The organism is Peribacillus sp. TE19612 (genome assembly GCF_056279465.1).
In genome coordinates, this window is record NZ_JBWCCL010000001.1 from 115344 (window position 1) to 230686 (window position 115343).

Genomic DNA, 115343 nt, shown 5'->3' on the forward strand with positions numbered 1-115343 from the left:
ATTAATGAGCATTTGCTGCAGTTTGTACAAAAAGGAAAAGTGCTGCAAGAACAGCTAAAAGAATTGATGCGGAAAAAGTCAGTATTAAATGATCTGGAAAAAAGGTTGCTGGATTTAAAAGAGAAAGCATCCGAGCTAAAGGAAAATCTGATCTCTTTAGAGAGAAAAGAGGACCAAGGGAAAACCAGGTATATTGAAAACTCTACAAAACTAACAGGATTAACCGATTCCCTGCCAGACGGAATACGGACAGAGGAAGAATATAATGCAGCTTATCTAATGGCTGTAAATACGCAGAAACGCTTACAATCGGCCTTGGAAGATGCACAAAAAAACCTTCAACTGGTGAAGGAAAGAGAATCGGCCATCCGTGCAAAAAAAGAATCCCTAAGTGGAAATATCGAGGCTTTAAATACAGAATTGAAAGAGGAGCGGGAAAAGTTAATTGCTGATATGACCAATCAAGGTTTTTCCAATTATAAAGAATATACGGCAGCAAAAATATCGGAAGCAGCTCTTGGAAATTTGGAGGACCAAGTTCAGCAGTATAATCAAAATTGGCAAAGTGTTTTAAGTCTGTTTCATGATTTGGAAATGAAATTAAAAGATGTGACCAAACCGGATCTTGAAGGATTGAAAAAGACATTCGATTTCATAGATGAAGAATTGGAGTCGTTACGCCAAAAACAGAATGAGTTGCAGGCTGAAAAACGGACTAACGAAGAAATCCAAAGGAAATTGGCGCAAATTAGGGAAGAACAGAAAAGTTTGGATGAAAGGTACAGTATCGTCGGTCATCTGTCTGAGATTTCCAAAGGTCAAAACTCGTTCAAAATAACTTTTGAACGTTATGTACTGGCAGCCTTTTTAGATGATATCTTAAAAGAAGCCAATTCAAGGCTGCTGAAAATGACAAGCGGAAGATATCAGTTATTGCGAAAGCTTGATCCTACACGAAGGAATATCCAGAGCGGTCTGGAGTTATCTGTGTATGATCAATATACAGGACAAGAGAGGCATGTCAAAACCCTTTCGGGGGGGGAGAGCTTTAAGGCTTCCCTTGCACTTGCCTTGGGTCTTGCGGATGTTGTCCAGCAGAATGCTGGCGGGATTTCACTTGAAACGATGTTCATCGATGAAGGTTTCGGTACGCTCGACCCTGAATCTCTTGATCATGCAATTGAAGCATTAATGGATATACAAAGCACCGGGAGATTGGTCGGGATAATATCCCATGTGCCTGAATTGAAAGAAAGAATCGATGCCCAGCTTCAAGTCATTTCGACACAAAAAGGAAGTCGGACGTCCTTTTATTTTGCTGGTTAATCAAGAAAAAAGAATGGCTAAGGGGAGGTTCCCCTTAGCCATTCTTTTTATTTTTAATGAACGGACTACTCAATGTTAATATCTTCAGCTGTTTTTCCGGGGGAAAACTTATGGATGCGAATCACCAAAATCGGATTCGAGAATTCAGCGGTAATTCTGCGTGAGCAAATCGAAAAGGGGAAAGGGATTTTTCTCTGTGTGGGTAGCTTATCTTCTTTTTTTTCAAGAAATGGCTTATGAGTATCGTCAACGATGATCGATAGCTCATTATCACTTAGGCATACTTTAATATCTTTCACATCATGATCTTCCAAAACCGCTTCCACCATATACTCATCGTCACTTTCGTATATATCAATTGAAAAAAGTTGATGATCCAACGCACAAGTTTCCGGATCCAGAAAAAAACTTTTTACCCATTCATCAAACTTTTCGACCTCAGTCATTTGCGATCCATGTTGATTGTCTTGCATGTTGATACCCCCGGTTTTCCTTTGAGGTATTATATGATGGAGCATGAAGAATGGTGATTGAAAAAGTGAAAATGGATGATGATAAAAGATTCCGGAAAAGTGGTTCAAAAAATGTAATGGCAAACAAGTACTTTAGAAAAGTAATCAAAACAAAGAAACGATGTGTGTGGGTATTAAGGGGATTGAAAATTAGCAAGAAGTTAATAAAAGTGATGACCCATTCTATATGAGTTGGTCATTTCTTTATAATCAATCATGTTGATTGATCATGCCCGCACCTCACTGCCATTAAAGTTAATACCATTACAAATGTCATATTAAATGTATTTTTTAAATAATTCACCAAAATAATTGCAACTCTGAAAATGCATTTGACCTGTTTTCTCTTAAGCAAACTTTGTTATAAATTCAGCAGAACTGTAAACTTAGTTTATTATGGATTCACTAGATATATAGTTAGGAGGTAATGATAATGAAAAAAAATCAAGAAAAAGATATCCTTCCTGTAAATAGTAATCTATTGAATTCCGCGCCGTAACTTTTAGAGAAATTTTGCTTGAATAAAAAAAGGATTACAATAGCAGGTGAAATAACCTCAGTTGAAACCTTTCCTGTTTCTTCATCTGCACTAAAGACTTTCAAATAAAGTATGTAATTTATGCTTGGCCTATTATACTAATATATCTGAAATTCAAAAATGAATTATGCACATTTCGATGAATCCCCTATAGAAAGGCATTATTTGTGAATAAAATTCATTAATGAATTGACTGATGTTAATAATAAGTGATTTCACATTAAATTGGGACTTGGCATGCAAGTTGCATAATAATAGTTATAAATCAAACATGCACGATATGAAATTCGGTATGTGCGGAGGGATAAATGGTGCGAAAAACGATAAATAAACCATGGGAGCAATGGTATGTTGAAAGAATGAAATCTATGAAGCTACCGGAAATATCCGTCTATTCACTGCTTGATATAACAGCGAGTAAGTTTCCACACCATACAGCCATCATTTATGAAGACCAGTCCATGGATTATAAGAATCTAAAAATGCAGGTAGACAAACTTGCAGGTAAATGGAGAGAAATGGGCTTTGTTAAAGGTGAACGGATTGGTCTGATGATGGCCAACCACCCTTATTTCATAATCTGTTATTATGCTGCCCAGGCACTGGGTCTGTTGGTTGTACAAATTAATCCCATGTATAAACCGCGGGAACTATTGCAAATATTAATAGACTCGGATACCAAGAAAATTGTATTTGACCAAACGGCCGCAAATACAATCGAAGAAACGAAAGCGATATATGAATTTGATGTATGCATTGATACGGAAAATGATCAAAATGGCTCCTATTCCCTTAAAACGATGATTGAAGCCGGGGATGCGATTAAGAAGCCCGTAGTGATAATCCCGCATGAAGATACGGCAGTCATCCAATATACTGGCGGCACCACTGGAAAGATGAAGGGTGTCATGCTTACTCACCATAATTTAACCTCCAATGTCGTGCAGAGCTTTGAAATGTATGGAGATTCCCTGAAACCTGGCGAAGAAATCGTTTTGGCAGCTACGCCTCTTTACCATGTTTATGCCATGACAAGTGCAATGAATCTAGGTATCTATATTGGAGCTGCCATCCTCTTATTTCCTAAATTCGAACTTGAAGATGTACTTGCAAAAATAGAAAAGTACCGTCCGACTTTCTTTCCAGGAGTTCCAAAGATGTACAACGCTTTCGTCAATCATCCAGGAATTGAAAACTATGGACTGAATTGTTTAAAAAGTTGTTCTTGTGGATCGGCGCCCCTGCCGGTTGAAGTAATAAAGCGATTTGAGGGGCTGACCGGTGCCAAAATCGGAGAGGGTTTCGGTTTGTCTGAGGCTTCACCTTCCACTCATCGTAATCCGCCTTTCGGAAAAAGGAAAATAGGAAGCATTGGCATTCCTTTTCCAGGCACGGACTGTATGATCATTGACGATGAAAATAATGAAGTGCCTAACACATCCGTCGGGGAGTTGCTCATAAAAGGCCCGCAAATCATGAAGGGTTATTGGAATAACGAAGCCGAAACCAAAAAGGCCTTACAGAATGATTGGCTATATACTGGCGATCTTGCTGTGATGGATGACGAAGGATATTTCTATATCGTCGGCAGGAAAAAAGAAATGATCATCGTCGGCGGATTCAATATTTACCCGCAGGAGGTAGAAGGGGTTCTGTATGAACATCCGGCCATTAAAGAGGCAGCTGTGGTTGGCATCCCACATAAAGAAAAAGGAGAAATAGTGAAAGCATTCATCGTACCTAAAGAAAGCGCTTCCGTGGATCTTGAAGAAATAGAAGGATATTGCTATTCCCAATTGACGCCTTATAAAGTACCAAAAGTATTTGAATTAAGAAAAGAACTTCCGCGTAATACAGTGGGTAAACTATTAAAAAGATTGTTAGTTAAAGAGGAATTAGAGAAGGATTGAAAGAGGGGGAGCGTGATTTCAACCATCTAAGTTGAAGCTTACGTTGGAAGGCATGCCAGTTTGTAAACAAAAATAAAGAAGAGGAGGGATTCATATGCGTTGGGTTGTTCTCACTCTATTATTCTTTGGAGCCGTCATCAATTTTGCAGATAAATCGATCGTGGGCCTCGCAGCTGTTCCCATCATGAAGGAATTCAATCTTACCTATGCAGAGTGGGGTCTTGTTGGAAGCAGTTATTATTGGCTTTACCCAGTAACAGGGATTTTTGGGGCTGCATGGGCTGATCGGCTGGGGGCTAAAAAAGTTCTGGGGTTCATCATGCTGACATGGACTGTTTTGCAATTCGGCGTTTTAGCTATCACCGCTCTTCCGTTATTAATTCTATACAGGATTTTACTTGGCGCATTCGAAGGGCCTTATAGCCCAATTGCTTACAGCCATGCCGATAAGTGGTTTCCGCCGAAGCTGAAAGGTTTTGCCAATTCGGTTGTTGTTGGCGGAGGGACCGTTGGTGCGATGATCGTGGCACCGATCCTCGTTTCCTTAATTACGATATTCGGCTGGAAGGTTGCCTTTGCAGCACTTGGTGCAGCAAGCCTTGTTTGGTTCTTCCTCTTTCAATTTTTAACAAAGGAAAATCCGGTTGAAGTATACGAAAACGTCCAAAAGAAAAAGAAACAGAAACTGGAAAAAATAAAAGTGAAAGACTTTTTGCTGCTATTGGCTTCACCAACTGCTTTGTTTACTACACTAGCTTATTTTTCAACGTATATTTTAGTTGTTTGGTTTTCTGTTTGGCTCCCGATTTATTTAGTGGAAGCCGTTAAAATGACTCCAGGTCAAATGGGAACCAGCGTTGCGATAATCGGAGTCGTTTCTGTATGTATTTATATGGGGGTTTCGATGGCGTCTGATCATTTATTCAAGAAGAATCAGAATTGGCGATCATCAAGGGTATTCGTCGTTGCGGGCGCCATGATTCTTGGTGCATTGTTCTTTTCCTCAATCATGATATTTCAAAATCCAATCTGGGTGATAGTCGCCATGTGTTTAGCAAAGGGTCTTACATACGCCATTTTACCAATCGGACCAACGATCATGATCAATGAAATGCAGGAGCGGGGGGGATTGATGACAAGTATCTTAACATCATCAGGAAATCTAGCGGGCATTGTTGCACCTCTATTAACTGGCTATATCATAAGTCTAGCTGGAGGAAATCAACTATTGGGTTATAATCTATCGATATTGTTCATGGCCATCCTTGTCCTGGCTTTTGGCATCCTGTTTGCGATATTCGTTAAACCGGCCGGGAAACTTAAAAATAAAAGTTCGGATAACTTTGACCTTAAGTCCTCATAAGCAGGCCGAACCTGCTTACATTCAATGAAACTGGTGAAATGAAGTCATGCCATCAAATAATGGTGTGAATAAAATGAAAAAGGAGCGGATGTGAAATGAATAGAGATGCCGTCATAGTTTCTGCAGTTCGAACAGCAATTGGAAAACAGGGAGGTGCACTTGCATCTGTTCCTGCCCACGTATTTGGAGCAGAAGTGATGAAAGAAGCCTTGAAACGAGCGAATGTAGAACCTCGTATGGTAGATGATGTAATCATGGGGAATGTGTTAAGCGGGGGTGGAAACATTGCCAGGTTAACTGCACTGGAAACGGGCCTCTCGATTCATCTTCCGGGACTGACTGTCGACCGTCAATGCGGCTCGGGAATAAATGCTGTCAACTTGGCTGCACAAGCGATCCGGGCTGGCGAAGGCGATGTCTATATCGCCGGTGGGGTCGAGAGCATGAGCAGGGCGCCATACTTGATGGACCGACCGGAAAAACCATACAGTGCAAAGCCGCCGCAGTTCAGAAAGTCCAGGTTGTCCCCTAAAGAGATTGGCGATCCCCCGATGGGAATCACGGCTGAAAACTTAGCGGAAAAATATGAGGTCGGCAGGGAAGAACAAGATGCCTTCTCTCTGCAAAGCCAAAAAAATATGGCCAGAGCCGTGGAAGAGGGTCGGTTCAATGAACAAATTGTGCCTATCCACATTCCCGTCAGAAAAGGTGACGATATCGAATTTAAATTGGATGAACATCCTCGACCGCAAATAACGAAAGAAGGGCTAGCCAAATTATCGCCTGCGTTTCTGGAAGGCGGGTCCGTGACTGCAGGCAATAGTTCAGGATTGAATGATGCCGCATCAGCATTGGTCATCATGTCGAGGGAAAAAGCGGTGGAATTGGGGATTAAGCCTTTAGCGACGATCAGGGCACAGGGAGTTGCAGGGGTAGATCCAAATTATATGGGAATAGGACCTGTTCCCGCTATAAGGAAGGTAATGGAGAAATCAGGACTTTCCTTAAATGAAATGGACATCATTGAGATAAATGAAGCATTCGCCGCTCAAGTCATTGCTTGTAATCGGGAGCTTGATATGAATCTAGCAAAAGTGAATGTGAACGGGGGAGCCATTGCACATGGACACCCACTAGGTGCGACGGGTGCCATCCTCATTACGAAAGCGGTTCATGAATTGAAGCGTTCTGCCGGAAGGTTCGCCCTTATTACAGCTTGCATTGGGGGCGGACAGGGAATTGCCACGATAATTGAACGTGAAGCCTGATTTTATAAGTGTGTTTACAAAAAAACAATGAATTTAGCACAGCATTCAACCTAAATGCCTTACTTGTCTATGGCTACTATACATGAACAGAACTAAGGAGGAATAAACTCATGACAATCACTTTAACCAAGGAAATGCAGCAAATGAAGGAAATGATCCGTAATTTTGTTGAAAGGGAAGTGGAGCCCTTCGCCATACAAATTGAAGAAGAAGATGCCATCCCTGAGCATTTAGTGGAAAAAGCAAAAGACCTTGGCTTATTCGGGATAAGCATTCCCGAACAATACGGTGGAATTGGCTTAAATTCGGTGGGAAAAGCTACCGTATTAGAGCAGTTAGGAAGGACCCATAATGGTTTCGTTTCATTAATAAGCGCTCACACCGGGATTGGCAGTACAGGTCTGGTTAAGCTGGCATCCGAACATTTGAAAAATAAATACTTGCCTGAAATGGCAGCAGGCACGAAAATTGGCGCCTTTGCTTTATCTGAACCCGGAGCGGGATCGGATGCAACCAATTTGGCAACGAGTGCAGAAAAGAAGGGTGATTACTGGGTGATGAACGGGACGAAACATTTCATCACGAATGGGCCGATAGCTGATGTTTTTACAGTATTCGCACTAACGGATAAAGATAAAGGGGCAAAGGGGGGGATTACCGCTTTTTTAGTGGAAAGAGATTTTCCCGGTTTGACTGTCGGCAAAAAGGACAAAAAAATGGGATTAAGAGGATCATATACCTCACAGGTCATTTTTGAGGATTGTATCATACCTGAAGAAAATGTGATCGGTGAAGTTGGAATGGGATATATCTCTGCACTTAAAATTTTAGGTGAAGGTCGAGTAGGATTGGCTGCAAGAGCAGTGGGTTCAAGTGGGAAATTAATTGAATTATCAGCCAAATATGCCAAAGAGCGCATTCAATTCGGTAAACCGATCGCTGACAACCAAGCGATTCAATGGATGCTTGCTGATATGGCAACCGAAACGGAAGCCGCAAGAGCATTGACGATGATGGCGGCACAAAAGATTGATGAAGGAAAAAAAGTGATCAAGGAAGCTTCAATGGCAAAACTGTTCGCTTCTGACGTTTTTAATCGGGTGGCGGATAAAGCGGTACAAATTCATGGCGGGATGGGATATATGGCTGAATATCCAGTAGAACGTTTTTATCGGGATGCCCGCATAACGAAGATCTATGAAGGAACGAATGAAATCCAACGTTTAATCATTGCAAGAAATGTCTTGGAAGAGTGCTGAATGTTTACTGTTTTATTCGGGCAGGTAGTCTTTTGCCCAAGTATCCGGAATTTCAAGGGGGAGGAACGAAATGGGAGAAGATATCGTGATCGTGAGTGCTGTACGAACACCAATTGGTAGGTACGGTGGAGCATTTAAAGAGATTAGTTCCGGTCATTTGGCTAGCATTGCCATTAAAGAAGCGATCAAGCGGGCAAATATTGCAGCGGAACAAGTGGATGAAGTCATTTTCGGGGAGGTTAGGCAAACGACCGAATCCTCGAATGTCGCGAGGGTGGCAGCATTGCGATCAGGGATTCCCGATTCTGCACCGGCTTTTACGGTAAACCGGTTATGTGCATCTGGAATGCAGGCCATCACCTCAGCAGCACAGCAGATAAGCTCAGGTCAAGCAAATATAGTCGTTGCCGGGGGTACGGAAAGCATGAGCCGGGCACCGCTTTATTTAAGAAGTGCCCGTTTTGGGGGAGACAGGACCCAACTAGTTGATTCTAATACTGAAGCTGGGCAGCAGCCTCAAGAAATTTATGGAAAAAGTTTAGGGATGGGAATCACCGCTGAAAATGTCGCACAGCGATACAACATTTCCAGGGAAGAACAGGATGCCTTTTCAGTGGGAAGTCAACGAAGAGCGGCGCAAGCGTTAAAAGAAGGAAAGTTCAAGGATGAGATCGTTCCTGTCCAGGTCTCTGACAGGAAGAGTACGGTTACCGTTGAAACGGATGAATATCCACGCCCCGATACCACAATGGAAAAGCTTGCAAGCTTAAAACCGGCATTCAGGGAAAACGGAACCGTCACTGCAGGGAATGCTTGTGGCCGAAATGACGGGGCAGCTGCATTGGTGTTAATGAAGGCCAGTGAAGCGGAACGGTTGCAAATACAGCCGATCGCAAAGATCGTCGATTGGGCGACTGCCGGAGTTTCTCCTGAAGTGATGGGAATTGGTCCAGTACCAGCCGTTGGAAAACTTATGGAGCGCACCGGGAAAAAAGTTGAAGAAATTGGGCTTTTCGAATTAAATGAAGCGTTCGCTTCACAAGCATTGGCAGTAATCAGGGATTTATCGCTAGATGAAAACAAGGTGAATGTAAACGGAGGCGCCATTGCACTTGGGCACCCTGTCGGATCGACGGGCGCAAGGATCGTGACAACGCTAATACATGAACTGATTCGCAGAAAAGAAAAATATGGAGTTGCTACACTTTGTGTTGGCGGCGGACAGGGAATGGCGATCATGATTGAAACGATTTAGTCCAACGATAAAGGAGTGGAAACCCCATACGTTTCTGCTCCTTTCCGTATATAAGTTGAATTGCATAAGTGAGGGGGAGGAAGATTGTCTGTTGAAGTGGAGGATATTCGGAATCAATTCGAAAGTAGTGCATTCTTTTCACATATTGGGTTTGAAATCATCCGGTTTGAAGAAGGGAATGTAACAATAAAGCTAAACATTGAAGAACATTTACTTAATGTCAATGGAACACTGCACGGAGGCATTCATGCCACCATGCTGGATACCATCCTAGGAATGGCGACTCGTTCCGTCACCAAATCTAAAGTCGTGACGACAAGCTTAACTGTCTATTATTTAGCCAGCATATCAAGCGGGGAACTATTCGCGGAAGCAAAAGTACTTCAAAAAGGATACAAAATTGCCTTTACTGAAGGAGAAATAAAAGATGCTGAAGGCAACATCATTGCAAAAGGCACAGGAATTTTTAAAATCATTCGTGATAAATGAGGCAAGGATATCAAGTCGGCTGACAAGTGACTATGCTCCATTTTACTAGAATAGAATGAGGTGTGAAAAAATTGACTAGAGCTTGGCATGGATTTTATCCGAAAGAAACTCCTGCTGAACTTGATATTCCAACATTGTCCTTATATGGACTCCTTGAACGTTCAGCCCAACTTTACCCAACCTGCAAAGCCGTAATAGATGGGGATCGGGAAATGACATATATGGAATTAAAGGATGCCGCAGATCGTTTTGCTGTGAATTTAGACAACCGAGGATTTCAAAAAGACGATCGTATAGCAATCATGTTGCCAAATTGTCTAGAATATATCATTGCCTATTATGCCACCCATCGTTTGGGAGGTATGGTCGTTCAAGTGAACCCACTGTATAAGTCGAGTGAATTGGACTATATATTACGGGATTCCGGAGCCAATTGGTTCATTGGGCGGGAGGTACAACGGGAAATATTAGCGCTAACAAGTTTTTCTGAAAGGTTAACGTTCATATCTGCCGAGCAATTAATGGAAACTGGAACGGATTTATCAAGGAAAGATAAGGAACTTCCTGTTCTGGACATCGATCCAAAGGAAGCTGTGGCTGTTCTTCAATATACAGGGGGAACTACAGGGAAATCAAAAGGGGTCATGCTCACGCATTTTAATTTGATCTCGAATGTATTTCAAGATTTTGCTTTCACGGCTAATGCCCTTCAACTTCAAAGTCCTGGCGAACGGATGCTTGGATTGACCCCATTATTCCATGTCTTTGGTAATGGACGATTGAATAGTGCCATATATGCCGGTTCAACTTATATCACATTAGAGAAATTTGAAATAGATAAGGTGGTAGATTTGATTCGAACACATCGGCCAACCATTTTTCCTGGTGTCCCGACCATGTATATTGCTTTATTGAATCACCCGGATTTGACGGCGGACGATTTATGCTGCTTTAAGTACTGCAGCTGTGGTTCTGCGCCGCTCCCGATAGAAATCATTCAACAGTTCGAAAAAAAATTACGGGTTACAATATTAGAAGGATTTGGGATGTCGGAAACTTCCCCCACTACACACCGTAATCCAGTCATAGGACAGAAAAAACAAGGAAGTATCGGAATTCCATACCCAAATACCGATGCTAAAATCGTCGATTTGAAAACAGGCGTTGATGAATTGCCAGCAGGAGAAAGAGGCGAACTGATCATTAAAGGTCCGCAAGTAATGAAGGGATATTGGGAAAATCCAGAGGAAACGGCAACAGCTTTGCGGGATGGATGGCTTTACACTGGGGATATCGCGACGATGGATGAAGAGGGATATTTTTATATCGTAGGCAGGAAGAAAGATATGATCATTGCAAGCGGCTATAATGTTTATCCAATTGAAGTCGAGGATATTATTTATCAGCATCCAGCCGTAAAAGAGACTTGTGTGTATGGAGTACCGGATTCATACCGTGGGGAAACGATAAAAGCGGTTATAGTCTTAAAGAAAGGAAAGTCAGTCTCGGAGCAGGAAATAAAGGAGTTTTGCATGCAACGATTGGCCAGATATAAAGTGCCGCGAAGTTTTGAGTTCAGGGAGCAACTTCCAAAATCAGCTGTCGGGAAAATATTGCGCAGAATATTAATGGAGGAAGCACAGAGCCCTACTGCCGGGGGGAGATAAGCATATCAATTATCGTAAGGGAGCTCAGATGAAACCCTAAATAAGGGAAACCTTTATTCGAGGTTCCCCTTATTTAGGGTTTATAGACTATAAATCTACTTTCCTTTTAGGGGAATTTCAAATGAAGTCCCATCCACCAATAAATCATGAGACTCACCATCCGCTATATCATCGGTAGTGAATGAAAAGGAATCGAGCCGATCTAATTTTGCCTCTGGATCAACCAATAAACCAATTGTGCCTTTTCTCAATTCTCCTGGTTGGTAATCTGATCGACTTACTTTTTTTGTCCCCATAAAAGTATCCCCGGAATGGATGAAATTTTTAGAAGGCACATCATATGTAAGATCATCATTGAAAGTAACATTTTCCATGCTGAAGAACTGAAGTTCCTTCGAATCTTTATTTTCAACAGAATAAGTTATCTCTAGATAAGAAACCTCTTCATCGATATCCGTTTTAGACAACGCCGCCTGTTGATCGATTTCCTCCATGGATAAATTCTCTTTATAATATATCGAATAGGCATCTTCAAAACTCAATCCCGTATAGGACTTGAGTTCCTCTTTTACTTCATCTGTGAGTGAAGATAATTGAATCCTGCGGATATCCTTGACTGTGATGACCATCGGTGCCAATTCAAAAGCCTCATTAATAGACTTCGTTTCTAGTAATCTGAAGGTTCCCCAATTTTTTTGGCGAACCTTATCCCCGACTTTTTCAAGATGGATCCCGCCATATTCATCAACCTCAGGAATTTTGGATTCCTTAGCTTCCGCATTTTCCCCTTTTTCAGTTTTATCGCTCTTGAAATAATTTAAGGCAATCACACTTAAACAAATAAGCAATAATCCAACCATTGCTGAAATGATCCAACTTTTACGAATACTTCATCACTCCTTGTTTTAAACCAATGATGTCAAAGAATAATATACCATTTTTTTGAAAAAGAAGGAAAGGGGAGTGCCTGAAGATTGATCCTTATGATTACTAGAACATGTTCATCCAAATGATTCGAAGTGCCCTGTCCATGATAATGATTTCTCAGCTACAGTACAAGCCGTTTTATAAAAGATTCATATCATATTTATAACGAAGGGGAAATCTTGAAAAACTGAGAACATGCTTTTATTCTTTTATAGTTTTCTCATCCCTGGAGACCTCTCTAGTACCAAATTTTTTAACAAAGGAGACGTTTAGGGAATGTTGTGGCCAATTAACAATGGTAAGGAAAGGTTACATCAGCCAAATAAAAGTGCAATGCTGTCCATGCAAGAGATAAAAGCCATTGAGTCCTGGATATCTCAAATAGGGATATTCCAAATATATATAACCCCTGGACAATTAGTATCTACCGCCAGAAAAACGCTCAAGTTCAAATATAAAATAATCGGGCATGGTTTTAACCGGGTCGTCTATGATTTAAATAATGGCTATATTTTAAAAATTGCATTGTCACAAGTAGGACTAATAAGCAATGCAAATGAAGCCTATATATACAATAACTGTAATGAGGAAGTCAAAAAGTTTTTATGTCCAGTTAAGGAGTATGGGGCGGGCTGGATAATCATGAAGAAGGTGGACACGAAAGTGCCGTTTGCAATCAAGGAATATACGAAACTGATCAAGTTGGAATTGAAATTCCTGAGGCACGGTATTATCCCAATAGATTTGCGTTTAGATAATGTCGGTTATAACGAGAATGATGAAATGGTCGTCATTGATTACGGTCTATTCACCATGGATCTCAAAAGCCCCGTGCTGCGATGGCTTGTTTGATGAGATGTCTTTTAAAAGAAAATATAAAATTGATTTACAATGAGGTGATTAGGCGAAGCGGTGAATCTTGTGCTCACTTGATTTTATCGAATGGTCTAAATGAAAGAAGCATGTTACGAAAGGCTTTTTTGTGCAACATGCTTTTTTTATGGTTTAAAGGATCATAACTGATGACACAACGCTAGCCACCTTTTTATCATTTTGAAATAAATCTGCAAGTACATAAGCTGTTTTTTTTCCGATTCGGTCTACTTTTGCTTCAACTTGTACGTCTCCTAATCTTACTGGTCGATGAAAGGTAGTATGTAAATCAATGGATGCGAAGGATTGTCCGATGCTTAATTTAGATGATATCGCATAAGCCATCATAATATCTGCTGCAGAAGTGACAAATCCACCCATCGCTACACCAATTCCGTTAATAAACTTTTCATCTACTTTCCATACACCTCTCGCAATTCCATCCTGGGCATAATTTGCTTCAATCTGTAACGTTAGATCACAATTCGGAGGTTGTTTCCCCTCTGTAATAACTTGTAAAAGCTCGTTTCCTTTAGATGGTTCCCCCATTAAATTACCCCCCTTGAATAAGTTGAAACTACAGAATATTCTAACATATATCTTGGTGTCAATGAAGTTATTGATTTTACAAATAAAGTAATTAGAGACCCGGACCAAGAAATGTAATTTGGTGGTGGATTTGATTTCCACTCCAGGTACTCGCTTTCCGCGGTCGGTCTGGGGAGCCTCCTCAGCTTCCGCCTGCGGGGTCTCCCCTAGACACGTTTTTCCCGCAGGAGTCTCGCACACCCGTTCCAATTAACTTTGTTTTATTTAGATAGAATCCTTTTGTCAACAAACTAGAAAATTTTTGTTTGCCGACAGTCTTTTTTTGTGGGTTTATAAAATGGGAACGTTGATTTCCACGTCAGGCACTCGCTTTCCGCGGGCGGGCGGGAGCCTCCTCGGCGCGCCTGCGGGGTCTCCCATGCCACGCTTTTCCCGCAGGAGTCTCGTACCTTCCGTTCCAATCAACTTTGTGTTTTAAAAGAAAAAACTGTAGGCTGCTCTATTCGGAACCAAGTTTTAAACTAGTTTATACTTTAAGTTTTTCAGATGTAATCCTCATTGGATGGAAGAAAATTGCGACACTCCTGCCGAAAAACTGGCTAGCCTAGACCCCACAGACGCTTGCGTCGAGGAGGCGTAGCAGACAGTCGGCGGAAAGGGAGCGGATTTCAGAAATCAACGGGCATGTTATTTTATAAAAAAACGTAGGGAAGTTTGAAGTTGATAATTATCTAAAAAATCAAAAACTTCTTCTTTTTCTAATTAAATTGTGATAGTGTATAAAAAAGAGAAGTATTAACTTCGTTATAATTTTAAAAAGAAGTATTTAATTCATCAGAAAGGAGTGATATGGTGGAACATCTTCCATTTAAATTATTAGTAAAAGAAAAATTTGATCATCTATCGGCAGGTCAAAAAAAAGTTGCCGCTTATCTGATTGAAAATTTGGATGAAGCCGCGTTTAAAACGGCATTTCAAATTGGTCGGGAAGCGGAGGTTAGTGAAACAACGGTCATTCGCTTTTCCTATTCTTTGGGATTTGAAGGGTTTAGTAAAATGCAGTCAAGGATTCAAAAACAGCTGCTGCACCAAAATCAAATAGACTTATCCAATACTGATTCCATTCTCCGCATTGATGACAAGCAAGATCCCTTTACAAAAGTGATAGAAAACGAAGTTCATATTTTAAGACATCTATTAGATCATACGAACGTTCAGGACATATGGAAAGCAGTCGATGTTCTGATCCAGGCTGACCAAATATTGATTGCAGGACATCGGATTTCCCATGCCGCCGCCTATTGGTTCTCCTATACGCTAAGTTCATTAAGGGAAAATGTAAGTTTATGTTCACCTACAGGAGACTTCTATGAAAAGTTTTGTAATCTCACAAATAAGTCTGCATTAGTTGTTTTTTCCTTTCCAAGATATGCAAATGAAACATTAAAAGTTGCTGAGTGTGCCAAAGAACAAGGAGTTTGTTTAATTTCAGTTACAGACCGCCTTCTGTCACCAGTTGGACGCATCTCTGATATTTCACTGACAACTGAAGAAAACGCAGAAACCGGAACCAATTCAATCGCTTCCGTTATTAGCTTGTTGGACTTGGTCATTGCAGGCATCCATCAAAAAGACGCAAAACGGATATATACCCATCAGCAAAAATTAGAAAGGCTATATTCAAGCTATGAAGTGTTTAATGAATGAGTTTTTAATAAAGTTAAAATTCATGTAAAGGAGGAGGGGCATCATTATGGACCCGATTCAATATATTGATCACCATCAAGAAACATTGATGAAGTCCTACCATGAGTTGCATTCTTTGGCTGAGCCAAGCTGGCAGGAAGAAAGAACGTCTTGCTATATTTTAAAATGTCTTAGGGAAGCGGGCATAACCGTAAAAACATTTCAGAGCCATTATGGAATCATTGCCGAGATTCCAGGCATTTCAAAAAAGGTTGTAGCATTAAGGGCTGATATGGATGCGCTTGTTCAGGAAGTAGATGGAGTTGTTAAAGCCAATCATTCATGTGGACACGACGCACATAGCACAATGGTTTTATATACAGCATTGGCCATTGCCTCCAGCGGAATCCAGCCTAAACACACTCTCCGGTTTATATTTCAGCCTGCAGAAGAAAATGGGGAAGGCGCTCTTCAAATGATAAATGATGGCGCGTTGGAGAATGTTACATATTTATTCGGGGTACATGTAAGACCCAGTACGGAGGTTCCTTATATGAAGGCTTCCCCCGTCATTGTCCATGGCTCAGCCGAAACAATAAGGGGTACACTCAAAGGCCTTCAGGCTCATGCATCCCGTCCGCAAGATGGAATAAATGTAATTGAAGCAGCAGCTTTGCTTGTCAAAAAATTACAGCAGATTAATCTGGAAACCGAAATTCCTTATTCCATCAAAATGACTCAATTTGAAACAAACAATAAAGCATCAAACGTTATCCCGGAAACAGCTGTCTTTGCTATTGATGCCAGAGCACAGTCAAATGATGTAATGAATGAACTAAATCGCTTAACAAAGGAAGCTTTTGAACAGACAATGGAACAAACTGAAACATCCATCTCCTGGTCTGCGGAAGAATTTGTCCCAGCTGCTACCTTGAATGAAAAGGCGATAAAGCTGGCTGAGGCCGCAATTGCAGATATCCTTGGGATGGAAAATGTCGTTTCAGTCTGTGTTTCTCAAGGAGGAGAGGATTTTCATTTTTATACAGCCGAAAATCCTGAAATAACTGCAACCATGATGGGTTTAGGCTGCGATCTAACGCCTGGTCTGCACCATCCGGATATGAAGTTTAATTTACAAGCACTTATTTATGGAACGAAAATTTTAATTAACACAGTCATGATGGCGGCAGAAGAGTAAAATTTTTCACTTAAAAAATTAATGAAGGGGTGTTTTATGGAAAATACGGCACAAACATCACAAACCGGGGGCCAAACAGCTGCTGATGAAAAACAACTGGAGCGAAAACTCAAACCAAGGCATCTATCGATGATTGCAATCGGGGGCACCATTGGAACGGGGCTATTTTTAGCAAGCGGTTCCATTATTCATACTGCGGGTCCTGGAGGAGCTGTGGCTGCTTATATAATTGCCGGGATCATGGTTTACTTTTTGATGACAAGCTTAGCCGAAATGGCTGCCCTTATTCCTATTACAGGCTCTTTTAGTACCTATACATCAAGGTTTGTCGATCCTGCATTAGGATTTGCGGTCGGATGGAACTATTGGTATAACAATGCAATCGTAGTCGCACTGGAATTAGCAGCTTCCTCCCTGATAATGAAATATTGGCTGCCTTCTGTTCCAGGCATCATTTGGAGCGCATTATTTCTTGCACTCATATTTGGCCTTAATATTTTATCGGTAAAAGGATATGGAGAATCAGAATTCTGGTTTGCCATTATAAAGGTTTTGACGATTATCATTTTTATTGCAGTAGGTTTATTAATGATTGTTGGAATCATGGGAGGGGATGCCGTAGGTTTTGAAAATATCACCAAAGGGGAGGCACCGTTTAAAGGAGGCTTTTTATCTATTATAAGTGTCTTTATGGTGGTAGGATTTGCCTTTCAAGGTACCGAGTTAGTAGGAATTGCGGCCGGCGAGAGTGAAAACCCAAGAAAAAATATACCAAAAGCCATTAAGCAAATCTTCTGGAGACTGCTCTTGTTTTATGTATTGGCGATAATTGTGATTGGATTTTTAATAAGCTATAATGATCCGCGTTTGTTAAGCTCGGATATTGAAGATATTGCGGTAAGTCCCTTCACTCTAGTTTTTCAAAACGCTGGGCTTGCCATCGCTGCCTCCGTTATGAATGTGGTCATTCTTACTTCCGTTCTTTCTGCAGGCAATTCGGCCATGTACGGAGCTTCTCGCGTGCTTTGGGTGCTGGCGAAAGAAGGCAAAGCCCCTTCGTTTCTAAAAAAAGTGAATTCAGGCGGCATTCCAGTGAACGCTGTGTACTTTTCTACCATCGTTGGGATGGCAGCTTTCCTGACCTCTCTTTTCGGTGAAGGCACGATTTATACTTGGTTATTGAATGCTGCAGGATTATCCGGTTTTTTATCCTGGTTAGGAATTTCGATTACACATTATCGTTTCCGGAAGGCATATATTGCACAAGGTAGAGATTTGAAAGATTTGCCTTATGTATCAAAATGGTATCCATTCGGTCCGATATTAGCCACACTTTTATGTGTTACGGCAATCCTGGGACAAAATTACTCTGCATTTTTCGGTCCTGAGATTGATTGGTATGGAATTTTAATTTCCTATATCGGGCTTCCTTTATTTTTCCTGGCTTTTCTAGGTTATAAAATCGTAAAGAGAACAAAAATGACTCCATTGCAAGAGGCCGATTTCAGTAAAGTGGAATAACCTCTTTTGTAAAAAAGCAGGAAAGTATTATTAAGAAAGATCATTTACATGATAGCCCAGTGCCTCGTAACGATATGCCGTCATCTGTGGACTGCCTTGTCATCTTATGTTGTCAATAAGGGCACTTGTGCTATACCAAGGAGGTTGACCATGACGAAATCACAGGAAATTGTAATTCGTTCTATTCATGGAATTGAAGAGCTGGAGGACGTAAGAAAGCTAGAGTCCAGCATTTGGGGAGAAACCGACTCAATCCCCACACACCAAACCTTAACAGCCGTGAAAAACGGCGGTTTGGTTATAGGAGCTTATTGCGAAGGAAAGCTGATTGGATTTCAATACAGCTTTCCGGGATTCAATGGGCAATCAGCCTATCTTTGTTCACATATACTAGGCATAAATGAGCAATTTCGCAACAAAGGTATAGGCGAGAAGTTAAAGTTAGCACAACGTGAGGAAGCGCTAAAGCTTGGCTATTCCCTTATTACCTGGACATACGATCCTTTGGAAAGTGTTAATGGGTATTTAAATATAGCCAAGCTCGGTGGGGTATGCTCCACATATATAGCAAACTGCTATGGTGAAATGGAAGATCTTTTAAACAGCGGAATTCCTTCTGACCGCTTTCTTGTCGAATGGCATATTGAAAAAAAAGAGACAACGGATTCTAGCGGAGGGGGAATGCCGCTGGACTTTGTGATGGAAAACTCGCTTATTCAATGGGATACCATTGAAAAGGGATTACCTGTTCCAACTTTCACTCGTCCGCTGCCTGAACAAGAATGTGAAACAGCTTTTGTGGCCCTTCCAAAGGACTTCCGAACAATAAGAGTCACAAATATTCAAGCGGCCAAAGAATGGCGGATGAAAACCAGGGACATTTTTACCGGATTATTTCAGCAAGGATGGCAGGTAACAGGTTTTATGAAGAATTCCATGACGGAAATTCCCGTTCAGTTTTATGTGCTATCAAGGAAATGAACTAGAAGAATATATATAGTGTTTAGTAATTTCAGGCTGTGTAAGCTATTAATAAAAAAATTGTAAGACTGTGTCTATTAACAGTTTTATCACAGAAGGAGAATTTCTAAGTGAAAATTAAACAAGTTATTCTAAGGCATCTTAAGCTAGACTTGCTTGAACCTTTTACAACTAGCTTTGGGACGGAATACGATAGGGATTTTATCCTTGTGGAAGCCATAAGCGATGATGGCATTTCCGGTTGGGCTGAATCGGTTGCGATGCTTGACCCTCTGTATAATGAAGAGACCTTAAAAACAAACTGGCATATACTAGAAGACTATCTAATTCCAATAATCCTAAAAAATGAAATCAAGCATCCTGATGAAATTTCCGAAAAATATTTCACCCATATTCGCGGAAATTATATGGCAAAAGCCGCTTTAGAGGGTGCCGTTTGGGATTTGTATGCTAAAAAGCAAGGTGCTTCTCTTTCAAATGTGTTAGGTGGAACAAAAAAGAAAATTGAAGTGGGGGTAAGCATCGGAATAAAGGATTCGATCGATTTGACCCTGGATATAATTGAAGCTCGTCTCGGTGAAGGCTATAAACGTTTTAAACTAAAAATCAAACCGGGCTGGGATGTTGAATTAATAGACAAGGTACGAAAAGTATATCCTGAAATCCCGCTCATGGCCGATGCAAATTCAGCTTATACCTTAAAAGATATAGACCGGTTATCCGCCTTGGATGATTTTAATTTAATGATGATTGAGCAGCCACTTGCCTATAATGATATCATTGACCATGCAGATTTACAGTCAAGGTTAAAAACACCTATTTGCCTGGATGAAAGCATACACTCATTAGAGGATGCCAGGAAAGCTATTAAATTGGGCAGCTGTAAAATTATTAATATTAAGATTGGCCGTGTCGGAGGTTTGACTGAATCTATGAAAATCCATGATTTATGCCTTGAACATGGCATTCCGCTATGGTGTGGAGGTATGCTGGAATCAGGCATTGGAAGAGCTCATAATATTGCAATCACTTCACTGCCGAACTTCATTCTTCCCGGTGATACCGCAGCTTCCTCCCTCTATTGGGCAGAAGATATCACTGACCCTGAAGTTACAGTGGAAAACGGAATGATCAGTGTTCCAGAATTGCCTGGAATCGGCTATGAACCAAGCATTGAAAAAATCAAAAAGTATACTATACACAGTCAAACCTATCATTTAAGTGAGAATGTTGCTAGAAACGCCTAGGGTGCTACAACATTGCATAAAGGCATGATTCCCGAAAAAGGGAGCATGCCTTTTTTATTTATAATCCACTTTCCATTCAAAATATATTGTAATTCGACCTTCTGCCATGTATGGTGTTATGAAATGCAGATTAGCTTTTCTTATATCCTTTAAAAAGTTATCATAATAGAGTCTTTGTACATTGTATATATACACATTTATGATACAAAACTGTATGTATAGAAAAAAGGGGTGAGGCGATGCGAAATTTACATACTATCTGTGCCGTAATAACCGTCTACCTTTTCTTTTTTTGCTGTTTCTTTCCTTCAGCAGTCCATTCGGAAGCCGAAAAAGTGATACGGGTTGCAGGGGATAATAACTTTCCACCTTTTGAATACTTGAGCGATTCGGGTGTTTATACCGGTTTCAATGTGGATATAATGAACGCCATTTCTATCGAGACTGGCATTAGGTTCGAATACTTTCCCATGCCGTGGAACGAGGCAGTACAAGCTATGCGCTCTGGAAAAGTGGATGCGATTCAAGGCATGAAGTACAATCAAGAACGTGAAGAGATTTATGATTTTTCAGCTCCGTATTTCACAAGTTCACAAGGGATTTTTGTGTTGAAAGATAATATGTATATCCGAAAAATCGAAGATCTTAAAGGCCGGAAAGTAGCTGTACAAAAAGGAGATGTTGCAAGCGGTCTATTAAGTAAAGTCGATCGTTTGCAATTGGTGGAAACTAATAATCAACAAGAAGCCGTTCAGTCGCTGATCGACGGTAAAGTGGATGCTTTCATTGGAAATCGGATTACGGGTCAATATTTTCTACAGAAAAGTGAGCAGCAATCACTCATTAAGATTGTCGGTGAGCCACTTGACACCACAAATTATGCTGTAGCCGTGATGCCGAAAAACAAAGAGTTGCTGACACTATTCAATCAGGCAATTTCTCAAATCAAGAAGGATGGAACGTATGAAAAGATAGAGAAAAAGTGGTTCGGGGAATATATCCTCCCAAATACTCAACGGCTACGCAAAACGCTGCTGTATTTGGAAATTGGTCTTATTCTTACCTTCATTATGATTTCTCTCATCTTATGGTGGAATCTCAGCCTTAAACGAGAAGTGGCTAAGCGAACCGAGCAAATTGAGCATGTGAATAAAGACTTGGAAGAGAAGATGCTGCTTCTTGAGGAAAACATCAACTTTCAGCAGCAAGTAATAAACAGTGGCTACAGTTCGCTTATTACACTGAATCAGCAAGGTCTTGTATCGATGATTAATGTTAGGGCCATGGAATATTTGGGGGTGGACGGTAATGTTGTTGGAAAACGTTTTCAGGATCTGCCAACTGCCCGTTTCATCCCGGAAAAGGAGATTAGGGCTGCCTTAGAGAAAAAGAGAGTTTTCTTGCAAAAGGAAACGGTGTGGTCTCAGTATGTGGGCAAAAAAAGGCATATAACATACAGCGTGTATCCAATTCAGACTATTGGGGGAGAAAGTGTAGGTGCGGTGTTGAATTTTTTCGATAGTACGGAACAAAAACAATTGGAGAGAAAAGTGGCTCAGGATGACCGATTGCGTTCATTGGGTCAACTCGTAGCGGGTATCGCTCATGAAATAAGAAACCCGTTAACATCCATCCTTACCTATACGCAATTGCTGCCGAAAAAATTTGCAAGCGCAGATTTCCGAACGTTCTTTTCCGAACAGGTCACTAGTGAAATTACCCGACTTAATACATTGATTAATGATTTGCTCGATTATTCCCGTCCTAAAAAATCAGAGCCAGTCACATTTTCGCTGAATGAGTCCATGGAAGGGATTGAGCTATTGCTTAAGCCGAAAATCAAAGAAAAAAACCTGAGCATTGTTCGCGAGTTCGCTGGAGACATTCAGGCAACTGCGGATAAACAGCAGATCAAACAAGTACTGGTGAACGTCATTCTCAATGCCATTCAGGCGTCCAATATAGGGGGAACCCTTATTTTTAGGGCATATTATCGGGATATGTTCACTGTCGTTGAAATCGAGGATGAAGGGATCGGGATTTCGGAAGAAGACATTGATAAGATCTTTGAACCGTTTTACACCAGGAAACCAAACGGGGTAGGGCTAGGGCTTTCTATTACGTATCAGCTTGTCAAAGAAAACGATGGCATTATCGAGACAAGAAGTGAAGTAGGAAAGGGAACAGTAGTGACCATTTGTTTACAGCATTAATACAGAAAGGGTGAAAACGATGCACGATATCATGATTATTGATGATGAGCCAACCATATGTCAGTCACTTACGTTTGCATTGGAAGACCAGTATCACGTTTATTCGTTTACAGACCCACGTGAAGCGCTTCCGCTTTTCGAAAAAACAGAAATCGCCATCGTATTGCTGGATTTAAAAATCGGGGGATATAATGGGATGGAAGTGTTAGAAGAAATCAAACGCCTCTCCCCCTCGACTGTTGTCATTATGATGACGGCTTACGGCACAATTCCTTCTTCCGTGGAAGCAATGCGTAAGGGGGCGTTTTCATATGCGACAAAGCCGCTTCATATTGATGAATTGGAAGTGCTGATGCAAAAGGCAGAAGAAGTGTACACCCTTCAGTCCAAAGTGAAATGGCTGAGTGAAGAATTGGTTAAGGTGGCAGGTGTGAACGGCCTCATCGGTGAAAGCTTGGCTATGCGCAAAATATTCTCCCTCATCGAAAAAGTGAAGGATATCGATTCCAACATTCTCATAGAAGGGGAAAGTGGAACCGGTAAAGAAGTCGTCGCCAGAACCATCCATAATCAAAGCAAGCGCAGAAACAAAAAGTTTCAGGCAATTAATTGTGCCGCCATTCCGACTCACCTGTTGGAATCAGAATTATTTGGATACGAAAAGGGCGCATTTACAGGGGCGATACAGCGAAAATTTGGACTTTTTGTGCTGGCGGAAGGAGGAACAATTTTTCTTGACGAAATCGGTGAGATGGATTTGGCGCTGCAGGGGAAAATTTTGCGCGTTCTACAAGAGAGAAAGGTAATGCCCGTTGGCGGGATAGAAGAAGTCAGCATCGATGTCCGGATCATTGCAGCGACAAACAGAGACTTGGTTAAAGAAGTAAAAGAGAATCGATTTCGTGAAGATTTATATTACAGATTAAATGTGATTCCGATTCACCTTCCGGCTTTACGTGAACGAAAAGAGGATATTCCTTTGCTGTTGGAATTTTTCATTGCAAAAATCGGTGATCGAATGGGAAAACCTGTAGAAGGAATTTCCCATGAAGCGCTGCAGCTTTTACAGCAATATGACTTTCCAGGAAATATTCGTGAACTGCAGAACGTGATTGAAAGAGCAATAGCGCTTACGAATGATTCTTACATACAGAAAGCCGATTTACCTTCCGACATCCAAAAAAGCTCGCGCCCATTTTTCGGCAATACCCTAATCCCCGTATATGTCGGCGAACCGATTGAAGAAATCGAAAAAAGAGTGATTCTTCATAACCTTGCCGCTTTTAACGGTCATCAAAGGAAGACAGCGCAAACAATTGGCATCGGGGAGAGGACATTGCGGGACAAGTTGAAGAAATATCGGGAAGAAAAGTAGGCGGAAATTGCCGAGCGGCAATTTTCGCCTATTTTTTATTTTGAATATATCTGAATTTTCCACTGTTTTTATGGAAATGGACCTGGCATGAAACTTGCTTAATAAAATTGTAGTAAACCATTAAGCAGAATGGAGGGAACATAGATATACAACATAATGGTCTACAGAGCTGGACTGGAAGTTACAGTGCGGCGAAAGCGGGGATGTGCAAAATGCATCAGGCAGGATAATTCAATGGCCTATCCAAATTTACCGAAAACAAAAGGACAAGCCATCGAACCACATCTTTTATAACAGTACAACCCGAAATTTATTGGCGATTGCAAATATGAAGTATTTTTATTTATGGGGAGGAAAAATAAATGTATGCGTTACCAAATATGGATTTATGGAAAGGCAGAACAGATAGTCTAATAGATAAAGATGAATTTAGAATTCATCAAATAGTTAAAGATAATCAAACATCATCAGTAAATAATACATGTGGAATAATAGGGTTCTCTTGTGAAGAAGGCGTACGCAGGAATAAGGGAAGACTTGGAAGCAAAGAAGCTCCCAATGAAATACGTAAATCCTTATCATCTCTATCTTGGCACGGCCAATCAGGAGATAGCCTAGTTGATTTCGGAAATATCATTTGTGAAAATCAAAAGTTAGAAGCAGCTCAAGCTGAATTGGGAAGCCACGTAGAGAAAATATTATCTAAAAATTTGTTTCCTGTTATTTTAGGGGGCGGACATGAAACCTTTTATGGTCATTATCTAGGAATTAGGTCGAGTGTTGGCCCCAATGCCAAAATAGGCATTCTTAACATTGATGCTCATTTTGACTTACGCTCTTATGAAGATATAACTTCTTCTGGAACGATGTTTAAACAAATATTAGATAATGATCATCAAGCTAGTTATTTGCCAATTGGCATTCAACGTTATGGAAACACTAAAAAATTATTTGACACTGCAACTACACTTGGTTGCTCTTGGATATTGGAAGAAGAATTAGTAGATGAAAATTCTGAAGAAAACGAAAATAAAATTCTGAATTTTATAAATCAGCATGATTATATTATCTTAACTCTTTGTATGGATGTTATAAACGCTTCTGAAGCACCGGGTGTTAGTGCCCCTTCCTCATTTGGTCTTTCTGGAAAATTGGTTAGACAATTAATTCGTAAGATTACTTCACATACGAAAACTATTTCATTTGATATCTGTGAAGTGAATCCATCTTTAGATTGTGATAATCGCACTGTCAAACTAGCTGCAAACCTAATAAATGAAGTATTCATGTGTGTGGAGAGGAGATAAGCAATATGAACATCGAGATTAATCAAACGATCACTATTTTTTTAGCGATACTGCTTTTAGCACTAGGCGGGATTATCGTTAAGAATGTCAAATTATTTAGACACTTTTGTATCCCTGCACCCGTTGTTGGGGGATTACTTTTTGCAATCGTCGCTACAAGTCTTAAAACCTTTTTAAACATAACCATTTCATTGGATACGACACTCCAGGGATTATTCATGTTAACATTTTTTACGTCCGTTGGATTGGGTGCCAGTTTCCAATTAGTAAAAGTCGGCGGTAAATTATTATTAATATATTGGTTGTTATGTGGGTTTCTGGCATTTGCTCAAAATTTAATCGGAATTTCTTTAGCACCCGTTTTTGGGATTGATCCATTGATTGGCATGATGGCAGGAGCAATTTCCATGGAAGGCGGCATAGGTGCAGCTACAGCTTTTGGCGGTACGATTGAATCGCTGGGCATTCAATCTGCCCAAGCAATTGGAATAGCAGCAGCTACATTAGGATTAGTGTTTGGTGGATTAGTTGGAGGGCCCACTGTAAAGTATTTAATTAATAAACACAAATTAACACCAAGTAAAGAGGATATTGAAATTCAAGAAAAGAAAGAAATGGAAGACAAAATAGAATTAAATGTAGCTTCATTTATGAAACAAGTGTTAATACTGACATTTTGTATGGCTTTAGGTTCATATCTAGGAGAGTTATTTTCGGCAAAGACAGGTTATGTTTTACCGAACTATGTTGGAGCAATGATAGTGGCTGTAATAGTTCGGAATATTTTAGATAAAATAAACGGAAAAATTATCGAAATGCCTAGTATTAATTTTATTGGAGATATCACTTTAGGTATTTTCTTATCTATGGCATTAATGAGTATAAAATTATGGGAAGTTGCTGACCTTGCTTTACCAATTATTTTAATTGTGGTGATACAAGTAATTTTCATTATCCTTTTAAGTATATTCATCATGTTTCGCTTTCTTGGCAAAAACTACGATGCGGCAGTTATGGTTGGAGGATTCATCGGACATGGTATAGGGGCTACACCAAATGCTATGGCAAATATGTCAACAATCACTGCGAAATATGGACCTTCAAGTAAAGCATATTTAATCGTTCCGATAGTCGGTGCATTTCTTATTGATGTTTTTGCCATGCCAATCATCATTATAAGTATTAATCTATTTAAATGATGATTTGTTTTTAATTATGTTAATAGCTTTGTTTTTGGAGTTATTAAGGGATTTAAAAAGTGTTTTTGGTACAAAGCCTGAAATGGTCAAAATATATATTAGAATATAGTGTTAATACCGAATGTTTTGGCTGTTAAACCAAGAACATTCGGTATTGATTTTTTAATCCGAAAATTGCCCAGTAGGTAATTTACAATGGTTTTTTTGTCTGATTCTTAATGCAACAGAACCCCATCTATTTCAAGTAGGTATGAGCCACCATGATTGTATCGAATCGTTTCACAGCCCGATTCAGTAAGGATGAATTTATGTTACGATGATCAGAGTCTAGTAGACTTAGGCTCAGTTATGCTCTCGGTTCATCGTATCCACCCTATTGGCAATACAACCATTTAGCTCTCGAAATTGATTCGAACTGAAATACTGAAGTAATGAAAGGAGAAAAAAGTTGTCATATTCACTAAAAATAATAACAAAAAGTGAACAAATAACTAGTACTTGGTCAGGTGGTAAAACAACTCAACTAACCATTTATCCTGAAGAAGCTGATTACGCGAAGCGTGATTTCAAATGGCGGATTAGCACAGCAGATGTCGAGGTGGATGAATCCTTATTTACTCACCTTCCAGGCATTCAGAGAATCATCATGATCCTTGATGGTGAAATGTCGCTGCAACATAAGGGAAAGCACCGTGTGCATTTAAAGCCATTTGAACAGGATTGGTTTGATGGAGGCTGGACAACCCAAAGTATTGGGAGGGTCACTGACTTTAATTTGATGTTAGCAGAAGGATGCGAAGGTGACATTAGTACGATTCATCTGAATGATGGAATCCATTCTGAAGTGTTGGATAATGGGGATTCTACGAAAAGGTCCGACGCCTATTATTGTTTCAAAGGAAAAAGTAGAATGAATATCGATGAAAAAGAGACTATTGTTTTAGAGCAAGGTGACTTAGTAATCTTAAACATAGATCAATTCTGCAACAATTTAAATATAAAGTTATCCAATTACGAAGACCACTCATCTGCAACAATTATTAAGGTAAGTATTTTTTATTGAGAGAAATTCTGGTTCTAGTGTAAAAAACATTCACTAGAAGTATAGTATTCATTCAAATTTTGCGGTAAAGGGCATTTCCAAATAACTTTTGTAGAAGGACTGCAGACAAAACGCGGATATATTACATAACCAAGACGAGTACGCTGCAATCGATCTTGTAAAAGTGCAGTCGTAAAGTTACAAAAAAGTAAAGGCTTAAAAGCCGACGGTTTTGTAGGTCCGAATACATATAAAGCATTGGGTGTGAAAAAGCAGACATTAAATCTACAGCGATAGTGAGTGAAGCAAAAAAACATTTGATTGCAGCGGATTCCTAAAATACGTATTCGAAAAAGGTGCCGGCGTCACTTTACAAGAACGGTACTAAAAATTTATAAAAAGGGGACAAAGGTTTCCAAACCACAAGTTGGAGATTTGGTCTTTTATGAGACCTATAAACCTGGCGCCTCACATGCTGGTATTTATATCGGAGAGGTCATACACAGCTCATCATCAGATGGTGTAAGCATTTCCTCCATGGATAATAGTTGTTGGAAAAAAAGATATTTAGGAGCAAAAAGAATGTAATAGAAAAAAGTTGCCAGTTTTATTAGAGACTGGCCTTTATTTATTTTTATTGTTCTACCAATAGTTTACGATATTGAGATGTCCTATGATGAATATGGCTGCTAGTATAAACCCCCACCCATGCTATGTATCAAAGTAACTTTTGAACAAGTTCCTCCGAATGTTCAATGAGATTTATCTCCTAGTTTTTCATGACGGGATACATCCTTTTAAAATGAAAAATAAATAGACGAGTTGCCTCGTCTACCCATTACTTATGAAACTGTTGATTCATCCTGCTTCTTTTCAACAGTCGTTAACTCAGGATTTTTCCCTTCCTCTTTATCTTCTTCCTTTACTAACCCATTGGTTGCACTTTTGAATTCAGTTAAAGTACGTCCAAAAGCCCGGCCGATTTCCGGCAATTTCTTAGGACCAAAAATGATTAAGGCAATGATAAGTACTAAAATTAATCCAGGAATACCGATATTTGAAAACATAAAGAATCAGCTCCTAATATTGAAATCTTAACGTTCGTAACACATGGATGTGGCATAGTGTCACTAGTTTGATGCTGCCAAATGCCATTCAGGTGCTATACCACAACTTCAATCCCTTAAAATTTCACAAAAAATGCAGTAAAGTACATGATCAATAATCCAATCGAGAATCCAGAAAGGTTTAACCATGAAACAGATGCTTCGTTATGTGTTCTATGATCTTCAATGAGCATTTTCGTTATTACATAAATTACTTGAAGAATGGCCCCTGCACCAATACCCAGGAACAAAGCTCCCCAAATTGGAGAGAAGATAAATCCGCCAACCCATGTACCTGCAATGGCGGGTGCGCCTGCAATAACTCCCAATAATAGAAAGTCTCTGAATCGAGGTGTGGTCTTTAATAAAGGAGCAGCGATTCCAATACCTTCCGTAATGTTGTGAAGGGTAAATCCGATGATTAAAAAGGTTCCCAGAGCTGCTTCACCTAGGGAAAAGGAAGAACCAATAGCCAAACCTTCCCCAAAGTTATGAAGCCCTATTCCGGTAGCCATCAACAAAGCAAGACCTAAGGGAGAATATCCTTTCTTTTCTTGCTTTCTTTGTTGATACTGATCAAAGCCGATCAATAATAAGAAGGTTAAGGAAGCACCAATAATTACAACCATATTGCCCTGAAAGACAGAAGGGGCTTCTGCACCAATTTCAAAGCCATCGGCTAGAGTCCCAACAAATAAAAATAAAAGCAGCCCAACCGTAAGGGCAAGGATCGCATTAATCCACTTTCGTGAGAAACGCTTCATAAATGGGTACCACAACAACCCCAATGTGATCGGGACAATTCCAACGTAAAATCCTATTATGCCGTAGTTTAAAAAGTTACTCCAGGTAGTTTCTGGGGTGAGTGTGGCAGCTGCAACTTCACCTTCCGTGATAATCCCATTCTCTGTGATTAGTTTAATGGCATGAGGATCACCTTCCACCCATGGGTAAGCGATGGTCACCTTTCCTTCTTCAAATCGTTTAAGTTTTGCTTGAGGAGAGACACTGAAATTCCACACCGAATCATTGACCATAACTTGAGAAATCGTTATTGGTTTGGGCCCTGTATTACTTACTGATAATTCAAACCCGGTTTCGGTTATCTTGATGCGTTCAATGTTCAGGACTTCAATTGGTGCTGCAGGATCTTTTTCTACACCTGCTCCATTCATTAGTACCCATCCAAGCACCCCTATAAGTAAAATTAGCGGAATTAAACCAGTAATTATCCATTTCCCCTTCATATTATTATCTCCCCTCTTTACTCGACCTCAAAAAATCCCATCCAGCCTAACTCAGCGAATTCGCTTACATGGGCATGAAACATATACATTCCCTTGAATGGAAAACGAACTTCTACAATTCCACGTTCTCCCTGACATTGCATGATGGTATCTGTGAACTGGGAGGGATTATCGTTTCTGCCGGTTGGATAGTACGTAAAGTAATTCGCATGTAAGTGAAACGAGTTTAATAAGTCGAATTCGGTTAAATTACTAAGATAGATACGAACCAGTTGATCTTTTTTAATTTTAATAGGGTGATTCATAAATGCGAAGGCATAGCCATTCACGGTATAAAACTCGTTTTCACCATCTAAATCCAAGTCAAATCCATTCATAACCATGTTTAACTCTAATGCCGGCTCTCTTGGCTTTTTGGGATCAATAATAAAATTTCCATATAAGCCTTTATGGATATGGCGGGCTAGGGGGAGTACATGGCAATGGTATATTTGCAAACCGTATGGTTTCGCTTCAAATTCGTACGTGAAATTTTGTCCAGGATAAATGGAAGTTAATCCGTCCATCGCAGGGGGGTGGATTCCGTGAAAATGGATAGAGTGGGGATGGCTGCCCTCATTAATAAAGTGAAACCGTAAAAGATCACCTTCCGTACAACGAAAAGTTGGTCCTGGAATAGTTCCGTTATAAGTCCAGCCTGGGAATTTAATTCCTTTGGCAATCTCGATTTCCTTATCAATAGCCACGACTTCATATTCCCGGAGTGTTTGGCCGTCTGGCAACTTGGTAACTTTTCCATAATCAAACTCAGTAAGGAGCCGTTCAGCCATTTTATAACCAGTTGTTAATGTCTTATCACTCATATTTGAATGATTGGAATGATTGCTCTTCTTATGAGACGAATCATTGGATGCCTGAGCCCCAGTTGGAATTTGTGTCATTTTATTTAAGTAATAAGATCCAGCTATTCCAAACGCACCTGCAGTCCCCATCTTTAAAACATCTCTGCGGGAAACCTTTTTCTCATCAGACATTACTTGACCCCCTTCTAAAAAGTTTCCTCGGGGAAACTTTTTGTTGTATAAGCTATACTTTAAGATAGGTACAAGTTTTATGTCAACTCTTTTTTGTGGCTATGTTCGTATAAATTTTTGCTAAGGTGGGGATATTCAACCGTATTATGACTGGAGTGTCTTTTTAATACATCTTTAAATAAAACTATATGTGCTCTTATGACTCGGAGTTTTTGTCAACTCTACAATAAGTCTCCTTTGATGTATTTAAGTAATTAACTATTTATTGTGGGGGAGAGGTCATGTGTCTTTATATGAAGAGTTACCTGATGATCTTTTAGCAGGCTTTTTTATGGAGATTAGCAAAAATATAAAAAAGGGCATTCTTTCCGAGGCTATGTATTATAGGGTAGGTTAATAAAGAGAGCTGCAAACAAGCGAGGCCTTTCAGAAATGAACCTGAGAGCGATTTATCTTAGGACCTATAAACATAAATCCTTGATTTATGGATTGGTGTTTTTATTTAGGTACTCAGATAAACTATTATCCTCCCTTTGATATCATTAATTAATTGTACTTGAATGGCTTACTGGGTAGTGGTATCGAAGTAGTGGTTTTGTATTCTGTACCAAAAGGGTCAGTTTGTTGAATAGTTTTTCCTACAAGTAGTATACGTTTTATCGAATTTTCATGTATATTTCTGAATGAGAATATTCTGTTTTACCAATAAATTGAAGAAGGGATGCGATATGAGAAATAAAGAGAAATACCGTATTGTTATTGAGGTATTGAGTATTATATTTGGTAGCTTGTTAATTGCTATTGGTGCAAATACATTATTACTTCCAGCTAATTTACTCTCTGGAGGTATCATTGGGATTTGTATGATTTTGTACCACTTTTTTCATTGGTCAGTGGGAGTGCAGTATTTTATCTATAATATTCCACTTTTAATCTTAGGATATATCCATTTAGGGAAAAAATTTATCATTTATACGATTCTTGCTGTCATTTCTGACACCATATTCTTACACTTTATCCCTATTCGTCTCATGTGGACAGAAAATGTTATTTTAGCCTCTATATTCGGGGGTATAGTTTCGTTTGCTGGCGGAGCCATCATGCTTCGTGTAGGAGGCTCAAATGGCGGATTAGATGTCCTTGGACGGATCATTGCTAAACACAAAAATCTGTCCATTTCAAAATTTGGTCTTATCGTTAATCTGATAATTGTTGCTATTTCTGCTGTAATCTTTGATGTTCAAGCAGCTATGTTTACCATTCTTTCGTTATATGTAGGAGCTAAAACGTATGAATCCTTACTTAATATTGCGGAAAGAAGTTCAGTAATTATTGTGACGGATAAGGGAGAAGAGATATCTGAAGCCCTCAATCAAGCGTTCCATCGCGGTGTTACATCTTGGGAAGCTTTAGGGGCTTACTCACATAGTGAAAAACAAGTCATACTTTGTGTGATCGTGAATATCCAGTGGGCAGAATTATGTCAAACTGTACAAAGTATAGATGACCATGCATTTATTTCAGCCATGCCAACTCATAAAGTCATTGGTAATTTCAAAAACGTTTGGTGAAAAATGGCGTTATCATAAGAAAAGACCCGTTCGTATTCCTGAAAAGATAAACGGAATTTTTATGCAATACTCACCCTATAATTTGGTAGATATAAGAAATTAAACGTATTGGCTCGTTTATGTACGAAGAACTATTAAGTATAGAATTTGAATTTATAAAGGATTCAGTATCAATTAACATTAAATATCGACATTTTCATCCATCTTATTAATGGGCAATAAATCTATTATAAGGAAGATAAAAAGGCATCTATGTGAACATCATAGATGCCTTTTATTTTATTAAGAATTGAAAGAGGAGAATATGCTTGTTTTTCGGTATGTCCTAAGATGTATTTTTATTTTGTAATTATCATTAGATTATCTTCTTGAAAGGGATATGATTGTAGAAAAGACCCAGGAAGGGAAGGCTATAGCAAAGTTACGTGATGATTTTAGAGAAGGACACCAAAGAAGTTTAATAAAAAACCGTTCTTAATGAACTACCATGAAAATAAGTTTCTTTAAAAATGAAAAATGACAATACTTAAGATGACCCTGCTCAATCGTTTTAAGTATATTTTAGACTTTCCCCCTTTAACTACTTTCTTCACTAAAGTAAAAGTAGTTTCTTTCTGGTGAATCTCCTTGATTAAAGAAGAATATTAACTAACAGCTTTGGTGACTTACTAAACATTGGAGAAGGACCTTGCTGTTTAATGTGTAATTTAATAACAGTGAACACAACCTTGTCAATACCTTGACTTACCAAGTGACAGACGATATATTAGCATAAAGGATGAGGTGTTTGACTAAGAAAAAAATTGTACTAGTCATAAATTAATAGATAGAGTAACGCTTGTCCAAACACATGCATAATATATATAAGACGTGAGGAAGCACCTGACGTCACTTTTAGACTGACTATTTATAGTCAGTCTTTTTTGTTTTCAAATAGAAGAATTAAAACTTGAGTTGATTAAGATTGCTTTCTAAACATGATTCTATTCAGCGAGATCAACTTAAAATGATTACTTTGGATCATTTGGAGCCAGAAATCCATATGGTTCGTAAAATTGATGCAGCCATTGACTTCACTTTCATTTATGATTTGGTGAAAGATATGTATTCAGAGGTAGGTCGCTAAAGTATGATCCAGTTATTCATATCCCTCACAGGCCATCGTCTAAACAAGGCTTAAATCCTTTTATATCAGGGGGTTGGGATCAACCTAGTAGAGGTGCCCAGTTAAGAGTCTGCCCATATTCCGTTTCAAAACTTTTTTTTAGTCGAATACTTAATTATCCTTAAAATAATTCATGTTTCTTTGTGATTAAACTTGGATTAACTTATAATTAAATTACGAGGTGAGATCATGCTACAGGATGAACGACTAGACGCCATTGTTCAATATTTAAACGAACACGAACGGATTGATATTGAAACAATTTGTAAAATAAATAATGTATCTAAAGATACGGCCAGAAGAGACTTAATCAATTTAGAAGAGATGAGGAAGATCATTCGAATACGGGGTGGGGCGAAAAAGGCTCTGCTTTCCAATGAAGTCCATAATTATGGTGAGCGCATGAACATGAAATCGGAAGCTAAAGGCAAGATCGGAAAATTTGCAGCTTCTTTGATAAACAACAGGGATCATCTTATTTTGGATGCCTCTACAACTGTTCAATTTTTAGCTAAATATTTAACGAGCCGGAACAACACTGTCGTGACTAATTCGATTAATATTGCCAGTGTATTAAGCCAGAGGGAAGATATAAAAGTTAATTTATTAGGCGGAACATTAAGCACTAGACACCAAGCATTTATGGTTCAAGAGCCATCAGGGATGTACAAGATTATAAGGTGAATAAATGCATCATTGGTACTTGCGGAATATCTGCTGAAGGACTGTCTACATCCATCGAGGAAGAAGGTCTCCTCGTTCACGAAATGATTAAGCGTACTGACCAGGTCATTGTGATTGCAGATTCAACGAAGTTCAATAAAACTTTTTTTCAAAAGGTATGTGACTTAAACTCCGTTGATATAGTGATTACAGACAAAGAAGTACCAAAAAACATGCAGGAAATCTTAAATAAACATGTGGTAGAAGTGATTGTGGTTCCAGGTCATGAGAGAGACGTGTAATAGTTTTATGGGTTCGATATACTGCTAATTATATTAAACTCATAACAGCGGTTAATAATGCTTAAATTGAGGATATACAATATAGTGTTGAACGAAAAGCAACAAGAAATGTTTGTGAAAAAATTTATGAAAAAAGAGCGCCCAAGAGGTGCTCTTTTTTCAGTGGATAGATTGATGAAGTTCTTTTTAAACATTTGTAAAGGTGATTAGCTGTTCACTTCACATTGCTGGTAAGAAAATAAACCTTTTGGTATTTTCCTTCTGTATCCATTGCAGTCACTTACATATTGCCTATTAATGAAGATGTTGATATGCTCCATTTCGATAGAAAGGGCCGTTGAAATTCCATTCATTTTAAATGGAAAAATGGTAAAGTTAGTGGAGGATCCTCTCCAATCGTCTGTAGAGCCGAATGGAAGGAGGGAAATCAAAAGATTAATAAATTAAATCATGGCTGTAGAAGTAATAATAAGAAGTAGAGGGACTTTATAAAAAGGCTTTGCGGAGGGGGAACTCATATGGGCAATTACTTATCAATCAGTGAAATGGCTACCATTCACAGTATCTCAAGGCAAACACTCATTTATTACGATAAGATCGGATTATTTAAACCGGTACATATAGATGAACATGGTTATCGGTACTATAGTGCAGTTCAGATTCCGTTTCTAAGGGAAATTTGCTTTTTGAAGTCGATTGGCATCAAACTGAATGATATTAAGGACCATATAGGAAATCGCAATTTAACGACTGCCATGTCACTTTTGGAATTTCATCAAGAATTCATTGATAAAGAAATAAATGCCTTGATGAATACCCGTACATTTATTCAACAGAGATTAATGAAATATTCAGAAGCCCAAAATATTAAAAGTGAATTGGATAAACCTATTATCGAAGAATTTCCTGAAAGGCATGTCTTATTTATACCATTTGAAAATGATTTGTGCCGAGAAGAATTACATTTAACGCTGATGAAAGCTTGGAATGTATTAAGTAAACATGAAATGCTTCCGTCTGAGGGATTTGGCACGGTTATTTTAAAGGATAAACTTGGAATGGATGATGTTTTCGAGGGTGCGGGAATATATACTGCATTACCTTTTATCGATCCTGATATGGATAACATGATGACGTTGCCTGCTGGGCAATATGCATGTGTATATAAATATGGAATGCCATATAACATTGAGTTTTTAAATGAATTGGTTCAATGGATCAGTGAAAATCACTATAGAATTATTGGGGACGTTGTGGACGCTTGCTTATTGGATACGACCTTTTACGAGAATGATAATAGTGTTGATTTTTGTCAGCTGCAAATCCCTGTAGAGAAAATTACTTGAATTTTCAAATATCCATTGACTGTATAGTAGAAATACACTTTAGAATATCATTTGTAACCCGATACCATATAGGTTATTTGAATTTGAGTGATACATAGGATACAGATCATGAAGTGATAGGGGGATTTTTATGTCTGAAAAAATGAACAAAGTGACAGATTTACGTTCTGCGTTGGAACTCCTGAAATCCATTCCAGGACAATTGATTGAAACGGATGAACCAGTCAATCCTCATGCTGAATTATCTGGGGTTTATCGTCATGTCGGTGCTGGCGGAACAGTCATGCGCCCAACAAAAATCGGACCTGCAATGGTTTTCAATCATGTATTGGGACATGAAGATTCAAGCGTGGTGATCGGACTTTTAGCCAGCCGGGAAAGAGTCGGCCTCATGCTGGATACAAAACCGGAGCGACTGGGGTTCCTTTTAAATGAAGCTGTAAAAAATCCAATTGATCCAATCACCATTTCCAATGATAAAGCGAAAGTTCAAGAAGTGGTTCACTATGCAGAAGATCCGGATTTCGATATCAGAAAATTAATACCAGCGCCTACGAATACAGAGGAAGATGCAGGCCCGTATATCACGATAGGCATGTGCTATGCCTCCGATTCAGAAACGGGTGAATCTGATATTACGATACATCGTTTATGTTTACAAAGTAAAGATGAGATGACCATGTATTTTGTTCCTGGACGTCATTTGGAAGTTTTTCGTGAAAAGGCTGAAAAAGCAGGAAAACCGTTACCCATTTCCATTAGTATCGGTGTTGACCCTGCTATTGAAGTCGCTGCTTGTTTTGAAGCACCAACGACACCCCTTGGCTTTAATGAGTTGAGTGTTGCTGGGGCGATCAGGAAAGAAGCGGTAGAATTGGTCCAATGCTTGACGATTGATGAAAAAGCTATCGCGAATGCTGAATATGTAATAGAAGGGGAATTGGTTCCCGGAGTGCGTGTTCGGGAAGATCAAAACACCAATACGGGAAAAGCAATGCCGGAATTCCCTGGTTATACAGGTTCAGCTGTTGCGGATCTGCCACTAATCAAAGTGAAAGCCGTAACGCACCGAGTCAACCCAATCATGCAAACAGTTATTGGTCCGAGTGAGGAGCATGTGAATATGGCTGGCATTCCAACTGAAGCAAGCATTCTGCAAATGGTGGAAAAGTCTATGCCAGGAAAATTATTGAATGTTTATGCCCATACTTCAGGAGGAGGTAAATACATGGCTGTTCTTCAATTCAAGAAAAGTCAGCCAAGTGACGAAGGGCGCCAAAGACAAGCTGCGCTATTGGCGTTCTCCGCCTTTTCTGAACTGAAGCATGTATTCATCGTGGATGAAGATGTGGATCCCTTCGATAGCAATGATGTTTTATGGGCGTTAAATACTCGTTACCAAGGTGATGTTGATACGGTTTTCATTCCTGGAGTGCGCTGTCACCCGTTAGATCCTACACAAGATCCCGCATACAGCCCTAGCATTCAGGAAAAGGGGATTTCCTGTAAAACCATATTTGACTGCACAGTACCATTTCATTTAAAAGATGAATTTAAAAGGTCTGAATTTAAAGAGGTGGATCCAAGTCGATTTGTTCCTGGATTTTCCAATACATAAGTTTCTATAAAGATTCGATTCAATGACTAATGTAAGGAGGGGAATTAATGAAAATCATTGTTGGGATAACAGGAGCGACTGGAGCCATTTTTGGAATTAGGATTCTTCAGATGCTTAAAAGCAGTGAAGTGGAGACCCATTTAATCATGTCCCCGTGGGCACATGCCACCATTCAACATGAAACATCTTATTCTGTTAAAGACGTGGAGGGATTAGCTGATCATTCCTATTCCTACAAAGATCAAGCAGCAAGAATATCAAGTGGATCTTACCGGGTTGATGGCATGATCGTAGCACCTTGCAGTATGAAAACGCTAGCTTCCATTCGCATGGGGCTAGCGGATAATTTATTAACGCGATCTGCTGATGTCATGTTGAAAGAAAGAAAAAAATTATTACTAATGACTAGAGAAACCCCCCTGAATACGATTCATTTGGAGAATATGACGGCGCTTTCCAAAATGGGGACCATTATATTCCCTCCGATGCCAGCCTTCTATAATCATCCTGAGAATGTTAACGATATCATTGACCATCTTGCTTATCGGGCGTTAGATCAATTTGAAATCGATACTCACAGTGCGAAACGATGGGACGGAATGAAACATCGTACCAAAATATAACAGATTGCTTGTGAATTAAGGAAAAAGGTGAAAAAATGAGTGGGATGGAAATGCCAGAAGAGATATTCGACTTGTTAAATGGTAAAGAACTTGTCGACAAGCAGCATGAAGCTATGATGCTGTTGACGGTAAGTGAAGAAGGATGGCCGCATACTGCTATGGTTAGCGTGGGTGAAATCGTAGCGATAAGCAGGAAGGAATTAAGGATTGGCCTATGGCCGGATACTTCGACTACAGCCAATATCATTCGTACCCATAAAGCTACACTGGTTTTGTTTTGGAAAGGTAAAGCACAATATATTCGACTTTCATTAGAGAGATTAAAAGAACTGCCAAATGCCCAATACAAAAGAGAAAGATTCCACGCCAAAATAATAGAGGCACGGGAGGATATGGCTAAGTATGCTGAAATAACCTCTGGAATTAAAATTGACTTGAAAAACCCTAAAGAAGTTGTTGAACGTTGGAGCGAGACTATAGAGGACCTCCTTCAATAAAATCCCCAGTTACCGACTTTAAGTTACTAAAGGATTCGGAATTATCAAATTATGATTGAAATAATTAGAACTTCATGTAAAATGGAATCGTTACATGTATTTATATCTTGCCTATTCATTAATCATTAAAAAATGCCCTTTTTTAATGAAAATTAATGAACTGACTGGCTATCTTAATTTCTCGATCAAGTTACCTTGATGTGAAGTTAAGATAGCTTTTTTTATTAAATAGCAGGATGGTTAATGTTAATAAACATGGAAATGGAGGAGTTGCTATGGAAATGTATGTAAAGGAATTGGGGGATCACAGAATCCAAATTGCTGATTATCCTGGAACGAAAGGGCCAATCATCGCCATACATGGTTTAACGGGTAATCATAAGCAAATGCATTATTATGCAGAAATGTTAAAGGGCGAGTACAGAGTCATTTCGATTGACTTGAGAGGGAGGGGGATTAGTTCAAGGGCAGATGTGCAGTCTTCTCTATTCAAACATGCAGAAGATGTAATTGAGTTAATTCAAGAGTTAAAGATTAATAACCCGATTTTGATCGGGTATTCAATGGGAGCCTTTATCTCAAGCGTTGTAGCCAGCAAATTAACCTCGGTAAAGGCCCTGATATTATTGGATGGTGCGGCCAATTGCTCTCAACAACAAAGGGACATCGTACAACCATCTCTAGGCCGATTAAGTAAAGAATATGAATCTCAAGAAAGCTATATTGCAGAAGTTAAGGAAATCTATAGCCGTTTGGGTATCAAATGGACGGATCATCTGCAAAGTGTAGCGGAGTATGAGGTTCATGAAGTGGATGGTCACTGGGAGAATAAATCAACAGAAGACAGCGTTCTTAGAGATTTCGATAGTTTTTATTCTTTTGTCCCTAAAGAGGTTTGTCGACTAATTTCCTGTAAAACGTTATTGGTGTATGCCAGTGGGAAAATAGGGGAATTTCCTCCATTATTTTATGAAGAAGCCTATGTTGATACGAAGAAATATACGCCTGATATCGAAATGATCGTTTCTACATGTAATCACTATACAATGGTTTTTGAAAATAGAGTGGAGATTAACGAAGGAATAAAATCTTTTTTAAAACGAATTTGATTTTTTGCAGTTATTTTTAAAAAAGATATTGAAATTAACAGAAAATAGTGTAATATTAAGAATATATATAAAACTTAATTATTGCCTATTCATTAGCTATTAAAAAATAACCTTTTTTAATAACAACTAGTGAACAACTGGCTACCGTAAACACCTGCTGTCAATTATTGATAGTAATGTTTAGGGTAGCCATTTTTGTCGTGATAATGTAAACGCTTAATGAATTTGGGGGTTTTATGGTTGAAAATCATTGATTTAACATTGGAACTTTACGATGGTCTAGTTACGGATAATGATTTACCTGCAATAGGCATTAAAGATGAACCTCTTGAACATGAGGCACATCCTAAAGGCTTCCGTTCCAAGTTGATTTCTTTTTCTGACCATAGTGGGACACATGTCGATGTGGCTCCACGTTACTCAGAAAACGGGGAGTCGGTTGAAAACATCAATCTGAAGAATATGTTTGGGGATTCCCTCATACTGGATGTAAGCTTGTTAAAAGCGACACATGAACCTGTTACGAAAGATTTACTTGAAGAGGCGGAACGCCGGCAGGGGGTGTATGTAGAAAAAGACGATATCGTCCTCATCAGGACATGGGGGAAGTCCTGGGGGGAAGAAGGTTTTTTTGAAGCACAGGCATTAGATGATAGTGTGGCCCAATGGTTAATTGAGAAGCAAATACATATTGTCGGGTTGGATTTGCCCAATGCCGATTTGAACCAGGATTCAGAAAGCGGAATTCATCAAAAATTACTGAACCATGATATATATATCGTTGAAAATCTAGTGAATCTTGAAAAATTACCTAAGCATTCTCGCTTTCTTTTTTTCGGGATCCCTTTAAAACTAAAAAATGCAACAGCCTCACCTATAAGGGCACTATCGATACTTGATTCACAATTAATATAAAGAGGTGCAGACGAATGAGCGAGGGATTATTGTATTTCAAAGAAGTTTATGATGTTGTACCAGGCTGGGTGCAAAAAATGCACGATTATAGCCCCAATGCACTTGATCACTATACCAACTTACGCAGTAACATCATGCAAGAGGGAGCCTTGACGAAGAAGGAGAAAGATATATTACTGGTAGGCATGAATGCTGCGAGGTTGTATGAACGAAGTATGGTTTACCATACAAAAGGGGCAATCGATGGCGGGGCAACATTACCGGAACTGGTGGAATATCTAATAGTTTCATACTTATATAACGGAACAGAAGCATTAAAAACAGGAATGAAGTCTTTGGAGTATGCTCTTACACTTAAAGGCATTCGATATCCCGAAATAAGTGGCCATCAAGGAACAGCAGAAGAAATCCTGCTTTATATGATTGAACTATTAGGGGATGAGGAGACGGGATTCGTCTCGAATGTTTTAAAACTGGTTAAATCGGAAGACCAAAACTCCCTCAAAGATTATATATTAAGTGATTCAGTGGTTTCAAAAAGGCTAAAACATCTTCTGATGACAGGAATATTCATTACAGAATTAAAAGGGGAACAGGTTGGAGAATGGATGGAGGCGGCAAGGTTAAATGGAGCCTCGGAAGAACAATTAGCTGAAGTGGGTCTGATTTGCTTATTGACTGCTGGAATACCTGCTTGGTTTGAGGCAAGTGATTCATTGATTGAAAATAAGTAACGTGAGATTGGTGGGGAAAACATGACGAAAGTACATCAAGATATAGAAGCAGCTTTATCTTGTGTGAAGAACGGTCATACATTAATGGTAGGTGGATTTGGCTTGATCGGTGCCCCTCTTACATTAATAGATGGTTTGGCCAAAAAGGATGTAGCAGGCTTGACAGTAATCAGTAACAATTTAGGCGAGAAAGGAAAAGGGCTAGGAGTTCTCCTAAGCCAAAAGAAAATAAAAAAGGCGATTGGTTCTTATTTTACAAGCAATCGTGAAATTGGGGAGTTTTACCAACGCGGGGAAATTGAATTAGAACTATTACCACAGGGGACATTAGCGGAATCCATTCGTGCTGGCGGTGCTGGCATAGGCGGTTACTATACGAAAACGGGTGTAGGGACCGACTTAGCTAAAGGAAAAGAAGAAAGGGAAATAAATGGGGCTACATATATTTTTGAACCTGCCATAAGAGCAAATGTAGCTTTAATCAGGGCATGGAAGGCAGATACACTTGGTAATCTTGTTTATTATAAAACGGCTCGAAACTTTAATCCGGGAATGGCAACAGCTGCAGATGTCGTAATTGCGGAAGTGGATGAGATAGTTGAACCTGGAGAACTCCCACCAGAAGAGATTGTAACACCGCATCTATTCGTCGATGGAATTATAAAGGCAAAGAAAATCCTGACGAAGGAAGGTGTCAAAGTTTATGAGTGACAAAGAATTCATGCAAAATATGATAGCAAGACGCGCGGCAAAAGAATTGACGGGTCCTTGTATAGTGAACCTTGGAATCGGGATTCCGACCTTGGTTGCAAAGTACATTGATGATGAAAATGTTTTTTTCCATACGGAAAATGGATTATTGGGAGTTGCTGATGTAGAGGAAGATGAAATCGATCCCAATTTAGTTAATGCAGGCAAGTTACCAGTAGGGCAATCGATTGGGGCATCATTTTTTAATAGTGCAGAATCGTTTGCAATGATCCGTGGAGGTCACATTGATGTTGCCATCTTAGGTGTTTTGCAGGTAGGTCAAACAGGGGAAATTGCAAATTGGGCGGTACCAGGCAAGAATATCATGGGTGTTGGAGGAGCGATGGACCTGTTGGTTGGCGCCAAAAAAGTGATCGTGACCATGACACATACAAGTAAGGAAGGTAAAAGTAAAGTTTTAAAGAAATGCACCTACCCGATTACTTCCACTAGAAGCGTTGACATGATCATTACTGAGTTGGCTGTCTTTGAAGTTATTGACAAACAGTTGAAATTGATTGAATTGATGCCCGGTGTAACGATCGAAGAAGTAAGAGCAAAAACAGAAGCGGATTTTATCTATTAAATGTTAAAAAGGTGGATTAAATGAAAATACGTTCAGTAGATGTATACATTATTGATTTACCCACAATTCGTCCTCACCAGCTTGCCATGCATACGATCGTGGAACAAACGATCATTCTTGCCCGTGTCATGGATGAAGAGGGGGCGGAAGGTTGGGCAGAGGTGGCGACAATAGGCGGGGCTTCGTATGGTGAGGGGACGCCTGAGGCGATCAAGGTGAATATTGATACATATATCGCCCCGCTTATCATTGGTAAAAACCCCGTCCATTATGACAAAATCATGCATGAAGTTTCACTCAATGTTAGAGGAAATAATTTTGCGAAGGCTGTCGTTGAATCAGCCATGGTGGATTTAGTAGCCAGAAGGAGAAACATCCCTGCTTATGAATTATTCGGAGGACAAATTCATAAATCATTGCCGGTGGCATGGACATTGGCAAGTGGGGATACGAATAAAGATATCGAAGAAGCGAAAGAATCCTTACATCAAAAACGTCATAATATCTTTAAATTGAAAATTGGCAAAGGGAATCCATTTAAGAATGTGGAGCATGTATTGAAAATTATTGAAGCCGTGGGAGATCAAGCACGCATTACGGTTGATGTTAATCAGGCATGGGATGAAACAACGGCGACGTATTGCATTGAAGCTTTACAGGAAGGCGGGGTTTCCATGGTCGAACAGCCGCTGCCAGCTTGGGATAATGAAGGGATGTCAAGATTGACCGACCGTTTTAAGGTCCCGATCATGGCCGATGAGTCATTGAATTCTTTACAAGATTCATTCCAAATAGCTAAACATAGAGCAGGTAATTCGTTCGCCTTGAAAATATGTAAACATGGCGGGATGACCCAAACGAAAAAAGTGGCTGCAATTGCTGAAGGTGTAGGTTTTGGTTTGTATGGAGGAACGATGATTGAATCATCATTAGGCACGGCCATTTGTGCACAACTTTATTCAACCATTCCCAAATTTGAATTCGGTACTGAATTATTTGGTCCGTTACTTTTCAAAGAAAATATTACCCTAAACGAGATAAAATATGAGAATTATGAAATAATCATCCCGGATGGTCCAGGATTTGGCATGGAAATAGATATGGAAAAAGTAAAACATTTTTCAAGAGGTCTTTAATTAATATAAACTGGAAAGGGGATTATGGAAAACCCACTAGTTTATGCAAGTAATCTTGAGAGGATGTAGTTTTATATGGGACAGCCAACATTATTAATCACCGCCTATGCGAAGGCGCCGCAAAATACGAGCATGTATGAAAATTATAAATACGCTGGGATGGTATTGGAAATTCACAAGGAAAGTCACATCATCATTAATGCAGAATTTACGTTTTTAACAACTTTGGCCCAGGATTTTTTCAAGCGAATGATAGTTGGTTTTGATTTTAGTAAGGATATTGATTCTTTAATAGAGAATATTAAAACGGACTTTTTAGCTCCATCGCAGCAGTCGGTGATTGTTGCCCTGAAAATAGCTCACCAGAGATATAAGGATAGTTTAGAAGAAAGAAATAAAAATAGCAGGAGGTAGAAAATTGAGCAATGTAGTTATTATAGACTCGGTTCGCACCGCTATAGGGAAATTAGGGGGAGCATTGGAAAATGTTCCTGCCGATTTCCTGGCAGCTGCTGTCCTTGATGAAGTGATCAAGAGAGCGGATATTCCTAAAGAGAGTATTGATGAAGTGATTATGGGACAAGCCAAACAAAGTTCAGACGCTTCAAATTTGGCAAGAGTTGCATCACTCCGGGCAGGATTTCCTGTGGAAGTACCAGGTTATACCGTACACAGACAATGCGGATCCGGCATCCAGGCAATCAATTCTGCCAGTCAACAAATACAAAGCGGATTAGGAGATGTAATCATTGCGGGCGGAGCGGAATCAATGAGCACGGCCCCATACTATATGAGAAATATCCGTTTTGGATTGAAATCAGGGAATGGACAGTTATTGGACCCGAATACGGAAAGCCAGCCAGGTTCACAGCCCGTTGAAGATTACGGAATGTTAACGATGGGAATGACAGCAGAAAATCTCGCTGAAAAATATTCCATTTCAAGGACTGAACAAGATGAATTTGCTTTAAGGAGCCAAGAAAATGCAAGACGGGCAATTTCTGCTGAAATATTTTCGAAAGAGATCGTTTCCTATCAAATTAAAACGAAAAAGGGTGTAATTGAGTTCAATGTGGATGAGCACCCAAGAGAAACCAGTCTGGAAAAGTTGGCAAGTTTAAAACCGGTTTTCAAGAAAAATGGAACGGTGACCGCTGGAAATAGTAGTGGAAGAAATGATGGTGCATCCGCTCTGATACTAATGTCGGAAGAAGCAGCAAAAAGGCATGGTAAAAAGCCGAAGGCAAGAGTGATTGCTCAAGCGGCAGCAGGCGTATCACCGAATTTCATGGGGCTGGGGCCTGTCAACTCCACCTTGAAAGCGCTTCAAATGTCAGGGTTGAAACTGGATGATATTGATTTAATAGAACTGAACGAAGCCTTTTCTGCGCAAGCTTTGGCAGTTATCAAAGAATTGAAACTTGATATGAATAAGGTGAATCCTAACGGCGGTGCCATTGCCATGGGACATCCAATTGGTGCCACTGGTGCAATTTTAGCAACCAAATTGATCCATGAGTTAGAAAGAACCGGAAAAAGATATGGGCTAGTCACACTATGTATAGCAGGTGGATTAGGAATCAGTACCATCATTGAAAATCAACAAATATAAAAACTTAAAAAAATTGGAGGAAGTATTATGAAGAATCAAAAAGTAATCGACGTTTATAATGGATTGGTAGTTAAATTCAAGGAATTAGTTAGTGAATACGAAATAGATCATAATGACTATCAAGCTCTTGTTGATTGGATGGATCAATTAGGCAGGGCAGGGGAAATTCCGTTATTTATGGATGTATTCTTTGAAACGCATGCACTTCAAGAAATGTATAAAAGCGTAAAAGGAACGGAACCTACTATTCTAGGACCATATTACATTGAAAATACGCCAGTCGTTCAAAATCCCGGAATGCTGCCACAACGAGAAAATGAACCAGGTGACGCCCTTTACTTCTCAGGATCTGTTAAAGATGTTAATGGAAATCCGTTGGCAAATACCAAAATCGATATGTGGCAGGCTGATGCAAATGGTGAATACTCCTATTTCGCTGAAGGTATTCCAAATGATAATTTGCGTGGTGTTTTTTATACGGATGCGAATGGTAATTTTGAAATAAAAACAGTTGTACCGGGTAATTATTCAATTCCAACAGATGGACCTTCCGGACAATTCTTAAAGTGGATTGATCATCATGCATTTCGTCCAGCACATTTACATCTCTTGTTCCAACCGGAAAATGGCGATAGATTAGTAACGCAAATATATTTTGAAGGCGATGAATATTTAGAAAACGATGTTGCACAAGGTGTTCGCGGAAGCTTAATTACGAAGTTAGAAAAACATTCAGGTGCAGAAAAAGGATTGAAAAATGATTATTATACGGCTCATTTAGATTTTGAATTAAGATTACAAGATAAACCTGTTTTCAATAAAGCTGTCGTGAAAAACTAATCATCGCTAAGAATATGAAGGCAAAGAATCTCGAAAAAAAGGGTAGTTACATCTGATCTTTTCAAAATTATTTTAGACTGGGAGACCCTAATAAATGGTGTCTAGTATGTAATGAAAATAAAAAAGATAGTTTGTTGAACAATTCCAATCTGCATTATCTGATTTTTCCGAATTTTTCCGAGTTCCTATTATGGAACTCGGAAAATAAATTCGTTACGGAAATTTTTTAAAATGATGGGAGGCGGAAAATGCGTAGTGTAATTGCTTCGGATATCATTGCTGTCAGTAAATTTAACCGCTTTCATTTACTTGTTTTTCTTTGGTGTTTTTATGCCATCGCTTTCGACGGGTATGAAATAGCGATGTACGGTGTGGGTTTGCCTTGGATGATGGAAGAGTGGGATTTAACTTCGATGCAGGCTGGGGCAGTCGGCAGTTATTCCTTATTCGGCATGATGATGGGCGCATTGATTTTAGCACCGATCTCAGATAAATATGGCCGGAAGAATGTTCTCGTCATCTGCATGATTTTGTTCAGCGTATTTACCTTGGGGGCAGGGATTGCACCCAACCTCACATGGTTTACCGTCATGCGTTTCATAGCGGCAATAGGCATGGGAGCTTTGATGCCGAATGTTATATCGCTAATGACTGAATATTCCCCAAAACAAAATCGGGCCATCATTGTAGCTGCGATGTATTGTGGCTATTCAATCGGCGGAATCCTGGCATCGTTAGTGGGAATGTATATCATTCCTTATACGGATTGGCGTGTATTATACTTTATTGGGATTTTGCCATTACTTACACTTCCAATATTCATGAAGCAGTTTCCTGAATCCCTTTCCTACTATCTAGCAAAAAAGGAATTTGGTAAGGTTGTTGAAATCCTTAATAAGGTCAAACCAGAAGGGGATTTTAAAGAAACTGACGATTTCAGGCTTAGTGAAGCTGAACAGAGGGGGAAAGGATCTCCAGTAAAAAAACTATTCACGAATAAACGGGCATTCAGCACGATTTCCATATGGATGGCTGTGTTCTGTACATTGATGATGGCTTACGGATTAAATACATGGCTTCCAAAAATGATGCAGGATTCAGGATTCAGTATCACCTCAAGCCTTTCATTTAACCTGGTTTTATGCCTTGGTCAAATAGGAGGCTCCTTAATCGGCGGTTATTATGCGGGGAAAATTGGGCATCGCAAAATACTTGTTACACTATTCTTTTTAGGGGCCGTTACCTTTGTCGCATTGAGCGCTACGACTAATACCATCGGAGTATATTTACTTATTTTTATGGGGGGTGCATGTACTGTTGGTGCCATGAACTTAGCCAATCCGTATATCACAGAATATTACCCCCGTGAAATCCGTACGACGGGAATGGGTTATTCGCAAGCTATCGGCAGGATCGGCTCCATTCTCGCTCCTACTTTAATTGCCTTTCTTCTATCAACAGGCATGGATCCGAAGGTGGCTTTTGCTACATTTGCCCTGCCAAGTATCATCGCAGCGGTCGGTTATATTCTGGTCCAAGAAAAACATGGATCTTTTGACAGGGTAGTCAAGGAGGACAATGAAGAGGTAGAATCAGAGAAGACAGTATCTATTTAACGAAATGATTCACAATTCAAAAAACATTCCCCTTAGTTGTTTAACTTTGCAACAAGGGGATCTGCAATTCAATGTTTATAGGGAAACTCAGATTGATAAGTGATTGCAGGAAACATATAAGCATTTATGAAATTTCAATAAAATTTAGTAGAACGATGTACTAATGTTGGGCATTAGGTTAGGGGGAAAAATATTGAGCTCAGAATTAAAGGCAATAATAGACGATCGCACATCGGAACTGGTAACGGACGGATCAAAAAAAGGAAAACAGAAAACTGTTCGATGGTTCATCTTATTTCTAATTGCTTTAGTCACTTGTATTAATTACATCGACCGTGCCATCATTTCGCTTGCTGCTCCGAATATTCAAGCCGATTTACAAATAGATCCGGCTTTGATGGGAATCATATTTTCCGTATTTGGCTGGAGCTATACCTTCTCCATGCTATTCAGCGGCTACTTTCTTGATAGATTCGGTCCTAGAAAGGTATACACGGTTTCCCTCATTTTATGGTCTGTATTTACATTCATGGTAGGAACAGCGAAAAATATATCGTCACTTATTACATATCGCATAGGGCTTGGTGCCTTTGAATCTCCTTCCATACCTACTAATGCCTGGTGTGTATCTGAGTGGTTTCCTAAAAAAGAACGTGCAACTGCTGTAGGGATTTATACGGGTACCCAATATATTGGGCTAGCCTTCCTGACTCCAGTTTTTACTTGGATCATCATAACCTTTGGCTGGAATTACCTGTTTTATATCGCCGGAATTATTGGGATTCTTATTGGATTTGTTTGGTATGGATTCTATCGGAACCCTAGGGAACATAAGCGGATTTCTCAGGAAGAGCTAAATTATATCAAAGAAGGCGGGGGAATGATCGGAACTGAAGAGAAGCATCCTTTCTCCTGGAAACGAATTGGCCAACTGCTTAAACACCGTCAAATTTGGGGAATGTTCATCGGGCAATTTTCGATTCAAACTACTTTGTTTTTCTTCATGACTTGGTTTCCATCCTATTTGATCGATGAAAAGGGAATGACGATGTTAAAAACCGGAATTTATGCGAGTATCCCTTACATTGTTGCCATATTAGGAACTCTGATTGGCGGCCGATGTTCCGATTGGATGCTGACTCGCGGTGTATCAACAGGATTGGCACGTAAACTTCCCATTATTGTCGGATTGTTATTGTCTTGTTTGATTCTGGGGGGGAATTATACGGATTCACCAAACATAGTCATCACCTTTATGGCGATAGCATTCTTTGGACAGGGGATGGCATCAACAGTTACCGGTGCCCTTTTAGCTGATATTGCACCGAAAGGAATGGTAGGCCTAACGGGCTCCTCACTATATTTCGTAGCTAACATTGGCGGGGCATTATCTCCGTTAATCGTCGGTTTAATCATAAGTGCGACACATTCTTATGCAGCAGCGCTAACCTTCATATCCGTAGTGGCCCTAATTGGCGCTTTTGCATATATCTTTCTTATCGGAAAAGTCCAGCGTATAGAAATCACGATGAAAAACTAAATGGAGAAAGGCGGTATTACATTGAAACTGAGTTTATGCACGACAGGATTTAAAGAATGGGACATAGAGGAAATAATAAATTGGCTCCTTCCGTTGCAAGCGGATGTTAAAGGACTTGAATTATGGAATAAACATATAGAACGATTTCAGGAGAAGCACGGACCACTGGACAAATTGGCCAAATTACTTGAAACCAATGATCTACAAATACCTTCCATTAGTGGATATACGACTTTTTCGAAACTCTGGAACCAAAAAGAACATCAAAATGAAATCAATCAAGCAAGAAAATTGTTAGATATGGCTCATCAATTAAACTGCCCATTAATACGGACGTTCGCAGGCCATATAGCTTCAAGGAATGCCTCACCAGAGCAATGGTCGGAAACGGCTACCGAATTAAATAAATTAGGGCAAATGGCAGATCTCTATGGAGTGGATGTAGCAATAGAAATTCACTATGACTCCTTTGCGGATAACCTCGAAGCCATTCAAAAGCTTTTAGAAGATATTGACCATCCACGGATAAAACTGATTTTCGATGGTGCTAACTTATACGTTGATCAATTGAATCCGAAAGAGGTATTGGAATCCATCTTCCCCCATGTCAGCCATGTACATTTAAAAAATTATCACTTCGATCATAAAGAGCGTTATAAAAACAAACCAGCACCCATTTTTAGTGGAGACGTTGACAATCTTCGCTTACTAGAAGAATTGAGAAAGCGAAATTATACTGGCTTTGTTTCTCTCGAGTATTTCGGTCAGGAAGGAATGCCTAACTTGCTTGCCTCATTAGAACAATGGAAACAACAACTGACATATTGATTGCTTCGCGTATTTTACATGAAGATATATGTGGGATTTCAACTTTTATTTAAATGATTCTATTCTCTTAATGAGCAGGATATCCCATCATCGCAGTCGAACATCAAATAGTTAAAGAGAGGACAAATTAAGAGAAGCTGGATAGGAGGGTGAATATGCAGAATCATGAGCTGGAACAAGTCATAAGAAATGCGGACAGGGCCATAAATAATGAGGATTTCGATCATTTAATGGAGTTCTATTCAGAGGATGCGACTTTAGTTGTCAAACCTGGAACGGTCGCAAAAGGGAAAGATGAAATTCGCCGGGCATTCATAGCTATCGCTGAATACTTTAATCATAGTTTAATCGTCAATCAAGAAAAGATGGCAATAATCGAAACGGGTGATACGGCATTGGTTGTGGCACAAGCCAAGCTAAGTGCCAATCAAAAGGACGATTCCGAATTCTCGATGGAAAGAACAGCGACATATGTTTTTAAAAAGGATTCCACGGGTACATGGCGCTGTATAATCGACAACTCTTATGGTGCTGAAATAATTAAGAATTGAAGTAATTAGCTGCCGTAAATGGTGGCTTTTTATTTTTTAAGAATAATCTTCTATCTCATTCTGGAAACAATTGACGACTCACCCCTTTTAGACTTGAAGTTCGATGCGGCAAGTGGCAGAATAATAATTTCCGATTGTGCCCATTAATAACAAATACTACAATAAAAAAATAATGTACGACAAAAGAAGAAGACGAGATCCTTAAGATATCGCCGTCTCATTTACCACGGGTTAATATTCCTCAATGGTCGCTTATTTTAAAGCTGATAAACTTCTGCTCCATCATTTCTTGCATCGCATATTTGACGCCTTCCCGGCCAACACCGCTGTCCTTCCAGCCGCCATAAGGCATATTATCAATTCGATAAGTTGGGATATCATTGATTACGACTCCACCTGTTTCCAAGCGTTCCGCCGCATAAAAAGCTCGTTCTATACTCGGAGTCATCACTCCTGAGTTCAAGCCGTAACGCGAATCATTTGCATCATTGATGGCATCATCCAGCGTATCGAAAGGGAAAATGCAGACAATCGGACCAAATACTTCGAAACGAAATACCTTTGAGTCACGATTTACATTGGTTAAAACGGTAGGCAATAGTACATTGCCTTCCACTGTACCGCCGCACTCAATTTTTGCTCCTTCCTGTACTGCCTCATCAATCCAACTTTGTAACCGCTCCAATGATTTTTTTGAAATCACCGCTGTAATATTTGTATTTTCCTCCAGAGGTGAACCGATGACAAGCTGTTTTGTGGTACTGACGAAACGATCTAAAAATTGTTGGTATAGTGATTTGTGGACATAAATCCGTTGAATCGAGATACACACCTGCCCATTATTCGTAAATGAACCCATTACACTTCTTTGAATAATTTGATCGATGTCGACTCCTTCATCAATGATGAAAGGGGAATTGGACCCGAGTTCAAGTGTAAGCTTACGGAAGCCTGCCTGCTGCTGGATAAGGTGTCCGACCTCTACACTGCCTGTGAAAGTCACTTTTTTTACATGTGGATGGGTCGTCAAGGCTTCACTTAAAACATCGCCTTTGCCAGGTATGATGTTCAATACTCCATCTGGCAACCCGGCTTCTTTAAAAATATCGGCAAGAACCAGTGCGCTCAATGGGGTTTGTTCGGCAGGTTTTAACACAATCGAATTTCCAGCGGCAATAGCTGGACCCACTTTATGGGCAACCAGATTAAAGGGAAAGTTAAATGGGGTAATCGCGGTAACCACGCCAATCGGGGTGCGAACCGTGAAGCCAAAACGGTTTACCCCACCGACTGCCGCATCCATCGGGATCTGTTCTCCATAATTGTTCTTGGACGCTTCTGCAGCAAAGCGATAGGTCTGAACCGTACGATTCATTTCTTCACGAGAATTTCGAATCGTTTTCGCCGCCTCCAGAGAAATGATTCTTGCAAGTTCTTCACTGCGTTCTTCCATGATTGCAGCAGCTTTAAATAAAATTTCTGCTCGTGCATGAGCCGGGTAGGATCGGTATTTCTGAAAAGCAGCATTTGCCTCTACAATCGCTTCAATGGCATCCGCTGGTTCAGCCTGTCCGATTTGTGCAATTTCTTCGTTTGAATGGGGATTATATAATGGCTCATATGATTTAGCCTCCCGCCATTTACCACCGATCCACAATTGCCACTTTTTCTTCATCTGAAATCCCTCCAATAATATCTGCTTCTATAATTTACAAATATAATCACCTAATGTTTTCGAGAGCTTTACATTTTCCGAATAATCGACATCCACATCAATCAAGACAATTTCCTGACTCGAAAGCGCTTCTTCTAATGCAGGTAGCAATTCATCGGAGTGGGTTACTTTCACTCCTTTAACCCCAAAACTTTTTGCGAACCCTAAAAAGTCTGGATCCGTAAATTCAATGGCATTCGTACGATCAAATTTATTCAATTGCTTCCATTCAATTAGGCCGTATTTTGAATCATGGAAAATGACTATCACGAAGGCAAGACCTAGACGTTTTGCCGTTGCCAATTCAACTCCATTCATCAGGAATCCACCATCCCCTGTAACCGCAATGACAGGTTTATCAGGCTTTGCCAATTTGGCTGCAATTGCTCCGGGAATGGCAATTCCCATCGATGCAAAGCCATTAGAAATGATCGTATGATTAGGGATTTCCGGCTGATACATCCGGGCAATCCATAATTTATGGGCACCCACATCCGAAATGACAAGGGCATTACCCTTTTCCGCCCTTTTCAAATCGGCAATGATTCGCTGAGGGATGATTGGGCTTCCTGATACATCATCCGAAGAATGAAATTTTTCAATGATTTGGGACCTTAACCTTTTCACTTCTGGCCAAAGCTCTTTTTTTGCTACACCAGTCGTCAAGGCTTCAAGTGCCTCGCTAACGTTCCCGACCAATTCTGCTTGAACGGGGTAATAAGCATCAATCTCGGCCGGTCGAGCATCAATATGAACAATCGGGTTCATTGCCTCATCGTTCCAATACTTTGGCAAATACTCGACGAAATCATAGCCGACGGTGATAATAAGATCGGCTAAATCAAATCCGCATAGAACATAATCCCTTGCTTGCATCCCTACTGTAAAAAGGGACAATGGATGGTCGGAAGGTAAAACTCCTTTGGCCATGAACGAATTCACAACGGGAATTTGCTTCTCTTCTGCAAATTTCCGCAAAACCTCAGAAGCTCCATCGCGGATCACGCCATTACCAGCTAGAATAATAGGCTTTTTAGCGCGATTTATTATTTCGACGGCTTTTTTGATTTCTTCCTCGGCTGGGCGGGATCTAGGCATTGGTGTAACCGGAAGAGGTTCCCCTTCTGTATCCATCATGGCCACATCTTCCGGAAGTTCTATATGAACAGCTCCCGGCTTTTCAATGACAGCCGTTTTAAATGCTTTACGGATAATTTCCGGAATCGTATGCGGCACCTTAATTTGTTGATTCCATTTCGTTACTTCCTCGAAAACGCCAATAATGTCCACATATTGATGCGACTCTTTATGGATGCGATCAAGGCCCGCCTGACCTGTAATCGCGACAACAGGGGAATAATCCAGATAAGCACTTCCTATCCCTGTCAATAAATTGGTTGCACCCGGTCCCAATGTGCCCAAGCAGACGCCTGGCTTTCCAGTTAGCCGGCCATAGATGTCTGCCATAAAAGCTGCAGCTTGTTCATGATGAACCAAGATAAATTCAATATCAGAGCTTATTAGAGAATCAATAAGATCCGTATTTTCCTCACCAGGTATCCCAAAAATAAACTGAACCCCTTCATTCTCTAAACATCTTACAAACAAATCAGATGCCTTCAAATTATTCCCTCCTCGACCATTTCAATTTCTTTCCTTATATGTTGGCTTTGCCCCCTAGAAATTATGTACTTGCGTGTATGAAAAACCATTTCGAGCATTTGCGGCTCTAAACTAGGAGGGGGAATATGGAAGTCGGATGGGTTTCGTGAAAAAAAAATTTCTGCAGTTTGATAAAAAGTGCTTAAGCATGGTATAAGTGTAAAGGAAGCAGGGACATTCTGCTTTTTAATTTTGGGATAAGGGGTTAGCCTGGTAACCGATAATGAAAGGATTGGAATTTGAATATGATAGATAATTTTTGGCGTGATCTACCACGACCTTTTTTTATACTGGCACCAATGGAAGATGTGACCGATGTAGTTTTTCGCCATGTAGTGAGTGAGGCAGCCAGACCTGATGTGTTTTTTACAGAGTTTACAAACACGGAGAGTTATTGTCACCCAGAGGGCATCCGCAGTGTACGTGGGCGTTTGACTTTTACAGAGGATGAACAACCAATTGTAGCCCATATATGGGGGGATAAGCCTGAATACTTTCGGCAAATGAGCATAGGTATGGCGAAACTAGGCTTTCGGGGTATTGATATCAATATGGGCTGTCCTGTACCTAATGTGACACAGAATGGGAAGGGAAGTGGCCTTATCCGTCGTCCAGAAGTTGCAGCAGAATTAATACAAGCAGCAAAAGCTGGAGGATTGCCCGTAAGTGTAAAGACAAGGCTTGGTTTCACGGATGTGGACGAATGGCACGACTGGCTAACACACATATTGAAACAAGACATTGTTAATCTCTCCATTCATCTGCGTACAAGAAAGGAAATGAGTAAAGTGGATGCTCATTGGGAACTAATCCCGGAGATTAAGAAACTTCGTGACCAGGTGGCACCAGATACGCTCTTGACGATCAATGGGGATATCCCTGACCGTCAAACTGGCTTAAAGCTCGCTCATCAATACGGTATTGATGGGGTTATGATTGGGCGTGGTATATTCAATAATCCATTTGCCTTTGAAAAAGAACCGAAGGATCATAGTAGTAAGGAATTGCTTGATCTCTTAAGGTTGCATCTGGATCTCCATGATAAATATTCAAAATTAGAGCTACGTTCGTTCAAGGCTCTTCATCGCTTTTTTAAGATATATGTCCGTGGGTTTCGAGGGGCAAGTGAATTAAGAGTTCAATTAATGAACACAGAGTCAACAGATGAAGCGCGTGCATTGCTCGAAAACTTTGGGTCAAACAATCTTGATGGTATTGGGGAACAGTAGAAGTGTCCCCATTCAAGGTAAAAGCTTAGTAGGACGTTAAACTACTGTGCCCCAAAAGCTTTTTACTAAGCTGTTAATTGAATAATGTGAAGGCGGTATTGAACCGCACTCATTCCCACCAATTTTTGCTTTCTATGTTTGTTATTATAGTAATCTATATTAGGTTTTAAATTGGCAAATAAAAAGCATGTAAACTCTTCAATATTTTAGATATACAAGTTAAAAACAAAGATAAACGGGACCCAAGGCTCAAATCCTTTAAATTAAAGGGGTTTGGGTCTTTTTATTTTGGCTTACTGGATGAGTTTTGAAAACATTAGTGATTTGCTCATATTTTTTGCTAAAGGGGACTTCTTAGGGCCGTTGTAGAAAATATCAGCCACTTCATCTTGGTTTGGCTTCATGTGGGCGTTATGTTCTAAAGAGATGCTAGGTTTCGAATGTCCTATATATTTCGTTTTTTTGCATCTCGAAATATTAAAAATTAACAATGAATTATGCAATACTGAATTTTTTATTCTAATACGCATGATGATATTGCTGATTTTAATAATAGTTAGCCGGTATAACAGTATTTTTAAATTTGGAATAGGATTTGCATAGTGAATATAGAAAATTCAAAAAAAAAGAAAGGGGGCGAGAGATATATATATTTTCAAATAACGAAGGTATTTTTGTTTAAACTGGTCTGACCGGTAGGATATCTAAAGCTATGGAGTTGAAATTAAAAATGGCAATTGTAAGTGAAACTGTTCAAAAATTTTTATGTGATTTTATTCTCAAGAATAATCTTACAAGTGGTGACCTGCTTCCGTCTGAAAGAGAACTGGCTAAACTATTAGAAGTAAGCAGATCTTCTGTAAGAGAGGCATTGCAATCACTTTCTGAAAAAGAAATTATTGAAAAAAAAATAGGAAAGGGGGTGTATGTAAAGAAAAGTTTACATCTCAATGACAAGGCATTTTCTAGCACGTTCGAAGTATCTGTCAATATCGATAATTCTCTAGACTTATTAGAACTTCGCAAAGTGATTGAAGCTGAAATCGCATATTTGGCTGCAAAAAGGATAAAGCCGAATGAAATCAATATCCTTGAACAATCGCTTGTCGATTTAGAAGTTTGTATTAAAATGGGATCTTCCATTATCGTTCCCGATCTTGTATTTCATAGAACGCTTGCACGATCAACAAACAACCAAGTGATTATTGATATGTACAATAATATTTCTGAATTCTTCAAAAAAGTAAGGATTGAAATGGCAACTTATGATGATCCAAAAACAGCACTTTACTACCATCAACAGATCTTGAAGGCGGTAAAAAAAGGAGATTCAGATAGAAGTTCTAAATTAATGAAAGAACATATTGAAGATGTGAAAAGCCATTATATCAAAATGGTAGAGGAGTATAAGAGAGTCCAAAACCCATACACCTGATACCAATAATAGGGGGAATTATATTGAGAGCTAAAACCACGGTTACTTCAGGTTTAATTCAAGAGCCGAATTTTAAAAGAGTTCTAACCCTTCCTTCCCTTGTATTTTACGGCCTAGCTTATTTAATACCTACGACAATTTTTGATATGTATGGAATTGTATCGAATATAACTCACGGAATGTTTTCTTTAACTCACGCGCTAACCGCATTGGCTATACTGTTTACAGCATTTAGTTACGGCAGCATGGTTGCCGCTTTCCCGGTTTCAGGGTCTGCATACACGTATGCCCAACAGGCAATTAATCCATATATAGGTTTTTTAACAGGCTGGACTGTAATGATGGATTATCTTCTTGTACCTATGCTGTCTTACGTTATTGCTGCTAACTATATGAATGCGATTTTCCCTGAAATACCTAATTGGATATGGATCCTCGGATTAACTGTCCTTGTGACAACGATTAGTTATGTTGGCATAAACGTTACTGCCAAAGTAAATAATATAATTGTTTTGGTTCAGCTCTCCATTATAGCTATTGTAACGATTTTCTTAATTAAATTTATTTCCCAAGGTGGAGGAATGGGATCCTTTTTCTCCTGGGATGTATTTGTAAACTCTAGTGAGTTTGCTAAACCCGAAGTAGGATGGGGAGTCATTTTTACTGGTGCATCTATACTGGTACTATCATATTTTGGATTTGATGCTGTAACAATGGTAGCGGAAGAAGCTATCAATCCGAGAGTTAATGTTCCAAGAGCGGTATTAATCATTTGTGCGGGTGCGGGGCTTTTATTTACTACCGTATCTTACTTAATGTTATTAGCCTGGCCTGCAGGCTGGAGTGAATTCACGGATGTAAATACGGGAGCACTTGAATTATTTAAAAAGATTGGATTAGGTATACTCGCTGTAATCTATCCTTTTTTCACCTTGATTGGAGCCATAGCGGGTCCTTTAGCTGCACAAACCTCTTGTTCCCGTATGCTGTGCAAAATGGGGGGCGACAGAATTATCCCAAAGTTTTTTGGCTATATTCACCCTAAAAAAGCTACTCCAACAAATAGTATTTTATTTATCGGGTCACTTAGTTTAACTGCTCTGTTTCTTGATGTAAAAACAGTCATTTCATTAGTGAACTTCGGCGCACTGTTTGGCTGTACCTTCGTAAATATATCTGTAATATTCTATTATTTTATTAAGCAGAAAAAACGAAAAGGGATAAACATTGTACGATATTTGTTATTCCCTTCTATCGGAGCAATAATCACGCTATTCTTTTTATACAAATTGGATATGTATGCAAAGACTGCAGGTTTGATTTGGTTGGCAGTTGGGATTATTTACCTGGGATTAAATACGAATTTCTTTAAAAAACTTCCACCTGAATTAAATATCAATGAAATGAAAGGATGATACCTTAATGGCACGATCATATTGGTTAGCAAATGTTCTTCTTGAAAGCGGCTTCATTCGTGAAGGTGGACTGGTTACAAAAACAATTACAGAAAACAGCCATATCCTAGTTGAAGGAGGGAAATTCACTAAAATAATCCCAGCTCATGAGGTTTTACCCGTTGAATTGCCAGTCCAGGATTCGGGAGGGCTGCTTATGCTTCCTGGTTTTCAGGATAAGCATATTCACTTGGACAAAACATACTATGGAGGTAAATGGAAAGCATGTACCCCATTTGTGGATGTATTTGGCCGCATGAAAGAAGAAGAAAAACTGCTCCCGTCTCTTCTTCATGTTGCGGAAGAAAGGGCGAAAAAGATTTTGGAGCTGCTTTTAAAGAATGGAGTAACCCACATACGTGCTCAGTGTAATGTTGATCCTATAATTGGGTTGAAAAACATGGAAGCAGTTTTACGTGCCTTAAAATCATACGATGGACAACTCTCATACGAGTTAGTTGCCTTTCCTCAGCACGGACTCTTGCGAAGTAATTCCGTGCCACTTGTAAGGGAGGCGTTAAGAATGGGAGCCACTGCTGCAGGGGGATTGGATCCGGCCATAGTAGATGAAAATATTGAAGCTTCATTACATGCACTCATTGAGCTTGCTGTTGAAGCGGATGCAGATATAGATTTGCATTTACATGAACCTGGTCACCTGGGAATTTATACGATGAAGCGACTGGCTAAACTTACAGAAGAAGCAGGGTGGCAGGGAAGAGTTACAATTGGACACGCGTTTGGACTTGGAGATGTTCCATTTGAAGTGGCAGCCGATGCAGCGGAAACTTTAGCTGAAGCGGGAATATCAATCGCTTCTACTGTACCTATCGATATTCCCACAATTCCAATCCCGTTGCTTCATGAAAAGGGTATAAATGTCTCGCTTGTAAATGACAGCATAACGGATCATTGGGACCCATTCGGCACCGGGGACGTGCTCTACAAAGCTAGTCTGATGGCTGAACGTTTCGCTTGGATTGACGAGTGGTCTTTAGGACGAGCGCTTGGTTTTATTACTGGCGGGAAAATGCCCCTTAATTCAGAGGGGGAGCGTGTTTGGCCGACTATTGGTGATAATGCGGAGGCTGTTTTTGTGGAAGCTAGTTGTTCAGCGGAGGCAGTCGCAAGACGTGCAAGGCGTCTTGCGGTTTTGCACAAAGGGAAAATTGTTTCAGGTTCATTCAATCCAATCTTAGAAAAAAATTAGTAGTAAAACGAAAGAACGCCATTCTTTGTAGAAAAATACAGAGAGGATGGCGTTTTTTATGATTTTTTTCTGTTTTAAGCGAACTAATGCTGATTACTTTAATCATTGTTTAATTGTGAATAGGTGGCAATAATCGAAACGGGTTTCTATTGCGATCAAAGGGAGAGCGATTCCGAATTCTCCATGAAAAAACCGAGACCCATGAATTTAAAAAGGATCTCATTAGTACCTGCCGCTGCATAATCACAACTCTTTTGATGCTGAAGAATTGAAGAATTAGTGAAAGCTGCCCGTATAAAAGTGTGAATAAAACGGCTTGACATAATACCCCTGTAGGTATATTATGAACTTACGAGTTATCAATGAATAAACTCACGAGTAAAATGCGAAAACTCACGAGAAAATGAACAAATTCACAATAATTGCCTCGGAAGAAGTGATCTTGGGACTGAGCTTCGTAATCGGAAATGGAATTAATGTAATCAGTTATGATATTAACGATTGTAAATAGATGGGGGGCAGAGTATGGAGTATGATAAAAGTGTCATTAATCGCTTGAAACGGATTGAAGGACAAATCAAGGGTGTTCTTGGAATGATGGAGCAGGGAAAAGATTGCAGGGAAATCGTCACTCAGTTGTCGGCTGCGCGAAGTGCCATCGATAGGACCATGGGTGTTATCGTAAGTGCCAATCTTGAGCAATGCGTTCGGGAAAACGTCGAGAATGGAGAGGGCACTGATCATCTAGTCAAGGAAGCGGTTAATTTACTGATAAAAAGCAGGTAAAAGAATTGACCTGAACTGTAGAAAAAGGAGTGTTATTCATGTCTTATATTTTACAAGTGGATTTTAAAATGGAGGGACCTTTCGGCAACGAAATGGTAAAAGAATTTACAGATTTAGCAAAAATCATTAATGATGAAGAAGGCTTGATCTGGAAGATTTGGACCGAAGACAGTGAGGCAAAGGAAGCAGGTGGCATTTATCTGTTTGAAACGAAGGAATCCGCATATAAGTACTTGACGATGCATACAGCTCGGTTAAATGGGTTTGGTATAGAGAAGGTTAATGGGAAAATTTTCGAAGTAAATGAAGGTCTGACTTCAATCAATCATGGACCAAGCAAATAAAGATAACCATTTATTTTAGTGAAGTGGTTGACGAACTATATTTTTTAGCATAATATATACCCCACTGGGTATTTATAAAGGTATAAAAATGAAATTTCGATCAGGGGGAAGCATAATGACTGAAAAGAAAAAAACGACGATCATTTTATTTAGTGGTGATTATGATAAGGCAATGGCTGCTTATATCATTGCAAATGGTGCGGCGGCTTACGATCATGAAGTGACCATCTTCCATACATTCTGGGGATTGAATGCTTTAAGGAAGGATGAGCCGATTTCATTAAAAAAGGGATTTCTTGAAAAAATGTTTGCGAAAATGATGCCGCGTGGTTCTGATAAAATGGGTCTATCAAACATGAACTTTGCTGGGATGGGACCTAAAATGATCAAACATGTGATGAAAAAGCATAACGCCATGTCACTCCCAAATTTAATTGAGTTGGCTCAGGAACAGGAAATCAAACTTATAGCCTGTACGATGACAATGGATTTATTGGGTTTACAGCAAGAGGAATTATTGGATGGAATTGAGTATGCAGGTGTTGCGGCTTATTTAGCTGAAGCAGAGGATGGAAATGTAAACTTATTTATATAAATTTGGGTACCGGAGGGATGGGTCCATTGGGAACTATATTTAACCTCATCATATTAGGTTTCATCGTTTGGTTTTTATATCAGCGCTTTGTTCCTGTAAAAGGGATAAAAAATATAAATGCGGCTGAGCTAAAAGCTGTGTTGAAAAATAGAGGAAATAAGCAATTGATTGATGTCCGTACTCCTAATGAATATAGGGGCAATCACATAAAGGACTTTAAAAACATACCTTTAAACGAACTTGGCAAAAGGGCACAAGAACTTTCAAAAGATAAAGAAGTGATTGTAATCTGCCAAAGCGGGATGAGGAGCAGTAATGCGAGTAAAGCATTGAAAAAACTTGGATTTAAAGAAGTCACCAACGTAAAAGGCGGCATGAGTTCTTGGCGCGAATAAAAGGAGGATCTTATAAAGATGAAAGAAATTTTACCGAATGAAGTGAACGCATTATTGAAGGGGAACTCGCCAGTCCACATCATTGATGTGCGGGAGGTGGATGAAGTAAAAGCAGGGAAAATACCAAATGCTTTGAATATCCCGTTGGGTCTGGTGGAATTTAGAATGCAGGATTTGGATAAATCAAAAGAGTATATCATGGTCTGCCGTTCAGGGGGCAGGAGTTCAAGGGCAGCACAGCTACTTGAGGATCATGGATATAAAGTGTTGAACATGATGGGTGGAATGAATGAATGGGAAGGTCCCACAGAAAAATTTTGAATTCGGATATACCCCCACACCTATAATAGAAGGAGGAAATAAAATGATAAAAACAAATTCCGTTTTGGATGCTAAAGGTTTAGCTTGTCCAATGCCAATCGTAAAAACGAAAAAAGCCATGAATGGCCTGGAAGCGGGGGCAGTACTGGAAGTTCAAGCAACTGATAAAGGGTCAACCGCCGATATGAAGGCGTGGGCGGAAAGTTCAGGTCATCAATACTTGGGTACGGTTGAAGAAGGAACCACACTAAAACATTATCTTCGGAAAGCAAGAGAAGAAGAAACAAAAATGAAGAAGCATGAAAAAATCATTTCCAATGAAGAACTTCTGCAAGTGATGGAAGAAAATAGAAATATGGTCGTCCTGGATGTACGAGAATCCGCAGAATTTGCTTTTAATCACATTCCAGGAGCAAGATCCCTTCCAATGGGGGAATTGGAACAACGTATGGGTGAACTGGATATAGAGTCAGAGATTTTCGTGATTTGCCGTACAGGCAGCCGAAGTGATCTTGCTGCACAAAAACTGTCTGCGGCTGGATTTGAACGGGTTTTCAATGTTATACCAGGCATGAGCCAATGGAATGGTCCTTCACAAAAATCCATGAATGAATAAAACTATAAAATGGAGGACTAGATCATGACTAACAAAGTAGCCATAATCGCAAGTAATGGTGGTTTATTTGACGCATATAAAGTGTTTAACATCGCAACGGCAGCGGCAGCAACAGATCAAGAAGTGGCCATTTTCTTTACTTTCGAAGGTTTGAACTTAATTCATAAAGACGCGAATGGAAAACTTCCTCTGCCTGAAGGTAAGGAGCATTTTGCCGAAGGGTTTAAAAAGGCCAATGTTCCTTCCATTCCTGAGTTAGTTACTATGGCACAGGAAATGGACGTCAAGTTTATTGGGTGTCAAATGACCATGGACGTATGGGGCATGGAAAAAGAAGCTTTCGTTGATGGTATCGAAGTAGGTGGAGCGGTCACATTTTTGGAGTTCGCTAAAGATGCTGATGTTACATTAACCTTTTAATGAAGGAAAAATTTTTGAAAATATTAATACTATAGGGGGTATCCGATATGGCGTTTAAGCAAATGACAGCCGCTGAAGTTTCAAAGAAAGTAATCAATAAAACCGACTTATTTATTTTGGATGTTCGAAATAAAAGTGACTTTAATGATTGGAAAATTGAAGGGCAGAATTTCGAATTCCTTAATATCCCTTACTTTGATCTACTGGATGGCGTGGAAGAAATTCTCGATCAAATTCCGGCCAATAAAGAAATCCTGGTAGTATGTGCAAAGGAAGGCTCATCCGTCATGGTAGCTGATATGTTATCTGAAGCTGGATTGGATGTTTTTTATTTAAAGGGCGGCATGAAAGCATGGAGTGAACACTTGGAACCAGTGAGGATAGGCGAATTGACAAATGGCGCCGAAATTTATCAATTTGTTCGACTTGGTAAAGGCTGTTTATCTTACATGGTCGTTTCCAATGGGGAAGCAGCCGTTATTGATTCCACAAGAATGATAGATGCCTATCTTGATTTCGCAGATGATATCGGGGTGAAGATTACACATGTTCTGGATACGCACTTACATGCCGATCATATTTCAGGTGGAAGACGAATCGCGGAAGTAACAAATGCAGCTTACTGGCTGCCGCCAAAAGATGCGGCAGAAGTAACTTTTGAATATCAGCCGTTAGAAAGCGGGAAAGTGATAACGATCGGTCATACAGCGATTGATATCCAAGCGTTATATTCCCCGGGTCATACCATTGGATCCACTTCATTTGTGGTGGATCAAAAATACTTGCTAAGCGGGGATATACTATTCATCGATTCCATTGGCAGACCGGACCTAGCTGGTTTGGTTGAGGATTGGGTAGGGGACTTGAGAGAAACACTGTATACACGTTATAAAGAATTATCAGAAGAGTTAATTGTATTGCCATCACATTTCATGATCATTGATGAATTGAATGAAGATGGAAGTGTCGCTAAAAAGTTGGGTTCACTATTTGCTGAAAATCACGGATTGAACATTGCGGATGAAACGGAATTCAGAGAGCTGGTAACAGGTAATTTACCGCCTCAGCCAAACGCTTATCAAGAAATTCGCGAAACCAATATGGGGAAAATCGAACCCGATGATGAAAAACAGCGCGAAATGGAAATTGGACCAAATCGCTGTGCGGTTCGCTAATACCGATAAAAATAAAAACCAAGAAAATAGGAGAGATGAAATATGAATGCAGATAAAGTGCTAGATGCTAAGGGACTGGCATGTCCAATGCCGATCGTCAAAACGAGAAAAGCCATGAATGATTTGCAAACCGGGCAAGTGCTGGAAATACATGTAACCGATAAAGGAGCTAAAGCAGACTTAGCCGCTTGGTCAAAATCCGGTGGCCATGAGCTGATGGAAACGGCAGAAGAAAATGATATACTGAAATTTTGGATCAGAAAAGGTTGATAAAGAGAGGGGAACCATTTGGTTTCCCTTCTTTTAAGGGAGGCACTTAAAATGGATATAACCTTTATCATTACCATCTTTTTGATTGGTTTTATAGGTTCATACGTTTCAGGGATGCTCGGCATCGGCGGTTCGATAATAAATTATCCAATGCTGCTGTTTATTCCCCCAATCTTCGGTTTAGCGGCATTTAGTGCCCATGATGTGACAGGTATAAGTGCTGTACAAGTCTTATTCGCTTCCATCGGAGGTATATGGAGCTATCGTAAGAGCGGACATTTAAATAAAACGCTAATTCTCTACATGGGAATCAGTGTGTTGATCGGAAGCGTGGTTGGGAGTTTTGGATCACAATCGATGTCGGAAAACGGAGTGAATATCGTCTATGGCATTTTGGCGTTGATAGCGGCTGTCATGATGTTCATTCCGAAGAAAGGGATAGATGACATTCCTGTAGATCAAGTTACCTTTAACAAATGGCTTGCGGCCATCCTGGCATTAATCATTGGTTTAGGCGCCGGGATAGTCGGTGCCGGAGGGGGCTTTCTATTAGTTCCCATCATGCTTATCGTTTTAAGAATTCCAACAAGGGTCACGATTGCTTCTTCATTGGCCATTACTTTCATTTCATCCGTTGGTGCAACAGCAGGGAAAATCTCAACCGGTCAAGTTGACTTCTATCCGGCGTTGATCATGGTTGTAGCTAGCTTAATAGCATCACCGCTTGGGGCAATGGCCGGTAAAAAAATGAATGTAAAAGTGCTGCAAGTCATACTGGCACTATTGATTTTAGCCACGGCTGTAAAAACTTGGGCGGGAATCATGTCTTGAGTTTTGACACAGAAGGGAGCAGTTGTGAAAAGTTCTATCGTTAAAGAAGTGTTCACAATAGGCCACACTAATAGTTCCTTTTCCTCCATCACTTTTTTTCTTATCTTGTACGGATTTCTGTTAATAGAAAAAGCTGACTGTTGAAAGTCAGCTTCAGTTTGTAGACAAAAGGGGGGCGGAATTAAAAAATTATGAACCCCTTTTGAAATTCCCTCTGAATTTCGCCTTCTTCTTTAAATTAATGGCAGCGAAAGTGAGCATCGCCTGCATCGACAATTTTTTAAGTCCCCTTAAAGTAATCCAACGCATATCATGCTTTTCTTTTGCATCTGCGAATACACGCTCAATCGTTTCTTTACGCTTCGCATAGGGTTTACATCTTGATGATAACGCAGATGATCTAAAGTAATCATTTCAAGTTGATCTCGCTGAATAGAATCATGTTTAGAAAGCATCCTCATCACCTCAGGTTCTAATACTTTTATTTTAAAACAAAAATGACCCTAGGCAAAAGTGTTCTATCTAAAAGGTAGGACAAAGTTGATTGGAACGGAAGGTACGAGACTCCTGCGGGAAAAGCGCGTCTAGGGGAGACCCCGCAGGCGAAAGCCGAGGAGGCTCCCCGACCGCCCGCGGAAAGCGAGTGCCCTACGTTCCAATCAACGTCCAAATTGTACAAGCCATAAAAATAGACAAACTCGATTTTCATCGAGTTTGTCAACAGTCTGAAGCTGACTGTTGAAAGTCAGCTTTTTCCTTATGCGGCCGTTTATAAATAATTAAAAGATTACCGCTAAAATAAACCAAACAATCATCAATAATTGAATTAGTACTTTGGCTAAACTGCCGCCTAAAAAACCGATGATAGTTGCAAACCCAACTTTAGCAGCCTTCATTATATCTTTTTGAATGATTAATTCCGAAACGAGGACTGCTAAAAATGGTACGAGAATTATTCCAAAAGGAGGAAAGATAAATGAACCAACAATCGTGGCAATAGCTGCTATTGTCTCGGATGTTTTTGACCCCCCATACTTTTTAACAAAATAACTGTTTGCGATAATGTCTGCCGCGATTAATACACCGCTCAACACAACCATACTGATCCAGAACCATAACGATAACTCATCAGGATTAACCAGGAATTGATAAACTGCAAATCCTCCCCAAATGGCAACAACCGAAGGAATAATAGGATAGACAATTCCTACAAAACTTAAAGCAAATAAGACGATCGTTAACCCCCACCATAAAATATCCAATGAAACTCCACCTTTTCATACTTACTTTTTCATATATCTATTAAATTATATTTCTATTTAGGGACAAACACCATTTATTCTTTTCTTGTATATTCGAATCCCGCACAGGTCATCAACTACCAAAGGCTCAAATCCTTGATATTTGGGCCTTTCTTTATTTTGTCTAACGGGAGGCGTTTAGATCATGATTATGTCATTACTTGCTTCCCATATACTTTATACCAAAAAATTCACCTCATAGATGTTGGATTAATATTAGATTTTCAAGCGGTTGCTTCTTTCTTGGAAGAACTTTCTATATCATACTACAAAAAAATGATTCCTTATTATTGCAACAATCTTTACGAATGCAGCTTTCATTAACATTAGATGTATAATGTGTATAAATGGATTAAGTTTATGATAAAAATATTTCTCAATTTGCCAATAAGAACTTGTTGATGAATCTTTATATTAACACTTTAACTAGGGTTTTTTTCGGCAACCTTTTTCTTATTCAAAAAACTGGGCAGGTTAGTTGAAGCTTATTTTCATTGACATTTATAAGCCATTTTCATATAAAGATGTTGTAATATTAAGGGACAAGTAGGAGGTTGAGAAGTTGAAAACTTTTGATTTAAAATCAGGAACAAAAGTAGTAATAGACGAAAGTAGAATAGTAATAGAAAGAACAGGTGGAAAAAGTGCAATGAAGGGTTTATTTGCAGGGCGAGCAATGGGGCAAATGACCATAAAAATGTCAGCAGTGACTGGGTTAATTCACTTTGCTGACTTTTTAATGATTTGTGCTTCTGGCCTCCCGACTCCGAATGATTTTAAATTATCCAGCGTAGCAGAGATAAAACAATACCCTAACTGTATTGTGGCAAAAGAAAGTGAATTAGAAGAGTTATATCAATTTCTCAATGGATTTATTAAATAATGATTGCATAAAAGCCTTAACCTTTAGAGGTTTCCCTATAGGGAACAAAAAAACACAACGAAAGCAGTTGATTTCATCTAAGAAATACAACTGCTATTAGCTTTTGAAACAGTTATTTACGGTAGTTAAAATACAATTGGTTATCATTTGAGAGCAAATAATAAGATTGAAGCTGTCTTTAAGGCAGCTTTTTACTTTAGGCAGTTTCATAACAAAAATAAGAATATATTTTTTGTAATAACATTAAAGTAAGAATTGTATTTCTTCCCAATTCATTCTTTTGGTTATTCTTGATCGAGTAGCTGTAAAAGATTTTTTGTTTTTTCACGCTCAATGTTTGGGTATTCATTCGTACGATCCCAAAGTTCCTCCATTAAATTATGTAAAACCTCCATGTAGTAATCAGCCAGCTTAATTTCAACTTCTTTTCATTATCTTTCAAATGGGATATAAGATTACCATGTGATTATCTGTTAATGATATGCCGCCGAGTCTTTTTTTCAATAGTTGTTGTTCCTCACATTTATGATAAATTGATTAAAAGTCCTTAGTAGTTGTTTTTGGAAAGGGTCCTGCGGATATTTACTAGCAAACAAGTAGACAAGGACCTATATACTTTACAAAAAAGAAATAGCGCCACTAATTATAGCTAATACTGTTAAGGTTAACGATGTCAAGATGGCCCATTTGTATGCAAATTTCTGATATTCTCCAAGGTCTTTATCAACCATGCCAACTAATAGAATGGTTGAAGCAACAAGCGGACTCATTAAATGAGCGGGTTGCCCCAATATAGAAGCCCGGGCAATTTCTAACGGACTAATGCCATATGCTGAAGCTGCCTCTGCAAGAATAGGGAGAACTCCAAAATAATAGGCATCATTCGATAAAACGAAAGTGAATGGCATACTTGTAATGCCAACAATGACAGGGAAAAACTGTCCTAATGAAGCTGGTATTATCGCAACCAGTCCATTAGCAATAGCATCAACCATTTTTGTACCGGAAAAAATTCCTGCAAATACTCCAGCTGCAAAAACTAGTAGAACAACAATTAAAGCATTTCCAGAATGTGCTAAGATACGTCTTTTTTGCATTTCCAGATTAGGGTAGTTAATCATTAAAGCAATAGTGAAACCGACCAAAAATAAAATAGGGGAAGGTACCAATCCCATAATAAGAATGACCATAATGCCTACCACAATTAATAAGTTAACCCACAAAAAACGAGGGCGTTTAATGTCAATATGAGGTAATGCATCAGTGGCTTCATTTTCTACAGTAGCAGCTATTTCATTTTTTAACTCTTCTATGTGTATTACACCCAATCGTTTACGTTCCTTTTTCCCTAAAATAAATGCCACGAAAATAACCCAAATAGCACCGCCGATCATGGTAGGAATAAGTGGAACAAAAAATTCGGATGCATCAAGTCCCAATACTGCTATTGCTCGGGTAGCAGGTCCACCCCAGGGGGTCATACCACTCATAACACTTAAAGCTAGCATGGCTACTGTAGCTAATACCAATGGATTCATACCGATTCGTTTATAAAGTGGATACATAGCTGAAACAGTAATAATATACGTTGTTGTACCGTCTCCATCTAGGGCCACGAGTAATGCAAGAATTGTGGTACCTATCGAAATTTTGACAGGATCTCCCTTGACAACTTCTAATAACTTTTTGATAAGTGGGTCAAATAAGCCCGTGTCGATCATAATGCCAAAAAACAATATGGCGAATAATAATAGAGCTGCAGAAGGAGCGACTAGCTTAATGCCTTCCATCATCATAGTGCCAATTTTACTTCCAAAACCACCAACTACAGCAAAAACGATCGGAACTAAAGTTAAAGCAACAATGGGTGATAAACGTTTGGACATAATTAAATAGGTAAAGACGGTAACCATGGAGATGCCTAAAATTGATTATTAAATCCCCTCCCATACTTTGAATGCGCTTTCAAATGATCTCTGGGTGACTAGAAATAATTTTGTGATTTTTCGGAAAAATTAACTGGTAGATTAATAAGTTTTACACTATGCTTATGCGCTTTTCTTTATTAAAGGTAATACAGAGAGAACAATAAGTTAAATACATATTTTTTTTGTATTGGTATCAAAATAATTTATTCTTTAAAAAAGAATGGGGAGGAGAGCAAATAAAGCCATAGGATAAATGATTCAATAACGAAATTCTTTTTATGTTTAATGCTACTTTTAGGATCAAAAAAGAAGGTCATCATCTAAATATTTTGCATGATAACCTTCTTTTCTTTATAAATCAGACTTTTTTCATTCCTTGAGCAAAGCTTCCCCCTTTTTTATTTAACATTTAGTTTTACATTACTGTTCTTGTCTTTTTTTCTTAAACTTAATTTTAATACCAATTTTAGTAATGGAGGCACTGCGGCATAAATAAACGCCATCCGAAATAGTTGATAGCTGGTAACAGTAGATACATCAGCATTTACTTCTTGTGCAATGATTCCCATTTGATCCATTCCACCAGGGGCTAAACTTAAAAAACCCGTAATAGGCGATAAATCATAATACTGGGACAGTAGAAAACTAAAAAACATTGTTGCGCAGATCAAGATTAATCCGTTAATCAAAGCCAATAATAAGGTTTTTCTTTTGTTATCAAGTTGTTCCGGTTTTAATAGTAAACCGATATAACCGCCAACCATAAATTGAGATATATCAAGAAGTGAAAGAGGAAGTGGTGGTCCCTGCAAACCTAAAAGACCTATTGCAGCAGTAACGATTACTGGTCCTAAAAAGTAAGGAGCTGGTAATTTGAATATTTTACCTATTCTTGCTGCGAGAAAACAAATAAGGGCGAACAGAAAGATAAGAGGAAATAAATCACTCCACTCTGGAATAACGTTATCCATTATTTTGGATGAATCATTGGTACGATTCTCTGCAAACAGGGGACTGATAATTAAAAGGGGAACTAAGAAAACCACCATTATCACTCTTGTAACATGGAAAAAGGTTACGGTAGTAATATCAATACCTTTCATTTCTTCTGCAAACACAACGATTTGTGACAAACCTCCAGGAATACTACTCGTTAAGGAGGTGGGATAGTCAATGCCGGAATATTTTGACATAACAAAAGCAGAACATGCACACACAAGGACAATTAAGGCTGTAAGGATCAACATTGAGGGAAGGTGACTAATCATATCAGACAGTGAGCTCTTGGTAAAGGAGATGCCTATTGAATAACCTACAATAATTAATCCAGTATTTCTCATCGAAACGGGCCAAATCAATTTAACGTTTTTGAAACGTGATGCAATTAATAGGGCTGCCATTGGGCCAAGAAGCCAGGGGATTGGAAACCTGATAAGAGAGAAAAGACCGCCTCCAATAAAAGCAGTTAGAAGTGCAGCCGAAAATTGGATTGTCTTGCTTGCATTATTTAAATCCCACTTTTTCATATTAATTCTCTTCCTTTGAATTAGTTTTACTTCGTTTCGTCTTGTTTCATTGTTTAGAATCATTAAGAAAATCAATAAATGCTTTTACTTGTGCCAAATCCATAGTCACATCCCGATAAAAAACCCAAGTTTCTCTAAGCAAATAGCTATTATCGCTTAATACAATGGGGAAAGTATACAGTGGTTCATCATCTTTAATACAGATTTCTGGTAAAATGGCATATCCTAAACCATTAAGAACCAGTTCCTTACATGTTTCAATCCGATCTACCTCCATTGAAATCTTAGGTGGTAACGCAAATGTTTCCTGCCACCAGTTTTCAATAGTATTTCTTAACGATTGGTCTGTCTGATAATTAACTCTAGGAAGAAAAGGAAGTTCTTTTAATTCAATTTTTTTACTGGAGGCAATACAAATCTTTTCTTCTTGAAATAACACTTTATTTTCCTGCCATTTGTAAGGACCTCTAACGATCCCGAGGTGTGCTTCTTCTTTTTGAAGCATTTGATGAATTTGAGAACTCCATCCAGTTTTCAAACTGATTTCAACCTCTGGATATAGGGTTAGAAATTCTTTTAATAATACTGGTAGTTTATATCGGGCAAACAAGCCAGATACACCCAATCGCAAAGTTCCTTTTACTTTTTTATCCAAATTTGAAATGTGTTCTTTTGCAGCTCCTAATTGCTTACGCATATTTTTCGAGTATTGAACGAGGTATTCCCCTTCAACTGTAAACTCGACACCTCTTTTGCCTCTAGAGATTAAATTTGTTTTGAATTCTTTTTCCAGCTGTTTTATACGATAGGATAAAGCTGGCTGAGAAATAAATAGTCGTTGTGCTGCTTTTGTTATATTTCTTTCTTCGTAAAGAGTAATTAATATAAGCCAGTCTTTTTCATCCATAAAATTTTTCTCCTTTAACCATAAAAAATATTTATGGGTAATTATAAATAATGATAATTTATTTAATTTCTAAAAGTATAATACAGCTAATTAAAAAAGAAATCTATCTTTTTATGTAAATCAATAGACTCACTATGGTTTTGCCTTTCCAGCATTCTTTCATAAAATTTTTCTATGGCAATGAATAAAAAAACAATATTATTTTTATTCATTATTTTCACTTATTATTTACATGAAGATTATCACTACTTAACAGGAGGGGTAAAAATGTCAAATGCACAAAATTATGATGTAGTTGTAGTAGGGGCAGGAAACGCAGCTTTATGTGCCGCAATCTCAGCAAAAGAGGGAGGTGCTAGAGTTCTTGTACTAGAACGGGGACCAGTGGAAAAGCGTGGAGGGAACTCTTTCTTCACGGATGGAGCCATTCGTGTTGCATACAATAATTTAGACGCAATCAGAAATATAATACCTGAATTAACAGATGAAGAATCCGAGTTAATTGTAATGCCTGAATACACGGAAACCGATTATTACAATGATCTAATGCGAGTAACAGGTGGACAAAGTAATCCTGAGTTAGCAAAACAGCTGGTTTCTAAATCATATGAAACAATTGCGTGGATGCGTGATCAGGGAATAAAATTTGAATTGAATTATGAAAATCAATCATTCGTACAAGCTGGCAAGCGCAATTTCTGGGGAGGACTGCCTATCAAAACGGAGGATAAAGGCGTTGGCTTAATGAGACAGCTCTTTGCGCGGACAGAAGAAATTGGCATCGAAGTTTGGTACGATTCACGTGCTGTGGAGCTCGTATCAGAGCATAATACAATAACCGGTGTTGTTGTTGAGAAGGATCATACAATGGTAACAGTTCAGACATCCGGTGTGATTTTGGCTTGTGGCGGCTTTGAGGCCAATAAGAAAATGAGAAGTGAAAATATTGGTGAAGAATGGGAAGCGGCTATTGTTCGTGGAACCGAGTTCAACACAGGAGACGGCATTTCCATGGCTATGGCAGTAGGGGCTCAAAAATTTGGGCAGTGGTCTGGATGTCATTCTATTGGGACAGATTATAATGCGCCAAAAGTAGGGGACTTCACGAAGCCGGGAGATATTTTTAAAAAGCATTCTTATCCATACAGCGTCATGCTTAATAATGAAGGAAAACGGTTTGTTGATGAAGGAGCAGATTTGCGAAATTACACTTATGCCAAATACGGCCGTGAGGTATTAAAACAGCCTGGACATGTGGCATATCAAATTTATGATGCACAGGTACGCCCTATGCTGCGTAAAGAATATGACCTTGAAGAAGCGACTTTTTATAAAGCAGATACGCTTGGAGAGTTGGCTAGTTTACTGCCGGTCAATCAAACACAATTTCTTAAAACGATCGAAGAGTATAACAGTGCGGTACAAGATGGCGAGTATAGACCCGCAGAGAAAGATGGAAAAGGAACGAAAGGAATTACCCCTCCTAAATCCAACTGGGCACTTCGAATTGAGCAAGGTCCATTCTATGCTTTCCCTGTAACGTGCGGAATTACCTTCTCGTTCGGTGGTTTGCATGTAGATACAACGGGTCATGTGTTAGACAAAGAAGAACAACCGATAAAAGGTCTCTTTGCGGCTGGTGAAATGATTGGGGGGATTTTTTATGAAAACTATCCTGGTGGATCCGGGTTAATGTCTGGAGCAGTCTTTGGAAAATTAGCTGGTTCATCAGCAGCACGCTATACTCAAGAAAAGGTTGAAACGATCAATAATCACTGAGTCTTTTCCTTGAATGGTTTATTGGATAAGAATGTGTCAAAAAATAATAGAGATACGTGAAGTAGAAGAATGAAAAATAGCCAAGGCTTAAAAAGTCCTTGGCTGTTTCGTATTTTAACATATTTAAAGTCTTTATACTTTGACTAAAACTCATATCATATAGGTATATAAAAGGATCAAAATTAGTACCAGTTTATCTAGGAGCTTTTTCAGATGAAGTGATTGTATAGCTTTAATCGTCTTGATGGCGAGACATTAAGGTTCTTCATTACTAGCTTTTCGAGTTCAGCAACAGCTTGAATGGATAGATGGGCATCAACGAGTATGAATACAGTCCTGACTTATTGCTGTTTACCGCTCGATTCTAAAATTCAGCATGAAAAAGGGTAGGATTTGTGAATTGGTATTTTTCTCTAAACAAGATGTTAGATAGTAATTAGCTTTTTTTAAATAATATGGTAACCATAAAAATCTGGTTTCAGTATCTGTACCCTAATTGTATAGGGGGTTTAGCTTATCTGGGGAAATTCACTTATATTCTCAATCCTAGTTTATCATTAAATTTGAAGACATGGTTTAGGTGAAATACATTAGAGTTTCGGCTCTTTTGAAATCTCACTTATACAAAACAAGGATCATTAAAGTAAACTATTTCGGTAAGAATTTTAGTGCCTTTCATATTTTTGAATATTTCTTTCGCTTCTTTTTCTGTGTTAAATTCAAATATTTTAATATTTTCCTTTAAAAAGATAGTGATGACCCACATTTGACAAGCCTCCAAGTGATAGAAAATTTTTTGCTGTAATTTGCTGATCCATTCCTATCAAGCTAATTGATAGGAATGCTCGTAATTTTTTTTCGTGTACACGTATCCCTCCAAAATGATTCTTGCTGTGCGTACCACTTTAATAGCACGTATGTGTCCTGCCAAAAAATCAACCTTTGTTTCCATTATCCCCGCAGGATGGGCTAATCTGAAAATTTGGTGTTTAATGTTCACCATCTCAGATAAAACCGTTTCCTGTAAGTAAGCCCCTGCTGTTGCACAGATGGCTCCTGTAATAGCAAGCGCTTGATGGGGCTTTTGCATCGACATCATTCGGATCATCAAATCCATCTCTGACGCTTTTCTTTCAGATCCGTTTAGATCGACGTAATCCATAGGAGGAGCAATTAGAGTCATTTTAGGTACAGCAGGAGATTTGACAGTAGCTGATTTCTTATCGGAAAATTGACACATTTCAGCTGCAATTGACCGGATTTCTTCCAGTTCAATTAGTTTTTCCTGTGAATAATCATTGGGTAATTCGGTTCCGCTTAGACCAATATCCTGTGCCCTTACAAAAACGAGTGGATTGGCAACATCAATAATTGAAACTTGAATTAGCCGATCCTTGGTTTTAATCATGTCAATCGGATTTCCTGTAGGGAAAAGTTTTCCTGTAACTGCTCCTTCTGCACGAGTAAAAGAAAGATAAATAGGTGATCCTTTACCAGGAACCCCAGGTATTGAGCAGCATCCTTCTGATTTCACATGTCCATTTTCAACCTCTACTTCTGCAATAATCAGTTTTTGTGTATTCACGTTAAAAATTTTCACCGTTGTAACAGGTTCTTGTATAGGGACTAATCCTTGCTCAATTGCGTAAGGTCCTACAGCGGATGAAATATTTCCACAATTTCCTTTAAAATCAACCATTTGATTATCGATGCTGACCTGAGCAAATGTATATTCCACATCGAATTCCGGTGATTCTGATTTTTTGATGATCGCTGCTTTACTTGTCAAAGAATTCGCTCCTCCAAGACCATCGATCTGTCTTCGATCCGGACTGCCCATCACGTCAAGTAAGAAATCCTCCCAGTGTAAGGGATTCGAAGGCATATGTTCAAAATTAAGGAACACACCTTTACTTGTCCCGCCGCGCATTACAACTACAGGTACTTTCATTGTATAACCACCTTTTCTCAAATCAATATTTATAGCACTACCGGTTCCTTTGAAAATATAGTATGATATGTTTATTCATAAGTAAAATACATATTTTTTAAATAAAAATGATAAAAAAACTTATAATCCAAAAATTAGGAGATGGTTAAGTGGACGAAAAAGATTGGATTGCGATAAGGGTACTATATGAAGAAAAAAACATTAGCCGTGCCGCAGAGCGTTTATATATATCGCAGCCGGCGCTAACGTACCGGCTTAAAAATTTAGAAAAAGAATTTAGCACAAACCTATTTTTCAAAATAAAAGGAGGCATTGAGTTCACTTCAGAGGGGATACATTTAGCGGGCTATGCGGAAGAAATGGTGAAAAAGTTGCAAAAAACGAAAGATTATATGCTGAATATGAAAAATGAGGTAAGAGGAACGTTAAGGCTTGGCGTTTCCAGCAACTTTGCCCAATATAAACTACCAGAAATATTGAAAAAGTTTTCAACACAATATCCTCATGTACAATTTAATGTGAATACAGGGTGGAGTACAGAAATCATGCATCTTCTGGATTCCTCTAGTGTTCAATTAGGCATACTGCGTGGAAATTATGAATGGTATGGAATCAAATCATTACTGCATAAAGAAAGACTTTGTTTAATTTCTAAGAAAGAGGTAGACTTGGATAATTTGCCGGAACTTCCATTCATAAATTATAAGACCGACAGTTCTTTAAAAAACTTAATAAATGGCTGGTGGCATGATAGATTCCCAGAGCCACCATTTGTAACTATGGAAACGGATCGGCAGGAGACGTGCAAAGAGATGGTCAAAAATGATCTTGGTGTTTCCATTCTGCCGGAAATATGCCTGCAGCCGTCAGATAATTTGCATACATACGGGTTATCCTACAAAAAGGGGAAGCCGGTGTTAAGAAATACATGGTTAATGTATAACCAGGATTCATTAAAACTCTCTACTGTGAAAAACTTTATTGATTTCTTGAATAAAAATTCCAATCTGTAACGGAAAAAGCACTATGAAATTATTGGAAATTTCATAGTGCTTTTTTGGATTTCTTAATTTAATATAAAATGGATTATAAGTTTTTTTTTCGAAAAAGTAAAAAAAATATGTATTTCACTTATTTGATGATATGAACTATTCTAAAAATAGAAAATAAAGCAACAGGGAATCAGAAGATATGTAATATTTTTTAGTTATTCAAACTTCTCATCTGGTTTGTAAGCGGTTTCTTTAATAGGAGGGATTAATATTCTAACGTTACTTGGAATTTCAATGGTCGTTGTCTTTACTTATTTAATCATGTCTAAACGGTTATCACCTGTTAATTCTCTTGTAGTCATTCCAATTATCTTTGCATTAATTGGCGGATTTGGTCCAGAGCTCGGAGATATGATGCTCGATGGAATAAAGGTTGTCGCACCTTCAGCCGCTTTGCTATTGTTCGCTATTTTGTTTTTCGGAGTTCTGATTGACGCTGGGTTATTTGATCCACTTATTAAAACCATGTTGAAAATCGTAAAAGGGGATCCGGTTAAAATAGCGGTAGGAACAGCAGTAATCGCAATGACCGTTGCCTTAGATGGTGATGGTACCACGACTCATATGATTACGATTTCCGCCATGCTGCCCCTTTACTTACGACTTGGTATGAATCCACTTATTCTTGCCACTATTTCTATGCTGGCTGTCAGTATTATGAGTGGTATGACTCCTTGGGGAGGGCCTGCAACCAGAGCAATAGCATCTCTAGGTCTGGATGCAAATGAATTCTTTGTCCCGATTATCCCAACACTATTCTCAGGAATAGCAGCTATTCTTTTTACCGCTTATGTACTTGGTAAAAAAGAGCGCAAAAGGCTTGGCGTTGTTTATATCAAATCTGCACCTGAAATGAAAGGGGCTCTTGCTGAAGCAGCGGTAGCTTCCGCCATACAAGACGATTTAAAGCGCCCTAAATTAATTTGGGTCAATCTTTTGTTGACGCTCACAGTCATGGTCGTTCTTGTAATGGGCTTAGTACCGGTACCTGTGTTGTTTCTAATCGGGTTTGTTCTTGCCTCGATCATTAATTACCCTAATTTAGAACAGCAAAAAGAGCGAATCGGGTCACATGCAGGAAACGCTATAACCGTTGTCACATTAGTATTTGCGGCTGGTATTTTCACAGGGATCTTTTCCGGAACGAAAATGGTGGACGCAATAGCAAATTCTTTAGTGGCCATCATTCCGGATTCTTTAGGCTCTTTTTTACCGATGGTCGTTGCGTTCACAAGTATGCCATTTACGTTCGTTTTATCAAATGATGCTTACTACTTTGGTGTTTTGCCAATTCTTGCCGAAGCAGGGGAAGCTTATGGTGTGAGTCCTTTAGAAATTGCCAGAGCTTCCGTACTGGGGCAGCCTGTACATTTCTTAAGTCCACTCGTGGCCTCGACTCTTTTACTGGTAGGGATGGTAAAGACGGATATCGGGGAACTACAGCGGTATGCATTTAAATGGGCTCTAATTTGTTCATTAGTCCTTATTATTGTTGCTATCTTGACAGGGGCTATTATTTAAGTATAACGTTTAGGGCTGTGCCAAAACCAATTATTATTAGTGGTTTTTGGGACAGCCCATTCTTTTAATAAGGTTTAGAAGTCTCGCCGGTCGCTTGAGTAATGATTTTTACGATTTTATTCGCCAAATTCATAACCGTGTATAGACGAGTATCATTTAAAAATTGCATCGTTGGCAGCGGATCTATATAATTTACCATTCCTATAATATGATAGTCTCCCACTTCAGGTAATACTTTTTTTAAAGCTTTCCCTGGGACAAGAGGTCCATCCTTCAAAAAAACATAACCGACCTGGTTTTGATCCCCTAAACATGCATCCACACTAAAAATAAGAGGCTTTTTGAATTGTTTTTTAATTTCTTTCAACGTCTCTTTTAAATTAAATGCATGAACGGGGTTTTCCAAGGTACCATAAACACGATAAGGCACCGTATGCTCTTTAAGCATGGTCCCGACTAAAGGGCCCAATGAATCCCCGACTGATCGGTCTGAACCAATACACAGAAAGATTACATCTTCGTTTTGACATCCTGAAGATTGAATAATCTCTTTGACTTTTAATGCTAAACTGTTTATTTCTTCGCCTTTTGGTTCCACAGAACAAATCTGCTCCCTCTTTTTGTAAATTAGACTCATTTTGATTTCCCTTCATTCTATTATACGAATTAAAAAGATATCATGCATGTAAATATGAGCATATGCTTGTGACTGATGGAGATTTTTAAATTATTAGCATTTAACACTCTAAAAAATGGCAGTTATCCAAAACATGCCCTTTAATTTATTTGGGGAGTATGTGGGAGTGGGGTTACAACTAGAATATTTCCAGATCAATTATATAGCATGTTTTTACCCGATACCTCTTCAAAAATTTTAAAAGATTTGGGTAGAATTAATCGGGTTAACTAGTTTGTCATAGTGTATCACTTATATTTACAAACGATTAATAAGCTTTAATATTCTGCATCGGTCTTTTTATGACAAAATCCTTAGTTTTTTCTCCATTTTTGACTAATACCATCAATTTCCGCCTTTTACATGTTATAAATGCCGTTATAACCTCCTTTGTTTTCGTATTAACCGTGACTTTTGGTTTATCTTTCATGTGAAGGAATAAAATCACATGGGTTTAACAGAGCGTTTAAAATGGTCTGTTAATTTTAAGGGTAGAGTTTGCTATAAGGAATATAGCATCCCTCAAAAAGATTTTTTGGAGGTAATGTTGATGAAATCTGGCAATAGCGGTTTAAACAGACGTAATTTCTTAAAAGTTGGCGGAATGAGTACTTTAGCATTAACACTTGGTTCAACTGGGGTATTTTCTCTTGCGGGAGCTACAAAAGGATTTGCAGCGGAATCCAGCAATCCAACAAGTGGATTTGGTGGCTATGGCCCATTAGTAAAAGATCCAAATGGAGTTCTTGATCTGCCAAGGGGATTTCATTACAAAATGCTTTCACGAACTGGTGATATCATGCCTAATGGTGACCTTGTCCCTTCTGCCCACGATGGAATGGCTGCCTATAAAGGAGAGAAGGGTACAACCATTCTTGTAAGAAATCATGAAAATGGGACAAATTCGGATTACCCTGTAAACGGAAAAAAACCTTGGAGTGCTGGTGCTGCCGGCGGCACAACCACATTAATCGTTGGACAAAATAACAAGGTCATTGATCAGTATGTATCAAGTTCAGGTACAATCCGTAACTGTGCTGGTGGAGCTACAACTTGGGGCACTTGGTTAACAATGGAAGAAACCCGTGATATGGGGCATGGCTTTGCATTTGAAGTAAATCCGCTTGATCCTGAAAACGAAATGTCAAGAACACCAATCCGTGATATGGGGTATTTCTCCCATGAAGCTGGGCATGTTGACCCTTCAACAGGAATTTGGTATTTAACCGAAGACGCAAGTCCAAGCTTCTTGTACCGTTTTACACCACATGACCGTAGTCAAAAGCTAGGTTCTCTGCAAAAGGGCGGTATCCTTGAAGCGGCAGCGATTGATGAATTGCCGGCTGCAGCAGCAAGTCAATTTAGTACTAGACAAAAATTCGGGATTGTTTGGAAAAAATTAAATCCTGAAATCGCACAGCAAGATGCTAAGGATAAAGGCTGTATTCAGTTTAGCCGCTTAGAAGGGGCTTATTTTTCTGAAGGTACTTTATGGTTTGATGATACAAGTGCAGGGTCATCACGCCTTGGCCGTGTTTATCGCTACACGCCAGCGACAAACAACTTAGAACTATTCTATGAGTCTACTGATAAAAATGATTTAGAAGCACCGGATAACATTACGATCACTCCTTGGGGAGATCTTTGGATCGCCGAAGATGGTGGCGGCAATGACCGTATCGTCGGATTAACTCCTGAAGGAAATATTTATACTTTCGCTGAGAATATGATGAACGGTTCTGAATTTGCTGGCCCTACATTTTCTCCAGATGGAAATACTTTCTTTGTGAATATGCAAACACCAGGTATCACCTTTGCGATTTGGGGACCATTTGCACGCAGAAATTCTACCCGTAGACGAGCTATGAACCAGGCTTTGCCGCCAGCAAGTCTTGCTCCTGTTGTTTCGGATAAACTTACTGCATTCGCAGAAGAACAAGGCATGTCTATATTAGAAGCAGCAGCTTTAGAGCGTCACGGCATGCCAATTTTATAAGTAATGAACGCATTTTTTTAGTTCTTTCAAACCATCATGGTTGGAGGTGAGACATTTGTTATCCAGTATCGGCATACCTGGTTTAATTCTCATACTAGTCATAGCGTTAATCATTTTTGGCCCTTCTAAATTACCCGAAATTGGAAGGGCTTTTGGAAACACTTTAAAAGAATTTAAAAAAGCGACAAATGATTTGATCAGCAATGACAAAGAAGAAAAAACTAACTTTGAAGAAAAAAACAATCGAATAGCTCTTGAGAAATCCGAAAAGACTGGAAACTAAATAACTAATTTTATCATTTAATAGAGTAATTGCTTGGAGGAAATAGTATGAAAAAAATGGGGAAGTTATTTTTGACGGGCTGCTTTTCGCTGGCGATGGCTGCCGCTTTTGTCGCAAAGCCCGTTACGGCAGTTGCGGAGGAAAAGCTCAAGGAAGGAGAGAAGTTTAAACTCACCATTCTCCAGACGAATGACTTTCATGGTCATCTGGATGACATCGTCACGCTGGATGATGGAACCGTTCATCACAATTCTATTGCAAAGTATGCCACCATCATTGAAAATGTGCGCAATGAAGAAGAGAATGTCCTTCTAGTCGATGGCGGGGATGTCTTCCTACGCGGCGAGTTTCAGGAGGGTCAAGGAGAGTTGGAGACGTCTCTTTTGAAAGCTTTGGACTATGATGCGATGGCTCTAGGAAACAACGATTTCCGCGTTTACCCTGCCGGGGAGGGCACGCCGGACACCCGGTATGAACAGTTAAAGAATTACCACCGCAACGTGAATTTCCCCATCCTTACTGGAAATGTAATTGACAGGGAAACAGGAAAGTACATACAGAATGTAAAACCTTGGAAGAGTTTTACTTTCACAGGCGTTAAAGTCGGTATGATTGGCCTTACTTCGATGAAGCCTGAAATTCGCGGTTGGGATGATGTTGCAGACCTCGATTTCATCGAACCTGTTGAAGCGTTGAATGCGTTGCTTCCTGAAGTGAGTGAGAAGTCAGACGTAAACATTGTCCTTTCGCATGCTGGAAATCCCGAAGACCACAAGCTGGCTCGGGTTCCCGGAGTTTCGGCGGTAATCGGGGCAGATACACACAAGGTCATCGAAACTCCCGAATATGAATTCAACGGAGAGGTGATGGTACCAATTACTCAAGCTGGCGGAGAACAAGAACATTATTTGGGCCGTCTTAATTTGACTTTTGAAGTCGTTGACGCCAAAATGACTTTGGTCGAATCCGATGGATTCCTCTACGACGTCACAAATGTTCCGGCAAATCCGGAGATACAAGCGATTATTGACGAGTATCGTGCAGATTTGAAAGCGCAATAATCAACTCTTCATAGTGCTATGAGGGAGGGACAAAGCGAGGTTATTCGCTTTGTCCTTTCTAAATTAATGATAAGGTAAATACTGGAAGGGGTTGTACAAGTCGTTGAAAACTAACTGACTGGCGCCTTTTTTATTTTTGCTCACCCGCCATTTCCACTGACGGGAGTTGAACTTAGTGTAGAGTTTATCTGTTTAGTTTAGCTTAATTCCACTAATTAATGTGCTAAAAAGGATCGTTAGGGAACAAAGCATTTGTTATGCCATTGAGATTGCGAAGATTTTCGTTTGGAATCCCATTAAATGCCTTTTTATTTGCTGGAAATCGTTTGAAAGAACTCTTGATATCCATAAACAACCAGTTATTTTTTAGCCGCTGATGGTCATTATAAATAAAGAAGAAGGGGCTACTGATTACGTATGATTCACATCATATAGTAAATGAGGTGTTAGTTAAAGACGTTTAACTTAACTACTGATAGCTTCATTAAAAAATCGATTCGAGCAAGGAGATGGTTCTCTTGCACGTAAAAGCAGAAAACTCATTCAATAATTGTCATTTATGCTTTGAAAGTTGATGAAACTTTTAAGATATAGGGGATGGTTGCTTTGGATGGTAAACTCTAGTCAGATACCAGTTCTTACTCTAATGTAGATGAGGTGTTTATCGCAGAGAATTTATGCTGATTCGAAATGAAGCAAACCCCTTTTTCAGGCAGGGTGCAACGTTCCGTTGCATCCTGTTTTTATGTATTTTCTTATTATCCAGACGTGAGCAATTTTATTTATATCCCTTATACTCGTATGTGTTTTCATTATACGGTAACCTGTGATGTTATAAATCAAAGAACTTAATAAGGAAAAGCATACGGTAACAAGTTGATTTATTCCAGTTCAAACCTATTCATGGGTATAAACAATTTCATAAAAAACAATCAGTCATTCATTTTTAATATCTTTTAAATGACCGGAACGTACGACTTTAGTTTTTAAATACTTTTCATTAAACTCGGAAATGTCTCCCCATAACGGAACTCTGCCTGCAACATTGGCACCTGAGTTTTGAAGAGCTTCTAATTTTCTCGGATTGTTGGTGATAAGAGTCACTGGATTAGAGCGCAGTTTTTTTAACACCCGAATGGCGTCATCATAATTACGTGCATCATCCACAAATCCAAGCTCCAAATTCGCTTCCACCGTATCCAATCCTTTTTCTTGCAGAACATAAGCCATGGCTTTACTAAATAATCCGATGCCTCTTCCTTCGTGATTCGCTAAATAAAATAAAGCTCCGGATCCTTGAGTTGCAATCATCTTCATAGCCTGCTTTAATTGGAAGCCACAATCACAGCGTTTGCTTCCAAATATATCCCCAGTATGACAAATACTATGCATCCGGATAAGTGCATCAGCCGAATGTTGAAAATCTCCATACAGTAACACACTGGATTGCTGCATTTCCGCTAAGTTGGAAGAGGCTAAAGTTTCAATGATCTTTTCTATATTATAAGTGCCGTCACCACAAAAATGACCCGCCATATTCTCACATCGTAACCAGCAATACCATTGGAATATAATTGTTTCTCCCTCTAAGTTAACGGGTAATTTTATTGGGCCGACTAAATAAATGGATGTTTCATCACTTTTAATAACGTTAATTTTATCTTTTAATATTAAAGCCACTTTTTCATTAATCATATAAACTTCCTCCCGAATCTTCTAATACTACGATAACGTTTACTAGTTCATCTCATATTGTACCCAATCCACTCTTTTGTAAATCTTTGATTTTAAATAGAAACAAAAGTTCCAAATGTACTAAAACTAAAGACAACAACAAAAGGTTAACTCCATCCTTGGTGTGAAAACCCATGTCCATTTCTTATTTGAACAGTAACTCATATAACCTCAATAAAGCCACAGCACCGATTTTTCAAATGGAATTCGATTAAAAACACTGTATCTCTTAATTTCAGTAAAAAGGATTGAGAAGCATTATTGCATCGATGGTATTTTAATTAGAAAGAAGTTTGTCTAGCTGCCTGTTTACCCGTGAAAATGAAGTCTTTCCGTAGTAAATGTCCTGCGAAGTCTTTGGGAAGTTTTGCATCTGTCTTTTTCTAAGATGGAAGGGACATGGTGTTTACATTCCTGGTCATTTGTTGTATTTACGTTTATTTTTCAAACTTCATCTAAGAAAATGGTGATTTTTTAAATGATATTACCTTGCAGAATGATTTGGATTGTTGAAAATGCGGATACATCCATTGTCTTTCACGCTCAACGATTTTCCTTGTTTTCGTAAAATTGGAAACAATTAAAAATACTTATTCAAATGAAAACAAAAGTGTTATACAATAAAACAAACACAAATAAAGAAAAACGGGGGTAAAACAAAATGGTTAATAATTTATGGAATGATAAAGAAGTGTCAAAAGTAACATCTGGAGTAGATGAACTGGTATATCGGTCTAATTTAATCGGTACAGATCGAGCCGTCTGCAACTGGGGAGGCGGCAATACATCCATGAAAACAATGGAAAAGGATTTTCGTGGCCGGGAAATTGAAGTTATGTGGGTTAAAGGAAGCGGTTCCGACCTTGCGACAATGAAAGCGGGCAATTTCACAGGTTTGAATCTAGCGGATATTCACCCTTTAATCGAGCGTGATGACATGCCTGATGCAGATATGGTTGAATATTTGTCACACTGCATGATCGACAGTAAGCATCCACGTATGTCGATTGAAACTTTACTTCATGCCTTCCTTCCCTTTAAACATGTTGACCACACACATCCAGATGCAATTATTAGTCTTTGCTGTGCAGACAATGGAAAAGAAGTCGCCAATGAAATTTTCGGTGATCGTTTTGTCTGGGTACCATATGAGCGCCCTGGCTTCACTTTGTCTAAAATGATCGCAAAAGGTGTGAAAAATAACCCGCAAGCCGAGCTTGTTTTAATGGAAAAACACGGATTGGTTACTTGGGGTGAAACATCGAAAGAAGCCTATGAAAAAACCATTTCGATCATAACGGAAGCAGAAGAGTTTATTAAAAGCCGCCAGCATGAAGAAGATGCATTTGGTGGACAGGCATTTGACTCTTTACCTGAAGCAAAGCGCAAAAAGGCACTTGCTTCGATTATGCCGGTTATCCGCGGTGCTGTGGGCGAGGAGAAAAAAATGCTTTTAACCTTTGACGATGCAGATGATGTCCTGCAATTTTTGAACAGCAAAAATGCGGCAGCCTTATCACAAGTCGGTGCCGCTTGCCCGGATCACCTTGTACATACAAAAATGAAGCCGCTTTTCATTAACTGGGATCCTCAAAATGAACGGACTGAATCCTTGGTGGAAAAAGTTAAAACGGGTATTCAACAATATAAGGAAGAATATAAGCAATACTTCGAGCGCAATAAAAACGAAGGCGATGTGATGTTTGAGGCGGCACCACGAGTTATTTTGATTCCAGGTGTCGGAATGGTCAACACAGGCAGAAACGTAGCCATGGCTAACGTGAGCGGAGCACTTTACCATCGAGCGATTGCGGTTATGAAAGGGGCAACAGCACTTGGCGAGTTTGTATCTCTCAGTGAAAATGAGTCATATAACGTTGAATACTGGCCACTTGAGCTTTATAAATTGTCTCTTTCACCGGCAGAAGCGGAGTTCTCACGCAAAGTAGCCTTCATTACAGGCGGTGCGGGCGGTATTGGCAGCGCAACAGCACGGCGTTTAGTTTCTGAAGGTGCCCATGTAGTTCTAGCTGATTTAAATATTGAAGGTGCCGAAAAAGTTGCGGATGAAATCAATAAAGAATACGGGGAGATACGTGCTGCAGCTTTTAAAATGGATGTTACCAGTGAAGAGCAGGTACAGGATGCCTTTGAGAAATCAGCTCTTACATTTGGGGGAATTGATATTATCGTCAACAATGCCGGCCTTGCCACATCCAGCCCGTTTGATGAAACAACCTTAAAAGAATGGAACCTAAACATGAATGTACTGGGGACAGGCTATTTCCTTGTAGCACGTGAAGCTTTTAAGCAAATGAAACAACAGGGAACAGGAGGAAATATGGTATTTGTGGGATCGAAAAACTCTGTTTACGCTGGAAAAAATGCTTCTGCTTACAGTTCAGTCAAAGCACTTGAAACACATCTAGCACGATGCATTGCAGTGGAAGGCGGGGTTTTCGGAATCCGTGTTAATTCTGTTTTGCCAGACGCCGTATTACAAGGATCTTCCATTTGGGGATCGGGTTGGCGTCAAGAGCGTGCCGCTGCATACGGAATAGAGCCAGACCAGCTTGAAGATCATTACAAAAAACGTACGACATTGCTAGTAAATATATTCCCGGAAGACATTGCTGAGTCCATAGCGTTTTTCGCTTCATCAAAAGCAGACAAAACAACGGGTTGCATGGTCACTGTAGACGGAGGTGTACCTGGAGCTTTTAATCGCTGAATAGGTTTTGCCTGTTTTCTTGGATTTTGTTGCTTTAAGTGGAGGGTTTGTCATAGGTGGAATCAATCTATCCAAAAATAATAGATTAAGTATGCACTGCCCATTATGATAAGTGAAGAATATGTGAAAAGGTAGTAGGAATCATGGAGTAATCAATTCAATCCGTTAAAAGGATGGGACGATATGACAATTAAAGAACAGTACGAAGCAGCGAAACAAGCGTATGCGAATTGGGGAATTGATGTTGATGCGGCACTCGAAACACTGAAAAAAGTGCCCATTTCGATTCATTGCTGGCAGGGTGATGATATTGGTGGATTTGAAGTGAACAAAAGTGAATTATCTGGCGGTATTGATATAACGGGAAATTATCCGGGAAAAGCCACTACGCCGGAAGAGCTGCGCATGGATCTTGAAAAAGCGCTATCTCTTATTCCGGGGAAACATCGGGTCAATTTGCATGCCATTTATGCGGAAACAAATGGAGAAGCAGTCGAACGCGATCAGCTTGAGCCAAAGCACTTCGAAAACTGGTTGAATTGGGCTAAAGAAAACGGTCTTGGTTTGGATTTTAACCCGACACTATTTTCCCATGAAAAAGCAGCAGACGGCTTGACCCTTTCTCATCCAAATGAAGAAATTCGTGAATTCTGGATTAATCATTGCATCGCCAGCCGAAAAATCGGAGAGTACTTTGGCCGTGAACTAGGCAATCCCTGCTTAACAAATATATGGATTCCAGATGGCTACAAAGATATTCCAAGCGACCGTTTGACACCGAGAAAGAGATTAAAAGAATCCCTTGATCGAATTTTTACAGCAGAAGTGGATGAAACATGTAATTGGGATGCTGTGGAAAGTAAAGTATTCGGTATTGGCTCCGAGTCATATGTCGTAGGATCGCATGAATTCTACCTTGGCTACGCACTGAAAAATAACAAGATTTGCTTAGTGGATACAGGTCATTATCATCCGACTGAAACTGTATCGAACAAAATTTCTTCGATGCTATTATACAGTGATAAACTAGCACTTCATGTTTCGCGCCCGGTTCGATGGGACAGTGACCACGTCGTAATTTTAGACGATGAGCTTCGTGAAATTTCGCTTGAAATTGTTCGCAATGATGCATTAAACCAGGTGATCATTGGTCTTGATTTCTTTGATGCCAGCATCAACCGAGTTGCTGCCTGGACGATTGGTACGCGTAATATGATTAAGGCCCTCTTATATGCCTTACTTGTACCGAACGATCATTTGAAAGAACTGCAAGAAAAAGGCGATTTTACTGAGCGACTGGCATTAATGGAGGAATTTAAAACCTATCCATTTGGTGCAATTTGGGATTATTATTGTGAAAAAATGAATGTGCCGGTAAAGGAAAGATGGCTGACGCAAGTGAAAGAATATGAACATGATGTTTTAGCAAAGCGTTAAAATAACAGGTTGTCCTGAATCCGCAAACCGATGTGTGACTAATTCCGCTGAATTAATATGGGGTCTATCGATTCGTCCCGAGTGAATGGTCTGGAATTACCGAAGTATAACGAAGAAGTGGAGAAAAAGTACAAAAGTTTTTGTTTAAATTAGAAAATTAATATAGTTAAAAAGGAAAACTTATTAGAAAGGTAATTCCTTTATAAAATATACCTATAACGATCTATGACACAGGTCTTTCTATGGGTATATTTTTTTTGATTGCACGTTAATAAATAGACATGAAAGCTAGTCAATTTGTGTTAAATCCGGAATGAGAGTCTCGTGCACCATATTGATTTAACCAGTTGAAAATTAGACTGAGGATTGAGGAGGAATCGTTAAAGTAACTTTTTCTAAAAGGGGAGGATTTGGATTGTAGGTATCAATCTACAGTTTAAGATAATAAAAGCACTATGAAAAAAGGATATAGAAAATGTAATGACGTAGACTGCTTTGTAATTTTCCAATACAACTAAAAATGAAACACTATGAGCAAGTGAAACTATATAAAAATATTATTTGAATTTTAAAAATGTTTGTGAAATTTAAATTGACAAACCTTTCAAAAACAGTAAAAATCAATAATAAAAAGAAAAAAATGATAGGGTTCAAATGTACAATAGAGATATTTTTAATACATATAGAAGAGAATGAGAAAGGCGCTCACTCTTGATGCTAAAATACGATTTTTCCATTTTCCATCTCGCTTTTTGTGTAAGTTAGTGGTGGAACATAACAGAGAAGGACATGGCTGGACAATAAATTATAGGGAAACCTGAAAGTATATAAAGGTTTCCTATTTTAGTAAAGAAATTAAGGTTATACTCCCGGTAAAAACCATCATTTATGAAACCGTTTTCATAGAAAAGGAGCAGCGGTGAATGTAACCGGATGAGAAAAGCACTTCTTAAGTCATTCCTTATTACAATATCCATGATACGTGCTAATGTTTAGAATTTAAGAAAGAAGGTAGCTAATCATGTTAAGGATGCCCATCTTTTTTATTTTGTTTTTATTTATACTAAGCGGCTGTGATCATTCTGCAGATTACGAGATTATTTACAATGATGAAGAAAGTATCGACGTCAACACAAAACCTGTCGAGAATAAAAAAGATTCGTATACGATAGCTGTTATACCTAAAATTGACGGAATACCTTATTTTAAAGCGGTAGAGGAGGGGGCGTTGGAGGCGGGAAAAGACTTAGGTGTTAAGGTCATATATACAGGCCCACCTACCCCCAGCTCTGAAAAGCAGGAAGTGATTATAACAAAATTAATTGAAAAAAAAGTGGACGTAATTGCGGTATCTGCAAATGATCCATATAAATTAGGTAGGGTGCTGAAAAAAGCAAAGCGTAAAGGAATCAAGGTGATCACCTGGGATTCTGATACTAATGCATCATACAGAAGCTTTTTTGTGAACATGATAGATCCTGAGATAATTGGCAGGCATGTAATGGATACTCTCGCTATTGAAATGGAAGAAAAAGGGGAGTTTGCGATTATGACGGGATCTCCTACCGCTGCCAATCTTAATACATGGATTGATTGGATTCAAATCCAACAAAAAGAATATTATCCAACTATGAAACTAGTTGAAGTGGAATATACAAACGAAGATATTCATAAAGCGTATAAGGTAACACAAAATTTATTTAGAAAATACCCGGACCTAAAAGGAATTATTGGTATTTCAACGGTTAATCCTCCTGCTGCGGCTCAGGCTGTGACAGATGCAGGGAAAATCGGCAAGGTTGCCGTAGTCGGTACATCGACTCCTAATTTAATGAATGAGTATTTACAGGAAGGGGCTGCCCAGACCATTACGTTATGGAGTCCACAAAAGTTAGGTTACTTGACTGTTAGCCTAGCAAAAAACTTATTGAATGATGAATTTCCGTATGAAGGACAGAACATTAAGAACATAGGTAGGATTAAATTCAACGGTGACATGGTCATTATGGGAGAGCCCATCGATTTTACAAAGGGAAATGTGAACCAGTATGATTTTTAAAGGAAAAAAGCCGATCCAGATAAAAAACTTGCGTTTATCGACAAAACTAGTTACAACTTATACATTATTAACGGTTCTACCTATGGCCTTCCTTGGGTTCATTGCATACTGGCAATACACAAAATCAATAGAAGAAGAAGTAGGCGAATATATTCCCCGTCTTGTCAAACAGGTTAATGGCAACATTGAAAATGACATTCAAAAACTAGAGACCTTACCTGATTTAATTTATAATTCCGGTGATGTTATGGCTATTTTAAGAGACAGCCAATCAAAAAAAAAATCGGTTTTGCTACACGATGAATATATCATGAAGAGTTATTTGACAAGAACCTATTTAAATAACAATTCATCTCATATTTTGGGGGCGTTTCTTGTTTCCAAGAATCGTACATTTGCAAGTACAAGTCTGCATTATGACAGTTTTGGTTTTGAAGATGGTTCCTTGCCATATGCAGATGACCTAGGATTGCTAGGCGAGATGCAGTTGCTCCTTCCTAATCAGACTAATTTAACGTTTGAAGGGGATCCCTCCTATTTTATGCTGGTCAAAACAATTACTGATTTCGATAATAGAAAAAATTTAGGAACGCTCTATATAGCCATCGATGTAGCCTTTTTTGAGCAATCACTTCAGGATTTGCAAAAGGAAGAGAATGTTACGATGTGGATCATGAATAAGCAGGGGAAGATAATTTATCATAAGGATCATTCAAAAATTGGTACAGTGGAAAAAGGGATACATGATTACCCATTACTGAATGGTAGTTTTCGTACAGAAATCGATGGAAAACGGAATTTAATCAGTATAAGTGAATCAAATGAGCTGCCATGGGTACTCGTTCATAGCATGCCTATCAAAAACATGACAGAAAAAACGGATGTTATCCGAAATGTGACAATTTTCGTTTTTATCCTTTTTACACTCATTACTACATTGATCTCTATCTTTTTTGCCTGGACCGTTACACGTCCACTAAACGAATTAGGAGATATAATGAAGCGGGTGGAAAAAGGTGATTTATTAGTAGATATACCTATACATTCCGAGGATGAAGTCGGGATGCTCGCGAACAGTTTTCGATCAATGCTTGCAGAGATAAGAGAGCTGATTCATAAAAACTACCACATTGAACTGCGAAAAAAAACAGCTGAATTATACGCCCTTCAATCTCAAATAAATCCTCACTTTATGTATAATACGCTGGAAACCATAGGCATGGCTGTGGAAGAAGGAGAGAGCGATGAAGTCGTGAAGATGGTGACTCTGCTTGGTAGAATGATGCGCTTTTCAATCAGTAATAAAGAAAGCTTGGTTCCTATAAACAGTGAGGTTCAGCACATTGAAGATTATTTAAGCATCCAACAATTCCGTTTTGAAGATCGTTTGCATTTTATGATAGAAAAAGGAGCAGATGTAGTTAATTATTATATACCCAAGTTTGTTTTACAGCCAATCGTTGAAAATTCCATTAAATATGGATTGGAAAAAAGAAAGGAAATAGACATTCAAATACATATTTCTGAAGAGGAAACTCAGGCAGGTGAGGAATATCTTTTGCTGATAGTCAGTGATAACGGACCAGGGATGACAGAAAGCAAATTAATTGAATTAAATGAAAAGTTACGTTTGGATCCAATGATGAAACGGGACTCTGGCTTTGGGATTATCAATGTAAATGCAAGAATTGGCATGATGTTCGGGGAACAATATAATCTTCAAATTAATAGCGAATACGGAAAGGGAACGAGTGTGATTATTAGACTTCCCAAAATAAATGCCCAACAAGTAAGCATGTATGTACAAGTAGAGGAGAAGAACAGAGATGATACAAAGGGTCAGGACGGTCATTGTAGATGATGAACCAAGGATAAGAAGAGGCATAGAAAGACTAGTACAATCTTGTGGGGAAGAGTGGCATGTTGTAGGTGTTTACTCCGATGGTCAAGAGGCATACGATGCAATTATCAATCAAGTAGAAGAAGTTGATGTATTAATAACAGATGTACAAATGCCTGTCATGGACGGGTTAACGTTAATTCAACATTTGAAAAAAACTAAACCAAGGCTATTTCCATTCATTATAAGCGGGTATGATGATTTTCTCTATGTACAGACTGCCCTAAGGGAAGGAGCTGTCGATTATATATTGAAACCGATTGATCGAGAAAAGTTTAAACTGCAGTTGAAGACTGTGCAGGAAAAAGTAATTGAGGCACGAAAGGAAAGGGAAAAGATAGGAGAAATAGAAGAAAGAGCCTTGATATTAACCCATGAAAAGCAGCTTCAATTGCTGATGGAAATTACGTGGAAAGATGCAATGGACTTATCATTACTTGAATGGACGCGGCAATTTCCAGAAGGAACCTATTCCCTGATCCATATTGGAATCGATCATACATCTGCCAAAACCCAAAGTTTTTCACCAGAAGATTGGGGTGGATGGAATGATGTAATAAAAAAACTTATAACAGACTTACTAGATGATCATTCAACGCATTGGATGTGGAAAGATAGTCTACATGCCAGTTGGTTATTGATTAAGGATACTACCCCTACAGCTTTGGAGCAATTGTGTATAACATTAAAAACAAGTGTCCAACGGCAAACCCCTTTTACGGTTTCCATTGCCCTTGGGAATGAGTTTAATGACCTTACCCTTTTAGTAAATATTAAAGATGAATTACGATCTACCTTGCAATATCGAATGATACAAGGAGGCAATAAAATTTTCAGAACTGAAATGCTTAAACATGTATCATATAATAAAGTGATTGAAGTGCCGCCATCCATCTATAAATGGGCAGAAGAGACAGTGGAGGCGATGGAGCATGGTGAAGAAGCTGCCATTCGTTCTCTCAGGCAATTTTTTAACGAACTGAAAGATGTCACTTCCCCTTTCGTAATACAAGAATCGGTTCGCTATTTGTCTATTAGAATTATTAATAAATGGATTAAAAGTGATGGTTTTAAAGACCTTCCGCTTTTACTTGAGGAAGCATTTAGCATTGCCGAGGATTCTTCTCATTTTAATCATTTAAAAAAGGAGACGGAGCGCTGGGTCATGAATATGTTAAAAAAGCAAGCAGCATTTCAAAATGACCAAACAGATCCCATACGCCAGGCAAAAGAATGGATTCTAAAACATATAGGCGATAACATCACAATAAAAAAAATCGCCAATCATGTCCATTTAAATTCAACCTATTTTTGTGAGTATTTTAAAAATCAGACAGGTGAAACCGTGCTTGACTATGTAACCAATGAACGGTTAAAAGTGGCGAAGGAATTATTAAGTCATACAGATTTAAAGATTTACGATATCGCTTCAAAAGTAGGCTATCAAGATACCAAATATTTTAGTCGGCTGTTTAAGCAATGGACAGGACAACTTCCGTCTCAATATCGAGATACTCATGAGTTTTTTGTGAAAAAGTAGAAGCTTCCATTCCGGAGCTTTTTTTTATGTCTACATTGAAAATGACCCGAAGAAAATCCCCCCTACCCGAAATTTATCACCTACCAGCTTATGCCAATTCCCTTTATAGTGAAAGTATCAGAAAAGAAAGCGCTTCCTTTATGAAGAAAACGCTTTCTTGATAAAAGACGAAATGGAACGGGAGTGTTTATATGACCTTAATTGGACCCTCACTTATGTGTGCAGATATGGGGAATTTACAAGAATCAGTAATGAGATTAGACCGTGCAGGTGTTGATTTCTTTCATCTAGATATAATGGATGGATCGTTTGTTCCTAATTTTACAATGGGCCCGGATCTAATTAAACGCATTAGGCAATTCTCGGATAAACCATTTGATGTTCACTTAATGGTTGAAAGACCGGAAGACCATTTAGATCTTTTCATTCAGTCGGGGGCAGATATGATTTCCATTCATGCAGAGGCAACTGCCCATTTACAGAGATCACTACAAAAGCTGAAGAATGATGGGATTAAGGCAGGGGTAGCCTTAAATCCATCAACCCCCATCACAGAGCTTGAACATGTATTGGATGTAGTCGATTATGTAACGGTGATGACGGTGAATCCTGGTTTTGCCGGGCAGTCCTTTGTACCGCTTATGTATAAGAAAATAAAAAAGATAAAAGAATTAATTCAATCGGAAGGCTACCAAATTGATATTCAGGTAGATGGAAACATTGGGTTCGAAACCATTCCGGGTGTATTGAAAAATGGAGCCGACATGTTGGTTTGCGGGACGTCCTGTTTATTTAAAAACGATGTATTACTGGAAGATGCCGTTGGCCAACTCCGGGCATTCTTAGAGCAAATGAAAATGAAAAACGAGGGTTGTGCATGAAAGGGGTTGTAGTGGTAGGGAGTATTAATATGGATATTGTCGCAGTCACTAATCAGTATCCAGCGCATGGGGAAACGATTTTTGGAGAAAATATGAAACTATTAAGTGGTGGAAAAGGCGCAAATCAAGCAACGACGTGCGCTAAACTTGGAAAACCAGTAAAATTGATCGGTGCGGTTGGCGACGACGCATTCGGGCATGAAATAGAACGTTCTCTTCTTCAAAATAACGTGAACATATCCTCCTTGAAACATGTTGCAGAACATCCAACTGGATGCGCAGTCATTACAGTAGATGCTACAGCAGAAAACACCATGCTTGTCATTAAAGGGGCCAATGACTATTTGACAAGAGGTGATATTGACATTTGTTTTTCTACCATCAGTGATGACTATGCTGTTTTACTTGTACAGATGGAAATTCCTAATGAGGCTGTTCTACAAGCCATGAAAAGGGCTAAAGAAAAAAATATGTTTATTATCCTGGACCCTGCTCCGGCAGAAGGGGTAACGACTGAAGCACTGACGTATGCCAATTTGATTACGCCGAATTGGCAGGAAACAAAAGTGTTGACTGGGATCGACGTCAACTCGAAGGAAAGTGCATGCAAAGCGGGTGTTTTCTTTGAGAATCATTTTGGCGTGGAGAATAGCATTATTAAGTTGGGCCATAAAGGAGCATTGGTTTATCAAAACGGTGAAACAAACTTTATCGAGCCCATTGCTGTAAAAGCTGTTGATACAGTGGGGGCAGGAGACTCGTTCGCAGGCGCCCTTGCTTGTGCCATTGCAGATGGGGAGACGATCGAATCAGCAGCCGAGTTTGCTTCAATTGTAGCGGCGATGAAGGTAACGAAAATGGGGGCCCAAGATGGTGTGCCGAGGCTAGCAGAAGTGGAACATTTTTGTGAAACCAATAACATTAATTATTATGGTAAAAAACAAAAGTTGAATCAAATTTATGACTGATTAAGGTTGGAAAGGAGAGAAACATGTCTGATTTCTTATTGCAAATGACGAATGTCAGTAAAACCTTCCCAGGTGTAAAAGCACTGGATAGCGTTCAGCTTGAAGTGAAAAAAGGAGAAGTTCATGCGTTAATAGGTGAGAATGGTGCCGGTAAATCAACGCTCATTAAAATATTAGCTGGCATTTATCGACCGGACCCAGGCGCCAAGTTTTACTTTGAAGGAAAAGAAGCCGAAATTCAAAAACCGATTGATGCTACGCTAAAAGGCATTTCAATCATTTATCAGGATTTAAGTTTATTTTCAAACCTATCTGTAGCTGAAAATATCTATATTGGCCGGGATAGTGACAAAAAACCATGGAAAAAGATTAGATGGAAGGAGATGGAGGATACAGCAAAACGGGCACTTAAAGAACTAGAATTTGAGATTGATGTTCATACACCCGTTGAAAAATTAAGCATTGCTCAACAGCAGCTGATTGAAATCGCCAGAGCCCTCGCTTTTGATTCCAAGTTGATTGTAATGGACGAACCGACTTCATCCCTATCCGCAGGGGAAGTTGAAAAGCTTTATAAAGTTATACAAAAATTAAAGGATCGCGGAATTTCCATAATCTTTGTCAGCCACAAGTTAAAAGAGTTATTTACTGTTTCCGATCGATTTACAATATTGCGAGATGGGAAATATGTAGGCACTTATGAAACTGAAGAACTTGATGAAGATAAATTAATCACACTAATGGTGGGACGTCAGATTTTATATAACAAGAATATGGTAAAAGGAAAAACAGGAAAAACTCTTTTGGAACTGAATGGTTTATCAAAAGAAGGTAACTTTAAAGATATTTCCTTTGAATTGAAAGCTGGAGAAGTCCTTGGGATTACAGGACTTGTCGGATCAGGAAGAACAGAGCTTGCACAGGCGATATTCGGGGTCAACAGGCCCTACGCTGGAAGTATGAAAATAAATGGGTTTTCTACTAAAATCAAGTCTTCTGAACATGCTGTAAAACAAGGGATTGCATATATTCCAGAAAGCAGAAAAACGCAAGGACTCATCCTTCGCCAGTCCATAATCAATAATATTTCATTACCTGTTTTGAAACAACTGAGAAATAAATTCAAATTGATCAAGCGAAAGGAAGAAGTTAAGCTGGCTGATCATTATATGAAAACGCTAGATGTTAGACCGGCTTTGCCTAAAAGGGCAGCGGGTGACCTGTCAGGCGGAAATCAACAGAAAGTCGTGATCGGCAAGTGGCTTTCTACTAAACCACAAATCCTAATTATTGACGAACCGACGAATGGGATTGATATTGGGGCGAAGTCAGAGATTCATAAGTTAATGAGGGAACTGGCTGCTGAAGGAATGGGCATTATTGTGATTTCTTCAGAGCTTCCAGAAGTACTTGCTGTCAGTGATCGAATTTTGGTCATGAGACACGGAAGAATAGCCGGAGAACTTGGTATAGAAGAAGCAACACAGGAAAATATCATGAATTATGCTCTGCTTGGTTCTCAATCTCCTTCCAAAAAAGGGCTGCCGCTAAAAGAGGAGGTACGTGCATGAATGCCATTTTGAAGTCGAAGGAAATCAGCATCGGAATGATTGTTTTGCTTCTATGTATTACATTGACATTCTTAAGCCCGTATTTTTTAACTGTAGACAATTTGCTGGATGTACTAAAAGGGAATGCTGTACTTGGAATTCTGGCGGTGGGTATGACACTTGTAATCATCACTGGCGGGATTGACGTATCGGTCGCCGCTGTTACAAGCGCTGTCTGTGTCATCGTTGGAAAAGTAATGATGCTCATGCCTGACCATCCCATCTCTATACTATTACTCTTTTTGATTGGGCCATTTCTTGGGGTTTGTTTAGGTGCACTGAATGGACTGCTTGTTGCAAAGGTTCAAATTCCAGCTATTGTCGTGACACTTGGAATGATGAGTATCATTAATGGGCTCGTGTTGTACATTACGAATGGTCAGTATTTGAACAGCAGCAGTTTTCCAACCGTATTCATCAAGTTTGCTAGTTTTGAGGTGTTCGGTATATCTATCATCATTCTAATTTTTATCGCCGTAGCTCTGTTTACTTGGTATATTTTGAAATACACATTAATCGGTCGCGAAGTATTGGCGATTGGCGGTAATAAAGATTCAGCCATTCGGGTTGGGATAAATTTTGACAAAGTTCAAATATTTGTTTTCTCCTATATGGGGTTTCTTGCAGGAATAGCAGCCATTGCTCAAACAGCATATACAAAGGCTGTTGATCCTAATGGAATGCTTGGTCTGGAGCTGATGGTCATAGCAGCCGTTGTTTTGGGCGGTGCGAACATCATGGGGGGGCGCGGTACCATTTTGGGAACGGTTTTGGGCGTTCTTCTACTAGGCATTGTACAAAATGGTCTTATCTTGGCAAAAATTGATACCTTCTGGCAAAAAGTATTCATTGGATTGATTATATTACTGGCTGTGTCATACGACCACATTCAATATAAGCGCTCAAAAGATAAGTTAGCAAAAATTGAAGTAGAAGCGTAAGAAAGAGGTGAAAAAATGAAACGGCTTTCAATATCAAAAGAAAATACTTTAGGTGTAATTACAGCAGGCTTGTTTGTGTTAATGAGTTTTTCAATACCTGGATTCTTTTCTTTAAATAATTTAACCAATATGATGTTCCAGCTCCCGGAGTTTGGTTTAATCGCTTTAGCAATGATGGTGGTGATTGTAACTGGAGGAATTGACCTATCGATTACCTATACAGCTGCCTTGTCTGGCGTGACAATCGCACTTATGGCAAGCAGCGGATACCCAATGCTAGGCGCAATCTTAATCGGTGTTTTAGTCGGGCTGAGCTGCGGATTGATTAATGGCGTACTCATCTCAAAAATCGGTGTTTCGCCAATACTGGTGACACTCGGAACGATGGTACTTTTTGAAGGTTTGATCTTAAGCATTACGAAAGGAAATTCAATTTCAGGATTCAGTGAGGGTTATAGCTTAATTGGAAACGGTTACTATATGGGGATCGTTCCTCTTTCCATCATTATTTTTGTACTATTTGCAATATTAACAGCTATATTACTGTCAAAAACCAAATGGGGCAGAAGTGTTTATATGGTGGGTAGCAATCCGATCGCCACATTATTTTCGGGGGTAAATAATAGCAAGGTATTAATGAGGGTTTACTTATATGCGGCACTTCTTGCCACAATTGCTTCTATTATTATGACATCCCGTTATAATACTGCAAAAGTGGATCTGGGATCTTCTTATTTATTACAAAGTGTAGCGGCAGCCGTGCTTGGCGGAACGGAAATTCAAGGTGGCTATGGCAAGGTTATCGGCACTGTTTACGCAGTGGTCATTTTCCAAATGTTATCAAGTGGATTGAACTTAATGGGTGTACCACGATCGATTGTGACTGTGATGATGGGGGTTATTTTAATCACGGTATTGGTCATAAACTTCGTGAAAACGAAATTAGATGAAAAAAGTCAAAAGAATTTACCTTCAAAATCTGTAGCGTAATTTACATGACCATGTAATCTCTGAAAATACTTTAGAAAAAAATCAGAAAAATTTCAAGGGGGATCATTATGAAGAAAATGACGGGGATCTTAGCAACAGCTATTTTAGCTGGGGGACTGTTAACAGGCTGTGTATCACAAGAAGGAGCATCGGGGAACAGTGAAAAAGAAACAAGTGGCGGAGGTGGTAATGAGAAGTTGAAAATTGCCGTAGTTCCAAAATTAATGGGGATACCATATTTCAATGCTTCTGAAAAAGGAGCGATTCAAGCAGGTAAAGATCTTGGTGTGGAAACCATTTACACAGGACCTACGGAACCGGATGCTGCACAGCAAGTAAAAGTCATTGAAGACTTAATTAGTCAAGATGTGGATGTAATCGCAGTAGCACCAAATGACGCTGCATCACTCTCACCAGTCCTTCAAAAGGCGAAGGATGAAGGAATAATTGTAATGGATTGGGATACACCAGCTGATCAATCCCTTGTAGAATTATCCGTCCACCAAATAGACGATGAAGCATACGGTCGCCATATCGCTAAATCCCTCGTAAAACAAATGGGTGTTGAAAAAGGGCAAATCGCTATATTAACTGGAGGGCTTTCAGCTGCAAACTTAAACACTTGGATTGATGCAGCAAAAAAAGAACTGGAAGAGAATTATCCAGGTATTGAATTAGTATCGGATAAAATCGCGACAGATGAAAAACAACAGGTGGCATACCAAAAAACACTGGATTTAATAAAATCAAATCCTGAATTAAAAGGAATCATGGCTTTTTCTACTCCGGCACCTCTTGGGGCAGCCCAAGCTGTTCAGGAAAAAGGACTGCAAGATGATATAACAGTTGTTGGAACTGCTCTACCGAAAGACTCTTCACCATATTTAAATGATGGATCTCTAGATGTAGCCATTCTTTGGGAGCCAGACAAACTAGGTTATTTAACCGTTGCCCTCGCCAAACGTCTAGCTGAAGGGGAGAAACCAGAAGATGGTTTGAAAGTTGAAAATGTAGGTGAAATTGACGTGTGGGAGGATGGAAAAACAATCATCATGGGACCACCGACAGATTTTACGAAAGACAATGCAGCTGATTTTAATTTTTAAGGTTAGATAGACCGAAAAGTCCCCTCTCAACTATCTAGAGGGGCCTTTTTATTAAATATCATTGCGTGACTTGCATGTTAGGAGATGATGAAGGGATGAATGAGAGATATACAATCGGAGTTGATTTTGGCACTGAATCAGGAAGAGTGCTGCTAGTAGATATAGAGAACGGAAATGAAATGGCTACACATGTTACACCTTATCGTCATGGAGTATTGTCTAATAGGCTTCCAGACGGATGTAAACTTGAAAAAGATTGGGCTCTCCAGCATCCAGGTGATTATTTAGACGTTTTATACACTTCTGTTCCTGAAGTGATTCGGTTAAGCGGAGTAGATGCGAATGATGTGATAGGCATTGGAATCGATTTTACCTCATGTACCATTTTGCCTGTTGATAAGAAAGGAAATCCCCTTTGTTTTGATGAGAAATGGAAAAGGGACCCTCACAGTTGGGTCAAATTATGGAAGCATCATGCCGCACAAAAAGAAGCGGATGATATTACACGCATTGCACAGGCAACGAATCAACCATTCCTGCAACGATATGGCGGGAAAATTTCTTCTGAATGGATGTTCCCTAAGATTTTACAAGTGTTACGTGAATCACCTGATATCTATGAAGAAACGGATCTATTTATGGAAGCCGGAGATTGGATTACCTTCCGTCTGACGAATGAGCTGGTACGCAGCAGTAATATGAGCGGTTATAAAGCATTTTGGGATAAAAAAGATGGATATCCGGACCCTGCTTTTTTAGCGGCTATTGATGAACGTCTTCTGGATATACTGGATACAAAAATGCGTGGTGAAGTATTACCCATCGCTGGACGGTCGGGTGGTTTAACAGAAGGGATGGCTAAGAAGATGGGGTTGAAATCTGGTACGGCTGTTTCTGTATCCATAATCGATGCCCATGCAGGTGTTCCAGCTGTAGGAGCTGTCCATCCAGGCCAATTTGTGATGACGATGGGAACCTCTACTTGCCACATGTTAATTTCTGAGAAAAAACAAACAGTAGAAGGTATTTGTGGAGTAGTGGAGGATGGAATAATTCCCGGATCATTCAGTTATGAAACGGGACAGGTGGCTGTTGGCGATTCGTTTGCATGGTATATTGAGCAAACTGCTCCTGAGTATGTAAAGAAAGAAGCTGAGCAAGAAGGTGTCAATCTACATAGCTTACTGGAAAAAAAGGCTTCTTGCTTAAGGCCTGGTCAATCTGGGTTAGTGGCGTTAGATTGGTGGAATGGCAACCGAACAGTCCTTGTAGATGCGAACTTGTCAGGTGTGATAGCAGGGATTACTCTTTCTACGAAGCCGGAAGAAATATACCGTGCACTTTTAGAATCAACAGCTTTTGGAACAAGGAAAATCCTTGAAACCTTTGAGAATGACGGTATAGAGATAAACGATTTGTTTGCTTGTGGCGGATTACCTCAAAAAAATAAACTGTTAATGCAGATATATGCCGATATTTTAAATCGTGAAATTAAAATCGCGGATGGGGAACAAGTTGTTGCATTAGGAGCAGCCATATACGCTGCCACGGCTGCCGGCCGTATAAATGGTGGTTATGATTCCATAGAGGAGGCATCCTCTAAGATGGCAAAAGTAAAAGAAGATACTTTTATACCGGTTAAAGAAAATGTAAGTATTTATCAACAACTGTATGCTTATTATTTAGAACTGCATGACTTCTTTGGCCGCGATCATATTTCCATAATGCATGGTTTAAAGAAATTGAGGAGTGTGGACTAATGATACATATTGCGGTGGATATTGGTGCTTCAAGTGGCCGGCTGGTCTTAGGGAAAATGGAGAACGGGAAATTAGTAATTGAAGAAATCCATCGATTTGCGAATGGTTTCACCACCCAAAATGAAACCTGTTTTTGGGATATTGATCATTTATTGAATGAAATCTTAAAGGGGTTAGAATCAGCAAAAAAGCTTGGATACGACCACTGTACACTTGGAATTGATACGTGGGGAACGGATTACGTATTGTTGGATGATAATGGACACAGAGTGCAAGAAGTTATCTCTTATCGTGATAAGCGCACCGAAAATACAATCGAAAAGATCACAAGAACACTACCTAAAGAAATCATTTATCAAAAAACGGGTATTCAATTCTTATCATTTAACACGTTATACCAATTGTACGAAGAAGATATAAAGAACCTGAAAGTCACTAGGAATGTCATGACTGTGCCAGATTATTTAGGTTACTGCCTAACGGGGAAAAAGGTCACAGAAGTTACAAGTGCTTCTTCGATGCAATTATTGAATGTAAACACGAAGAAGTTTGATGAAGAGTTACTAAACCTGATTGCATTGTCAAAAGATCAATTCCCGCCTTTTGCTAATCCGGGAGAACGATTAGGGAAACTGATGAAAGAACGTTTTTCTACTTTTGATCTTCCCAATACAGAAGTGATTATCGTTGCTTCACATGATACTGCTTCCGCCATAGTCGGTTCACCTGGTAATGGAGAGAAATGGGCCTATATTAGTAGCGGAACGTGGTCGTTGCTTGGGATTGAAAGCGATAAACCGATAGTGAATGAGTTAGCTCTTAAAAACAATTATACAAATGAATGGGGTGCATACGGAACCTACCGCTTTCTGAAAAATATCATTGGTATGTGGGTTATTCAAGAGGTCAGAAGACATTTAAAGGAAGACTATAACTTCGAGCAGTTTGTATATGAGGCAGAGAAAATAAAGGTGTGCAGGCAGTTCATCAACTTTAATGATAAACGATTTTTAAATCCAGAAAATATGATTCAAGAAATTCAACAGTATTGTCGGGAGACGAATCAGGAGATTCCACATATAGTGGGCGAATTAGCGAACTGTATATTTACAAATATGTCTATTATTTATGCGATGTCCATTCGGCAAATAGAAGAGATAACCGGGAAAAGAATCGAGCAACTTCATATTGTCGGAGGAGGAGCGAAAAATGAATTCGTTAATCAACTTACGGCAGACCTTAGCGGGAAAACCATATACGCTGGACCAACAGAGGCTACGGCGATTGGGAATATACTAGTACAAATGATTTCAGGCAATGAAATAAGCGATTTACAAACGGCACGTCAGTTAATAGAACACTCGTTCCTTATAAAAAAATATGAGCCAAAAGAAAAAATTATTGAATCATCATCCCTGATTGAAAAATTCAAACAAGCAATTTCCATGAAAGAAGAATGTAAATAATAGGAGTGATAAAGTATGAATGAAAATCTGCATCCAGCCGAACAAATTGTTATGATCATGGAACGTGTCTATAAATATGGCATGACAACAATTTCAGGAGGAAACCTTTCTATTCTAGATGAAAATGGTGACCTTTGGATTACTCCATCGGGCATTGATAAAGGAACATTAACCATGGATGATATCATGTGCGTCAAAAAGGACGGTACATTCATAGGGAAACATAAACCATCGGTAGAGCTTCCTTTTCATCAAGGAATTTATGAAGCAAGGCCCGATATAAAAGCTGTCGTACATGCTCATCCCCCGGCTTTGGTTTCCTTTAGCATGGCTCGTAAAGGACCAAACCCAAAGTTGCTTTTACATGCATATAAGAGTGTAGCAGATTCGCTTCAGGTTGCACCCTATGCGATCCCTGGAAGCGACAAATTAAAGGAAAATATTTCGGCTGAATTTGCAAAAGGAGGGGATGCGGTCATATTGGAGAATCATGGTATTGTGGTAGGGAAACCCACTATATTTGATGCCTTTATGTTGTTTGAAACACTTGAAGATACTGCTTGTATGGAAATAAATGCAAGGAATATAGGGAAACCATTTGAACTGACCGAACAAAATTTACAAGAAATAGATTTATATAAAGCGGATAAATTAACACAGATAGAAATGAAGCACCATTCTGTCGAAGAGGTTTCTTGCCGTCAAGAAATGATCAGGTTATTGGAACGGTTATATGATCGTCAGCTTTTTACAAGTATCTCAGGCAGCTTTTCAACCCGCCTTAAAGATGGCTCTATTTTAATCACGCCTTCTCAACAGGACCGTAAATATATTAAGGAAGATGAATTGGTTCTGATTCATCAGGAGTATAGTGAAGCTGGAAAGGAACCATGTGAGTTTTTTGAGCTTCATCAAAAAATATATGAGTTAAACCCGGAGCTTACATCCGTAATCATTGCGAACCCAAGATTTTTAATGGCCTATGCAGTGACAGATGTTAAATATAATACACATATAATTCCAGAAGCCTACATTGTTCTTCGGGATATAGATAAAGTGCCTTTTGGAATGGGTGAAGATCATAATAGCATGATTGCAGATAAACTAGCAGAGGATAATCCTGTCCTATTAATTGAAAATGGGTATGCAGTTGTCTCAGGAAAAAGTTTACTGAGTGTATTTGATAGGCTAGAAGTAGCTGAATATAGTGCAAAAGCATTGGTGTACGCTAAAAGTATTGGCGAAATAATCGATATTAGTGATGAAGATATTGAAGAAATTATTGAAGGTTTTAAGCTAATTGCCAAATAACCATATCAATGAAAAAAGGCAGTTCCTAAGCTCTCTATTTATATAGAGGGCTTTATATATGTTACAATACAAAAACAAACAAAGGTAAACAAAGATTATATAGATAGGAGAAAGTTGGTATGCTTGTAGCTCAAAGACACCAAAAAATTGTCGAACTCGTAAATGAACGTTCGAGTATTCGTGTTACAGAATTAAGTGAAATCTTTTCAGTAACAGAGGAAACAATCCGACGTGATCTCGAAAAGCTTGAGAAAGAAACAAAACTAAAACGCAGCCACGGCGGTGCCGTTAGCCTGCAAGAAGATGATTCGGAAATCCATTTTTCCGAAAGAGTGATAACAAATGTCAATGAAAAAAAAGTGATAGCATATGAAGCGGCAAAGCGGATAGTGGAAGGTGACAGGATTATTTTAGATGCAAGTACAACTGCCTGGTATATGTCAAAAGCCTTACCAAACATACCGCTAACGGTTATTACCAATTCCACCAAAGTGGTGATGGAATTGAGTAAAAAAGAAAAAATAGAGGTTATTTCAACCGGGGGAAGGTTGCTGTCAAAATCTTTATCATTTGTTGGTCCGATTGCAGAGAAGTCATTAACCATGTATCATGTCAACAAAACGTTTTTGTCTTGCAAGGGGATTCACGTAGAAGAAGGACTCAGTGATTCTAATGAAGGGCAGGCTTTATTAAAAAAGAAAATGATCGAGAGGTCGGATGCAGTGATCCTGATGGTGGATTCCTCAAAGTTTGGAAAAAAGGCGTTTTCATTAATCGTTCCGCCTAGTGAAGTGGATGAGGTCATTACGGATAAAGAAATAGATGAAGCATCAAGAAAATTGCTTGAAAAAAGAAATGTAAAAGTAACGATTGTAAAATAAGATAGACTCATTAGCGACAGTTGGGAAATGTGTCCTTTAAAGCGAGCAATATATAACTCATAGAGGTTGGGTATCTTTACGGTACCCAATATATTTTTTTATTGCCTCGTTTTCAAAAAAAGGGCTTTCAGTTTAGTAACATGCTCGTGTTAGGGAAAGGCAGGAGACGTAGGGGGTTGTGAAAATGTTGACCATGTTATTACCAATAAAAAGGGAAAGGGGGTTTTGTCTTAAGTTTCGCAGAAAAAATACTAGTAGGGTAAAGGGCAAACGTGAAAAGTTAATTTTTTTCTGGAACATGCATATAATCAAAGGTGAAAAGAGTTATTTGCTCCTTGGCGATAGTTGAAATTGGAAAACATTTCCGTTAACATATAATTAGAATCATATAATAGGAGGTTGCGCATTGCTTTTACACATTAAAGAAGTTACGAAAAAATTCGGGGATTTCACAGCAGTCAACAAGCTTGATTTAACTATTCCCGAAAAAGAAATGTTCGGCTTTTTAGGCGGGAATGGAGCGGGGAAAACGACCACGTTCCGAATGATACTTGGCCTGCTTGACCCTACTGAAGGGGAAGTTGTCTGGGATGGTAAGAAAATCGATTATACGACCAGTTCAATGATTGGCTATCTTCCTGAGGAACGCGGACTATATCCAAAACTGAAGGTGCGCGATCAAATTGTTTATTTGGCTAGATTAAGAGGGATGAACAAACGTGATGCTTTGAAAGAATTGGAGTATTGGCTGGACCGCTTTATGGTGCCCGAGTATATCGATAAGCGAGTTGAAGAGCTTTCAAAGGGAAATCAACAAAAAATCCAGCTGATCGCATCCATGATCCATAAACCTGAATTACTTATCCTTGACGAACCCTTCAGCGGACTGGATCCAGTGAATGTGGAAATCCTGAAGAAAGCGGTCATTGACTTAAGGGACAGCGGCACGACGATCGTTTTCTCGAGCCATCGCATGGAGCATGTCGAAGAGATGTGTGAGCATCTTTGCATCATGCATAAAGGTTCACCTGTTGTGGCTGGAAAGTTAAAAGAAATCAAGCGTTCTTTTGGTAAAAAGAATGTCTCAATTAAAGCGGATTTTGATCTATCTTTCTTGGATCATTATGCAGGTGTAACAAAAGTCAAGAACACGATGGAAGGGAAAATTCTTCAAGTAACTGGTGAAGATGTGGCTGAGAGCATGCTATGTGATCTTGTTCCAAGAGGTTTCGTCCGGAAATTCGAATTGGAAGAACCATCGCTAACGGATATTTTCATTGAAAAAGTAGGTGCCGTCTATGAATAAATTTTGGATTGTCCTTTCCCATACATACCTATCAAAATTAAAGACGAAATCCTTTATCATTTCTACAATCATTATGATGGCACTGATTCTCCTTCTTTCGAATCTTTCGAATCTTATTGATAAATTCGACAGTGATGAACAGGAAAAGGTTGCCGTAATCGATCAGACTGAAGGCGGTTTATTTGATTCTTATAAAAAAGCGGTAGCAGGTGTGAACGATGACCTATCGATAATATCCGCCCAGGATGAAAAGGAAGCGGAGGAAATGGTCAGCGCGGAAGAAATCGTTGGGTATTTATTAATCCAAAAGGATAAAACTCTCGGCTTCAAGGGAACGTACAAAGCGAATCAAATTTCAGATTCTGCGGTAAGTAATGATTTACTATTAGCGCTTACTCAATTGAAGGGTCAAATAACGGCGAAGGAATTGAATTTGACAGAGCAGCAAATCGCTCAATTGAATACGCCGCCAGCATTTGATACGATTGCTCTTCAGAAAAATGCAAAGACGGAAGAGGATCTCAATCAAGCACGCGGTCTCGTGTATGTGCTCCTATTCGTGATTTACTTCGGTGTGTTGATGTATGCAACGATGATTGCAATGGAAGTGGCTACTGAGAAAACATCACGAGTCATGGAAATCCTGATTTCAAGTGTCCCGCCAGTCACACAGATGTTTGCCAAAATAATGGGTGTTGCTTTACTTAGCCTTACTCAAATGATTTTATTTTTTGGGGTGGGCTATTTCTCGATTAAACAAAACTTGACAGGTATGGATGAAGGATTCTTTTCATTTTTCGGTTTCGGCAGTACAGATATCTCAACGATCATTTATGCAATCATCTTTGCTTTGCTTGGATATTTTCTGTACGCGACTCTTGCGGCATGCCTTGGATCCGTTGTCAGCAAAATTGAAGATGTCCAGCAAATGATTTCACCGATGACCATGTTAGTTGTCATCGCCTTCATGATTGCAATGTTTGGTCTGGGGAATCCGTCAGCCAGTTATATTACGATTACATCATTCATTCCATTTTTCACTCCGATGATCATGTTCTTGCGCGTAGGGATGCTTGAGGTTCCGTTCTGGGAAATCGCCATCAGCATTGCTGTCTTGATCTTAACGATTGTTATACTTGGAATAATCGGAGCAAAAATCTATCGTGGTGGTGTCTTGATGTACGGTAGCTCAAAATCACTGAAAAGCATCAAGAATGCCCTGCAATTATCCAAGAAAAATTAACATGAAACCTGGATCTTTCATCCTGTTGGAGGGGTTCAGGTTTTTTAAGTTAATAATATAGGAACGAAAAGTAGCATAGATGTAAGGGAACATAAATATATTCCATTTATGCAACCATGATTATAGGAGTGAATTATTATGAGCAATTTGGTAACGTTGACGATAGTTTCAGAACTGTTTCTCTTGCTATCCTTCATCATTATTATTTTATCAACTAAGAATCCGAAAAAAAATGTTCTCTGGGTCATCTTGTTCATCATTGGAGCTGCTCCACTTTTATATTTAGCCATAGATCATGTGAAAAACGATTATATGGACGCAAATATCGGACTGGGACTTGCCTTTATGTATACCTGGTTATACAGCGCAGTTGCTTTTATCATTGGCATCATTCTTTTAGTGAAAAAGAAAAGGAACAATAATATTTCAAAAGAACTGTGATAATCACATTGGAATCTTAAATTAAAAAAATAATAACGCTGAAGAAACATAAACTATACCCCGAATAACGGACACACATCAAAAGGTCCCTTATCCGGGTTTTTTTATGTTTCAATAGGTGTAATGAGAATGGACGGAGGGTTTCTATGAGTAAGAATAAATAACCTATAATCCTGATACCTGGAAACTGGACGAAATTTTCAGTATTGGAAAGTTCTGTGGTAACATCCAAAGGAGATGGAAAATCATATATATATATGCGAATTTTTTAATCCTAATATGCTTAAATGGCTACTACAATCCTTAAAACAATTAGAACATCTGCAAGTCTGGTGAAACATAGGAAAAATCCTGCTCAGCGTTTAGGAACTGCCAAAAAAGTACATTCTTGGGATGATATAATTGATTAACGATAGTCGAATGAAATTCCTTTTTCTTCTTCAACTAACAACGCAGGTTTGTGAAAGAAGGAGAATCAATTTTAGTAAGATAATCTTGTCACATTGGTATCTCACCTGAGGAAGTATTAAAGGCATAACAAGATGGTTTATATGAAGAAATATTAAGGTAATGTTCCGACGGGGGATCAGTTGGTTAATGTAAATATAGCGTAACATTATATTATACATTGGACTTCGATTGATGGCTATATTGCAAATGAGGATGGTATATTAGAGTGGTTAGGATCAACAGAAGTAGAAGGAGATTCTGGCTACAATTCATTCCTCGAAAGAATTGACACCGTTGTTATGAGAAAAGGAACTTATGATGTCATTCGTGGATTTGATATGGATTATCCTTATACTGGTTATATTTTCTAAATCTGTTAGTGGATCAGATGAATATGCTTCATTTATTAATGAAGATGTCAAAACCTACATTAAAAAAAGATGAAACCACACAGAGATTGAAGAAATTTGCGACACTCCTGCAGAAATGACTGGCTAGCCGAGCCCCTGCGAGACTTGGCAGATAGGGAGCAGGCTCTGAGCTTAAGAATAGAAAATGTTAAAATACGGATAGTAATAAATGATGCACATAAATCTTTCTCTTTGCATAGGGTAGGAGGGTATGGTATATTAATTTTTGAGGAGGGATGGGCAATGGATGAAATGATGAATGGGCAAGATGCGGTGAATGAAGAAGAATGCTGTACGACCTCTTCCCACGGCCGAAAGAGTCATCACTCAGAAGCAGTAAAAAAGAACTTAACGACCCGGTTAAATCGAATTGAAGGTCAAATCCGCGGTATAAAGGGTCTTATTGAAAAAGATACGTACTGTGATGATGTGATCACCCAAATAGCAGCTACACAAAGCGCGATGAATAGTGTGGCCAAGATTTTATTGGAAGGGCATCTAAGGAATTGTGTGGTTGAACGCCTGAATGAAGGGGATACAGAGGTTATAGATGAAGTGCTTGTAACGATACAAAAATTAATGAAAAAATAAAGGAGCAGTGGATAAAATGGAAAATGTAACATTGAATGTAAGTGGAATGTCTTGTGGTCATTGTGTGAATGCAGTTGAAGGGAATGTAGGAAAACTTGCGGGTGTTGAAAGCGTAAAGGTGCATTTGGATGCAGGAAAAGTAGATGTAGCGTTTGACAAGGAAAAAGTATCACTTGAGAAAATAAAAGAAACAATCGATGATCAAGGCTACGATGTCGAGTAAGTTATGAGAGTGCTGTTAAGCACTTCTTTTTTACAAAGGAATATACCCCATAGCGGTATAGGGAGGCGGGATGAAGTGAGCAGCCAAATAAAAGAAACAAGTTTACAGATTTCAGGAATGACTTGCGCTGCCTGTGCAAACCGAATTGAAAAAGGGTTAAACAAAATGGAAGGCGTTGAGGAAGCCACCGTTAATTTGGCTCTTGAGAAATCGGTTATTAAATATGATTCGGAAAAAGTAAGCAACCAGGACTTCGAAAAGAAAATTCAGGATCTTGGCTATGATGTAGTAAAAGAGAAAAAGGAATTTACGATTACTGGCATGACCTGCGCTGCCTGTGCAAACCGAATAGAAAAAGGGTTAAATAAGATGGATGGGGTGAGCATGGCTAATGTCAATCTAGCGCTTGAAAATGCGACCGTCGAATATGATCCTTCCCAAGCCTCCCCAATTGACATCATTCAACGGGTGGAGAAGATGGGGTATGGGGCGATCATCAAGGAAGATAAAATGGAATCCGTGAATTTCCGTCAAAAAGAAATACAAAAACAAAAGAATACATTCATCTTTTCAGTCATTTTATCTTTTCCATTGTTATGGGCGATGGTAAGCCATTTTAGTTTTACTTCGTTTATCTATATGCCTGATTTCCTCATGAATCCTTGGGTGCAGATGGCATTCGCAACCCCGGTGCAATTTTTGATTGGAAAGCAGTTCTATGTTGGAGCTTATAAAGCCTTGAGAAATAAAAGTGCCAATATGGATGTATTAGTCGCGATGGGAACATCCGCTGCCTATTTTTACAGCGTTTATCAGGCGATCATCTCGATGGGTTCCCATCACAATACGGCACAACTTTATTTCGAAACAAGTTCGATTCTTATCACCCTCATACTTTTGGGTAAGCTGTTTGAAGCAAAAGCAAAAGGACGTTCTTCCGAGGCCATCAAAAAATTGATGGGGCTTCAGGCCAAAACGGCATTCGTTCTAAGAAATGGGGAAGAACGGGAAATACCACTTGAAGAAGTCATCGTAGGGGATACGATTTTGGTGAAGCCGGGTGAAAAGATCCCTGTCGATGGCAAGGTAATCGAAGGGAACTCTGCCGTCGATGAATCCATGTTAACGGGTGAGAGCATCCCGGTCGATAAAACAAACGGGGATACTGTGATCGGTTCAACATTGAATAAGAATGGGTTTCTCAAAATGAAAGCGACTAAAATAGGAAGGGATACAGCTCTTTCCCAAATCATTAAAGTCGTCGAAGATGCTCAAGGTTCGAAAGCGCCGATTCAACGGCTTGCTGACCAAATTTCCGGTGTTTTCGTTCCCATTGTTGTCGGAATCGCTCTTTTAACTTTTCTGGTTTGGATGATTTGGGTTAACCCTGGAGAATTCACACCTGCTTTTGAAGCGATGATTGCAGTGCTAGTCATAGCCTGCCCATGTGCTTTAGGCCTGGCCACTCCCACCTCTATCATGGCAGGGTCTGGAAGGGCTGCCGAATTCGGGATCTTATTTAAAGGCGGGGAACATCTGGAAACCACCCACCATATTGATACGGTCATCTTGGATAAAACGGGAACGGTAACGAATGGTACCCCTGTGTTGACAGATGTCCTCATTGAGAATGGTATGGAGGAAGAACAGTTTTTATCATTAATCGGTGCAGCTGAAAAACAATCTGAACACCCTCTTGCTCAATCAATCGTTCAAGGAATTCAAGCAAGACAGATTTCACTTGCAGCTGTTGAGGAATTTGAAGCGATGCCTGGATACGGGATTAGAGCTGTGGCGGATCAAAAAGTGATATTCATCGGAACCCGTAAATTGATGAAGCAAAATAACGTGGATATCACTAAGGCGCTAACAGCGATGGAAGAATTTGAAGAGCAAGGGAAGACTGCAATGCTCGCTAGCATTGAAGGGGAATATGCAGGACTCATTGCTGTTGCGGATACGATAAAAGAGAGCTCACTAGCGGCGATTAAAAGGTTAAAAGCAATGGATATCCAGGTCATCATGATAACCGGGGATAATCAAAGAACAGCAAATGCCATCGGCCATCAAGTTGGCATTGACCATGTAATCGCAGAAGTCCTACCTGAAGGGAAAGCGGAAGAAGTGAAAAAAATGCAGGCCGCCGGTAAAACTGTGGCAATGGTCGGTGATGGGATAAATGATGCTCCCGCGCTGGCACTAGCCGATATAGGAATGGCAATAGGAACCGGGACGGACATAGCCATGGAAGCTGCCGATATCACTTTGATCCGGGGTGATTTGAACAGTATTGCAGATGCCATCCTTATGAGCAGGAAGACGATGAAAAACATCAAACAAAACCTATTCTGGGCTTTTGCCTATAATGTAATCGGAATACCAATTGCGGCAATCGGACTGCTTGCCCCGTGGTTAGCGGGTGCTGCCATGGCCTTCAGTTCTGTGTCAGTCGTATTGAATGCACTTCGCCTTCAACGGATAAAGCTTTAAAGGTCATGTAACATATATAGAAGAAAGTTGTACTGACTGAATATAGCATTCTACGGGCGTATGAATTTTAATCATCCAAATAAAGCCGATGATTCCTTTACAAGAGGATCATCGGCTTTCATCTGGAATGAGCGGCAATGTTACTGCAACTCCTAAAGGTTGTCAAACGGCTTATTTTAAACAGTAAAATACATAATCTGTTGGTGCCCCATTCTCGCCTTGTTGATGGAGCATCGCTGATACATTACCGCGATGATAGGTCCCATGATTCACTACATGATGGATGAGGTCGGCAAGTACAAACTCACAAGCCCCCATTTTCGGATGTTCGGTTACAATGGTCCATTCAAGATCAGGCTGCGAATTAAGAAAATTGTCATAATCCTTTGCAAGTTCATCATATGAGGATTCCAGTTCATTTAATGAGATTCCGTCCACTTCTTTCCGCCGCTGTTCAACTTTTTTAAAAGTTTCTTGAACTGTGCTTCCTTTCATTATCTCCAACCAGGTAATATCTGTTGCGTAAAGGTGAACAAGGACTTCCTTGATGGATGGAAAGACACTTTTTATCGTGTCTCCATAAACTCCGTCCGGTAATTGTTTTAGTTTTTGGAACACTTGCTGATTGGCCCAAACATGGTAATCATACATTTTCTTGGCACGGTTATTTTCCATTTTTTCACTCCTTCAATTGTTACATATCCTTTTCGACATCATTTAAAGAATTCCTTTATCAAAGGCTGCTTCCTAATCTGATAATTTGTCCATGCAAATGCTTCGTTTTCTACATACCATGATAATAGAAGCTATCCTACTATTGTTATTACGTTAGATTGCCATCAAAGGGTTAAAGAGTGTGAAAATTCACATTATTTTCAAATATTGTTAATATGATAATAACTCTTATCGAGAGGTGGAAAAAAATGAAAGCAGATGCCGTTTTTGAAGGTGGGGGGGTCAGGGGAATTGCTTTTATTGGGGCAATTCAAGCAATGGAAGAGGAAAATGTCGAATGGGAAAGACTTGCTGGGACATCAGCAGGAGCAGTAATAGCTGCACTTTTGGCTAGTGGATATAAAAGCCATGAAATTAGAGAACGGTTTAGTGAAATCAATTACTCAAAGTTTCGAGGCAGGACAATTCTGAATCGAATTCCCATTTTGGGCTTCTTTTTGGAACTTATGGTTCATCTTGGGATTTACAAAAACGATTATTTGGAGACATGGGTAGATTCACTTCTTTCAGAAAAAGGGATAAAGACATTCGCGGATCTTCCAGATGGAAAGTTGAAGATCATTGCTTCTGATGTTTCGAATGGACAGATGCTTATTTTGCCAGATGATTTGGACCGCTATGGGATGTCTCCTGCTGATTTAAAAGTTTCAACTGCTGTTATGATGAGTGCCTCCTTACCATTTTTCTTCCGTCCGGTTATTTGGAAATCAAAAGACCGGAAAAAATCCTACATTTTAGATGGTGGTTTACTTAGTAACTTCCCGATATGGATATTTGATACCGACCATCCTCGTTTTCCAACATTCGGATTCCATTTTGTGAAAGATGAAGTTAACATAGGCGGGGTTATCCCAACGCCAATCCACCTTTCCAAAAATATATTTAAAACGATGCTCCAAGCCCATGATTTACGACATATGAACGAAGAAACGATTGAACGCACGATTCAAATTCCTGTTGGCGGCATCAATGCAACGGATTTTGAACTGAATGAGGAAGAAATCAACTTTCTCTATAAATCAGGCTACACTTCTGCAAAAGAATTTTTGTCGAATTGGGATTTTGAACAATATAAGGTCAAACGCTTGCAAAGAGTCAAAAATGAGTAGGAGAAACATTCCTCTATCATTCGGTCCAAAAGGGGGAAAGAGGGGACAAGGAGCTGTTACAACGGCTCTTTTTCTTATAGAATGAACGAATCAATCGTTTAACATGAGGCATAATTGTCTTGATCTTTTTAAAAGCAATAAGCGTAATTGCGAAATCATAAAATATTAATATTTTGATATTGCTTAACAAATATTATGAAAGCATTTAAATGTATGAGGAAATGAGACATTTAAAAATTATTAGAATTCATAATAAATAGTATCTTTTACGACGTCTATGTGAACCAGTCAAAGAATTTTCCGAACATAAAAAACTACTTCTTACGAAAAAAATCTTACCGAGACTTATTCCAAGTTTGAATGAACTCATAAAACCCACAGCTTATAACAGAGGTAACGATAATTTGAATAATGATTCTTCAGACCCTTATTTTTTATATATTTTTATAAAAATAAAATAAATCTAGTTATATTTTCATACTAATGTTAATATAAAGTGGTAGATAATACCTAACCATGGAAAGGAGAGGATTTTATAAACTGATATAGAAATCGGAATTGTTCCCGCCTCAGCCTTCAGCCTTAAACCTTTGTCCTTCAGCCTCTACTTAGATC

The 115343-nt window shown here is 39.1% G+C and carries 98 protein-coding genes and 5 pseudogenes (1 of these 103 only partly in view); 85 read left to right on the plus strand and 18 right to left on the minus strand.

The features are described 5' to 3' along the window. Positions 1-1326, plus strand: the end of a protein-coding gene (locus tag ACZ9AO_RS00605; protein WP_476108189.1) for an SbcC/MukB-like Walker B domain-containing protein. 1806 nt of this gene lie to the left of the window's left edge; the window shows 1326 of its 3132 coding nt (coding positions 1807-3132); its start codon lies off the left edge, out of view; it ends in the stop codon at positions 1324-1326. A gap of 65 nt (positions 1327-1391) precedes the next feature. Here the strand turns inward: ACZ9AO_RS00605 and ACZ9AO_RS00610 are convergent, their stop codons facing one another. Next, positions 1392-1799 (minus strand): Hsp20/alpha crystallin family protein, encoded by a 408-nt coding sequence (locus ACZ9AO_RS00610; RefSeq protein ID WP_034312897.1) that lies wholly within the window; start codon positions 1797-1799, stop codon positions 1392-1394. A gap of 888 nt (positions 1800-2687) precedes the next feature. Here ACZ9AO_RS00610 and ACZ9AO_RS00615 point away from each other — a divergent pair. The 7 genes from ACZ9AO_RS00615 to ACZ9AO_RS00645 all read left to right on the plus strand — a co-directional run bounded on the left by ACZ9AO_RS00615 (position 2688) and on the right by ACZ9AO_RS00645 (position 11587). Further along, positions 2688-4286, plus strand: coding sequence for a long-chain-fatty-acid--CoA ligase (locus ACZ9AO_RS00615; RefSeq protein ID WP_476108190.1), 1599 nt, complete (start codon positions 2688-2690; stop codon positions 4284-4286). Between the two features lie 94 nt (positions 4287-4380). Continuing rightward, the gene (locus tag ACZ9AO_RS00620; protein ID WP_476108191.1) at positions 4381-5649 is read left to right on the plus strand and encodes an MFS transporter; all 1269 of its coding nucleotides are present in this window, start codon (positions 4381-4383) and stop codon (positions 5647-5649) included. A gap of 95 nt (positions 5650-5744) precedes the next feature. Continuing rightward, positions 5745-6917: a thiolase family protein gene (locus ACZ9AO_RS00625; protein ID WP_476108192.1), complete on the plus strand. Its 1173-nt coding sequence runs from the start codon at positions 5745-5747 to the stop codon at positions 6915-6917. Between the two features lie 110 nt (positions 6918-7027). Then, a complete protein-coding gene (locus ACZ9AO_RS00630; protein ID WP_476108193.1) occupies positions 7028-8176 on the plus strand; it encodes an acyl-CoA dehydrogenase family protein in 1149 nt (382 codons plus the stop codon). A 70-nt stretch (positions 8177-8246) separates the two neighbouring features. Continuing rightward, entirely contained in the window at positions 8247-9431 is a 1185-nt protein-coding gene (locus ACZ9AO_RS00635; RefSeq protein WP_476108194.1) for a thiolase family protein, read from the plus strand. A gap of 84 nt (positions 9432-9515) precedes the next feature. Beyond that, entirely contained in the window at positions 9516-9920 is a 405-nt protein-coding gene (locus ACZ9AO_RS00640) for a PaaI family thioesterase (RefSeq protein ID WP_476108195.1), read from the plus strand. Between the two features lie 62 nt (positions 9921-9982). Then, entirely contained in the window at positions 9983-11587 is a 1605-nt protein-coding gene (locus ACZ9AO_RS00645) for a long-chain-fatty-acid--CoA ligase (protein ID WP_476108196.1), read from the plus strand. 95 nt (positions 11588-11682) lie between these two features. On the opposite strand, the gene ACZ9AO_RS00650 is transcribed toward ACZ9AO_RS00645, so the two are convergent. Then, the gene (locus ACZ9AO_RS00650) at positions 11683-12447 is read right to left on the minus strand and encodes a hypothetical protein (RefSeq protein ID WP_251542142.1); all 765 of its coding nucleotides are present in this window, start codon (positions 12445-12447) and stop codon (positions 11683-11685) included. Between the two features lie 343 nt (positions 12448-12790). Here ACZ9AO_RS00650 and ACZ9AO_RS00655 point away from each other — a divergent pair, with 343 nt between their 5' ends. After that, positions 12791-13366, plus strand: coding sequence for a hypothetical protein (locus ACZ9AO_RS00655; protein ID WP_476108197.1), 576 nt, complete (start codon positions 12791-12793; stop codon positions 13364-13366). A 153-nt stretch (positions 13367-13519) separates the two neighbouring features. On the opposite strand, the gene ACZ9AO_RS00660 is transcribed toward ACZ9AO_RS00655, so the two are convergent. Continuing rightward, positions 13520-13936: a PaaI family thioesterase gene (locus ACZ9AO_RS00660; protein ID WP_034312878.1), complete on the minus strand. Its 417-nt coding sequence runs from the start codon at positions 13934-13936 to the stop codon at positions 13520-13522. A gap of 849 nt (positions 13937-14785) precedes the next feature. On the opposite strand from ACZ9AO_RS00660, the gene ACZ9AO_RS00665 reads away from it, so the two are divergent. From ACZ9AO_RS00665 to ACZ9AO_RS00720, 12 genes and pseudogenes are all read left to right on the plus strand, one after another. Then, positions 14786-15643: a MurR/RpiR family transcriptional regulator gene (locus ACZ9AO_RS00665; RefSeq protein WP_251542149.1), complete on the plus strand. Its 858-nt coding sequence runs from the start codon at positions 14786-14788 to the stop codon at positions 15641-15643. Positions 15644-15689: 46 nt separating this feature from the next. After that, a complete protein-coding gene (locus ACZ9AO_RS00670; protein ID WP_476108198.1) occupies positions 15690-16820 on the plus strand; it encodes an amidohydrolase in 1131 nt (376 codons plus the stop codon). A gap of 36 nt (positions 16821-16856) precedes the next feature. After that, positions 16857-18341 carry an amino acid permease gene (locus ACZ9AO_RS00675; RefSeq protein ID WP_476108199.1) on the plus strand — a complete coding sequence of 495 codons (1485 nt, stop codon included), beginning with the start codon at positions 16857-16859 and terminating at the stop codon, positions 18339-18341. Between the two features lie 150 nt (positions 18342-18491). Further along, positions 18492-19322, plus strand: coding sequence for a GNAT family N-acetyltransferase (locus ACZ9AO_RS00680; RefSeq protein WP_476108200.1), 831 nt, complete (start codon positions 18492-18494; stop codon positions 19320-19322). A gap of 110 nt (positions 19323-19432) precedes the next feature. Further along, positions 19433-20569 (plus strand): o-succinylbenzoate synthase, encoded by a 1137-nt coding sequence (gene menC, locus ACZ9AO_RS00685; RefSeq protein WP_476108201.1) that lies wholly within the window; start codon positions 19433-19435, stop codon positions 20567-20569. 239 nt (positions 20570-20808) lie between these two features. Next, positions 20809-22782: a transporter substrate-binding domain-containing protein gene (locus ACZ9AO_RS00690; protein ID WP_476108202.1), complete on the plus strand. Its 1974-nt coding sequence runs from the start codon at positions 20809-20811 to the stop codon at positions 22780-22782. Between the two features lie 19 nt (positions 22783-22801). Further along, positions 22802-24157, plus strand: coding sequence for a sigma-54-dependent transcriptional regulator (locus ACZ9AO_RS00695; protein ID WP_476108203.1), 1356 nt, complete (start codon positions 22802-22804; stop codon positions 24155-24157). 362 nt (positions 24158-24519) lie between these two features. After that, positions 24520-25464 (plus strand): formimidoylglutamase, encoded by a 945-nt coding sequence (gene hutG / locus ACZ9AO_RS00700; protein ID WP_476108204.1) that lies wholly within the window; start codon positions 24520-24522, stop codon positions 25462-25464. Between the two features lie 5 nt (positions 25465-25469). Then, entirely contained in the window at positions 25470-26663 is a 1194-nt protein-coding gene (gene gltS, locus ACZ9AO_RS00705; protein ID WP_034312856.1) for a sodium/glutamate symporter, read from the plus strand. Positions 26664-27111: 448 nt separating this feature from the next. Then, the gene (locus tag ACZ9AO_RS00710) at positions 27112-27726 is read left to right on the plus strand and encodes a HutD/Ves family protein (protein WP_251542160.1); all 615 of its coding nucleotides are present in this window, start codon (positions 27112-27114) and stop codon (positions 27724-27726) included. Between the two features lie 171 nt (positions 27727-27897). After that, a pseudogene (locus tag ACZ9AO_RS00715) lies at positions 27898-28002 on the plus strand (hypothetical protein); the annotation flags it as partial. A gap of 138 nt (positions 28003-28140) precedes the next feature. Beyond that, positions 28141-28293, plus strand: coding sequence for an NlpC/P60 family protein (locus ACZ9AO_RS00720; RefSeq protein ID WP_285856595.1), 153 nt, complete (start codon positions 28141-28143; stop codon positions 28291-28293). A 254-nt stretch (positions 28294-28547) separates the two neighbouring features. Here ACZ9AO_RS00720 and ACZ9AO_RS00725 read toward each other — a convergent pair whose 3' ends face one another. From ACZ9AO_RS00725 to ACZ9AO_RS00735, 3 genes are all read right to left on the minus strand, one after another. Further along, the gene (locus ACZ9AO_RS00725; RefSeq protein WP_251542161.1) at positions 28548-28772 is read right to left on the minus strand and encodes a twin-arginine translocase TatA/TatE family subunit; all 225 of its coding nucleotides are present in this window, start codon (positions 28770-28772) and stop codon (positions 28548-28550) included. Between the two features lie 116 nt (positions 28773-28888). Next, positions 28889-30058, minus strand: a complete 1170-nt coding sequence (locus ACZ9AO_RS00730) for a ZIP family metal transporter (RefSeq protein ID WP_476108205.1) — start codon at positions 30056-30058, stop codon at positions 28889-28891. A 17-nt stretch (positions 30059-30075) separates the two neighbouring features. Continuing rightward, complete coding sequence (locus tag ACZ9AO_RS00735; RefSeq protein WP_251542163.1) at positions 30076-31092, minus strand: multicopper oxidase domain-containing protein; 1017 nt, start codon at positions 31090-31092, stop codon at positions 30076-30078. A 728-nt stretch (positions 31093-31820) separates the two neighbouring features. On the opposite strand from ACZ9AO_RS00735, the gene ACZ9AO_RS00740 reads away from it, so the two are divergent. The 21 genes and pseudogenes from ACZ9AO_RS00740 (at position 31821) to ACZ9AO_RS00840 (ending at position 51094) form a co-directional block, all read left to right on the plus strand. Next, positions 31821-32663, plus strand: coding sequence for a YitT family protein (locus ACZ9AO_RS00740; protein ID WP_476108206.1), 843 nt, complete (start codon positions 31821-31823; stop codon positions 32661-32663). 370 nt (positions 32664-33033) lie between these two features. Next, positions 33034-33131: pseudogene (locus ACZ9AO_RS00745) on the plus strand (recombinase family protein); the annotation flags it as partial. A 496-nt stretch (positions 33132-33627) separates the two neighbouring features. Beyond that, a pseudogene (locus ACZ9AO_RS00750) lies at positions 33628-33774 on the plus strand (IS5/IS1182 family transposase); the annotation flags it as partial. A 243-nt stretch (positions 33775-34017) separates the two neighbouring features. Then, positions 34018-34793: pseudogene (locus tag ACZ9AO_RS00755) on the plus strand (DeoR/GlpR family DNA-binding transcription regulator). Positions 34794-35311: 518 nt separating this feature from the next. Next, the gene (locus ACZ9AO_RS00760) at positions 35312-36139 is read left to right on the plus strand and encodes a MerR family transcriptional regulator (RefSeq protein WP_476108207.1); all 828 of its coding nucleotides are present in this window, start codon (positions 35312-35314) and stop codon (positions 36137-36139) included. A 130-nt stretch (positions 36140-36269) separates the two neighbouring features. After that, positions 36270-37757 carry a UbiD family decarboxylase gene (locus tag ACZ9AO_RS00765; RefSeq protein WP_251542167.1) on the plus strand — a complete coding sequence of 496 codons (1488 nt, stop codon included), beginning with the start codon at positions 36270-36272 and terminating at the stop codon, positions 37755-37757. Between the two features lie 47 nt (positions 37758-37804). Then, positions 37805-38380 (plus strand): non-oxidative hydroxyarylic acid decarboxylases subunit B, encoded by a 576-nt coding sequence (locus ACZ9AO_RS00770; RefSeq protein ID WP_476108208.1) that lies wholly within the window; start codon positions 37805-37807, stop codon positions 38378-38380. Positions 38381-38415: 35 nt separating this feature from the next. Then, positions 38416-38877, plus strand: coding sequence for a pyridoxamine 5'-phosphate oxidase family protein (locus tag ACZ9AO_RS00775; protein ID WP_476108209.1), 462 nt, complete (start codon positions 38416-38418; stop codon positions 38875-38877). Between the two features lie 275 nt (positions 38878-39152). Then, positions 39153-39986 (plus strand): alpha/beta fold hydrolase, encoded by an 834-nt coding sequence (locus ACZ9AO_RS00780; protein ID WP_476108210.1) that lies wholly within the window; start codon positions 39153-39155, stop codon positions 39984-39986. Between the two features lie 240 nt (positions 39987-40226). Further along, positions 40227-40901: a cyclase family protein gene (locus ACZ9AO_RS00785; protein ID WP_251542175.1), complete on the plus strand. Its 675-nt coding sequence runs from the start codon at positions 40227-40229 to the stop codon at positions 40899-40901. Between the two features lie 14 nt (positions 40902-40915). Continuing rightward, positions 40916-41635, plus strand: coding sequence for a carboxymuconolactone decarboxylase family protein (locus tag ACZ9AO_RS00790; protein WP_048687690.1), 720 nt, complete (start codon positions 40916-40918; stop codon positions 41633-41635). Between the two features lie 21 nt (positions 41636-41656). Then, complete coding sequence (locus tag ACZ9AO_RS00795) at positions 41657-42346, plus strand: CoA transferase subunit A (protein ID WP_101221735.1); 690 nt, start codon at positions 41657-41659, stop codon at positions 42344-42346. After that, positions 42339-42971 carry a 3-oxoacid CoA-transferase subunit B gene (locus ACZ9AO_RS00800; RefSeq protein ID WP_251542177.1) on the plus strand — a complete coding sequence of 211 codons (633 nt, stop codon included), beginning with the start codon at positions 42339-42341 and terminating at the stop codon, positions 42969-42971. Before ACZ9AO_RS00795 ends, ACZ9AO_RS00800 begins: the two co-directional genes overlap by 8 nt. Positions 42972-42991: 20 nt before the next feature. Next, positions 42992-44107: a muconate cycloisomerase family protein gene (locus tag ACZ9AO_RS00805; protein WP_476108211.1), complete on the plus strand. Its 1116-nt coding sequence runs from the start codon at positions 42992-42994 to the stop codon at positions 44105-44107. Between the two features lie 75 nt (positions 44108-44182). Beyond that, entirely contained in the window at positions 44183-44521 is a 339-nt protein-coding gene (locus ACZ9AO_RS00810; protein WP_048687694.1) for a DUF3870 domain-containing protein, read from the plus strand. Positions 44522-44525: 4 nt separating this feature from the next. Beyond that, entirely contained in the window at positions 44526-45719 is a 1194-nt protein-coding gene (locus tag ACZ9AO_RS00815) for a thiolase family protein (RefSeq protein WP_476108212.1), read from the plus strand. Positions 45720-45746: 27 nt separating this feature from the next. Beyond that, complete coding sequence (locus ACZ9AO_RS00820) at positions 45747-46559, plus strand: dioxygenase family protein (RefSeq protein ID WP_048687696.1); 813 nt, start codon at positions 45747-45749, stop codon at positions 46557-46559. Positions 46560-46807: 248 nt separating this feature from the next. Continuing rightward, positions 46808-48175 (plus strand): MFS transporter, encoded by a 1368-nt coding sequence (locus tag ACZ9AO_RS00825; RefSeq protein ID WP_251542183.1) that lies wholly within the window; start codon positions 46808-46810, stop codon positions 48173-48175. Between the two features lie 193 nt (positions 48176-48368). Beyond that, complete coding sequence (locus tag ACZ9AO_RS00830; RefSeq protein WP_206197147.1) at positions 48369-49715, plus strand: MFS transporter; 1347 nt, start codon at positions 48369-48371, stop codon at positions 49713-49715. 21 nt (positions 49716-49736) lie between these two features. Then, positions 49737-50543 (plus strand): sugar phosphate isomerase/epimerase family protein, encoded by an 807-nt coding sequence (locus tag ACZ9AO_RS00835; protein WP_065421209.1) that lies wholly within the window; start codon positions 49737-49739, stop codon positions 50541-50543. A 155-nt stretch (positions 50544-50698) separates the two neighbouring features. Further along, a complete protein-coding gene (locus ACZ9AO_RS00840; protein ID WP_251542193.1) occupies positions 50699-51094 on the plus strand; it encodes a YybH family protein in 396 nt (131 codons plus the stop codon). Between the two features lie 241 nt (positions 51095-51335). Here the strand turns inward: ACZ9AO_RS00840 and ACZ9AO_RS00845 are convergent, their stop codons facing one another. Both ACZ9AO_RS00845 and ACZ9AO_RS00850 read right to left on the minus strand, forming a co-directional pair. Beyond that, positions 51336-52769, minus strand: coding sequence for an aldehyde dehydrogenase family protein (locus tag ACZ9AO_RS00845; RefSeq protein ID WP_251542195.1), 1434 nt, complete (start codon positions 52767-52769; stop codon positions 51336-51338). A gap of 27 nt (positions 52770-52796) precedes the next feature. Next, on the minus strand, positions 52797-54431 hold the full coding sequence (locus ACZ9AO_RS00850) for an acetolactate synthase large subunit (protein WP_251542197.1): 1635 nt from the start codon (positions 54429-54431) through the stop codon (positions 52797-52799). A 284-nt stretch (positions 54432-54715) separates the two neighbouring features. Between ACZ9AO_RS00850 and ACZ9AO_RS00855 the strand changes: the two genes are divergently transcribed. From ACZ9AO_RS00855 to ACZ9AO_RS00920, 14 genes are all read left to right on the plus strand, one after another. Beyond that, on the plus strand, positions 54716-55699 hold the full coding sequence (locus tag ACZ9AO_RS00855) for a tRNA dihydrouridine synthase (RefSeq protein ID WP_476108468.1): 984 nt from the start codon (positions 54716-54718) through the stop codon (positions 55697-55699). A 712-nt stretch (positions 55700-56411) separates the two neighbouring features. Continuing rightward, a complete protein-coding gene (locus ACZ9AO_RS00860; protein WP_476108213.1) occupies positions 56412-57134 on the plus strand; it encodes a FadR/GntR family transcriptional regulator in 723 nt (240 codons plus the stop codon). 23 nt (positions 57135-57157) lie between these two features. Then, complete coding sequence (locus ACZ9AO_RS00865) at positions 57158-58549, plus strand: APC family permease (RefSeq protein WP_476108214.1); 1392 nt, start codon at positions 57158-57160, stop codon at positions 58547-58549. Positions 58550-58556: 7 nt separating this feature from the next. Next, positions 58557-59798: an amidohydrolase gene (locus tag ACZ9AO_RS00870; protein WP_476108215.1), complete on the plus strand. Its 1242-nt coding sequence runs from the start codon at positions 58557-58559 to the stop codon at positions 59796-59798. Positions 59799-60323: 525 nt separating this feature from the next. After that, positions 60324-60584 (plus strand): metal-sensitive transcriptional regulator, encoded by a 261-nt coding sequence (locus ACZ9AO_RS00875; RefSeq protein WP_034312817.1) that lies wholly within the window; start codon positions 60324-60326, stop codon positions 60582-60584. Between the two features lie 38 nt (positions 60585-60622). After that, entirely contained in the window at positions 60623-60928 is a 306-nt protein-coding gene (locus ACZ9AO_RS00880; protein WP_476108216.1) for a monooxygenase, read from the plus strand. 115 nt (positions 60929-61043) lie between these two features. Continuing rightward, positions 61044-61523, plus strand: coding sequence for a DsrE/DsrF/DrsH-like family protein (locus ACZ9AO_RS00885; RefSeq protein WP_048687705.1), 480 nt, complete (start codon positions 61044-61046; stop codon positions 61521-61523). A gap of 26 nt (positions 61524-61549) precedes the next feature. Then, positions 61550-61918, plus strand: coding sequence for a rhodanese-like domain-containing protein (locus ACZ9AO_RS00890; RefSeq protein WP_222619728.1), 369 nt, complete (start codon positions 61550-61552; stop codon positions 61916-61918). A gap of 18 nt (positions 61919-61936) precedes the next feature. Continuing rightward, entirely contained in the window at positions 61937-62239 is a 303-nt protein-coding gene (locus ACZ9AO_RS00895; RefSeq protein ID WP_063593094.1) for a rhodanese-like domain-containing protein, read from the plus strand. A 43-nt stretch (positions 62240-62282) separates the two neighbouring features. Then, positions 62283-62855, plus strand: coding sequence for a sulfurtransferase TusA family protein (locus tag ACZ9AO_RS00900; protein ID WP_251542207.1), 573 nt, complete (start codon positions 62283-62285; stop codon positions 62853-62855). A gap of 24 nt (positions 62856-62879) precedes the next feature. Continuing rightward, a complete protein-coding gene (locus ACZ9AO_RS00905) occupies positions 62880-63275 on the plus strand; it encodes a DsrE/DsrF/DrsH-like family protein (RefSeq protein WP_476108217.1) in 396 nt (131 codons plus the stop codon). Between the two features lie 47 nt (positions 63276-63322). Next, on the plus strand, positions 63323-64450 hold the full coding sequence (locus ACZ9AO_RS00910; protein ID WP_476108218.1) for an MBL fold metallo-hydrolase: 1128 nt from the start codon (positions 63323-63325) through the stop codon (positions 64448-64450). Positions 64451-64492: 42 nt separating this feature from the next. Further along, entirely contained in the window at positions 64493-64720 is a 228-nt protein-coding gene (locus tag ACZ9AO_RS00915; RefSeq protein WP_034312794.1) for a sulfurtransferase TusA family protein, read from the plus strand. A 51-nt stretch (positions 64721-64771) separates the two neighbouring features. After that, on the plus strand, positions 64772-65551 hold the full coding sequence (locus tag ACZ9AO_RS00920; RefSeq protein WP_251542212.1) for a sulfite exporter TauE/SafE family protein: 780 nt from the start codon (positions 64772-64774) through the stop codon (positions 65549-65551). Between the two features lie 189 nt (positions 65552-65740). On the opposite strand, the pseudogene ACZ9AO_RS00925 reads toward ACZ9AO_RS00920, so the two are convergent. Beyond that, positions 65741-65920, minus strand: a pseudogene (locus tag ACZ9AO_RS00925) (transposase); the annotation flags it as partial. Between the two features lie 410 nt (positions 65921-66330). Then, a complete protein-coding gene (locus tag ACZ9AO_RS00930; RefSeq protein WP_251542215.1) occupies positions 66331-66813 on the minus strand; it encodes a DUF456 domain-containing protein in 483 nt (160 codons plus the stop codon). Positions 66814-67414: 601 nt separating this feature from the next. On the opposite strand from ACZ9AO_RS00930, the gene ACZ9AO_RS00935 reads away from it, so the two are divergent. Continuing rightward, positions 67415-67735 carry a hypothetical protein gene (locus ACZ9AO_RS00935; RefSeq protein WP_251539102.1) on the plus strand — a complete coding sequence of 107 codons (321 nt, stop codon included), beginning with the start codon at positions 67415-67417 and terminating at the stop codon, positions 67733-67735. Positions 67736-68352: 617 nt separating this feature from the next. Here ACZ9AO_RS00935 and ACZ9AO_RS00940 read toward each other — a convergent pair. The 3 genes from ACZ9AO_RS00940 to ACZ9AO_RS00950 form a co-directional block, all read right to left on the minus strand. Continuing rightward, positions 68353-69648: a CitMHS family transporter gene (locus tag ACZ9AO_RS00940; protein ID WP_476108219.1), complete on the minus strand. Its 1296-nt coding sequence runs from the start codon at positions 69646-69648 to the stop codon at positions 68353-68355. A 413-nt stretch (positions 69649-70061) separates the two neighbouring features. Beyond that, positions 70062-71189: an AbrB family transcriptional regulator gene (locus ACZ9AO_RS00945; protein WP_476108220.1), complete on the minus strand. Its 1128-nt coding sequence runs from the start codon at positions 71187-71189 to the stop codon at positions 70062-70064. A 46-nt stretch (positions 71190-71235) separates the two neighbouring features. Then, on the minus strand, positions 71236-72096 hold the full coding sequence (locus tag ACZ9AO_RS00950) for a LysR family transcriptional regulator (protein WP_048677798.1): 861 nt from the start codon (positions 72094-72096) through the stop codon (positions 71236-71238). A 267-nt stretch (positions 72097-72363) separates the two neighbouring features. Here ACZ9AO_RS00950 and tcuA point away from each other — a divergent pair, with 267 nt between their 5' ends. Further along, a complete protein-coding gene (tcuA, locus tag ACZ9AO_RS00955) occupies positions 72364-73875 on the plus strand; it encodes an FAD-dependent tricarballylate dehydrogenase TcuA (RefSeq protein ID WP_476108221.1) in 1512 nt (503 codons plus the stop codon). Between the two features lie 619 nt (positions 73876-74494). Here the strand turns inward: tcuA and ACZ9AO_RS00960 are convergent. Then, positions 74495-74641, minus strand: a complete 147-nt coding sequence (locus ACZ9AO_RS00960) for a hypothetical protein (protein ID WP_251539109.1) — start codon at positions 74639-74641, stop codon at positions 74495-74497. A 57-nt stretch (positions 74642-74698) separates the two neighbouring features. Further along, positions 74699-75826, minus strand: a complete 1128-nt coding sequence (locus ACZ9AO_RS00965; protein WP_476108222.1) for a PrpF domain-containing protein — start codon at positions 75824-75826, stop codon at positions 74699-74701. A 149-nt stretch (positions 75827-75975) separates the two neighbouring features. Between ACZ9AO_RS00965 and ACZ9AO_RS00970 the strand changes: the two genes are divergently transcribed. Together ACZ9AO_RS00970 and ACZ9AO_RS00975 are read left to right on the plus strand one after the other, a co-directional pair. Further along, positions 75976-76839, plus strand: a complete 864-nt coding sequence (locus tag ACZ9AO_RS00970; protein WP_476108223.1) for a LysR family transcriptional regulator — start codon at positions 75976-75978, stop codon at positions 76837-76839. A gap of 249 nt (positions 76840-77088) precedes the next feature. Beyond that, a complete protein-coding gene (locus ACZ9AO_RS00975) occupies positions 77089-78399 on the plus strand; it encodes a CitMHS family transporter (protein ID WP_275725819.1) in 1311 nt (436 codons plus the stop codon). A gap of 64 nt (positions 78400-78463) precedes the next feature. On the opposite strand, the gene yyaC is transcribed toward ACZ9AO_RS00975, so the two are convergent. Beyond that, the gene (yyaC, locus tag ACZ9AO_RS00980; protein ID WP_048677808.1) at positions 78464-79036 is read right to left on the minus strand and encodes a spore protease YyaC; all 573 of its coding nucleotides are present in this window, start codon (positions 79034-79036) and stop codon (positions 78464-78466) included. A gap of 487 nt (positions 79037-79523) precedes the next feature. Between yyaC and ACZ9AO_RS00985 the strand changes: the two genes are divergently transcribed. Genes ACZ9AO_RS00985 through ACZ9AO_RS00995 form a run of 3 tightly spaced genes read left to right on the plus strand, consistent with a single transcriptional unit; the run spans position 79524 to position 82415 of the window. Continuing rightward, positions 79524-81071, plus strand: coding sequence for an alkaline phosphatase PhoX (locus ACZ9AO_RS00985; protein ID WP_476108224.1), 1548 nt, complete (start codon positions 79524-79526; stop codon positions 81069-81071). 55 nt (positions 81072-81126) lie between these two features. Continuing rightward, positions 81127-81354 carry a twin-arginine translocase TatA/TatE family subunit gene (tatA, locus tag ACZ9AO_RS00990; RefSeq protein ID WP_053534707.1) on the plus strand — a complete coding sequence of 76 codons (228 nt, stop codon included), beginning with the start codon at positions 81127-81129 and terminating at the stop codon, positions 81352-81354. Positions 81355-81401: 47 nt separating this feature from the next. Then, complete coding sequence (locus tag ACZ9AO_RS00995) at positions 81402-82415, plus strand: bifunctional metallophosphatase/5'-nucleotidase (protein WP_476108225.1); 1014 nt, start codon at positions 81402-81404, stop codon at positions 82413-82415. Positions 82416-83351: 936 nt separating this feature from the next. On the opposite strand, the gene ACZ9AO_RS01000 is transcribed toward ACZ9AO_RS00995, so the two are convergent. Continuing rightward, the gene (locus ACZ9AO_RS01000; protein WP_476108226.1) at positions 83352-84110 is read right to left on the minus strand and encodes a GTP cyclohydrolase II; all 759 of its coding nucleotides are present in this window, start codon (positions 84108-84110) and stop codon (positions 83352-83354) included. Between the two features lie 700 nt (positions 84111-84810). On the opposite strand from ACZ9AO_RS01000, the gene ACZ9AO_RS01005 reads away from it, so the two are divergent. The 21 genes from ACZ9AO_RS01005 to ACZ9AO_RS01105 all read left to right on the plus strand — a co-directional run bounded on the left by ACZ9AO_RS01005 (position 84811) and on the right by ACZ9AO_RS01105 (position 112884). After that, positions 84811-86880 carry a bifunctional aldolase/short-chain dehydrogenase gene (locus ACZ9AO_RS01005; protein ID WP_476108227.1) on the plus strand — a complete coding sequence of 690 codons (2070 nt, stop codon included), beginning with the start codon at positions 84811-84813 and terminating at the stop codon, positions 86878-86880. A 183-nt stretch (positions 86881-87063) separates the two neighbouring features. Beyond that, positions 87064-88317: an L-rhamnose isomerase gene (gene rhaA / locus ACZ9AO_RS01010; protein WP_476108228.1), complete on the plus strand. Its 1254-nt coding sequence runs from the start codon at positions 87064-87066 to the stop codon at positions 88315-88317. Between the two features lie 1021 nt (positions 88318-89338). Further along, the gene (locus ACZ9AO_RS01015) at positions 89339-90376 is read left to right on the plus strand and encodes an autoinducer 2 ABC transporter substrate-binding protein (RefSeq protein ID WP_476108230.1); all 1038 of its coding nucleotides are present in this window, start codon (positions 89339-89341) and stop codon (positions 90374-90376) included. Continuing rightward, a complete protein-coding gene (locus ACZ9AO_RS01020; RefSeq protein WP_476108231.1) occupies positions 90366-92237 on the plus strand; it encodes a cache domain-containing sensor histidine kinase in 1872 nt (623 codons plus the stop codon). Before ACZ9AO_RS01015 ends, ACZ9AO_RS01020 begins: the two co-directional genes overlap by 11 nt. Then, positions 92203-93816, plus strand: coding sequence for a response regulator (locus ACZ9AO_RS01025; RefSeq protein ID WP_082196368.1), 1614 nt, complete (start codon positions 92203-92205; stop codon positions 93814-93816). The genes ACZ9AO_RS01020 and ACZ9AO_RS01025 overlap by 35 nt, the downstream gene beginning before the upstream one ends. 191 nt (positions 93817-94007) lie before the next feature. Next, a complete protein-coding gene (gene rpe, locus ACZ9AO_RS01030) occupies positions 94008-94697 on the plus strand; it encodes a ribulose-phosphate 3-epimerase (protein ID WP_048677821.1) in 690 nt (229 codons plus the stop codon). Then, complete coding sequence (rbsK, locus tag ACZ9AO_RS01035; protein ID WP_476108232.1) at positions 94694-95665, plus strand: ribokinase; 972 nt, start codon at positions 94694-94696, stop codon at positions 95663-95665. The genes rpe and rbsK overlap by 4 nt, the downstream gene beginning before the upstream one ends. Positions 95666-95688: 23 nt before the next feature. Beyond that, the gene (locus ACZ9AO_RS01040) at positions 95689-97236 is read left to right on the plus strand and encodes a sugar ABC transporter ATP-binding protein (protein WP_476108233.1); all 1548 of its coding nucleotides are present in this window, start codon (positions 95689-95691) and stop codon (positions 97234-97236) included. Next, the gene (locus tag ACZ9AO_RS01045) at positions 97233-98216 is read left to right on the plus strand and encodes an ABC transporter permease (RefSeq protein ID WP_476108234.1); all 984 of its coding nucleotides are present in this window, start codon (positions 97233-97235) and stop codon (positions 98214-98216) included. The genes ACZ9AO_RS01040 and ACZ9AO_RS01045 overlap by 4 nt, the downstream gene beginning before the upstream one ends. A gap of 15 nt (positions 98217-98231) precedes the next feature. After that, entirely contained in the window at positions 98232-99206 is a 975-nt protein-coding gene (locus ACZ9AO_RS01050; protein ID WP_476108235.1) for an ABC transporter permease, read from the plus strand. Between the two features lie 68 nt (positions 99207-99274). Then, positions 99275-100312: an autoinducer 2 ABC transporter substrate-binding protein gene (locus ACZ9AO_RS01055; RefSeq protein WP_476108236.1), complete on the plus strand. Its 1038-nt coding sequence runs from the start codon at positions 99275-99277 to the stop codon at positions 100310-100312. 95 nt (positions 100313-100407) lie between these two features. Continuing rightward, complete coding sequence (locus ACZ9AO_RS01060) at positions 100408-102072, plus strand: ribulokinase (protein ID WP_063594926.1); 1665 nt, start codon at positions 100408-100410, stop codon at positions 102070-102072. After that, positions 102072-103538, plus strand: coding sequence for a rhamnulokinase (rhaB, locus tag ACZ9AO_RS01065; protein WP_476108237.1), 1467 nt, complete (start codon positions 102072-102074; stop codon positions 103536-103538). Before ACZ9AO_RS01060 ends, rhaB begins: the two co-directional genes overlap by 1 nt. A gap of 15 nt (positions 103539-103553) precedes the next feature. Next, a complete protein-coding gene (locus ACZ9AO_RS01070) occupies positions 103554-104849 on the plus strand; it encodes a class II aldolase/adducin family protein (protein WP_427671979.1) in 1296 nt (431 codons plus the stop codon). A 119-nt stretch (positions 104850-104968) separates the two neighbouring features. Next, positions 104969-105730, plus strand: coding sequence for a DeoR/GlpR family DNA-binding transcription regulator (locus ACZ9AO_RS01075; RefSeq protein WP_476108238.1), 762 nt, complete (start codon positions 104969-104971; stop codon positions 105728-105730). A gap of 406 nt (positions 105731-106136) precedes the next feature. Further along, positions 106137-107036, plus strand: a complete 900-nt coding sequence (locus ACZ9AO_RS01080) for an ABC transporter ATP-binding protein (RefSeq protein ID WP_476108239.1) — start codon at positions 106137-106139, stop codon at positions 107034-107036. After that, entirely contained in the window at positions 107029-108279 is a 1251-nt protein-coding gene (locus ACZ9AO_RS01085) for an ABC transporter permease (RefSeq protein ID WP_251539114.1), read from the plus strand. The genes ACZ9AO_RS01080 and ACZ9AO_RS01085 overlap by 8 nt, the downstream gene beginning before the upstream one ends. Positions 108280-108417: 138 nt before the next feature. Beyond that, on the plus strand, positions 108418-108720 hold the full coding sequence (locus ACZ9AO_RS01090; RefSeq protein ID WP_202316771.1) for a hypothetical protein: 303 nt from the start codon (positions 108418-108420) through the stop codon (positions 108718-108720). Positions 108721-109832: 1112 nt separating this feature from the next. Further along, the gene (locus ACZ9AO_RS01095; protein ID WP_231892270.1) at positions 109833-110171 is read left to right on the plus strand and encodes a metal-sensitive transcriptional regulator; all 339 of its coding nucleotides are present in this window, start codon (positions 109833-109835) and stop codon (positions 110169-110171) included. 16 nt (positions 110172-110187) lie between these two features. After that, positions 110188-110394, plus strand: coding sequence for a copper chaperone CopZ (copZ, locus tag ACZ9AO_RS01100; RefSeq protein ID WP_053534714.1), 207 nt, complete (start codon positions 110188-110190; stop codon positions 110392-110394). Between the two features lie 75 nt (positions 110395-110469). Next, a complete protein-coding gene (locus tag ACZ9AO_RS01105) occupies positions 110470-112884 on the plus strand; it encodes a heavy metal translocating P-type ATPase (protein WP_476108240.1) in 2415 nt (804 codons plus the stop codon). Between the two features lie 171 nt (positions 112885-113055). On the opposite strand, the gene ACZ9AO_RS01110 is transcribed toward ACZ9AO_RS01105, so the two are convergent. Next, entirely contained in the window at positions 113056-113559 is a 504-nt protein-coding gene (locus ACZ9AO_RS01110) for a DinB family protein (RefSeq protein WP_476108241.1), read from the minus strand. A gap of 248 nt (positions 113560-113807) precedes the next feature. Between ACZ9AO_RS01110 and ACZ9AO_RS01115 the strand changes: the two genes are divergently transcribed. Beyond that, on the plus strand, positions 113808-114728 hold the full coding sequence (locus ACZ9AO_RS01115; RefSeq protein WP_476108242.1) for a patatin-like phospholipase family protein: 921 nt from the start codon (positions 113808-113810) through the stop codon (positions 114726-114728). Positions 114729-115343: the final 615 nt, after the last annotated feature.

Coding starts and splice junctions, on each gene's coding strand:
- ACZ9AO_RS00915 (WP_034312794.1), top strand. CDS start 64,493: ATGAATGCAGATAAAGTGCTAGATGCTAAGGGACTGGCATGTCCAATG.
- ACZ9AO_RS00740 (WP_476108206.1), top strand. CDS start 31,821: ATGAGAAATAAAGAGAAATACCGTATTGTTATTGAGGTATTGAGTATT.
- ACZ9AO_RS00885 (WP_048687705.1), top strand. CDS start 61,044: ATGACTGAAAAGAAAAAAACGACGATCATTTTATTTAGTGGTGATTAT.
- ACZ9AO_RS00910 (WP_476108218.1), top strand. CDS start 63,323: ATGGCGTTTAAGCAAATGACAGCCGCTGAAGTTTCAAAGAAAGTAATC.
- ACZ9AO_RS00880 (WP_476108216.1), top strand. CDS start 60,623: ATGTCTTATATTTTACAAGTGGATTTTAAAATGGAGGGACCTTTCGGC.
- ACZ9AO_RS01115 (WP_476108242.1), top strand. CDS start 113,808: ATGAAAGCAGATGCCGTTTTTGAAGGTGGGGGGGTCAGGGGAATTGCT.
- ACZ9AO_RS01060 (WP_063594926.1), top strand. CDS start 100,408: ATGAATGAGAGATATACAATCGGAGTTGATTTTGGCACTGAATCAGGA.
- ACZ9AO_RS00875 (WP_034312817.1), top strand. CDS start 60,324: ATGGAGTATGATAAAAGTGTCATTAATCGCTTGAAACGGATTGAAGGA.
- ACZ9AO_RS00800 (WP_251542177.1), top strand. CDS start 42,339: ATGAGTGACAAAGAATTCATGCAAAATATGATAGCAAGACGCGCGGCA.
- yyaC (WP_048677808.1), bottom strand. CDS start 79,036: ATGAGTCTAATTTACAAAAAGAGGGAGCAGATTTGTTCTGTGGAACCA.
- ACZ9AO_RS01085 (WP_251539114.1), top strand. CDS start 107,029: ATGAATAAATTTTGGATTGTCCTTTCCCATACATACCTATCAAAATTA.
- rbsK (WP_476108232.1), top strand. CDS start 94,694: ATGAAAGGGGTTGTAGTGGTAGGGAGTATTAATATGGATATTGTCGCA.
- rhaB (WP_476108237.1), top strand. CDS start 102,072: ATGATACATATTGCGGTGGATATTGGTGCTTCAAGTGGCCGGCTGGTC.
- ACZ9AO_RS00995 (WP_476108225.1), top strand. CDS start 81,402: ATGAAAAAAATGGGGAAGTTATTTTTGACGGGCTGCTTTTCGCTGGCG.
- ACZ9AO_RS00735 (WP_251542163.1), bottom strand. CDS start 31,092: ATGTCTGATGAGAAAAAGGTTTCCCGCAGAGATGTTTTAAAGATGGGG.
- ACZ9AO_RS00695 (WP_476108203.1), top strand. CDS start 22,802: ATGCACGATATCATGATTATTGATGATGAGCCAACCATATGTCAGTCA.
- ACZ9AO_RS00675 (WP_476108199.1), top strand. CDS start 16,857: ATGGAAAATACGGCACAAACATCACAAACCGGGGGCCAAACAGCTGCT.
- ACZ9AO_RS00920 (WP_251542212.1), top strand. CDS start 64,772: ATGGATATAACCTTTATCATTACCATCTTTTTGATTGGTTTTATAGGT.
- ACZ9AO_RS00895 (WP_063593094.1), top strand. CDS start 61,937: ATGAAAGAAATTTTACCGAATGAAGTGAACGCATTATTGAAGGGGAAC.
- ACZ9AO_RS00670 (WP_476108198.1), top strand. CDS start 15,690: ATGGACCCGATTCAATATATTGATCACCATCAAGAAACATTGATGAAG.
- ACZ9AO_RS00730 (WP_476108205.1), bottom strand. CDS start 30,058: ATGAAGGGGAAATGGATAATTACTGGTTTAATTCCGCTAATTTTACTT.
- ACZ9AO_RS00620 (WP_476108191.1), top strand. CDS start 4,381: ATGCGTTGGGTTGTTCTCACTCTATTATTCTTTGGAGCCGTCATCAAT.
- ACZ9AO_RS00680 (WP_476108200.1), top strand. CDS start 18,492: ATGACGAAATCACAGGAAATTGTAATTCGTTCTATTCATGGAATTGAA.
- ACZ9AO_RS00690 (WP_476108202.1), top strand. CDS start 20,809: ATGCGAAATTTACATACTATCTGTGCCGTAATAACCGTCTACCTTTTC.
- ACZ9AO_RS00940 (WP_476108219.1), bottom strand. CDS start 69,648: ATGGTTACCGTCTTTACCTATTTAATTATGTCCAAACGTTTATCACCC.
- ACZ9AO_RS00965 (WP_476108222.1), bottom strand. CDS start 75,826: ATGAAAGTACCTGTAGTTGTAATGCGCGGCGGGACAAGTAAAGGTGTG.
- ACZ9AO_RS01015 (WP_476108230.1), top strand. CDS start 89,339: ATGTTAAGGATGCCCATCTTTTTTATTTTGTTTTTATTTATACTAAGC.
- ACZ9AO_RS01070 (WP_427671979.1), top strand. CDS start 103,554: ATGAATGAAAATCTGCATCCAGCCGAACAAATTGTTATGATCATGGAA.
- ACZ9AO_RS01040 (WP_476108233.1), top strand. CDS start 95,689: ATGTCTGATTTCTTATTGCAAATGACGAATGTCAGTAAAACCTTCCCA.
- ACZ9AO_RS00855 (WP_476108468.1), top strand. CDS start 54,716: ATGATAGATAATTTTTGGCGTGATCTACCACGACCTTTTTTTATACTG.
- hutG (WP_476108204.1), top strand. CDS start 24,520: ATGTATGCGTTACCAAATATGGATTTATGGAAAGGCAGAACAGATAGT.
- ACZ9AO_RS01025 (WP_082196368.1), top strand. CDS start 92,203: ATGATACAAAGGGTCAGGACGGTCATTGTAGATGATGAACCAAGGATA.
- ACZ9AO_RS00945 (WP_476108220.1), bottom strand. CDS start 71,189: ATGAAAAAGTGGGATTTAAATAATGCAAGCAAGACAATCCAATTTTCG.
- ACZ9AO_RS00960 (WP_251539109.1), bottom strand. CDS start 74,641: ATGTGGGTCATCACTATCTTTTTAAAGGAAAATATTAAAATATTTGAA.
- ACZ9AO_RS00805 (WP_476108211.1), top strand. CDS start 42,992: ATGAAAATACGTTCAGTAGATGTATACATTATTGATTTACCCACAATT.
- rpe (WP_048677821.1), top strand. CDS start 94,008: ATGACCTTAATTGGACCCTCACTTATGTGTGCAGATATGGGGAATTTA.
- ACZ9AO_RS00610 (WP_034312897.1), bottom strand. CDS start 1,799: ATGCAAGACAATCAACATGGATCGCAAATGACTGAGGTCGAAAAGTTT.
- ACZ9AO_RS00630 (WP_476108193.1), top strand. CDS start 7,028: ATGACAATCACTTTAACCAAGGAAATGCAGCAAATGAAGGAAATGATC.
- ACZ9AO_RS00900 (WP_251542207.1), top strand. CDS start 62,283: ATGATAAAAACAAATTCCGTTTTGGATGCTAAAGGTTTAGCTTGTCCA.
- ACZ9AO_RS00775 (WP_476108209.1), top strand. CDS start 38,416: ATGAGTGGGATGGAAATGCCAGAAGAGATATTCGACTTGTTAAATGGT.
- ACZ9AO_RS01095 (WP_231892270.1), top strand. CDS start 109,833: ATGATGAATGGGCAAGATGCGGTGAATGAAGAAGAATGCTGTACGACC.
- ACZ9AO_RS01050 (WP_476108235.1), top strand. CDS start 98,232: ATGAAACGGCTTTCAATATCAAAAGAAAATACTTTAGGTGTAATTACA.
- ACZ9AO_RS01000 (WP_476108226.1), bottom strand. CDS start 84,110: ATGATTAATGAAAAAGTGGCTTTAATATTAAAAGATAAAATTAACGTT.
- ACZ9AO_RS00760 (WP_476108207.1), top strand. CDS start 35,312: ATGGGCAATTACTTATCAATCAGTGAAATGGCTACCATTCACAGTATC.
- ACZ9AO_RS00795 (WP_101221735.1), top strand. CDS start 41,657: ATGACGAAAGTACATCAAGATATAGAAGCAGCTTTATCTTGTGTGAAG.
- ACZ9AO_RS00655 (WP_476108197.1), top strand. CDS start 12,791: ATGTTGTGGCCAATTAACAATGGTAAGGAAAGGTTACATCAGCCAAAT.
- ACZ9AO_RS00820 (WP_048687696.1), top strand. CDS start 45,747: ATGAAGAATCAAAAAGTAATCGACGTTTATAATGGATTGGTAGTTAAA.
- rhaA (WP_476108228.1), top strand. CDS start 87,064: ATGACAATTAAAGAACAGTACGAAGCAGCGAAACAAGCGTATGCGAAT.
- ACZ9AO_RS00810 (WP_048687694.1), top strand. CDS start 44,183: ATGGGACAGCCAACATTATTAATCACCGCCTATGCGAAGGCGCCGCAA.
- ACZ9AO_RS00985 (WP_476108224.1), top strand. CDS start 79,524: ATGGGTTTAACAGAGCGTTTAAAATGGTCTGTTAATTTTAAGGGTAGA.
- ACZ9AO_RS01075 (WP_476108238.1), top strand. CDS start 104,969: ATGCTTGTAGCTCAAAGACACCAAAAAATTGTCGAACTCGTAAATGAA.
- ACZ9AO_RS00635 (WP_476108194.1), top strand. CDS start 8,247: ATGGGAGAAGATATCGTGATCGTGAGTGCTGTACGAACACCAATTGGT.
- copZ (WP_053534714.1), top strand. CDS start 110,188: ATGGAAAATGTAACATTGAATGTAAGTGGAATGTCTTGTGGTCATTGT.
- ACZ9AO_RS00780 (WP_476108210.1), top strand. CDS start 39,153: ATGGAAATGTATGTAAAGGAATTGGGGGATCACAGAATCCAAATTGCT.
- ACZ9AO_RS00665 (WP_251542149.1), top strand. CDS start 14,786: ATGGTGGAACATCTTCCATTTAAATTATTAGTAAAAGAAAAATTTGAT.
- ACZ9AO_RS00765 (WP_251542167.1), top strand. CDS start 36,270: ATGTCTGAAAAAATGAACAAAGTGACAGATTTACGTTCTGCGTTGGAA.
- ACZ9AO_RS01020 (WP_476108231.1), top strand. CDS start 90,366: ATGATTTTTAAAGGAAAAAAGCCGATCCAGATAAAAAACTTGCGTTTA.
- ACZ9AO_RS01045 (WP_476108234.1), top strand. CDS start 97,233: ATGAATGCCATTTTGAAGTCGAAGGAAATCAGCATCGGAATGATTGTT.
- ACZ9AO_RS00950 (WP_048677798.1), bottom strand. CDS start 72,096: ATGGATGAAAAAGACTGGCTTATATTAATTACTCTTTACGAAGAAAGA.
- ACZ9AO_RS00660 (WP_034312878.1), bottom strand. CDS start 13,936: ATGGGGGAACCATCTAAAGGAAACGAGCTTTTACAAGTTATTACAGAG.
- ACZ9AO_RS01005 (WP_476108227.1), top strand. CDS start 84,811: ATGGTTAATAATTTATGGAATGATAAAGAAGTGTCAAAAGTAACATCT.
- tcuA (WP_476108221.1), top strand. CDS start 72,364: ATGTCAAATGCACAAAATTATGATGTAGTTGTAGTAGGGGCAGGAAAC.
- ACZ9AO_RS00905 (WP_476108217.1), top strand. CDS start 62,880: ATGACTAACAAAGTAGCCATAATCGCAAGTAATGGTGGTTTATTTGAC.
- ACZ9AO_RS01110 (WP_476108241.1), bottom strand. CDS start 113,559: ATGGAAAATAACCGTGCCAAGAAAATGTATGATTACCATGTTTGGGCC.
- ACZ9AO_RS00825 (WP_251542183.1), top strand. CDS start 46,808: ATGCGTAGTGTAATTGCTTCGGATATCATTGCTGTCAGTAAATTTAAC.
- gltS (WP_034312856.1), top strand. CDS start 25,470: ATGAACATCGAGATTAATCAAACGATCACTATTTTTTTAGCGATACTG.
- ACZ9AO_RS01090 (WP_202316771.1), top strand. CDS start 108,418: ATGAGCAATTTGGTAACGTTGACGATAGTTTCAGAACTGTTTCTCTTG.
- ACZ9AO_RS00845 (WP_251542195.1), bottom strand. CDS start 52,769: ATGAAGAAAAAGTGGCAATTGTGGATCGGTGGTAAATGGCGGGAGGCT.
- ACZ9AO_RS01055 (WP_476108236.1), top strand. CDS start 99,275: ATGAAGAAAATGACGGGGATCTTAGCAACAGCTATTTTAGCTGGGGGA.
- ACZ9AO_RS00725 (WP_251542161.1), bottom strand. CDS start 28,772: ATGTTTTCAAATATCGGTATTCCTGGATTAATTTTAGTACTTATCATT.
- ACZ9AO_RS00870 (WP_476108215.1), top strand. CDS start 58,557: ATGGCACGATCATATTGGTTAGCAAATGTTCTTCTTGAAAGCGGCTTC.
- ACZ9AO_RS00790 (WP_048687690.1), top strand. CDS start 40,916: ATGAGCGAGGGATTATTGTATTTCAAAGAAGTTTATGATGTTGTACCA.
- ACZ9AO_RS00860 (WP_476108213.1), top strand. CDS start 56,412: ATGGAGTTGAAATTAAAAATGGCAATTGTAAGTGAAACTGTTCAAAAA.
- ACZ9AO_RS00650 (WP_251542142.1), bottom strand. CDS start 12,447: ATGGTTGGATTATTGCTTATTTGTTTAAGTGTGATTGCCTTAAATTAT.
- ACZ9AO_RS00625 (WP_476108192.1), top strand. CDS start 5,745: ATGAATAGAGATGCCGTCATAGTTTCTGCAGTTCGAACAGCAATTGGA.
- ACZ9AO_RS00840 (WP_251542193.1), top strand. CDS start 50,699: ATGCAGAATCATGAGCTGGAACAAGTCATAAGAAATGCGGACAGGGCC.
- ACZ9AO_RS00770 (WP_476108208.1), top strand. CDS start 37,805: ATGAAAATCATTGTTGGGATAACAGGAGCGACTGGAGCCATTTTTGGA.